Origin of the sequence: Streptomyces sp. 8N616 (assembly GCF_052246385.1) — a bacterium.
Taxonomy (GTDB): Bacteria; Actinomycetota; Actinomycetes; order Streptomycetales; family Streptomycetaceae; genus Streptomyces.
In genome coordinates this window covers 57,019-137,923 of the sequence record NZ_JBQQBY010000023.1, presented here as the reverse complement: position 1 = coordinate 137,923, position 80,905 = coordinate 57,019, and the positions used below count along the sequence as shown (strand labels likewise).

68 protein-coding genes, 1 tRNA gene and 1 pseudogene (1 of these 70 cut by a window edge) are annotated in these 80,905 nt (G+C 70.6%); 21 read left to right on the top strand and 49 right to left on the bottom strand.

The genetic code is table 11. The features are described from left to right. On the top strand, positions 1–179 hold a 179-nt coding region (locus ACTWQC_RS21980; protein ID WP_443317488.1), incomplete at its 5' end, for an integrase core domain-containing protein. Here the strand turns inward: ACTWQC_RS21980 and ACTWQC_RS21975 are convergent. The 13 genes from ACTWQC_RS21975 to ACTWQC_RS21915 form a co-directional block, all read right to left on the bottom strand. Then, on the bottom strand, positions 176–2,344 hold the full coding sequence (locus ACTWQC_RS21975) for a collagenase (protein WP_443317482.1): 2,169 nt from the start codon (positions 2,342–2,344) through the stop codon (positions 176–178). The two genes, ACTWQC_RS21980 and ACTWQC_RS21975, sit on opposite strands and share 4 nt — an antisense overlap. 414 nt (positions 2,345–2,758) lie before the next feature. Continuing rightward, a complete protein-coding gene (locus ACTWQC_RS21970) occupies positions 2,759–3,535 on the bottom strand; it encodes a GntR family transcriptional regulator (RefSeq protein WP_443317481.1) in 777 nt (258 codons plus the stop codon). A 134-nt stretch (positions 3,536–3,669) separates the two neighbouring features. Then, complete coding sequence (locus ACTWQC_RS21965) at positions 3,670–6,501, bottom strand: DEAD/DEAH box helicase (protein WP_443317480.1); 2,832 nt, start codon at positions 6,499–6,501, stop codon at positions 3,670–3,672. Positions 6,502–6,589: 88 nt separating this feature from the next. Next, positions 6,590–7,543: a twin-arginine translocase subunit TatC gene (gene tatC / locus ACTWQC_RS21960; RefSeq protein WP_443317479.1), complete on the bottom strand. Its 954-nt coding sequence runs from the start codon at positions 7,541–7,543 to the stop codon at positions 6,590–6,592. A 56-nt stretch (positions 7,544–7,599) separates the two neighbouring features. Further along, positions 7,600–7,893, bottom strand: a complete 294-nt coding sequence (gene tatA / locus ACTWQC_RS21955) for a Sec-independent protein translocase subunit TatA (protein ID WP_443317478.1) — start codon at positions 7,891–7,893, stop codon at positions 7,600–7,602. Positions 7,894–8,137: 244 nt separating this feature from the next. Further along, on the bottom strand, positions 8,138–8,350 hold the full coding sequence (locus ACTWQC_RS21950) for a hypothetical protein (RefSeq protein WP_443317477.1): 213 nt from the start codon (positions 8,348–8,350) through the stop codon (positions 8,138–8,140). Positions 8,351–8,360: 10 nt separating this feature from the next. After that, on the bottom strand, positions 8,361–8,585 hold the full coding sequence (locus ACTWQC_RS21945; protein WP_443317476.1) for a hypothetical protein: 225 nt from the start codon (positions 8,583–8,585) through the stop codon (positions 8,361–8,363). Positions 8,586–8,602: 17 nt separating this feature from the next. Continuing rightward, positions 8,603–9,553 (bottom strand): helix-turn-helix transcriptional regulator, encoded by a 951-nt coding sequence (locus ACTWQC_RS21940; RefSeq protein WP_443317475.1) that lies wholly within the window; start codon positions 9,551–9,553, stop codon positions 8,603–8,605. Positions 9,554–9,569: 16 nt separating this feature from the next. After that, positions 9,570–10,547 carry a helix-turn-helix transcriptional regulator gene (locus tag ACTWQC_RS21935; RefSeq protein WP_443317474.1) on the bottom strand — a complete coding sequence of 326 codons (978 nt, stop codon included), beginning with the start codon at positions 10,545–10,547 and terminating at the stop codon, positions 9,570–9,572. A 157-nt stretch (positions 10,548–10,704) separates the two neighbouring features. Continuing rightward, on the bottom strand, positions 10,705–11,076 hold the full coding sequence (locus ACTWQC_RS21930; RefSeq protein WP_443317473.1) for an FKBP-type peptidyl-prolyl cis-trans isomerase: 372 nt from the start codon (positions 11,074–11,076) through the stop codon (positions 10,705–10,707). Positions 11,077–11,142: 66 nt separating this feature from the next. Then, positions 11,143–12,126 (bottom strand): FKBP-type peptidyl-prolyl cis-trans isomerase, encoded by a 984-nt coding sequence (locus ACTWQC_RS21925; RefSeq protein ID WP_443317472.1) that lies wholly within the window; start codon positions 12,124–12,126, stop codon positions 11,143–11,145. A 134-nt stretch (positions 12,127–12,260) separates the two neighbouring features. Further along, entirely contained in the window at positions 12,261–13,622 is a 1,362-nt protein-coding gene (gene pafA, locus ACTWQC_RS21920; protein WP_443317471.1) for a Pup--protein ligase, read from the bottom strand. Positions 13,623–13,631: 9 nt separating this feature from the next. Beyond that, positions 13,632–14,891, bottom strand: coding sequence for an MFS transporter (locus tag ACTWQC_RS21915; protein WP_443317470.1), 1,260 nt, complete (start codon positions 14,889–14,891; stop codon positions 13,632–13,634). A 316-nt stretch (positions 14,892–15,207) separates the two neighbouring features. On the opposite strand from ACTWQC_RS21915, the gene ACTWQC_RS21910 reads away from it, so the two are divergent. Continuing rightward, a complete protein-coding gene (locus ACTWQC_RS21910; protein WP_443317487.1) occupies positions 15,208–16,251 on the top strand; it encodes a LacI family DNA-binding transcriptional regulator in 1,044 nt (347 codons plus the stop codon). Positions 16,252–16,789: 538 nt separating this feature from the next. Here the strand turns inward: ACTWQC_RS21910 and prcA are convergent. From prcA to arc, 5 genes are all read right to left on the bottom strand, one after another. After that, positions 16,790–17,581: a proteasome subunit alpha gene (prcA, locus tag ACTWQC_RS21905; RefSeq protein ID WP_443317469.1), complete on the bottom strand. Its 792-nt coding sequence runs from the start codon at positions 17,579–17,581 to the stop codon at positions 16,790–16,792. A 53-nt stretch (positions 17,582–17,634) separates the two neighbouring features. Next, the gene (gene prcB, locus ACTWQC_RS21900) at positions 17,635–18,480 is read right to left on the bottom strand and encodes a proteasome subunit beta (protein WP_443317468.1); all 846 of its coding nucleotides are present in this window, start codon (positions 18,478–18,480) and stop codon (positions 17,635–17,637) included. 110 nt (positions 18,481–18,590) lie between these two features. Then, positions 18,591–18,809, bottom strand: a complete 219-nt coding sequence (locus ACTWQC_RS21895) for a ubiquitin-like protein Pup (RefSeq protein ID WP_443317467.1) — start codon at positions 18,807–18,809, stop codon at positions 18,591–18,593. Between the two features lie 161 nt (positions 18,810–18,970). Further along, positions 18,971–20,482 carry a depupylase/deamidase Dop gene (gene dop / locus ACTWQC_RS21890; RefSeq protein ID WP_443317466.1) on the bottom strand — a complete coding sequence of 504 codons (1,512 nt, stop codon included), beginning with the start codon at positions 20,480–20,482 and terminating at the stop codon, positions 18,971–18,973. A 217-nt stretch (positions 20,483–20,699) separates the two neighbouring features. Beyond that, a complete protein-coding gene (gene arc / locus ACTWQC_RS21885; protein WP_443317465.1) occupies positions 20,700–22,466 on the bottom strand; it encodes a proteasome ATPase in 1,767 nt (588 codons plus the stop codon). A gap of 241 nt (positions 22,467–22,707) precedes the next feature. On the opposite strand from arc, the gene ACTWQC_RS21880 reads away from it, so the two are divergent. Then, positions 22,708–23,010, top strand: coding sequence for a ferredoxin (locus ACTWQC_RS21880; protein ID WP_443317464.1), 303 nt, complete (start codon positions 22,708–22,710; stop codon positions 23,008–23,010). Between the two features lie 4 nt (positions 23,011–23,014). On the opposite strand, the gene ACTWQC_RS21875 is transcribed toward ACTWQC_RS21880, so the two are convergent. The 3 genes from ACTWQC_RS21875 to ACTWQC_RS21865 form a co-directional block, all read right to left on the bottom strand. Then, positions 23,015–23,605, bottom strand: coding sequence for a hypothetical protein (locus tag ACTWQC_RS21875; RefSeq protein ID WP_443317463.1), 591 nt, complete (start codon positions 23,603–23,605; stop codon positions 23,015–23,017). 222 nt (positions 23,606–23,827) lie between these two features. Beyond that, positions 23,828–24,724: a tRNA (adenine-N1)-methyltransferase gene (locus tag ACTWQC_RS21870; RefSeq protein ID WP_443317462.1), complete on the bottom strand. Its 897-nt coding sequence runs from the start codon at positions 24,722–24,724 to the stop codon at positions 23,828–23,830. Positions 24,725–24,742: 18 nt separating this feature from the next. Beyond that, on the bottom strand, positions 24,743–26,032 hold the full coding sequence (locus ACTWQC_RS21865) for a site-2 protease family protein (protein ID WP_443317461.1): 1,290 nt from the start codon (positions 26,030–26,032) through the stop codon (positions 24,743–24,745). A gap of 70 nt (positions 26,033–26,102) precedes the next feature. On the opposite strand from ACTWQC_RS21865, the gene ACTWQC_RS21860 reads away from it, so the two are divergent. Then, the gene (locus tag ACTWQC_RS21860) at positions 26,103–27,077 is read left to right on the top strand and encodes a RecB family exonuclease (protein WP_443317460.1); all 975 of its coding nucleotides are present in this window, start codon (positions 26,103–26,105) and stop codon (positions 27,075–27,077) included. 45 nt (positions 27,078–27,122) lie between these two features. Next, entirely contained in the window at positions 27,123–27,794 is a 672-nt protein-coding gene (locus ACTWQC_RS21855; RefSeq protein WP_443317459.1) for a response regulator, read from the top strand. A 133-nt stretch (positions 27,795–27,927) separates the two neighbouring features. Here the strand turns inward: ACTWQC_RS21855 and ACTWQC_RS21850 are convergent, their stop codons facing one another. From ACTWQC_RS21850 to metH, 4 genes are all read right to left on the bottom strand, one after another. Further along, complete coding sequence (locus ACTWQC_RS21850) at positions 27,928–29,541, bottom strand: ABC transporter substrate-binding protein (RefSeq protein WP_443317458.1); 1,614 nt, start codon at positions 29,539–29,541, stop codon at positions 27,928–27,930. An 87-nt stretch (positions 29,542–29,628) separates the two neighbouring features. Further along, on the bottom strand, positions 29,629–31,233 hold the full coding sequence (locus tag ACTWQC_RS21845) for an ABC transporter substrate-binding protein (RefSeq protein WP_443317457.1): 1,605 nt from the start codon (positions 31,231–31,233) through the stop codon (positions 29,629–29,631). Between the two features lie 316 nt (positions 31,234–31,549). Next, complete coding sequence (locus ACTWQC_RS21840; RefSeq protein ID WP_443317456.1) at positions 31,550–32,251, bottom strand: HAD family hydrolase; 702 nt, start codon at positions 32,249–32,251, stop codon at positions 31,550–31,552. A gap of 109 nt (positions 32,252–32,360) precedes the next feature. Next, positions 32,361–35,867, bottom strand: coding sequence for a methionine synthase (metH, locus tag ACTWQC_RS21835; protein WP_443317455.1), 3,507 nt, complete (start codon positions 35,865–35,867; stop codon positions 32,361–32,363). Between the two features lie 244 nt (positions 35,868–36,111). Between metH and ACTWQC_RS21830 the strand changes: the two genes are divergently transcribed. The 6 genes from ACTWQC_RS21830 to ACTWQC_RS21805 all read left to right on the top strand — a co-directional run bounded on the left by ACTWQC_RS21830 (position 36,112) and on the right by ACTWQC_RS21805 (position 42,969). After that, the gene (locus ACTWQC_RS21830; protein ID WP_443317454.1) at positions 36,112–36,876 is read left to right on the top strand and encodes an IclR family transcriptional regulator; all 765 of its coding nucleotides are present in this window, start codon (positions 36,112–36,114) and stop codon (positions 36,874–36,876) included. A 279-nt stretch (positions 36,877–37,155) separates the two neighbouring features. Next, positions 37,156–37,938: an MIP/aquaporin family protein gene (locus ACTWQC_RS21825; protein WP_443317453.1), complete on the top strand. Its 783-nt coding sequence runs from the start codon at positions 37,156–37,158 to the stop codon at positions 37,936–37,938. Between the two features lie 37 nt (positions 37,939–37,975). Next, positions 37,976–39,499, top strand: coding sequence for a glycerol kinase GlpK (gene glpK, locus ACTWQC_RS21820; protein ID WP_443317452.1), 1,524 nt, complete (start codon positions 37,976–37,978; stop codon positions 39,497–39,499). Positions 39,500–39,501: 2 nt separating this feature from the next. Beyond that, positions 39,502–41,109: an FAD-dependent oxidoreductase gene (locus tag ACTWQC_RS21815; protein WP_443317451.1), complete on the top strand. Its 1,608-nt coding sequence runs from the start codon at positions 39,502–39,504 to the stop codon at positions 41,107–41,109. 286 nt (positions 41,110–41,395) lie between these two features. Beyond that, on the top strand, positions 41,396–42,238 hold the full coding sequence (locus ACTWQC_RS21810; protein ID WP_443317450.1) for a putative protein N(5)-glutamine methyltransferase: 843 nt from the start codon (positions 41,396–41,398) through the stop codon (positions 42,236–42,238). A 59-nt stretch (positions 42,239–42,297) separates the two neighbouring features. Beyond that, positions 42,298–42,969 (top strand): FadR/GntR family transcriptional regulator, encoded by a 672-nt coding sequence (locus tag ACTWQC_RS21805; RefSeq protein ID WP_443317449.1) that lies wholly within the window; start codon positions 42,298–42,300, stop codon positions 42,967–42,969. Between the two features lie 69 nt (positions 42,970–43,038). On the opposite strand, the pseudogene ACTWQC_RS21800 reads toward ACTWQC_RS21805, so the two are convergent. Then, a pseudogene (locus ACTWQC_RS21800) lies at positions 43,039–43,854 on the bottom strand (ABC transporter permease subunit). Between the two features lie 238 nt (positions 43,855–44,092). Between ACTWQC_RS21800 and ACTWQC_RS21795 the strand changes: the two are divergent. Beyond that, on the top strand, positions 44,093–45,142 hold the full coding sequence (locus ACTWQC_RS21795; RefSeq protein WP_443317448.1) for a PAC2 family protein: 1,050 nt from the start codon (positions 44,093–44,095) through the stop codon (positions 45,140–45,142). A 391-nt stretch (positions 45,143–45,533) separates the two neighbouring features. On the opposite strand, the gene mshC is transcribed toward ACTWQC_RS21795, so the two are convergent. The 4 genes from mshC to ACTWQC_RS21775 all read right to left on the bottom strand — a co-directional run bounded on the left by mshC (position 45,534) and on the right by ACTWQC_RS21775 (position 49,159). Next, complete coding sequence (gene mshC / locus ACTWQC_RS21790) at positions 45,534–46,763, bottom strand: cysteine--1-D-myo-inosityl 2-amino-2-deoxy-alpha-D-glucopyranoside ligase (RefSeq protein WP_443317447.1); 1,230 nt, start codon at positions 46,761–46,763, stop codon at positions 45,534–45,536. 117 nt (positions 46,764–46,880) lie between these two features. Further along, complete coding sequence (locus tag ACTWQC_RS21785; protein ID WP_443317446.1) at positions 46,881–47,753, bottom strand: SCO1664 family protein; 873 nt, start codon at positions 47,751–47,753, stop codon at positions 46,881–46,883. Continuing rightward, entirely contained in the window at positions 47,714–48,307 is a 594-nt protein-coding gene (locus ACTWQC_RS21780) for a DUF3090 domain-containing protein (RefSeq protein WP_443317445.1), read from the bottom strand. The genes ACTWQC_RS21785 and ACTWQC_RS21780 overlap by 40 nt, the downstream gene beginning before the upstream one ends. 150 nt (positions 48,308–48,457) lie before the next feature. After that, positions 48,458–49,159: a histidine phosphatase family protein gene (locus ACTWQC_RS21775; protein ID WP_443317444.1), complete on the bottom strand. Its 702-nt coding sequence runs from the start codon at positions 49,157–49,159 to the stop codon at positions 48,458–48,460. 63 nt (positions 49,160–49,222) lie between these two features. Between ACTWQC_RS21775 and ACTWQC_RS21770 the strand changes: the two genes are divergently transcribed. Further along, a complete protein-coding gene (locus ACTWQC_RS21770) occupies positions 49,223–50,215 on the top strand; it encodes a magnesium and cobalt transport protein CorA (protein ID WP_443317443.1) in 993 nt (330 codons plus the stop codon). Positions 50,216–50,237: 22 nt separating this feature from the next. Here the strand turns inward: ACTWQC_RS21770 and ACTWQC_RS21765 are convergent, their stop codons facing one another. After that, positions 50,238–51,026, bottom strand: coding sequence for a ferritin-like domain-containing protein (locus ACTWQC_RS21765; protein ID WP_443317442.1), 789 nt, complete (start codon positions 51,024–51,026; stop codon positions 50,238–50,240). Positions 51,027–51,297: 271 nt separating this feature from the next. Here ACTWQC_RS21765 and ACTWQC_RS21760 point away from each other — a divergent pair, with 271 nt between their 5' ends. Then, positions 51,298–51,912 (top strand): hypothetical protein, encoded by a 615-nt coding sequence (locus ACTWQC_RS21760; protein WP_443317441.1) that lies wholly within the window; start codon positions 51,298–51,300, stop codon positions 51,910–51,912. A gap of 86 nt (positions 51,913–51,998) precedes the next feature. Here the strand turns inward: ACTWQC_RS21760 and ACTWQC_RS21755 are convergent, their stop codons facing one another. Continuing rightward, positions 51,999–53,051, bottom strand: coding sequence for an LLM class F420-dependent oxidoreductase (locus ACTWQC_RS21755; RefSeq protein ID WP_443317440.1), 1,053 nt, complete (start codon positions 53,049–53,051; stop codon positions 51,999–52,001). A 139-nt stretch (positions 53,052–53,190) separates the two neighbouring features. Between ACTWQC_RS21755 and ACTWQC_RS21750 the strand changes: the two genes are divergently transcribed. Further along, positions 53,191–54,174 (top strand): aldo/keto reductase, encoded by a 984-nt coding sequence (locus ACTWQC_RS21750; RefSeq protein WP_443317439.1) that lies wholly within the window; start codon positions 53,191–53,193, stop codon positions 54,172–54,174. Continuing rightward, positions 54,171–56,852, top strand: a complete 2,682-nt coding sequence (locus ACTWQC_RS21745; protein WP_443317438.1) for a helix-hairpin-helix domain-containing protein — start codon at positions 54,171–54,173, stop codon at positions 56,850–56,852. Before ACTWQC_RS21750 ends, ACTWQC_RS21745 begins: the two co-directional genes overlap by 4 nt. An 80-nt stretch (positions 56,853–56,932) precedes the next feature. On the opposite strand, the gene ACTWQC_RS21740 is transcribed toward ACTWQC_RS21745, so the two are convergent. Next, positions 56,933–57,652, bottom strand: coding sequence for a hypothetical protein (locus tag ACTWQC_RS21740; RefSeq protein WP_443317437.1), 720 nt, complete (start codon positions 57,650–57,652; stop codon positions 56,933–56,935). Between the two features lie 47 nt (positions 57,653–57,699). On the opposite strand from ACTWQC_RS21740, the gene ACTWQC_RS21735 reads away from it, so the two are divergent. Then, complete coding sequence (locus tag ACTWQC_RS21735) at positions 57,700–57,888, top strand: DUF5703 family protein (protein WP_443317436.1); 189 nt, start codon at positions 57,700–57,702, stop codon at positions 57,886–57,888. A gap of 89 nt (positions 57,889–57,977) precedes the next feature. On the opposite strand, the gene ACTWQC_RS21730 is transcribed toward ACTWQC_RS21735, so the two are convergent. Both ACTWQC_RS21730 and ACTWQC_RS21725 read right to left on the bottom strand, forming a co-directional pair. Then, positions 57,978–58,736, bottom strand: coding sequence for a chaplin (locus tag ACTWQC_RS21730; RefSeq protein WP_443317435.1), 759 nt, complete (start codon positions 58,734–58,736; stop codon positions 57,978–57,980). A gap of 360 nt (positions 58,737–59,096) precedes the next feature. Further along, positions 59,097–60,416: a M20/M25/M40 family metallo-hydrolase gene (locus ACTWQC_RS21725; protein ID WP_443317434.1), complete on the bottom strand. Its 1,320-nt coding sequence runs from the start codon at positions 60,414–60,416 to the stop codon at positions 59,097–59,099. A 226-nt stretch (positions 60,417–60,642) separates the two neighbouring features. Between ACTWQC_RS21725 and ACTWQC_RS21720 the strand changes: the two genes are divergently transcribed. After that, a tRNA-Leu gene (locus ACTWQC_RS21720) sits at positions 60,643–60,727 on the top strand. Between the two features lie 93 nt (positions 60,728–60,820). Here ACTWQC_RS21720 and ACTWQC_RS21715 read toward each other — a convergent pair. The 3 genes from ACTWQC_RS21715 to ACTWQC_RS21705 form a co-directional block, all read right to left on the bottom strand. Further along, on the bottom strand, positions 60,821–61,306 hold the full coding sequence (locus ACTWQC_RS21715) for a DoxX family protein (protein WP_443317433.1): 486 nt from the start codon (positions 61,304–61,306) through the stop codon (positions 60,821–60,823). Positions 61,307–61,386: 80 nt separating this feature from the next. Then, positions 61,387–62,352 carry a hypothetical protein gene (locus ACTWQC_RS21710; RefSeq protein WP_443317432.1) on the bottom strand — a complete coding sequence of 322 codons (966 nt, stop codon included), beginning with the start codon at positions 62,350–62,352 and terminating at the stop codon, positions 61,387–61,389. 485 nt (positions 62,353–62,837) lie between these two features. Next, positions 62,838–63,455 carry a TetR/AcrR family transcriptional regulator gene (locus ACTWQC_RS21705; RefSeq protein WP_443317431.1) on the bottom strand — a complete coding sequence of 206 codons (618 nt, stop codon included), beginning with the start codon at positions 63,453–63,455 and terminating at the stop codon, positions 62,838–62,840. A gap of 179 nt (positions 63,456–63,634) precedes the next feature. Here ACTWQC_RS21705 and ACTWQC_RS21700 point away from each other — a divergent pair, with 179 nt between their 5' ends. Continuing rightward, positions 63,635–66,424 carry an AAA family ATPase gene (locus tag ACTWQC_RS21700; protein WP_443317430.1) on the top strand — a complete coding sequence of 930 codons (2,790 nt, stop codon included), beginning with the start codon at positions 63,635–63,637 and terminating at the stop codon, positions 66,422–66,424. 34 nt (positions 66,425–66,458) lie between these two features. Here the strand turns inward: ACTWQC_RS21700 and ACTWQC_RS21695 are convergent, their stop codons facing one another. The 4 genes from ACTWQC_RS21695 to nhaA all read right to left on the bottom strand — a co-directional run bounded on the left by ACTWQC_RS21695 (position 66,459) and on the right by nhaA (position 73,393). Further along, positions 66,459–67,325 carry a response regulator gene (locus ACTWQC_RS21695; protein ID WP_443317429.1) on the bottom strand — a complete coding sequence of 289 codons (867 nt, stop codon included), beginning with the start codon at positions 67,323–67,325 and terminating at the stop codon, positions 66,459–66,461. Next, positions 67,252–68,739 (bottom strand): sensor histidine kinase, encoded by a 1,488-nt coding sequence (locus ACTWQC_RS21690; protein WP_443317428.1) that lies wholly within the window; start codon positions 68,737–68,739, stop codon positions 67,252–67,254. Before ACTWQC_RS21690 ends, ACTWQC_RS21695 begins: the two co-directional genes overlap by 74 nt. Before the next feature lie 402 nt (positions 68,740–69,141). Next, positions 69,142–71,157 (bottom strand): M4 family metallopeptidase, encoded by a 2,016-nt coding sequence (locus tag ACTWQC_RS21685; RefSeq protein WP_443317427.1) that lies wholly within the window; start codon positions 71,155–71,157, stop codon positions 69,142–69,144. A gap of 349 nt (positions 71,158–71,506) precedes the next feature. After that, positions 71,507–73,393 carry a Na+/H+ antiporter NhaA gene (nhaA, locus tag ACTWQC_RS21680; RefSeq protein WP_443317426.1) on the bottom strand — a complete coding sequence of 629 codons (1,887 nt, stop codon included), beginning with the start codon at positions 73,391–73,393 and terminating at the stop codon, positions 71,507–71,509. Between the two features lie 716 nt (positions 73,394–74,109). Here nhaA and acs point away from each other — a divergent pair. Both acs and ACTWQC_RS21670 read left to right on the top strand, forming a co-directional pair. Further along, positions 74,110–76,227 carry an acetate--CoA ligase gene (gene acs / locus ACTWQC_RS21675; RefSeq protein ID WP_443317425.1) on the top strand — a complete coding sequence of 706 codons (2,118 nt, stop codon included), beginning with the start codon at positions 74,110–74,112 and terminating at the stop codon, positions 76,225–76,227. Between the two features lie 236 nt (positions 76,228–76,463). Next, a complete protein-coding gene (locus ACTWQC_RS21670) occupies positions 76,464–77,285 on the top strand; it encodes a SigB/SigF/SigG family RNA polymerase sigma factor (RefSeq protein WP_443317424.1) in 822 nt (273 codons plus the stop codon). Positions 77,286–77,338: 53 nt separating this feature from the next. Here ACTWQC_RS21670 and ACTWQC_RS21665 read toward each other — a convergent pair whose 3' ends face one another. From ACTWQC_RS21665 to ACTWQC_RS21635, 7 genes are all read right to left on the bottom strand, one after another. After that, positions 77,339–77,455: an LPFR motif small protein gene (locus tag ACTWQC_RS21665; protein ID WP_443317423.1), complete on the bottom strand. Its 117-nt coding sequence runs from the start codon at positions 77,453–77,455 to the stop codon at positions 77,339–77,341. 346 nt (positions 77,456–77,801) lie between these two features. After that, positions 77,802–77,972, bottom strand: coding sequence for a hydrophobic protein (locus ACTWQC_RS21660; RefSeq protein WP_443317422.1), 171 nt, complete (start codon positions 77,970–77,972; stop codon positions 77,802–77,804). Positions 77,973–78,068: 96 nt separating this feature from the next. Further along, on the bottom strand, positions 78,069–79,112 hold the full coding sequence (locus tag ACTWQC_RS21655) for a YihY/virulence factor BrkB family protein (RefSeq protein WP_443317421.1): 1,044 nt from the start codon (positions 79,110–79,112) through the stop codon (positions 78,069–78,071). 178 nt (positions 79,113–79,290) lie between these two features. Next, positions 79,291–79,575, bottom strand: a complete 285-nt coding sequence (locus tag ACTWQC_RS21650; protein ID WP_443317420.1) for a gas vesicle protein K — start codon at positions 79,573–79,575, stop codon at positions 79,291–79,293. Between the two features lie 8 nt (positions 79,576–79,583). After that, positions 79,584–79,799 (bottom strand): gas vesicle protein, encoded by a 216-nt coding sequence (locus ACTWQC_RS21645; protein WP_443317419.1) that lies wholly within the window; start codon positions 79,797–79,799, stop codon positions 79,584–79,586. Beyond that, a complete protein-coding gene (locus ACTWQC_RS21640) occupies positions 79,796–80,695 on the bottom strand; it encodes a GvpL/GvpF family gas vesicle protein (RefSeq protein ID WP_443317418.1) in 900 nt (299 codons plus the stop codon). The genes ACTWQC_RS21645 and ACTWQC_RS21640 overlap by 4 nt, the downstream gene beginning before the upstream one ends. Then, on the bottom strand, positions 80,692–80,905 hold the 3' portion of the coding sequence (locus ACTWQC_RS21635; protein ID WP_443317417.1) for a gas vesicle protein. It continues 116 nt past the right edge of the window; the window shows 214 of its 330 coding nt (coding positions 117–330); the start codon falls outside the window, past its right edge; the stop codon is at positions 80,692–80,694. The genes ACTWQC_RS21640 and ACTWQC_RS21635 overlap by 4 nt, the downstream gene beginning before the upstream one ends.

The window sequence follows — 80,905 nt, the reverse complement described above, 5'->3', positions numbered from 1 at the left end:
GCTTCCACCGCACCCTGCTCGAGGAATGGGCCTACCAACGCCCCTACCACTCAGAAGCAGAACGACAAGCCGCGTTCCCCGCATGGCTGGACTGGTACAACTACCACCGACCCCACACCGGCATCGCAGGCCAAACCCCCGCCGACCGCGTCACCAACCTGTCCGGACAACACAGCTAGGGACTGGGGACCGGGACTGGGGACCGGGGACGCAACGGCCCGCTGCAGGTGTAGTCGGCCGTCGCCGCGGTCCCGTCCGGCCCGACCGTCGGCTTGGCGTAGTCGCAGACCATATCGGCGAGGTTGTTCATCGCCGGTTCGGCCCGCTCGAGGATGGACAGGTCGACCGCGGCGGCCATGGCCTTGCTCACCTGTCCCGGCGAGTCGCCGTCGTCGAGCCGGGCGGTGATCCGGCCGGTGCAGGCGAAGCGGGGGATGTCCGTGGTCGCGCTCTGCTTGCAGGCCGGCTGCATCCCGGTCGCGTCCTGCAGGCTGTTCTCGACCTCCTTGGGCCGGGAGGCATACAGCTGCTGCAGCGGGGTGTACTCGGTGTCGGGCACGAACAGGTCGTCATGGTCGGCGATCTGCTCGTCCAGGTAGCGGTCGTACGCCACTTGGAGCTGAGCGTCGCCGCCGAGGCGGTTGCGGAAGGCGTCGAAGCCGGCCACGTCGTCCGAGCGCAGGTGACCGTACATCTCGGCGAGCAGCTCTGGCCGGTCGCGGCCGAGCATCGCGAAGAAGGAACCCGCGTAGCTGTAGAAGCGGAAGCCGTCCTCCGCGTATGCGGCGTGCAACAGGTCGCGGACGGTCATCCTCGGCCCGCCGTTCTGCGTGTCCCGGATGATGGAGCCGATCAGGTCCTTGCGCAGTCTCACGCCGTCGTCACGGGTCGACCCGGCCAGGTACTCGGCCATCCCCTCGTCGAAGGCGGTGGTGCGGTCGCCTTCGTACCACGGTCCTTCGCCGAAGAAACCGGGCACCGCCCAGCGGCCGTTGAGGTAGTGGACGTACTCGTGCCGGAAGAGCTCTTCGAGGCTGAGCCGGGAGTCCTCCGGGACGCGACGCTGGTAGGTGTAGAAGGTCGCGCCGTCCTCGATGTAGACGCCGCCGTTGTCCGTCCCCATGTCGTACAGGTAGGGGTGGAACTTCTCGTAGTCGGCGCGGGAGGCGTAGAGCCGTATGTTCAGCTTGGTGTTGGGGTCCTGGGCCAGCGGCTCCCGGGTGCCGAGGATGCGGAAGAACTGTGCCCTGACCTGGGCCGAGGCGTAGTACAGCTGCTCCACGGTGGCGTTGTCGAGCGAGGTGCGCACCTCGATGCCGCCGTTCTCGTAGCCGTAGCGTCGCGGGAAGACCTCGGCCTCGACGTCCGAGCGGCAGGCACGCAAAGGTGCGCACAGGTGGTGGAATTCCAGCCATGAGGCCAGGGAGAGCCATGGCGCGGAGAGCCTGCCGTAGCGCTCGGCGGCGACGGGGAACAGCTGTTGCAGATCGCTGACGACCGCCTGCTCCAACGGTTCGAGGGTGCTCAGCCGGCCGTACTCGCCGAGGCCGTCCCGGATCAGCCAGATGTGTTCGCCGGCCAGGTGGGTGGAGTCGGCGAACGCCCGGAGCGCGGCCCGATAGCCGGCGTCGGCCACGACGGCTGCTTCGAAGCCGCCGTCGCTGGTGGTCAGTCCGCGGAAATTGATGGCGAGCGCGTCCAGGGCATTGTTGCGGTGGACTTCGCTCTTCCACTGGTCGGTGCTGCCGTCGACGCTGTGCAGCAGCTTCCCGAGCAGTGCCAGGTGGCGTTCGCGGACGCCGCCCGTGTCCAGCACCACCAGGAACTCGTGCATGGTGCCGCCGGCGAGCGCCGAGTCGTCGAAGACGTGCGGGTTGGCCGTGAAGGCGTCGGCCGCGCGGCTGACTGCCGTATGGAAGGGCGCGCCCCCGAGATCGATCTCGTCCTGATACCAGTCGTGGTAGACGGCGGCGTGCAGGAACCACCACAGCTCGTACAGATGGCCGGAGTTGCTGCCGTCGTTCTCCGGCGCTACGGCGGTGATGCGGGCGAGTACGGCCTGTGCGTGCTCCGGGGTCAGCACCCGCGCCAGATCGGCGTCGTAGGTCCACACCAGTTCGCGGAGACAGCTTTCGACCGTGATCTCGGGTGCGGAGAGAAAGTCGACAAGCTGATGTGGAGACAGTTTGGCTACGTCGGCGCGAGTGCAGGGCACCTGGGCGGCGGACGGGTCGCGGTGTCCTTCCGCGGGGCCGGCGTGCGTGGGACGCTGCGCGACCTTCGCGGCAACGCCCTGAGGCGACGCGGTGAGCAGCGCGCCCTGAGATGTACGCGGGACGGGCACGGAGGACGGTGAGACCGCGGGTGCCTTGGCACGCCGATCGACGTGCTCTGTGCGGGAGTTTCGGGCGTCGCGGGAGTTTCGGGAGTCGCTGGAGTCTCGGGAGTCGCGGGAGTCACTGAAGTCGGCATCGCGGGCGTTGCCGTGGCCCGCTCCTTCCGCTGCCTGGGCAGGTGCCGGCGCAGCGGTGAAGCCGACCATGAAGGCCGCCACTAACAAGGCCACTAACGGTGCGACCGCCAGAATTGCTCGACGGTGGGGACGTCCGAGCCTGGACATGGAGAGGAGTCCTCTCGAGAGGTGAAGCGGCGGTAGCCGCCGGTCGAGAGGTAGGGTGTGACATTTTACTGGTGCGGATAAAGGAAGAATCCGGCCAGAGTCCCGAAATGCCGTCCCGTCCTGCTCCGAGACGGAGCGTCAATCGACCTGTGACTCTTCAGAGTTACCGAGGGCATGGCCGTCATGTCCGGCTTCGTCCGCCTGCCCGACGGAGGCCTCGCTCGCACCGTCGGCGGCGATCTCCCGGTCGGCCCACAACGTACGGACGTGACCGAGATGGTCGCGCATGCGGTCCTCAGCGCCCTCCGCGTCGCCCGCCAGCATCAGGTCCAGGAGCTGCTCGTGCTCCTCCGCCGAGGCGACCAGAACGCCCTTCTCCGCAAGGCTGGTCAGGCCGTAGAGCCGGGAGCGCTTGCGCAGATCGCCGACCACCTCCACCAGCCGCTGGTTCCCTGCCAGGGACAGCAGCGAGAGGTGAAAGCGGCGGTCGTGCTCCAGATAGCCGATGAGATCCCCCGCGCGGGCAGCGGCCACGATCCGCGCGGCGATCGCACGTAACGCCTCCAGCTCCCCGCGGTCGGCTGTGCGGGTGATACGCCCCACCAGCGGCACCTCTATGAGACGGCGGATCTCGGTGTACTCGTCGAGGTCGCGCTCCGAGACCGCGGTGATCCGGAAGCCCTTGTTACGAACCGGCTCGACCAGGCCCTCCTTGGCCAGGTCGAGCATGGCCTCCCTGACGGGGGTCGGGGAGACGCCGAACTGCCCGGCCAGCGCCGGAGCGGAGTAGACGACGCCGGGGCGGAGTTCACCCGCGATGAGAGCTGCCCGCAGAGCGTGGGCCACGTGATCGCGGATGTTGCGCCGCTCCGGCACAGCGGGCAGCTTCAGGTGGGAGCCGTGCTCGGCGACCATGGCGCTTCTCCTCGGGCGTCGAGGGCGTGAGGGCGGGGCGGTCAGGGCGGTGAGGTGCGATGACGACGGAACCGTCCGGACAGGTCATGACCTGCCGTCAAGTATCCGTGGGCTGAGGCCGGAAGGGGCCGGCCTCAGCCCACCGATGAGTAGGCGACCACGCCGCGCAGCAGCCCGTCGACCGCCCGCCGCGCGTTCCTGCGCACCGGGCTGCCCTCCGGGGCGGCCTCCGCTATCTGCCCGAGGACGTCGATGACCTGCTTGGACCAGCGCACGAAGTCGCCCGCGGGCATGTCGGCCTCGGTCAGCACCGCGTCGAGCCCGTGCCCGGACGCCCAGCGGTAAGCCGCCCAGGCGAAGCCGAGGTCGGGCTCGCGCTGGCCTACGCCCTCGGACTCGCTGATGCGGTGCTCCTCCTCCTTGGCGTCCAACCGGCCCCAGATCCGCACCATTTCGCCGAGCGCCTGCTTGGCGTTGCCGGTCGGCAGCTTCGGCGGCAGCGCGTCGTCCGCGGCCCTGGCCTCGTAGACCAGCGCGGACGCGCACGCCGCCAGCTCGGCCGGCTTCAGCCCGTCCCAGACGCCCTCGCGCAGGCACTCGGAGGCGAGCAGGTCCAGCTCGCCGTAGAGCCTGGCCAGCCGCCGCCCGTCCTCGGTGACCTCGTCGCCGTGCAGGTATCCGAGGTCGGAGAGCAGCGCATAGACCCGGTCGAAGGTGCGGGCGATGGTGTTCGTACGGCCCTCGATACGCCGTTCCAGCTGCCGGGTGTCGCGCTGCAGGCGCTGGTGGCGCTCGGCCCAGCGGGCGTGGTCCTCGCGCTCGTCGCACCCGTGGCAGGGGTGCGCCCGTATCTCCGAGCGCAGCCGCGAGATCTCCTGGTCGTCGGCCGCGGCCGAGCGCTGCTTGCGGTGCCGCTCGGGCGCGATGTGCCCGGCCTTGGTGCGCAGCGCGGAGGCGAGGTCGCGGCGGGACTGCGGGCTGCGCGGATTGAAGGACCTGGGGACCCGCATCCGCTCGAGCGGCTCCACGGGCACCGGGAAGTCGATGGCGGCGAGCCGCTTGACCTGCCGCTCAGCGGTGAGGACGAGCGGCCGCGGGCCGTCGTGATACTCGAAGCCGCGGTGGCCGTTGGCGCGGCCGGCGGGCAGCCCGGGGTCGAGCACCAGCGCCAGGCCCGCGTACTTGCCCGTGGGGACATGGATGACATCGCCCGGCTTGAGCTTCTCCAGGGCGACAGCGGCGGCCGCGCGCCGCTGCGCCGCGCCCTGCTTGGCGAGTTCGGTCTCGCGGTCCTTGAGCTTGCGGCGCAGCCGCGCGTACTCCTCGAAGTCCCCGAGGTGGCAGGTCATGGCCTCGCGGTAGCCGGACATGCCCTCCTCGTTCTTCTGCACCTGCCGGGAGATCCCGACCACCGACCGGTCGGCCTGGAACTGCGCGAAGGAGGTCTCCAGCAGCTCGCGGGAGCGGTGCCGGCCGAACTGCGAGACCAGGTTGACCGCCATGTTGTACGACGGCTTGAAGGAGGAGCGGAGCGGGTACGTGCGGGTGCCGGCCAGGCCGCCCAGCGCGATCGGGTCCATGGCGCGCTGCCACAGCACCACCGCATGGCCCTCGACGTCGATGCCGCGCCGCCCGGCCCGCCCGGTGAGCTGGGTGTACTCGCCCGGCGTGATGTCGGCGTGCTGCTCGCCGTTCCACTTGACCAGCTTCTCCAACACCACGGAGCGGGCGGGCATGTTGATGCCCAGGGCCAGGGTCTCGGTGGCGAAGACGGCCTTGACCAGGCCCCGGACGAACAGCTCCTCGACGATCTCCTTGAACGTCGGCAGCATGCCGGCGTGGTGCGCGGCGATGCCCCGCTCCAGGCCCTCGAGCCACTCGAAGTAGCCCAGCACATGGAGGTCTTCGTCCGGAATCGCGGCCGTGCGCTCCTCGACCAGGGCCCGGACCTTCGCCCGCTCCTCGGTGCCGTTCAGCCGCAGGCCCGCATGCAGGCACTGCTGTACGGCCGCCTCGCAGCCCGCCCGGCTGAAGATGAAGGTGATCGCGGGCAGCAGGCCCTCGGCGTCGAGCCGGTCGATCACCTCGACCCGGCTGGGCGTCCAGATCCTGCTGCGCTGGCGGCGCTCGCGCTCGCGGTCCGCCTCCCGCAGATTGTTCCTGCCGCGGCGGCGGTCCCGCCCGCCCGCGGGCCGGCTGTTCTCCATCCGCGCGAGCCGTACGAGATCGGGGTTGACCTCGCGCCTGCCGCCGCCCGGGGTCCCGTCCCTGGCGTCCTTCTCCTCGAACAGGTCGTACATCCGGCGGCCGGCGAGCACGTGCTGCCACAGCGGGACCGGGCGGTGCTCGGAGACGATCACCTCGGTGTCGCCACGGACCGTGTCCAGCCAGTCACCGAACTCCTCGGCGTTGGAGACCGTGGCCGACAGGGAGACCAGGGTGACCGACTCCGGGAGGTGGATGATGACCTCCTCCCAGACGGCCCCGCGGAAGCGGTCGGAGAGGTAGTGGACCTCGTCCATGACCACATAGCCGAGGCCGGTCAGGGCCTGGGATCCGGCGTAGAGCATGTTCCGCAGCACCTCGGTGGTCATGACGATCACCGGGGCCTCGGAGTTGACGCTGTTGTCGCCGGTCAGCAGGCCGACCTTGCGCGGCCCGTAGCGCTTGACCAGGTCGTTGTACTTCTGGTTGGACAGGGCCTTGATCGGCGTGGTGTAGAAGCACTTGCGGTTCTGGGCGAGCGCCAAGTGGACGGCGAACTCGCCGACGATCGTCTTGCCGGAGCCGGTGGGCGCGGCGACCAGCACACCTTTTCCGGCCTCCAGGGCCTGGCACGCCTCGATCTGGAAGGGGTCGAGATCGAAGTCGTACATCTCGCGGAACGGCGCGAGCGCCGTGTCCTGCTCGGCGGCGCGGGTCCGAGCGGCGGCGTAGCGCTCAGCAGGGGACATGTCCTCGGTCATCGTGCTTACGAGCCTACCGGCCGCCTCTGACAGCGGTCTCGATCATTAAGCGCCCAGGACCGACCCGGGCCGGTCGCGGACCCGCCCGTCAGGTGACGTCGTCGAGCCCCTCGCGCCGGCCGTCCTGGCCCGAGCTCGCCTCGGGCAGCGCGGGCGGCGCCGCCACGGGCTCGATCTCGCCGAGCTCCTCGGGGGTGAGGTCCAGCTCGGAGGCCTCGTCGTCGGCGGGACCCGCGGCAGCGATGCGTGCCGCGCGGAGGTCATTGAGGAGTGAGATCCCGACCGCCGCGAAGTAGAGGACGACGATCGGGGCGGCGAGCGCGATCATCGTCAGCGGGTCGGTGCTGGGCGTGATGACCGCCGAGAAGACCGTGATGCCCATCACCATGGCGCGCCACCAGCCGAGCATGCGCTTTCCCGTGATGACCCCGCCGAAGTTGAGCAGTACCAGCAGCAGCGGCAGCTCGAAGGAGAGGCCGAAGACGATGACCATGCGCGTGACGAGGTCGAGCAACTTGTCCAGGGGAAGCAGGTTGTCGACCCCGACGGGGGTGAACTCGATGAGGACCTTCGCGGTCGTCGGCAGCACCCGGTACGCGAAGTAGCCGCCGATGAGGAAGAGCGGGAAGCCCGCCGCGACGAAGCTCAGCGCGTACTTCTTCTCATGGCGGTGCAGGCCGGGTGCGAGGAAGGCCCACAGCTGGTACAGCCAGACCGGCGAGGCGAAGATCACACCCGCCATGAGCGACACCTTCAGCGCCAGCGTGAAGGGCCCGAGCAGATCCATCATGACGATGCGGGCGCAGGTCGTACCCTTGTGCGCTTCGGCCAGCTCGGCGAATGACAGCTCGCAACCCACCGACTCCAGCACCGGTTTGGTGATGAAGTTGATGATCGCCTCGTAGAAGAACGCGGCGACGACGGCGGCCACCACGATGGCGAGGAGCGACTTCACCAGCCGGTTGCGCAGCTCGCGCAGGTGCTCCACGAGAGGCATCCGCCCCTCGGGGTCCTTCTCCTTCTTGCGGGCAGACTTGAGCAACCCACGTCCTCATCTCGTGCGGCGGGCCGGCCCCGGTCCGCCCTGATCGGCTCGGGTCAGCGCTGCGTCGTACGGTCGGTGGGCTCGGTCACCGGGCGCGAGCTGCTCACGTCGCCGGGAGCCGCCTGGATCGTACGGGGCGCGGGCGGAGCCGTCTGGTCCGCCGGGGGGTCTGCGGGAGCGGAGGCCGACTGGTTGCCCTCCGACTTCATCGCCTTGGCCTCGCTCTTGAGGATGCGGGCCGACTTGCCCAGGGAGCGGGCCATGTCCGGAAGCTTCTTGGCGCCGAAGAGCAGGATGATGACGACGAGGATGAGAATGATCTCGGTGGGGCCGAGCTTTCCGAACATAAGCGTTTACCTTCTCACCGAGGCGACATGGGGTGGGCCGCCCGAACAGCCGGATTTGCGCCCGACTGCCCGTGCTGGCAGCGATCGTAACCCGCAGGGGTGAACGCTGGGCAATCCCCGTGCGGACGACCGGTTGCGGCCCACGCCTCGCTCCTTGAGCCGCTTCACCGCAGCGTACCGTCCGGATCGGCACGACTGGAGGGTCGCATCAGGCCCCGCCCCCATTCGCTCGGTTCGCCAGGCGTCAGTTCCCGACGGATTCCCCGGCGTTCGACGCCGCAGACGCGAGCGGGACCGCCGCCCGCTCCAGGTCCTCGGCGGCACGCGTGATGCGCAGCGAACTGTCCGCCACCTGCCGTGCCAGGCGCCGCACTTCGACGAAGACCCGGATCGCGAGGACTCCGAGCACAGCGATTCCGCAGAAGCCGAGGGCGATGGCGAGCATGGGCCAGAGCATGAGGGTGAGCCTAGTGGTGAAGGCGGAGCGTACGGACGCCGCCGTCCGTGAGCAGCTCCACAATCCGGTCGCCCGCGGGCTTGCGCACCGCGGCCCCGCAGTCGGGGCAGGTGAAGGTGTAGAACGTGGTGCGACTGCTGGCGCCGATGGCCAGCCGGATGGCGTCGGAGGCCAGCTCGAACCGGCCCCGGCAGTCCGGGCAGGCGGCTTTGAAGATCACCGCGGTGGGCACCATGCGTCGCTTCAGTCCCTTCACTCGCCGTAGCCCGCGAGGGCGTCGCAGGCCGCCTGCCGTGCGCTGTCCGCGAGGTCCCGCGGGGAGACGATGCGGCCGTCCCGGCCGAGCCGCAGCGCAAGGCGGCGCAGCGAGGTGGGGTCGGGGGTGCGGAGGGTGATCCGCAGGCCGCCGTCGGGCAGTTCCTCGGCGCTGTCGTGCGGGTAGTACTCGGCGACCCAGCGGCCTGCGGGACCGGTCTCGACGACGACCTCGGGGTCCTCCGCGGCCGGCTGGACCAGCCCCTCGGACAGGTCGCGCAGCTCGATCGGGGGCGGGTCGGCGGGCTGGTCGAGCAGCTTGATCTCGGCGACCCGGTCGAGCCGGAAGGTCCGGCGCGCCTCCGAGAGCCGGCACCAGGCCTCCATATAGGTGTGGCCGACGGCGAACAGCCGGATCGGGTCGACCTCGCGCTCGGTGAGCTCGTCGCGCGCGGGCGAGTAGTAGCGCAGCCACAGCCGCCGCCGCTCGGAGATGGCCCGGTCGACGTCGGCGAAGACGCCGCCCTCGGATTCGAAGGTGACCGAGAGCCGGGAGCTGGCGCCGGCGGCCTCGCCTGCCGCCGCCTCCAGCTTGGCGGTGGCGCGCAGCAGGGCCTGCCGGTCGCCCTCGCGGAGCCCGGGGAGGGTGGCGACGGCGCGGGCGGCGACCAGGAGGGCGGTGGCCTCGTCGGCGGCGAGCCGGAGCGGCTCGGCGACGTCGTCGGGGTTGTGCCACCAGATGCGGTCGCCGTCGGTGTCGATGTCGAGCAGGTCGCCGCCGCGGAAGCTCGTACCGCACATGGGGAGGACGTCGAGGTCGGCGATGAGCTCGTCCTCGGTGATGCCGAAGGCTCGGGCGACGTCGCCGACGCGCGCGCCGGGGCGCTCGCGCAGGTACGTCACCAGGGAGAGCATCCGGCGGGTCTGGTCGATCGCGTTCGTCGCCATGGGATCCCGGATCCTCTCAGCCCTTGGCCACGGCGCGCAGCCGGTCCACCACATCGGCCCGCAGCTCGCCGGGTTCCAGTACGACCACGTCGGGCCCGAACTCCACCAGCCAGGCGTCGAGTCCGTGCCCGTACGGGATCTCCAGCTCGTCCCAGCCGTCCCCGGCGGACCGGGTCGACAGGGCCCTGGCCCGCAGCGGATAGCCGGATCCCGCGCGCAGCCGGATGCGGGCGGTACGGGTGGCGGTCTCGCCGGCCCAGCTCTCGACGGTCTCGCGGACCGTGACGTGGTCGGGCACCGGGGCGGTGAAGGCGGCGGCCCGGGAGCGGACCCGGCCGGTGATCCGGGAGAGCCGGAATACGCGCTCCGCGAGGCGGTCGCGGTCCCAGCCCGCCAGGTACCAGTGGCCGCGCCAGCACTCCAGGGTCCACGGCTCCACGTGCCGGGTCTCGGGGCGGGCGGCGGTGGCCTTGCGGTAGGCGAAGGTGACGGGGCGGCGGTCGCGGCAGGCGAGCATCAGCGGTTCGAAGGAGCTCTCGTGGGCCGGGATGCGGGGCTCGAGGGCGCTGTGGCCCTCGTACGCGTCCTCGGCGAGCGGCATGCCGGCGGCGCGCAGCTTCTGCAGGGCTCCGCTGGCGGCTCCGGCGAGCCTGGCCTGCTGCCAGACCTTGGCGGCGAGGCCGAGCGCGGCGGCCTCTTCGGCGTCGAGGGCGACGGGCGGGAGGCGGTTGCTGTCGCGGCGGGCGAGGTAGCCGGTGTCTCCGTCGAGGCCCTCGACGGTCTCGATGACGAGGCCGAGCTCGCGCAGGTCGTCCTTGTCGCGCTCGAACATGCGGTTGAAGGCGTCGTCGCTCCTGGCCGCAGCGGTCGCGGGTCCGAACGCCTCGACGTAGGCCTCGATCGAGCCGCGCAACTCGCGCTTGCTGAGCGGACGCCTGGTCCCGAGCAGGCACAGCGCGAGATTCATCAGCCGCTCGGCCTTGGCAATGGCCATCGACGCCCTTTCTCGTTGTGCTTCCGCACCGATGACCGTACCGGTCCCGGGACCGGCGGCAAAAGCCGAGTGCCCATGCCGCGAGGGGCATGGGCACTCGTGCAGTTGGCCGGAATTGTTTCCTGGGGCCCGGGTGCGTCCGGGCCGCCGGGCGGGGTCAGACCGAGACGAGGTCGCAGACGAAGATCAGCGTCTCGCCCGGCTTGATACGGCCGCCGGCGCCCCGGTCGCCGTACGCAAGGTGCGGCGGAATGGTCAGCTGGCGGCGGCCGCCGACCTTCATCCCCTGCACGCCCTGGTCCCAGCCGGGGATGACCTGGCCGACACCCAGCTGGAAGCGGAGCGGGGTACCGCGGTTCCAGCTGGCGTCGAACTCCTCGCCGGAGCTGAAGGCCACGCCGACATAGTGGACGGAGACGGTGTCCCCGGCCTTGGCGACCGGCCCTTCGCCCTCCCAGATGTCCTTGATCTCGAGGTCGGCCGGGGGCTCGCCGCCCGGGAAGTCGATCTCGGGCTTGTCGATGCTCACTGCGGTGCTCCTAGAGGCGGAACTTGTCGGAATCGGTGCCAGTCTTGCAGACGGCGAGCATGTCGATCACACCGTGCCGACGATGTCGACCGAGAAGACCAGGGTGTTCTTCGCGAGCTCGCTCTGCGGGCTGCCGCCGTAGCCGAGCTTCGGCGGGATGACCATCAGCACCCGGTCCCCGACGTTCTTGCCGACCAGCGCCTGGTCCCAGCCCTTGACGACCGAGCCGGTGCCGATCTGGAAGGCGGTGGCACCGCCGTGGTCCCAGGAGGAGTCGAACTTCTTGCCGTCCTCCCACTTCACGCCGGTGTACTGGACGATCAGGCCGTCACCGGCCTTGACCTTCGGACCCTTGCCCTTGATCAGAACCTGCTGCTCGAGGCCCTTGGGGGCCTTCTGGCCCTTGGGGATGGTGATGGTGGCGGCCTTCTGCGACTCGGCCTTCACCGTGGGCAGCCCGGACTCCGTGGCCGCCTGCTCGCCCTCGGCCTCGGCCTTCTTGTCCATCTTCTTGACGCCCGCGATGTCGACGACCCACACCAGGCCGTCCCTGGGCTTGATCCCTGACTGCGGGTTCAGCTGCTGGCCGATGAGTGCCTTCGCGGTGCCCTCGACCTCGACCCGGCTCCCCGCCTTCTTGCCGACCAGGGCGTTGAGCACCGAGGCCGGCAGCGACTGGCTCTGCTGGCCGATCTCCTGGACCACCTGCGTACGGGGCGCCTTCGGGTCGGCCCCGGGCTGCTTGACCCAGGTGCTGCCGAGGTTCTGCCCGCCCTTCATGGTCTCGCCGGCGAAGTCCAGGCGCACCAGGTCGCCCTTCTTCACCTCCTCGCCCGAGCCCTCGTTGACGGTCTCCACCACGACCTTGTCAGGCGCCTTGGCGCCCTTCGGCACGGAGATCTCGGGCTTGGACCCCGCCTTTCCTTCCACCGTCACGACTCCGGCGCCGTCCGACGAACCACCGTCGTCGGACCCACAGGCGGCGGTGAACAGCAGGGCGGGTACGGCCAGCGCCGCAGCAACGCGGCGGATGTTCCTCGTGTGCTTCATGAGTCCAACTCGGCTAGGGGGATCATCGGGCAGTCCCGCCACTGTACGACCTGCCGCCGCATGGCCACGGGTAGCCGAATGGCTGCGTGCCGGGCCTTGCGGACCCGGCACGCAGCCATCAAGTGTGATGCGCCTCACATACCGGCGATCAGTTTCTCCACGCGGTCGTCCACCGACCGGAACGGGTCCTTGCACAGCACGGTGCGCTGTGCCTGGTCGTTGAGCTTGAGGTGCACCCAGTCGACGGTGAAGTCGCGGCGCTGCTCCTGGGCACGCCGGATGAAGTCGCCCCGCAGCCGCGCCCTGGTGGTCTGCGGCGGCACCGACTTGCCCTCGAAAATCTTCAAGTCGTTGCACACCCTTGCCGCTTGGCCGCGCTTCTCCAGCAGGTAGTACAGGCCGCGGCGGCGATGGATGTCGTGGTACGCGAGATCTATCTGGGCGACCCGCGGGTGGGACATGGTGATGTTGTTCTTGGCGCGGTAGCGCTCGAGCAGCTTGTACTTCATCACCCAGTCGATCTCGGTGTCGATCCGGTCCAGCTCCTGGGTGCGGATGGCGTCGAGCGTGCGGCCCCAGAGCTCGAGGACCCGCTCGACCGTGCCGCTGACGATGCCGCGCCGCTCGCAGAAGTCGACGGCCTTCTCGTAGTACTCCTGCTGCACCTCGAGGGCGGAGGCCTCGCGCCCGCTGGCGAGGCGGACCTTCCGCTGGCCCGTTATGTCGTGGCTGACCTCGCGGATCGCGCGGATGGGGTTCTCCAGCGTGAGGTCCCGCATGACGGTGCCCGCCTCGATCATGCGCAGGACGAGGTCGGTGGCCCCGACCTTGAGCAGCATGGTCGTCTCGGACATGTTGGAGTCGCCCACGATGACGTGGAGCCTGCGGTAGCGCTCGGCGTCCGCGTGCGGCTCGTCGCGGGTGTTGATGATCGGCCGGGAGCGGGTGGTCGCGGAGCTGACGCCCTCCCAGATGTGCTCGGCGCGCTGGCTGACGCAGTAGACGGCGCCGCGCGGGGTCTGCAGCACCTTGCCCGCGCCGCACAGCAGCTGCCGGGTGACCAGGAACGGGATGAGGATGTCCGCGAGCCGGGAGAACTCGCCGTGCCGCGCCACGAGGTAGTTCTCGTGGCAGCCGTACGAATTGCCCGCCGAGTCGGTGTTGTTCTTGAAGAGGTAGACGTCGCCCGCGATCCCCTCCTCGTGCAGGCGGCGTTCGGCGTCGACGAGCAGGCCTTCGAGGATGCGCTCACCCGCCTTGTCGTGGGTGACCAGCTCGATCACGTTGTCGCACTCGGGCGTTGCGTATTCCGGGTGCGAGCCAACGTCGAGGTAGAGGCGGGCGCCGTTGCGCAGAAAGACATTGCTGCTGCGGCCCCAGGAAACGACTCGGCGGAAGAGGTAGCGGGCCACTTCGTCAGGGGACAGACGGCGCTGTCCCCTGAACGTGCACGTGACGCCGTACTCGTTCTCCAACCCGAAAATGCGGCGGTCCATGCCTGAACATTACGCCTGATGGCCTGCTCTGAAACCGGGTTCGGGAGCAGCGTTTCGATCATTTTCTGCCTGCACTTCAGCATCCCTTGTACGCCTGGGAGCTGCGAGGACCCGCTGGGTGGCGAGCAGGACGAGCAGCCCGGCGAGCCCTCCGGCGCCCGCGACGGCGAAGCCCGCGCCGGTGCCGCTGTGCTCGACGGCGGGGCCCGCGGCGGCCGTTCCGACGGAGGCGCCGACCGTGAAGGTCGTCACCAGCCAGGAGAACGCCTCAGTCACGGTGCCGCGCGGCGCCTGCCGGTCGACGACGACGAACGCGCAGGCGAGGGCGGGTGCCAGGAACACTCCGGACAGCGCGGCCAGGGCCGTCATAGCGCCCGTCCCCGGGGTCAGCGAGAGCGGCAGATAGCCGAGGGCGAGCAGACCGACGAGCACCCGCAGCCGCCGCTCGGGAGCACCGCGCCACTGCCGCGCCCCGTACACCACGCCGCCGGCCAGCGCACCGAAGCCGAGCGCCGCCATCAGCACGCCGTACACCGCGTCGCTGCCGTGGTCGTCGGAGTACGCGAGCGCGGCGACGGTGATCGAGCCGAGCGCGAGACCGACGAAGAAGAACGCGCCGAGCAGCGCGAGCAGGCCGGGCGAGCGGAGTGCGCCCAGCCAGTGGGCCTCGCGCGGCTCGGAGCGCCAGGCCCTGGACGGCGGCGAGACGACCACGGACAGCGCGCCCAGGACGCCCACCGCGTTGATCACCAGCAGCGCGGCGGCCTCGGACCAGACGGCGACCAGCAGGGTGACGAGCAGCGGCCCGACCGTGAACATCACCTCCTGCGCCACGGCGTCGAGCGCGTACGCGGTGTGCACGCGGTCCTCGCGCCCCAGGACGCCCGGCCACAGGGCCCGCAGACCGCCTTCCAGCGGCGGGGTGAAGAAGCCCGCGGCCAGCACCGCGGCGTACGCGGCGGGCAGCGGGTCGAGGCCGACGGTGGCGAACAGCGCCATGCCGAGCGCGGACAGCAGGGCGGCGGGGAGCATGACGCGCGGCTGGCCGTGGAGGTCCACGGCCCGCCCCAGCAGCGGCTGCCCCACGGCGGTCGCCAGCCCGTAGACGGCCGCCAGCGCGCCGGCCAGCGTGTAACTGCCGCCCTCGGCGCGGGTGAAGAGCACGATGGCGATATGGCCGGTCGCGTTCGGCAGCCGCCCGACGAGGGTCCCGGCCAGCAGCCGCGCCGCATGCCGCGCCGGCAGCAGTTCCGCATAGCCGGAGGCCATCGGCTGCCCCTTTCCCCGGATTCCCTGGCGAACCCAGGTTTTACGTATAACGAGCTCCGTTATACGTACCATGGCGGTCACTGCGAGTCCACCGCATTACGGCGGCGGGCCACGCTCACCAACGGCGGAGGCACACGTGACGAGCGCCCAGGCCCCCGGGGCCCGGGGAAGGCCGGCCACCGGCTCACCGGACGCGGCAGCCGCCGGGGAAGCGGGAGGAGACGCTCCGCACCCCGCGGCCGCACGGCCCGGGCAGGACTCCGCGGGCGGCACGGCCCCCGGGCCCGTCCCGGCTGCCGGCGCGGAGCAGCCGCGCATCTCCCACGCCGGCCAGGCCCCTCCCGCCAGTCCGGCGGGCGCGCGGGCGACGAGCCGGGATGTGGCGCGGGCCGCCGGGGTGTCGCAGGCCACGGTGTCCCTCGTGCTCGGCGAGAAGTGGCGCGGCCGGGTGTCGGAGCGTACGGCCGGGGCTGTACGGGCGGCCGCGGACCGGCTCGGGTACCGGCCCAACCTCGCCGCGCGCAATCTGCGGCTCGGCCGGACGCGGACAGCCCTGCTGGTGGTCCCGGCCCTGACGAACGAGTTCTTCGCCCGGGTCTACACGGGCGCCGCCCAGGTGGCCGCCGAGAACGGCTTCGGCGTGGTCCTCTATCCGTCCCCCGAAGGCGTCGGCCCCGCGCGGGACCCCTTCGGCTCGGCCCGCGCCGCGCTGGACGGCGTCATCGCCTCCTCGATGGCCGCGGACGCACTCGCGGCCATGCGGGGCGGCGGACTGCCGCTGGTGATGCTGGACAGCGACCCAGCCGACGCGGAGGCCGCGGCCACCGTCAACCTCGACATCGCCGGCGGGATGCGCCGGGTCGCGGAGCACCTGCTGGCGCTTGGCCACCGCCGCTTCGTGCACCTCGCCTCCGCGGTGGACTCCTGGACCTTCCGCGTGCGGGCGGACGCACTGGCCGAGGCGCTCCGGGCCGCCCCGGACGCGGCCGTGCGCCGAGAACCCGCCGAACTGAGCGTGGACGCCGGGCGGCGGGCGGCGGAGCGGGCGCTGTCCCGCCCGGGGCCGCGGCCGACGGCGCTGTTGTGCGACGACGACATCCTGGCGGCCGGGGCCTGCAAGGCGGTACGGCGGCTGGGCCTCCGGGTGCCGGAGGACGTCTCGGTCACGGGGTTCGACGACCTCGCCCTGGCGACTGCCCTGGAGCCGGAGCTGACCACGGTCCAGCTCCCCGCCGAGGAGGTGGGGGCACGCGGCATGACCGCCCTTCTGGGCGTCCTCGACGGCCGCCCGGCCGAGGGGGAAGCCGTCCCGGTACGCCTGATCCCCCGCGGCTCCACGGCCCCGCCCCCACACGCGTAATCCGCGCCCGCGACACGCGCCCCGCGGGCATAGGCGCCGCAGCCACGCGCCCCGCGGGCACCTGTGCGGCGCTCACCGCGGTAGCCGCCCAACCTACGCACGGATGCGGCTCTCCCGCCCTGGGGCAGCCCGACAGGGAGTCCCGTCGCCCGACCCCGGCCCGGGCCGCCCGCAGCGCCTCGGCCCCGCGCACGGCAGCCGGTCCGCCGAAAGCGATGGCCACGGCCGACGGGTCCACGCCCGTGCCGCCGCTTGCCGTGACTCCCGGGCCTGACCGCGCCCGAGCGATAGTCGCGTCCGCGTGTGCGCGGCCCGACCTGGTCAATCCCCGCCCGGGCCCGCGCTGCGGCGCGGCACTTCCCACCCCGCCCCCGCCCGGCCCCCTGAAAGGGCGAGCGGGTGGAAGTCGCCGCTCCCCCCGCGAACCGTCTCTCCACCCCCTTCACCTTTGGGGCCCGGAGACGACGCCGTCGTCTCCGGGCCCCAAAGGTGTCCGCGGGTCGGTCGATGGCCGCCGACCCGGGTGAAGGGCTGCGGGCTACTCCTCCGTGGCTGAGCCGGACTCCGTGTCATCGCCGGACGTGGACTCGTCGGTGCCCCCGGCGGACGCCGTCTCCGTGGACGCACCGCCCTCCGGCTCGAGGAGCCGGGCGAGCTGGCGCCCGACGACGCGCTTGAACTTCCGCTTCTGCGGCCGCGTCCGGTCCAGGATCGCGACCTCCAACTGGTCGGCGGTCAGCTGCCGCTCCCCGCCGTTGCTGTCCCGGGACAGTGCCTGTACGGCGAGCTTGATCGCCTCGGCGAGGGTCATCCCCTCGCGGTGCCGCTGCCCCAGGAAGCTGCTGATCTGCTCCGCGCTGCCGCCCACCGCCACGGACCCGTGCTCGTCGACGATCGAGCCGTCGTGCGGCAGCCGGTAGATCTGGTCGCCGTCCGGGGTCTCGCCCACCTCGGCGACCACCAGCTCGACCTCGTACGGCTTCTCGCCGGCGCTGGAGAAGATGGTGCCCAGCGTCTGCGCGTAGACGTTGGCGAGCCCGCGCGCGGTGACGTCCTCGCGGTCGTACGTGTAACCGCGCAGGTCGGCGTAGCGCACGCCGCCGATCCGGAGGTTCTCGTACTCGTTGTACTTGCCTGCCGCCGCGAACGCGATGCGGTCGTAGATCTCGCTGAACTTGTGCAGAGCGCGGGACGGGTTCTCGCCGACGAAGACGATGCCGTCGGTGAACTGCAGCACGACAAGGCTGCGGCCGCGCGCGATGCCCTTGCGGGCGTACTCGGCCCGGTCGGCCATGGCCTGCTGGGGTGAGACATAGAACGGCGTCGACACCGGCTATCCGTCCCTTTCTGTCATTGACACGTGCATTCCAGCCCGCCGTCGCCTCAGAGCAGCGCGGCCCGCGGGCCGTCCGGCTCCTCGAGCCGCCGCTCGTGGATGGCGCGGGCGATCTCCGAGGACTCGGCCTCCGTGAGCTTCCGGAAGCCCTCGTCCGTGATGACCGTGACGAGGGGGTAGATCCGTCGGGCGAGGTCGGGGCCGCCGGTCGCCGAGTCGTCGTCGGCCGCGTCGTACAGGGCCTGCGCGACCAGGGTGGTGGCCTGCCGTTCGGTGAGGTCCTCGCGGTAGAGCTTCTTCAGGGCGCCGCGCGCGAAGACCGAGCCGGAGCCGGTGGCCGCGAAGCCGTGCTCCTCCGAGCGCCCGCCGGTCACGTCGTACGAGAAGATCCGGCCCTTCTCGCGGTCCACGTCCCAGCCGGCGAAGAGCGGAACGATGGCCAGGCCCTGCAGGGCCATCCCCAGATTGCCCCGGATCATCGTCGACAGCCGGTTCGCCTTGCCCTCCAGGGAGAGCTGCAGGCCCTCGACCTTCTCGAAGTGCTCCAGCTCGAGCTGGAAGAGCTTGACCATCTCGACGGCGAGCCCTGCCGTGCCGGCGATGCCCACCGCCGAGTACTCATCGGCGGGGAACACCTTTTCGATGTCGCGCTGCGCGATGATGTTGCCCATCGTGGCCCGGCGGTCACCGGCCAGGACCACGCCGCCGGGGAACGTCGCGGCGACGATCGTCGTGCCGTGCGGCGCCTCGATCGCACCGTGCACCGCGGGCAGAGGCCGGTTCCCCGGGAGCAGGTCCGGGGAGTGCTCGGCCAGGAAGTCCATGAACGACGAGGAGCCGGGCGTCAGGAAGGCAGCCGGCAGACGCCCTGTGCTACGAGTGTTGGCTTCCACGCGTTTCCTTCCACGAGATCTTGGAACTCTGCTCGGGACCTTACCCGGGGCCGTGAATGTCATCCGTCCCGCGCCCCCTCCGAGAGGGCGCGGGACGGATGCCACCGGTCTTACTGACCGCCCTTCTGTACGAAAGACCGCACGAAGTCCTCGGCGTTCTCCTCGAGGACGTCGTCGATCTCGTCGAGGACGGAGTCCACGTCGTCGGACAGCTTCTCCTGCCGTTCCTTGAGGTCCTCCGAGACCTGCGCATCCTGCGCGGTCTCCTCGACCTCCTCGGTGGTGCGCGACGCCTTCTGCTGGCCTCCGCCGGTGTCCTTGGTCGCCATATCCCTCACCCCGCTCGGTTCGACGTACAAGATCAGACCCTACAACCGGGGTCCGACATCGGCCCTGTGGTTGCTACAACGTCCGGGCACCCCGATGATTCCCGGATCCGCGCTGTTTCAGCCGCGGCTCAGCCGCCGGACAACGCGCGTTCAGCCACGGCTCAGCCGCCGGACAGCACGCGCACCAGGTCCTCGGCGGTGCGGCAGCGGTCCAGGAGCTCCTTCACGTGATTGCGGGTGCCGCGCAGCGGCTCCAGGGTGGGGACCCGCTGCAGGGAGTCACGGCCCGGCAGATCGAAGATGACCGAGTCCCAGGAGGCGGCGGCCACGTCGTCGGCGTACTGCTCGAGACAGCGGCCCCGGAAGTACGCGCGCGTGTCCTCAGGCGGGCTCGTACGGGCCCGCTGGACCGCTTCCTCGTCCAGCAGGCGCTTCATCCGGCCGCGGGCCGCCAGGCGGTTGTACAGACCCTTGTCGGGGCGCACATCGGCGTACTGCAGGTCGACCAGGTGCAGCCGGGCGGCGTCCCACTCGAGGCGGTCGCGGCGCCGGTAGCCCTCGAGCACCTCCCGCTTGGCGACCCAGTCGAGCTCTCCCGCGAGGCTCATGGGGTCCCGCTCGAGCCGGTTGAGCACGTCCTCCCAGCGGGTGAGGACGTCCACGGTCTGCTCGTCGGCGTCGGCCCCGTAGCGGTCCTCGACGTACTTGCGGGCGAGCTCGTAGTACTCCATCTGGAGCTGGACGGCGGTGAGTGTCCGGCCGCTGCGGAGCGTGACCAGACGGCCGAGCGTCGGGTCGTGCGAGACCTGGTGCAGGGTGCGTACGGGCTGGTCGACGGCCAGGTCGACGGCGATGAAGCCGTCCTCGATCATGGACAGGACCAGCGCAGTGGTGCCGAGCTTGAGGTAGGTCGAGATCTCCGAGAGGTTCGCGTCCCCGATGATCACGTGGAGCCTGCGGTACTTCTCGGCGTCCGCGTGCGGCTCGTCCCGGGTGTTGATGATGGGGCGCTTGAGGGTGGTCTCCAGGCCCACCTCCACCTCGAAGTAGTCCGCGCGCTGGCTGAGCTGGAAGCCGTGCTCGTGGCCGTCCTGGCCGACGCCGACGCGGCCCGCGCCTGTGACGACCTGCCGGGAGACGAAGAACGGCGTGAGGTGCCGCACGATGTCCGAAAACGGCGTCTCCCGCTTCATCAGGTAGTTCTCGTGCGTGCCGTAGGAGGCGCCTTTGTTGTCGGTGTTGTTCTTGTAGAGGTGGATCGGCTGGGCACCGGGCAGCTGACCTGCGCGTTCGGCGGCCTCCGCCATGATCCGCTCACCCGCCTTGTCCCAGAGGACGGCGTCGCGCGGATTGGTCACCTCGGGGGCGCTGTACTCCGGGTGGGCGTGGTCGACGTACAGCCGGGCGCCATTGGTGAGGATCACGTTGGCCAGGCCGATGTCCTCGTCGGTGAGCTGGCTGGCGTCCGCCGACTCGCGGGCGAGGTCGAAGCCGCGGGCGTCCCGCAGCGGGTTCTCCTCCTCGAAGTCCCAGCGGGCGCGGCGCGCCCGGTGCATCGCCGCCGCATAGGCATTGACGACCTGGGACGAGGTGAGCATGGCATTGGCGTTCGGGTGACCGGGGACGGAGATCCCGTACTCCGTCTCGATGCCCATTACTCGCCGTACGGTCATGCGGCCCTCCTTGCCCGGCGCCGCCCCCCTGGTGGGGTGGGCGCTCAAGTACCGCTTCTTCTCGATGCGTGTGCGGTGTCCCTCCCCGCACTGCGCCGAGACTCGGCGGTACCGAAGAGCCTAGAACGCCTTTGCGGAGGCTGGGAGATCATTTTCACCGAAAACGCACCCGGCTGCGGATGCCCCCGGCCAGGGGCATCCGCAGCCGGACTGCCATTTACAGGTACTGGCCGGTGTTCGCCACCGTGTCGATGGAGCGACCGGTGTCCGCGCCCTGCTTTCCAGTGACAAGGGTGCGGATGAAGACGATCCGCTCGCCCTTCTTTCCGGAGATCCGGGCCCAGTCGTCCGGGTTGGTGGTGTTGGGCAGGTCCTCGTTCTCCTTGAACTCGTCCACGCAGGCGGCGAGCAGGTGGGAGACCCGCAGACCCTTCTGGTTGTGGTCGAGGAATGCCTTGATGGCCATCTTCTTCGCCCGGTCCACAATGTTCTGGATCATGGCGCCGGAGTTGAAATCCTTGAAGTACAGGACTTCCTTGTCGCCATTCGCGTACGTGACCTCGAGGAAGCGGTTCTCCTCCGATTCCGCGTACATCTGCTCGACGACCGACTGGATCATGCCGTCGACCGCGGCTTCCTTGGAGCCGTTGTGCTCGGTCAGGTCGTCGGAGTGCAGCGGCAGGGTCGGGACGAGGTACTTCCCGAAGATGTCCTTGGCCGCCTCCGCGTCCGGGCGCTCGATCTTGATCTTCACATCGAGGCGGCCGGGCCGCAGGATGGCCGGGTCGATCATGTCCTCGCGGTTCGAGGCGCCGATGACGATCACGTTCTCGAGGCCCTCGACACCGTCGATCTCCGCGAGCAGCTGCGGAACGATGGTGTTCTCCACGTCCGAGCTGACCCCGGAGCCGCGGGTGCGGAAGAGCGACTCCATCTCGTCGAAGAAGACGATCACGGGGGTGCCCTCGCTCGCCTTCTCCCGGGCGCGCTGGAAGACCAGGCGGATGTGGCGCTCGGTCTCACCGACGTACTTGTTGAGGAGCTCGGGGCCCTTGATATTCAGGAAGTAGCTCTTGCCGGCGGGCTGCCCGGTCACCTCGGCGACCTTCTTGGCAAGGGAGTTGGCCACGGCCTTGGCGATCAGCGTCTTGCCGCAGCCGGGCGGTCCGTAGAGCAGTACGCCCTTGGGCGGCCGGAGTTCGTGCTCCTTGAAGAGGTCGGGGTAGAGGTACGGGAGCTCGACCGCGTCCCTGATCAGCTCGATCTGGTTGCCCAGGCCGCCGATCCGGTCGTAGTCGATGTCCGGGACCTCTTCGAGGACGAGCTCCTCGACCTCGCTCTTCGGCACGACCTCGTAGACATAGCCGGACCTGGGCTCGAGCAGCAGGGCGTCACCGGGGCGGATGGTGGCGTCCAGCAGCGGCTCGGCGAGCCGCACCACCTTCTCCTCGTCGGTGTGCCCCAGCACCAGGGCGCGCTCGCCGTCCTCAAGGATCTCCTTGAGGGTGACGATGTCCCCGGAGCGCTCGAACTCCATGGCCTCGACCACATTGAGGGCCTCGTTGAGCATGACCTCCTGGCCGCGCTGGAGCTCGTCCAGCTCGACACTCGGGCTGACATTCACGCGGAGCTTCCGGCCTCCCGTGAAGATGTCCGCCGTCCCGTCCTCGTTCGCCTGCAGGAAGACCCCGAAGCCGGCCGGCGGCTGAGCGAGCCGGTCGACTTCCTCCTTGAGGGCCACAATCTGGTCGCGCGCCTCACGCAGCGTGTTGGCGAGACGCTCGTTCTGCGCGGAGACGCCGGCCAGGTTGGTCTGCAGCTCGACGATCCGCTCTTCGAGAATCCTCGTGTGACGCGGAGAGTCGGCGAGCTTGCGCCGCAGGACGGCGATCTCCTGCTCGAGATAGGCAACCTGTCCCGCCGGGTCCTCTGGACCACGTCCGGGCCGGATGCCGCGGTTGATGTCGTCGTCGTGGGCTGCCACGGTCCTCACCTCCTCCAAGGGGAGCTGGACGCTTCCTGACCCTACCTGTGCAGGTGCGGGTTGAAACCCCTAGATCACAAAGACGGTCGGGGTGTGTCCGATCTTCACCCTTGCGCACGTCCCCACGCCAGGGGAATACCCACCCAACAACATCGGAAAGCGACCGGTTGTATCGTCGAGCCGGTCAACACCCGTCAGGGTTGGCTTCAATTGGTACCCGTACGCAGGAACGGCAGGCGAGATGACCGCACAGAACGAGGCTCTCGAGGTGTGGATCGACCAGGACCTGTGCACCGGCGACGGTATCTGTGCACAGTACGCCCCCGAGGTCTTCGAGCTCGACATCGACGGCCTTGCGTACGTGAAGGGACCTGCGCCGGAGGGCGAGGAGGCCGGGCTGCTGGCCGAGCCGGGCGCCACAACGCCCGTCCCGCTGCCGCTGCTCCAGGACGTCGTCGACTCTGCCAAGGAGTGCCCCGGCGACTGCATTCACGTACGTCGGGTTTCGGACAAGGTCGAAGTCTACGGTCCCGACGCGGAGTGACGGATCACACACTGCCGGCGACGGGAAGTGCGATGAGCCTGAACTTCCCGTCCTGCCATTGCCACTTGACCTTCCGCTGCAGATCCGGGCAGCAGCGCGGCACGTTCTCGGACGAGTAGCCGAGCAGGGTCGCGGAGACCGTACTGCCGCGCACCGCGAGGTCCGAGACGTTCATGTGCTCCTTCGGGTCGAGGAAGGTCTCCACGATCCGCGGGGCGCCCTCGCCCGACGACGGGTGGGCCAGGACGTAGATGCCGCTGGGCGGGGTGCCGAAGCCGGCCTTGCAGCGGACGACGGCGACCGTCTCCTGGCGGCCGTCGCCGTCGAGGTCGCCGGATCCCTTGCTGACGACCTCTGTCGGCTGCGGTCCGCAGTCGATCGGATACTCCGCCTTCTTGGGATCGGGCCCGCCGGGCGGGACGGGCGCAGCCGGGGCGGGGGCACCCGAGGCGGCGGCCGGAGGCGTGGCGATGGCGCTGGTGGGCTGTACCAGCGCCGAGCCGGCCACGACGGCGGCGAGCGCCGCTGCGGTGGTGATCCAGTGCACAGGGCGGGTGCGGGTGTGCGGGAGGTCCTGGCCTGCAGAGAGCTGCACGCGAGTTGTCTCCTGTGAAAGCGGAGCCGACGGGGGGTGGCCAGCATCGTGCCACATGTCACACCCGGCCGGAACGACCGGGCCCGCACTGGTGCGTGCCCGCCGCGGAAACGGCGCCGCCGCCGGCTTCCGTGCGGAAGTCGGCGGCGGGGCTTGGTCGTTGTGTCGCTTGGCTGGTATGGGCCGTTTCAGGACTTGGCCGGTGTCAGGACTTGGCCGGTGTCAGGAGCGGCTGCCGCTGCCCGGGCCTTCGTAGTCCTCGCCGTACGCGCCCTTGGCGGGGCGGCGGCGGCGCAGCGGCGGCTCGACGCCGTCCGCGAGGCGGCGGGCGGTCAGCAGGAATCCGGTGTGTCCGATCATCCGGTGGTCGGGGCGCACGGCCAGGCCCTCGACGTGCCAGGTGCGGACCATGGTCTCCCACGCGGTCGGCTCGTTGAACGTGCCGTGCTCGCGGATCTCCTCGACCGTGCGGGCCAGCTGGGTCGTGGTGGCCACGTACGCACACAGGATGCCGCCGGGGACGAGCGCCTTGGAGACGGCCTCCAGGCACTCCCAGGGCGCGAGCATGTCCAGGATGACGCGGTCCACGTCGGTGTCCGAGAGGTTGTCCTGGAGGTCGCCGACGGTGAGCTGCCACGCAGGGTGCTCGCCGCCGAAGTAGCGGCGCACGTTCTGCGCCGCGATCTCCGCGAAGTCCGCCCGGCGCTCGTACGAGTGCAGCATGCCCTGGTCGCCGACGGCGCGCAGCAGGAAGGTGCTGAGCGAGCCCGAGCCGACGCCCGCCTCGACGACGCGCGCGCCGGGGAAGATGTCGGCCATCGCCAGGATCTGCCCCGCGTCCTTGGGGTAGACCACGGCTGCACCGCGCGGCATGGACAGGACGTAGTCGGGGAGCAGGGGACGCAGCGCGAGGTAGGCGACGTTTCCCGTGGTACGGACAACACTGCCCTCAGGAGCCCCGATCAGCTCGTCGTGCGGGAAGGCTCCCTTGTGGGTGTGGAAGCTCTTCCCCGCTTCGAGCGTGAAGGTGTAGTGGCGTCCCTTGGGGTCGGTGAGCTGGACCTGGTCCCCGACCTGGAAGGGCCCGCGACGGCGGGCGGCACCGGTCGGTTCGGACATGTGACCAGCGTACCGGCCCTATGAAGCGGGTCGTGCCATGGCGGCGACGAAGGCCCGCTCGACGTCGGCGGTGGACAGGACGCCGTAGATCTCGCCCGTCTCCTCCACCACCAGGTACTCGGTGGCGGGGGTGGCGCGCAGGGTGTCCAGGAGCTCCTCGCCCGACAGCTCTGCGGAGACCCGCATGCCCGGCTTGAGTTCCTGGGCGAGCCCGCTGACCGCCACCCAGGGGCGGCGGTGTTCCGGGACGCCCGCGATGGCGGCCTCGCGGACGACCGCGGTGGGCTTGCCCTGTCCGTCGACCACGACGAGCGCGCGGGCCCCTGCCTCGTTCGCCCGGCGCAGCGCCTCGGAGAGCGGTGTGTCGGACTGGACGGGCACGGCGCGCCGGGTCAGGGCACGGGCCCGGAGCTCGGGCAGGTGCTCGCGGAGCCTGGCCATGCGCAGGCTGTTGCCGGCGCCGGTCCAGATGATCGCGGCGAGGATGGCGGCCAGCAGGGCGTCGGTGATCGTGTCCACGCCGCCGAGGTCCTCGGCGGCCCGGCCGAGAGCGCCGGTCTGGGTGAGCAGCGGCAGGCCGACGAGGACGGCCACGGCCAGCGCCCGGCCGGTCCAGGCGGCGGCGACGGTCCCGGTCATGGGCTTGCCGCTGATCTTCCAGACGACGGCGCGCAGCATCCGGCCGCCGTCCAGGGGCAGTCCGGGCAGCAGGTTGAAGGCGGCGACGATCAGATTGGAGACCATCAGGCCCGCGAGCAGGACGCCGGGGACGGTGCCGGGCTCGACGGCCTGCAGGGCGAGGTAGAAGACGCCGGAGAGGACGAGCGAGAGCAGCGGGCCGACGAAGGCGAGGACGAACTCCCTGCCGGGTGTCTCGGACTCCTTCTCGATCTCCGAGACACCGCCGAAGAACTGCAGCTGGATACGGCGCACCGGCAGCTTGAAGCGGAGCGCGGCGACCGTGTGGGCCAGTTCGTGGACGAGCACGGAACCGTAGAAGGCCACCGCGAAGAACAGCGAGACGAGGTAGCGGACGCCGCCCAGTTCGGGCAGGACGCGTTCCAGCTGGCCGCCGAAGACCCAGGTGATGAGCGCGGCTACGAGGAACCAGCTGGGGGCGACGTAGACCGGCACGCCGAAAGGGCGGCCCATGAGAATGCCGCCGCCGCTCTCGCGGGGGCGCTGCGGCTTCCCGCGCTCGCCGCTGTCGTCCACGGTGTCCGGTGTCCCCTCGTCTGAATCCGCCCGTTCCGTCCTCGCTCCGCTGCGCGCTCCGCTTCGTGCGGCTTCGTGCGATCCCACGATCATGCGGTGCGAGGGCGTCTGACGTCGATGGTATGCGGCCGGATGTCAGTGGCGGGCCATAGGGTCGAAGGCCATGGGAACCAGCACCGAGAAGTCCGGCACGGAAACCCCCGGCGAGGAGCCCGGCGGCGGGAAGCCCGGCGAGGAGCCGGGCGGCGGAGGCAGCGCCTCCGCGCGGCCGTCGTCGCTGTCGCCGTCCCGCGCGAGCGACTTCATGACCTGCCCGCTGCTCTACCGGTTCCGGGTGATCGACCGGCTGCCGGAGAAGCCGAGCGAGGCGGCGACGCGCGGCACGCTGGTGCATGCGGTGCTGGAGCGGCTCTTCGACGACCCCGCGGTGGAGCGCACGGCGCAGCGTGCCCGGTCCATGGTCGCGGGCGAGTGGGAGCGGCTGCTGGCGGCCCGCCCGGAGCTCGCGGAGCTGTTCGCCGAAGGCGACGGGGAGAACGGGCAGGACGGGGACGACGGGGAGGAGAGGACGCCCGCGGCCGAGCGTCTGGTGCGGTGGCTGAGCGAGGCCGAGCAGCTCGTGGCGCGGTGGTTCACGCTCGAGGACCCGTCGCGTCTCGAGCCTGCGGAGCGCGAGCTGTTCGTCGAGACCGAGCTGGAGTCAGGGCTCACCCTGCGCGGCATCATCGACCGGGTCGACGTGGCGCCGACGGGCGACGTGCGGATCGTCGACTACAAGACGGGCAAGGCCCCGCGGCCCGAGTACGCCTCCGGGGCCCTGTTCCAGATGAAGTTCTACGCCTTGGTGCTGTGGCGGCTGCGCGGGACCGTGCCGCGCCGCCTCCAGCTCGTCTACCTGGGCAGCGGCGATGTGCTGACGTACGACCCGGTGGAGGACGACCTGCGGGGCGTGGAGCGCAAGCTGCACGCGCTGTGGGACGCCATCCGGCGCTCGACGGAGACCGGCGACTGGCGCCCGCGCCGCAGCAGGCTGTGCGACTGGTGCGACCACCAGTCGTTCTGCCCGGAGTTCGGCGGCACTCCCCCGCCCTACCCGCTTCCGGTGATCCCGGCCCAGGGCAGAATGGGCCAGGTCTAGCGAAGCCCGCCGACGAAGTTCCGGCCGACGAATACGAGGTGCCTTGTGGCGATCCGCGTCCTACTGGTCGACGACCAGCCACTGCTGCGCACCGGCTTCCGGATGATCCTGGAGGCCGAGCAGGACCTGGCCGTGGTCGGCGAGGCCGGCGACGGGCTGCAGGCACTGGACCAGGTGCGGGCACTGCAGCCGGACGTGGTGCTGATGGACATCCGGATGCCGCGCATGGACGGGGTCGAGGCGACCCGGCAGATCACGGGTCCTGGCCGGGACGGGCCCGCGAAGGTCCTGGTCCTGACCACCTTCGACCTGGACGAGTACGTGGTGGAGGCGCTGCGGGCGGGAGCCAGCGGCTTCCTGCTCAAGGACGCCCCCGCCCATGAGCTCGTACAGGCGATCCGGGTGGTCGCGGCGGGCGAGGCGATGCTCGCGCCGAGCATCACGCGGCGGCTGCTCGACAAGTACGCGGGAAAGCTGCCGTCCGGCGAGGAGCCGGTGCCCGACACCCTGCACACCCTGACCGAGCGCGAGGTCGAGGTGCTCAAGCTGGTCGCCCGGGGGCTGTCGAACGCGGAGATCGCGGCGGATCTGTTCGTGAGCGAGACGACGGTCAAGACACACGTCGGGCACGTTCTGACGAAGCTGGGCCTGCGGGACCGGGTGCAGGCCGCGGTCTACGCATACGAGAGCGGACTGGTGCGGCCCGGTACGCATTAGAGCGCCCGGGCCGCAGCGGTACCGTACGGGACGCGGGCCCGTCCCGGCTACACCTCGGAGCCACAGGTTCCGGTTTCTCCTCGAAGCCGCCGGTTCCTCCGGAAGCCACCGGTTCTTCCGGAGAAGCCACCGGCTACTCCACGGTGCTCTTGCTGATTTCCCAGAAGCGGAACACCGTTGACGCGTCAAGGGTCCACTCGAGACCGGAGATGTTCTCGCGGGCGACCGCGTACTGCTTGCCCTGCCACAGCGGCAGCATCGGCAGCTCGTCGGCCACGATGTTCTGCAGCTCGTGGAAGCTGGCGTCGGTGGCCGCCCGGTTGGACTCGGCCGCGGTCGTCGGGATCAGCTGCTTGATGATCCGCTCGGAGTCGTAGTGATTGGCCAGCACGTTGCCGTGGCCGAAGAACGGGGCGGTGAAGTTGTCCGGGTCCGGGTAGTCCGGAACCCAGCCCTTGACGTAGACGCCATATTTCCCCCGCTCGATGCCCTTCTCGTACTTCTCCAGGTCCGCGCTCTCGACCGTGGCGTCGAACAGCCCGCTGGCGTTCAGCTGCTGCGCGATCTCCTTGAACGCGGGCAGGGTTCCGGGGCCGTAGCGCACGGGGGTGGCCCACAGGGTGAGCTTCACCTTGTCGTAGATGCCCGCGGAGCGCAGCGCCGCCTCGGCCTTGCCGCGCTGCGGCCGGTCCCCGTAGGTGTCGAAGAAGGCCGTGTTGTGGCCGGTGATCCCGGCCGGGACGATCGAGTAGAGGGGCTTGGCGGTGTGCTCGTACACATCGCGGACCAGTGCCTGACGGTCGATCAGGTACGCGATGGCCTTGCGCACGGCGAGCTTCCCGGCCACCGGGTGCTTGACGTTGAAGACCAGGTGCTGGACCTCGGCGCTGGTGCCCTCGACGACCTCGACGCCCTGCTTGTCGTCCGTGGTCGCGGCCTCCAGATCGGCGATGTCCTTCATGGCGAGTCCGCGGTAGGCGAGGTCCACGGAGCCGTCCTCGACAGCCTTCTTGAGACCCCGCTGGTCGCCCTCGAAGAACTTCATCGTCATGCCGGAGTTCTGAACCTCTGCGGGGCCCTTATAGCCCGGGTTGACCGAGAACTTCGCTTCCTTCTCGGGGTCGAAGGAGTCCATCCGGTACACGCCCGAGCCGACGGCCTTGCCGTCGGTGCGCAGTTCATCCGCTTTGTACTCGCGGTGGTCCACGATCGAGCCGGCGCCGGAGGCGATCTTCATGGGGAAGGTCGCGTCGGGGGCCTTGAGGCGGAAGACGACGCTCTTCTCGTCCGGGGTCCGGATGTCCTTGATCGAGGACAGCATCACCGCGGGGCCGGCCTTGTCGTTGATCTTCAAGGTGCGGCGGAAGGAGAACGCGACGTCCTCGGAGGTGAGGGGGTTGCCGTTGGTGAACGTGAGCCCGTCCTGGAGCTCGCACTTGTAGACCCGGCTGCTGCTGTCCTGGAAACCGCAGCGCTTGGCCGCCTCGGGCTCCGGGGTCGTACCGCCCCGGGGGAAGCTCATGAGCGACTGGAAGACGTTGTTGAACACCAGCCACGAGCCCGGGTCGTAACCGGAGGCCGGGTCGGTCGCCAGGACCGCGTCCGTCATCCCCATGACGATGGGCTGCCCCGTACCGGCCGCGTCCGCGTCATCCGATCCGCATCCGGCCAGCAGGCCTGCCGCGAGCCCTGCCCCGAGCGGGGCGGCGAGCCACTGACGACGTTTCCTTACGCGCACGTTCCTCACACATCTCTTGTCGAACGGTCCTGCGGGTCTGCGTCAGGCGTCGGCGTCGGGCGTCGGGCGTCGGCGTCGGGCGTCGGGTGGCAGGCGTCAGCCGGAGATACCGCGCCCCAGCTCCCAGAGCTGGAGCACGGAGGACGAGTTCAGCGCCCACTCCACGCCGGTGACGTCGTCATGCGCGGCGACGTACTGCTTGCCCTGCCAGAGCGGCAGGACGGGCACGTCATCGGCCACGATGTCCTGCGCCCGCTCGAAGTCCTTTGCCGCGGCGGTGCGCTGGGCCTGCTGCCGGGTCTGCGGTATCAGCTGGGTGCGGATCGTGTCATTGCGGTACGGGCTGTTGAGGAAGTTGTTCTTGGCGAAGAACGGGTCGATGAAGTTGTCCGGGTCCGGGAAGTCGGGGAACCAGCCCATGCCGTAGACGGCGTAGTCGCGGTTGGACTGGGCCGGGCGGAAGTCCTTCCACGGCACGCCCTTGATGGACACGTTGAACAGCCCGCTGCGGTTGAGCTGCGCCTGCAGCGCCTTGAACTCCTTGGCGGTGGCGGAGCCGTAGTGGTCGGTCGTGTAGTGGAGGGTGAACCGCACCGGGGTCTCGACGCCCGCCGCGCGCAGCGTCTTGCGTGCCTCCGTCACATCCGGGTCGCCGTACTTGTTGAAGAACGAGTTCACATGGGAGCCGACGCTGGACGGGACGATCGAGTAGAGCGGCTCCGCGGTGCGCTCGTACACGTCGCGCACCAGCGCCTGGCGGTCGATGACCTGCGCCACGGCCTGGCGCACGGCCTTCTTGCCCGCCGTCGAGTCATCGGTGTCGAAGCCCAGGTAGCGGATCTCCTGGCCCGGCATCTCGACGAGCTCGATGCTCTTGGAGTCGCCGCGCTGCAGCCGGGCGACCTGGTCCGGCGCCATGGTGCGCGTCATCAGGTCGATGTCGCCCTTCTGAAGGGCCCGTTCCATGGCGTCGGAGTCCTTGAAGAAGCGCATCTCGACCTCGTCGTTCTTCAGCTTCAGGCTGCCCTCGTAGTTGGGGTTCCTGCTGAAGACGGCAGAGACGACCTGGCCGTTCTTCACCTCGGTCTGGAGGGTGTACGGGCCGGAGCCGTCGGTCTGGAAGCCGTCACGGAGCTTGGTCCCGTCGTAGGCCTCGCTGTCGACGATGGCCGCGGCGGGGGTGGCCAGCTTGTGCGGGAAGGTCGCGTCAGGCGACTTGAGGTGGAAGACGATCTCGGAGTCGCTGGGGGTCTCCACCGCGTCGATGTTCGACAGCAGCCCGACCGGGCCGTTCGGGTTCTTGATCGCCAGGGTGCGCTCGATGGAGAACTTCACGTCCTCGGCGGTGAGGGCGTGGCCGTTGGCGAACTTCATGCCGCTGTGCAGGGTGCAGCGGTACGACTCGTTCTTCTGGTCGGAGAAGCTGCACTTCTCGGCCGCCTCGGGCGTCGGGTCACCACCGGAGCGGGGCAGCGCCATGAGCGTCTGGAAGGTGTTCCGGAGGATGTTCCACGCGCCCGCCTCGTACGCGAGGGCCGGATCGAAGGGGGCCGGGTAGTCCGCCGTCGTCACGAAGGCGTCCGTGGTCCCGACGACGATGGGCTCGCCGCCGTCGCCCGCATCGTCCGAACCACCGCAAGCTGCGAGAAGGGTGGCCAGCAGGCCCACTACGGCCGGCAGCACCAGGGTCTTGCGATTCATCGTCGGCGGTCTCCTGCGGAAGCGTCGATCCCGGGACCATACCGAGGAGGGGCTGCTGGTCACAGGGATGCGGCAAAAGTTCTCGCCACGAGATTAGTAGGCAGTCACAGACGCGCCGGAACACAACGAAGTTGAGGCGCTGTCACGCATCGATAACGGCCCACGGTTGTCCAGCATCCGGACCCGGAGCGATTCGGCCAGCTGACCATCTATGCGGACATAGGGGTGCACGTTCAGCCCTTGGAGGACACCTCCGACCAGATCGTTTCTGGGCTGTCGACGGAGCGGTGTGTGAGAAACGTCACTTTCGGCTTCGTCAGGGCATCCCGTTGATGAGCCCACGGAGGAAGGCGAGGTCGACTTCTTCGAGCGAGCCCACGACCAGGCGCCCCTCGGCGGGCTCGATCGGCACGACGGACGGGACGGCCACCACGCGGCACCCGGCGGCCTCCGCCGCCGCCACGCCGGTCGCCGTGTCCTCCACGACGGCGCAGCGGGCGGGCTCGGCGCCCAGGCCCGCCGCGGCCAGCAGGTACGGGTCGGGGTGCGGCTTGGTGCGCGCCACCTCGTCCCCCGCGACGGTGAGCGCGAAGTGATCGGGGCCGATCGACTTGAGCACCCGGTCGATGATGCGGCGGTGCGAGGCGGAGACCAGGGCGGTCGGGACCTCGTGGGCAGCCAGCTCGGTGAGCAGCCTGGCGGCCCCGGGCATCAGCGGCACGCCGCGGTCCACAAGCTCCTCGAACCGGGCGTTGAGCAGGGAGGACAGGGCGGGGAGCGTGATGTCGGCGCCGGTGGCGTGGATCAGGTAGGACGCGCTGCGCGTCATCGGGCCGCCGACCACGACCTCGCGGTGCTCCTCGCCGAGCTCGTGGCCCAGCTCGGCGAAGATCTCGACCTCGGCGTCCCACCAGAAGCCCTCTGTGTCGACGAGGGTGCCGTCCATGTCGAGGAGCACCGCCTGGAGGGCCGAGCCTTCGGCCGTACGGGTGTCGAGTGCGGGGATGATGCTGGTCATCCGTGCTCCTCTCGTCAGGCTGCCCCTTAAGGGACAAAGGGGCCGGCCGAAGCCCCCGGAAGGGCACCGACCGGCCTGTACCGGACCGTCTAGTGTACGACGATCCCGATCACCGAGCGTTGAAGTACTTGGCTTCGGGGTGGTGGATGACGATGGCGTCCGTGGACTGCTCCGGGTGGAGCTGGAACTCCTCGGAGAGCTGGACGCCGATCCGCTCGGGCTCGAGCAGCTCGGCGATCTTCGCCCGGTCCTCCAGGTCGGGGCAGGCGCCGTAGCCCAGGGAGAACCGCGCGCCGCGGTACTTCAGGGCGAACATGTCCTCCATCTCCTCCGGGTCCTCGCCGGAGAAGCCCAGCTCGCCGCGCACGCGCGCGTGCCAGTACTCGGCGAGGGCCTCGGCCAGCTGGACGGACAGGCCGTGCAGCTCGAGGTAGTCGCGGTAGGAGTCGGCGGCGAACAGCTCGGCCGTGGCCTCGCCGATCTTCGACCCGACAGTGACGACCTGGAGGCCGACCACATCGGTCTGGCCGGATTCCTCCGGGCGGAAGAAGTCGGCCAGGCACAGGCGGCGGCCGCGGCGCTGGCGCGGGAAGGTGAAGCGGGTCCGCTCGGAGCCGTCCTCGCCCAGCAGGATGAGGTCGTCGCCCTTGGAGTGGCAGGGGAAGTAGCCGTAGACGACGGCGGCCTCGAGCAGGTTCTGGGTCTGGAGCTTGTCCAGCCAGCCGCGCAGCCGGGGGCGCCCTTCGGACTCCACCAGCTCCTCGTACGAGGGGCCGTCGCCGGTACGGGCCTGCTTCAGCCCCCACTGCCCCTTGAACAGGGCGCCTTCGTCCAGCCACGAGGCGTAGTCGGCGAGCTGGATGCCCTTGACCACGCGGGTGCCCCAGAAGGGGGGCTCCGGGACGGGGTTGTCGGTGGCCACGTCGGAGCGTACGGCGCCCTGGGAGGGCTCGGGCTCGGTGACCTGAACGTCTCGCTTGGGCACGCGGCGCTGCTTGAGCTCGGGCAGGGTCGCACCGGGGACACCTCGCTTGACCGCGATGAGGGCGTCCATCAGGCGCAGGCCCTCGAAGGCGTCGCGGGCGTAGCGGACCTCGCCCTCGTAGATCTCGTGCAGGTCCTGCTCGACGTAGGCGCGGGTGAGGGCCGCACCGCCGAGGATCACCGGGAAGTCGGCCGCCAGCTTGCGCTGGTTCAGCTCCTCCAGGTTCTCCTTCATGATCACGGTGGACTTGACCAGCAGCCCGGACATGCCGATGACGTCGGCCCTGTGCTCCTCGGCGGCCTCCAAGATCGCGGAGACCGGCTGCTTGATGCCCAGGTTCACGACGTTGTAGCCGTTGTTGGACAGGATGATGTCGACCAGGTTCTTGCCGATGTCGTGGACGTCTCCGCGCACCGTGGCCAGCACGATCGTGCCCTTGCCCTCGTCGTCGGACTTCTCCATGTGCGGCTCGAGGTAGGCGACCGCGGTCTTCATGACCTCGGCCGACTGGAGGACGAACGGCAGCTGCATCTGACCGGACCCGAACAGCTCGCCGACCACCTTCATGCCCGCCAGCAGCGTCTCGTTGACGATGTCCAGGGCGGGCCGGTCCTGGAGCGCCTCGTCCAGGTCGGCCTCCAGGCCGTTGCGCTCGCCGTCGATGATCCGGCGCTGCAGCCGCTCGTCCAGCGGGAGGGCTGCCAGCTCCTCGGCCTTGCCCGCCTTGAGTGACTTGGCGGTGGCGCCTTCGAAGAGCTCCATGAGCTTCTGCAGCGGGTCGTAGCCCTCGCTGCGCCGGTCGTAGATCAGGTCCAGGGCGACCTTGACCTGCTCCTCCTCCAGCCGGGCGATCGGCAGGATCTTCGAGGCGTGCACGATCGCCGAGTCCAGCCCGGCCTTGACGCACTCGTCGAGGAAGACCGAGTTCAAAACGATGCGCGCGGCCGGGTTGAGGCCGAAGGAGATGTTGGACAGGCCGAGCGTGGTCTGGACGTCCGGGTGGCGGCGCTTGAGTTCACGGATCGCCTCGATGGTGGCGATGCCGTCGCGCCGGGACTCCTCCTGGCCGGTGCAGATGGTGAAGGTCAGACAGTCGATGAGAATGTCCGACTCGTGCACGCCCCAGTTGGTGGTGAGATCCGTGATCAGGCGCTCGGCGATGGCCACCTTGTTCTCGACGGTGCGGGCCTGGCCCTCCTCGTCGATGGTCAGGGCGATCAGCGCGGCGCCGTGCTCGACCGCCAGCTTCGTGACCTTCGCGAACCGCGACTCGGGCCCGTCCCCGTCCTCGTAGTTGACCGAGTTGATGACGGCGCGGCCGCCCAGCTTCTCCAGTCCGGCGCGGATGACGTCCACCTCGGTGGAGTCCAGCACGATGGGGAGGGTGGAGGCGGTGGCGAAGCGTCCGGCCAGCTCCTCCATGTCGGCGACGCCGTTGCGGCCCACGTAGTCCACGCACAGGTCGAGCATGTGGGCGCCCTCGCGGATCTGGTCGCGCGCCATCTCCACGCAGTCCTCCCAGCGACCCTCCAGCATCGCCTCACGGAACTTCCTGGACCCGTTGGCGTTCGTCCGCTCGCCGATGGCCAGGTACGAGGTGTCCTGGCGGAACGGGACGGTCTGGTAGAGCGAGGCGGCGCCGGGCTCGGGGCGCGGCTCGCGCTCGGTGGGCGTGAGGTCACGGACGCGCTCGACGACCTGGCGCAGGTGCTCGGGCGTCGTACCGCAGCAGCCGCCGACCAGCGAGAGGCCGTACTCGCGGACGAAGGTCTCCTGGGCGTCCGCCAGCTCGCCGGGGGTGAGCGGGTAGTGCGCGCCGTCCTTGCCCAGCACGGGCAGGCCCGCGTTGGGCATGCAGGACAGCGACACCCGCGAGTGGCGGGACAGGTAGCGCAGGTGCTCACTCATCTCCGCGGGACCGGTCGCGCAGTTGAGCCCGATCATGTCGATGCCCAGCGGCTCCAGCGCGGTCAGCGCGGCACCGATCTCCGAGCCCAGCAGCATCGTGCCGGTCGTCTCCACGGTCACCGAGCAGATCAGCGGCAGGTCCGCGCCCGTGGCGTCCAGGGCGCGGCGCACGCCCAGGACCGCGGCCTTGGTCTGCAGCAGGTCCTGGGTGGTCTCCACGAGAAGCGCGTCCGCGCCGCCGGCGATCAGGCCCTCGGCGTTCTGCTGGTAGGCGTCGCGCAGCGCGGTGTACGGGGCGTGGCCGAGGGTCGGCAGCTTGGTGCCGGGGCCGATGGAGCCCAGCACCCAGCGGTGGCGGCCGTCCCCGGCCGTGAACTCATCGGCCGTCTCACGGGCGATCCGGGCACCGGATTCGGAGAGCTCGAAGATCCGGTCGGCGATGTCGTACTCCCCCAGCGCCGCGAAGTTGGCGCCGAAGGTGTTGGTCTCCACGCAGTCCACGCCCACCGCGAAGTACTCCTCGTGGACCGAGCGCACGATGTCGGGGCGGGTGACGTTCAGGATCTCGTTGCAGCCCTCCAGCTGCTGGAAATCGTCCAGGCTCGGATCCTGCGCCTGGAGCATGGTGCCCATGGCCCCATCGGCCACGACCACTCGGGAGGCGAGCGCCTCCCGGAGTGCGGAGGCCCGGTCGGTGTCGGCGGACGATGGCTCGTAGGCCATGGAGACGCTCCCTGGGATGCGACGGCTGTCGGCTTTGCGCCTTCCTTCGGAGGGCGCACCCGGCCAGAGTAACCTTCGGCGCCGTCGCCGGCCCGGGGTGTTCCACGGGGCGGACAGCTGCGGTGCGGCGCGGGCGGGGGACGCCCGGGCACGAAGCGCGAACTTCCAGGGGTGGTACCAACGGGTCGGCAAAGGCCGATAGTGTTCAGCATTGTCGAACCCTGTGGGTGGAGGAGGTTGCCCGATGGCCCGCACGATCCAGTCGCTCGAGCGAGCGGCTGCGATGCTGAGGCTGCTCGCCGGGGGCGAGCGCAGGCTCGGTCTGTCGGATGTGGCGGCCGCGCTGGGGCTGGCCAAGGGCACAGCGCACGGCATACTGCGCACCCTTCAGCAGGAGGGCTTCGTCGAGCAGGACGCGGTCTCGGGGCGCTACCAGCTGGGCGCCGAGCTGCTGCGCCTGGGCAACAGCTATCTGGACGTGCACGAGCTGCGGGCCCGCGCCCTGGTGTGGACGGACGACCTGGCGCGGTCCAGCGGCGAGAGCGTCTATCTGGGGGTTCTGCACCAGCAGGGCGTACTGATCGTGCACCACGTCTTCCGGCCCGACGACAGCCGCCAGGTGCTGGAGGTCGGCGCCATGCAGCCGCTGCACAGCACAGCCCTGGGCAAGGTCCTCTCGGCGTACGACCCGGTGGCGCACAGCGAGGTCACCGAGGGCAACAGGAAGTCGTTCACGACCCGAACGGTGACCGCGCTCGAGGAGTTCGAGGGCGTCCTGGACCTCACACGCGCGCGTGGCTGGGCCGCCGACGTGGAGGAGACCTGGGAGGGCGTCGCCTCGGTCGCGGCCCCCATCCACGACCGGCACCGCATGCCGGTGGGCGCGGTCGCCATCACCGGCGCCGTGGAACGGGTGTGTGAGAACGGCGACCTTCGGTCCGCCCTCGTGGCCGCGGTACGGGACTGCGCCCGTGCGGTGTCGCGGGACCTCGGCGTCACCCGCTTCTGACCCTCCGCCGACCCTCGTACACGCTCCGCCACCAGGCGTTTGGGCTGCCCGTAGTCACGCTTGGACAACGGTGCGAATTAACCGCGGCACCCCTATTGACGCAGTCGTAACGGTGAAGAAAACTGCCGTTCGCCGGTCGGCATTGTCGAACACCTGCCGATAACTTCGCTATGGTGTCCGACGGCAGCGGACCGGTAGTCGCCCTCACCCGAGGGCGCGGGCGTACGGGAGGGACCCCGTGGCCCGCCTTCCCCTGGATGACTGACAAAGGAGTCGCGGGTGTCCAGCTCCGACATTTTCCTCGGCGAGACCATTGGTACCGCCGTGCTCATTCTGCTCGGTGCCGGCGTTGTCGCCGGCGTCGTCCTGAAGCGCTCGAAGGCGCTCAACGCCGGCTGGGTCGCCATCACCTTCGGGTGGGGCTTCGCTGTCCTGACCGCCGCCTACATATCCGTCCCGCTCTCCGGTGCGCACCTCAACCCGGCCGTCACGCTCGGCGTCGCCATCACCAGCGGCGAATGGGGCAACGTTCCGGTCTACTTCGCCGGCCAGATGCTCGGCGCCATGATCGGAGCCACGCTCGCCTGGCTCGCGTACCAGGGCCAGTTCCAGGCCCACCTCACCGACCCCGAGATCATCGGGAAGAAGGACGAGGAAGGCCTCGTCGACAAGTCGGCCGCCCCCGCCGCCGGCCCCGTGCTCGGCGTCTTCTCCACCGGCCCGGAGGTCCGGAACGCGGTGCAGAACCTGATGACCGAGATCATCGGCACCGCCACGCTCGTTCTCCTGATCCTCACTCTGGGTCTCACCAAGGGCCTGGCCGTCTCCGGCACCGGTGTGCTGATCGTTGCCCTCACGGTGGTCGGCATCGGCCTCTCGCTCGGCGGCCCGACCGGCTACGCCATCAACCCGGCCCGCGACCTCGGCCCTCGTATCGTCCACGCGCTGCTGCCGCTGCCGAACAAGGGCGGCTCCGACTGGGGCTACGCCTGGATCCCGGTCGTCGGCCCGCTGATCGGCGGCGCCCTCGCGGGCGGTCTGTACGAGCTCGCCTTCGCCTGAGCCCCTTCCCGACCCCTTCCGACCCCAGGAGCACACCGTGACCGACGCCCACACCGCCGGCCCGTTCATCGCCGCTATCGACCAGGGCACCACCTCCAGCCGCTGCATCGTCTTCGACACCGACGGCCGGATCGTCTCCGTCGACCAGAAGGAACACGAGCAGATCTTCCCCAAGCCGGGCTGGGTGGAGCACAACGCCGCCGAGATCTGGACCAACGTCCAGGAGGTCGTCGCCGGGGCCCTCAGCAAGGCCGGCCTCACCCGCAGCGACATCCGGGCCATCGGCATCACCAACCAGCGCGAGACCACCGTCCTGTGGGACAAGGCGACCGGTGAGCCGGTACACAACGCCCTCGTCTGGCAGGACACCCGCACCGACGCCCTCTGCAAGGAGCTGGGCCGCAACGTCGGCCAGGACCGTTTCCGCCGCGAGACGGGCCTCCCCCTCGCCTCGTACTTCGCGGGACCGAAGATCCGCTGGCTGCTCGACAACGTCGAGGGCCTGCGCGAGCGCGCCGAGCGCGGCGAGATCCTCTTCGGGACCATGGACTCCTGGGTCATCTGGAACCTGACCGGTGGCACCGAGGGCGGCGTGCACGTCACCGACGTCACCAACGCCTCGCGCACCATGCTGATGAACCTGCACAGCATGGAGTGGGACGACAAGATCCTCGAGTCGATGGGGGTCCCGGCGGCCGTGCTGCCGGAGATCCGCTCCTCGGCCGAGGTGTACGGGACGGCGAAGGGCGTCCTCGAGGGCGTGCCGGTCGCCTCCGCGCTGGGCGACCAGCAGGCGGCGCTGTTCGGCCAGACCTGTTTCGCCGAGGGCGAGGCCAAGTCCACGTACGGCACCGGCACCTTCCTGCTGATGAACACGGCCGACAAGGTCATCAACTCCTACAGCGGGCTGCTGACCACCGTGGGCTACCGCATCGGCGACGAGAAGCCGGTCTACGCGCTGGAGGGCTCCATCGCGGTCACCGGCTCGCTGGTGCAGTGGATGCGCGACCAGATGGGCCTGATCAGCACGGCCGCGGAGATCGAGACCCTCGCCAGCTCGGTCGAGGACAACGGTGGCGCGTACTTCGTCCCCGCCTTCTCCGGCCTGTTCGCCCCGTACTGGCGCTCCGACGCCCGCGGCGTCATCGCCGGCCTCACCCGCTACGTGACGAAGGCGCACCTCGCCCGCGCCGTTCTCGAGGCCACCGCCTGGCAGACCCGCGAGATCGTCGATGCGATGCACAAGGACTCCGGCGTCGAGCTGACCGCTCTCAAGGTCGACGGCGGTATGACCTCCAACAACCTGCTGATGCAGACCATGGCCGACTTCCTCGACGCACCCGTGGTGCGGCCGATGGTTGCCGAGACCACCTGCCTCGGCGCCGCCTACGCCGCCGGCCTGGCCGTCGGCTTCTGGCCCGACACCGACGCCCTGCGCGCCAACTGGCGCCGGGCCGCCGAGTGGACCCCCCAGATGGACGCGGATGTCCGCGACCGCGAGTACAAGAGCTGGCTCAAGGCCGTCGAGCGGACCATGGGCTGGATCGACGACGAGGAGTAAATATGAGCACCCTGCAGAGCGTTCCGACTCTCGGGACGCACCCGGCTGCCGGTTCGAATCCGGACCGCGCCGAAACCCGGGAACGGCTCTCGAAGGCCACGTACGACCTCCTGGTGATCGGCGGCGGCATCCTGGGCACCTCGGTGGCCTGGCACGCCGCGCAATCCGGGCTGCGGGTGGCAATGGTGGACGCCGGCGACTTCGCCGGCGCCACCTCCTCCGCCTCCTCCAAGCTCGTCCACGGCGGTCTGCGCTACCTGCAGACCGGCGCGGTCAAGCTGGTGGCGGAGAACCACCACGAGCGGCGGGTGCTGGCCAAGGACGTGGCCCCGCACCTGGTCAACCCGCTCACCTTCTACCTGCCGGTCTACAAGGGCGGGCCGGTCGGCGCCGCCAAGCTGGGCGCGGGCGTCTTCGCCTACTCGGCGCTGTCCGCCTTCGGCGACGGCGTCGGCAAGGTGATATCCCCGGCCAAGGCGGTGGCCGGGAACCCGGCGCTGCGCACGGACAACCTCAAGGCCGTCGCGGTCTACTACGACCACCAGATGAACGACTCGCGGGTGGCCGTCATGACGGTCCGCGCCGCCGTCGAGTCGGGCGCCGTGGTGCTCAACCACGCCGAGGTCACCGGGCTGCGCTTCACCCGCGGCCGGGTCACCGGCGCGGAGCTCAAGGACCGTCTGGACGGCAGCGAGTTCGGTGTCGACGCGCGCGTGGTGCTCAACGCCACCGGACCGTGGGTGGACCACCTGCGGAAGCTGGAGGACAAGGGCGCCGACCCGAGCATCCGGCTCTCCAAGGGCGCGCACATCGTGCTCAAGCGCAAGGCGCCCTGGAAGGCCGCGATGGCCACGCCGATCGACAAGTACCGCATCACCTTCGCGCTGCCGTGGGAGGACCAGCTCCTGCTGGGCACCACGGACGAGGTGTACGAGGGCGACCCGGCCGATGTGCGGGCCACCGAGTCCGACATCCAGCAGATCCTGGACGAGGCGGCTTTCTCGGTGCGCGGCGAGCACCTCGACCGTGACCTGATGACCTACGCCTTCGCGGGCCTGCGGGTACTGCCCGGCGGTCCCGGTGGCGTGGAGAAGGCGAAGCGCGAGACGGTCGTGACCGAGGGCCGCGGCGGGATGCTGTCGGTCGCGGGCGGCAAGTGGACCACGTACCGGCACATCGGCCGCACGGTCATGAACAAGCTGGCGGAGCTGCCCGGTTCGCCGCTGACCGAGGACATGGAGCCGGTCTCCAGCCTGGTCCGCCGGGTGCCGCTGCCCGGTATCGCCAACCCCAACGCGGTCGCGCACCGGCTGCTGGTGGACCGCGAGCCGGGGGTCCGGATGGACCCGCTGACGGCCCGTCACCTGGCCACGCACTACGGTTCGCTGTCCTTCGACATCGCGCGCCTGGTGAACGAGGACCCGGCGCTGGGCGAGCCGATCCACCCGGACGGTCCCGAGATCTGGGCGCAGGTCGTCTACGCCCGGGACCACGAGTGGGCCGAGACGGTGGACGACGTGCTGCGCCGCCGGACGACGCTGACGATCCGCGGTCTGGACACCGAGGACGTGCGGACGCGGGTGAAGGACCTGCTGGACCGGAAGAACTGACGCCGGACTGGCTCCAAAGGTCCAAGGGATAAAGGGGCAAGGGGTAAGGCGTAAGGGGCGGCTCTCACGGGAGCCGCCCCTTACGCGTACGCCCTCCGCCCTCTGGGGCCGAGTGTTGTCCGGCTCAGGTAGTGTTGCCGTATCCAGCAGTGGACGGAACGAGGAGGTGAGACCCATTACCGCTGTAGCAGGCTGGGTGCTCTCACCTCACGGCCGTACGGTCCCCGCCGCGTAGACGCAGACGCAGGTGACCGCGAGAGCGCCCTCGGCATTCCGAAAGGCTCTCATGTCGGTTTCCCCGTCACCTCTCCCCCTTCCTCTCCCTCGATCCGTCGTCGTCACCAGGCTGCGGGCCGCAGGCTGCGTCTTCGCCGAGGACGAGGCGCAGTTGCTCACCACCACGGCACGGACGCCGGCCGAGCTCGCCGCCATGGTGGACCGGCGAGCCACGGGCCTGCCCCTCGAACACGTCCTCGGCTGGGCGGAGTTCTGCGGCCTGCGGATCGCGGTGGACCCGGGGGTCTTCGTCCCCCGCCGCCGCACCGAGTTCCTCGTCCGCCAGGCCGCCGCCCTCGCCCCGCCGCGAGCTGTCGTCGTCGACCTGTGCTGCGGCTCCGGTGCGGTGGGCGCCGCGCTGGGCGCGGCCCTCGACCGCGCCGAGCTGTACGCCGTCGACATCGAACCCGCCGCGGTGCGGTGCGCCCGCCGCAACGTCGCAGCCGCCGGTGGCCAGGTGTACGAAGGCGACCTCTACGAGCCGCTGCCCGCCGCGCTGCGGGGCCGGGTCGACGTCCTGCTCGCCAACGTGCCCTATGTGCCGACCGACGAGATCGGGCTGCTCCCCCCGGAGGCCCGCATCCACGAGCCGCGGGTGGCACTCGACGGCGGCTCGGACGGGCTCGACGTGCTCCGGCGGGTGACCGCCGCGGCGTCACTGTGGCTGGCACCGGGCGGCCACCTGCTCTTCGAGACGAGCGAGCGCCAGGCTCAGCAGGCCGTCGCGACCGTCGCCCGCTGTGGGCTGACCCCGCGGGTGGCCATTTCCGACGAGCTGAACGCCACCGTCGTCATCGGCACCGGGCCCGCTGCGCCGCCCTCTCCCTATGGGAACGCCGTGCACGGGGCATAATGGGCCCAGACATCGGAGGTCTCGGCCCGGAGGGTCGGCCCGGGAAGAGGAGGGCGCTCATGGCCGTGACCGACGCGGCGATCGAGCGGATCAAGGGAATGATCGTCTCCGGTGCGCTGCGGCCCGGCGACCGGCTGCCGAAGGAGAGCGAACTGGCGGCGGAGCTGGGCCTTTCGCGCAACTCCCTGCGCGAGGCCGTGCGCGCCCTGTCCCTCATCCGCATCCTGGACGTGCGCCAGGGCGACGGTACGTACGTCACCAGCCTCGATCCGCAACTGCTGCTGGAGGCGCTGAGTTTCGTGGTGGACTTCCACCGCGACGACACCGTGCTGGAGTTCCTCGCCGTCCGCCGGATCCTGGAGCCCGCGGCGACGGCGCTGGCCAGCGCGCGGATCAGCACCGCCGAGCTGGACGCGCTGGGCGAGCAGCTGGACGCGCTGGGCCCCGCGCCCTCGGTGGAGGAACTGGTCGCTGCCGACCTGGAGTTCCACCGCCGGATCGTTCAGGCGGGCGGCAACTCCGTGCTGTGCTCCCTGCTGGACGGGCTGTCGGGGCCGACCACCCGCGCCCGGATCTGGCGCGGGCTCACCCAGGAGGACGCGGTGAGCAGGACGCTGCAGGAGCACCGGGCGATCCTGGCGGCTCTCCGCGACCGCGACGCGGAGGCGGCCCGCTCCTGGGCCACGGTCCACATCGCGAGCGTGGAGCAGTGGCTCCGCTCCACGCTCTGACACCGCTCGCCGCAGGCGGGTCCCTCGGTTCTGCCGCCGCGCCCGCGCCGAACCCGGGGGCAGGCCCCCTCAGTCCTGCTTCTCGCCGCTCGCGAAGCGGGAGTTCACCAGGGCGATGATGATGGTCGCGCCGTTCAATAACTGGTTCCACAGCTGCGGAACGCCACCCGGCGTCATCACGCTGACCACGAGCTGCAGGGTCGGTACGCCCGTGAGCGCACCGAAGAGCGTGCCGCGCCCCGTTCAGGCTGATCCCGCCGATCACCCCGGCCGCGAAGACCTGGACGATCCAGCCGTTGCCCTGGTTCGCGGACACCGACCCGTAATGCCCGGTGTAGAGGATCCCGGCGAAGGCGGCGAGCACCCCGCCGATGCACAGCACGAGCCAGGTGATCCGGTCGACCCGGATGCCCGCCGCCCGCGCGGCCTCCGCGTTGCCGTCGATCGCGCACAGCGCCCGCCCGAGTAAGTCGACGGCCCCGGCCTGCAGCAGCTGCTTGAAGGCGACGCGGTTGGCGACGTGCTCGCCGGTCGCCACCTTGACCGGCTGCCCCGCGCGTACGGCAGCGTGGCCGAGGACGTCGTCGGTCGGCGAGTCCGGCGGCCGTACGGGGCACAGGGCGGTCCGCCACGTACGGGTGGAGGGCGCGGATGGCGGCGGCGATGACGTCGTTGCCGCGGCCGATGGTGAAGCAGAAGCCGTCCGTCTGCATGTCCGTCTGCGTGTCCGCTCGCGGTGTCGTCCGGGGCGGGGGCGTCGGTGTGCAGCACGACGTACGCCGTCAAGTAGTCCCGGTCCGGGTTCATGGCGTCCGAGCCGTCGAGCTGCTCCGAGGTGGGGAACCGGTTGTCGTGGACCTCGAGCCCCGTGACGGTCGAACCCATACGCGCCCCAGGAAAGAACATCGGACCTCTTCCGGTCATCCGATGTATAGCCGCGATCAAGTCCTGGCGTCCACGGATCTGCCGGAACGTTCCGGTGGACAGCTCGGATGAATCCGCGGGCAGGTCTGCGCGGGGGCTGCGGGCGGGCCGGGGTGAAGCCGTAGGCTGGGGGCGCACGCAACGGAACAGCAGCCGGGGGCGGTCCGAAACACGCCCACCGGTCGGAAGGAGGCGCTGGGTGATCGAGCTCGAGGGGGTTCCCGAGCTGATCGACCCGGTCATGGTGGCCGCGTTCGAAGGCTGGAACGACGCCGGCGACGCCGCCTCCACCGCGGTCGGGCACTTGGACCGGGAATGGAAGGGTGAGGTCTTCGCGGCGCTGGACGCCGAGGACTACTACGACTTCCAGGTCAACCGGCCGACCGTCTTCCTGGAAGGCGGGGTCCGGAAAATCACCTGGCCGACCACGCGCCTCTCGGTGGCCCGGGTCGGCGGGCCCAAGCCGCGCGACCTCGTACTCGTGCGGGGCATAGAGCCGAGCATGCGCTGGCGCTCCTTCTGCAACGAGATCCTCGGCTTCGCTCACGAACTGGGTGTGGAGATGGTGGTGATCCTGGGCGCGCTGCTCGGCGACACCCCGCACACCCGCCCCGTCCCGGTCAGCGGCGTGACCTCCGATCCGGACCTGGCCAGGACCATGGACCTGGAGGAGACCCGGTACGAGGGGCCGACCGGCATCGTCGGCATCCTGCAGGAGGCGTGTACGCACGCGGGCGTGCCGGCGGTCAGCCTGTGGGCTGCGGTTCCGCACTACGTGTCGCAGCCGCCCAACCCCAAGGCGACGCTCGCGCTGCTCAACCGGCTGGAGGACCTGATCGGTATCCGCATCCCGCTCGGCGAGCTCCCCGAGGACGCGCGGGCCTGGCAGCTGGGCGTGGACCAGCTGGCGGCCGAGGACAGCGAGGTCGCGGAGTACGTGCAGTCGCTGGAGGAGGCGCGCGACACGGCCGAGCTGCCGGAGGCGTCGGGTGAGGCCATCGCCCGCGAGTTCGAGCGCTACCTGCGGCGCCGCGACGGCCAGCCGGGCTCCGGCCCGGCTCCCGGGCCGGGACAGCCGGGCGGGCACGCGACCGAGGGCGGCTCGACGGGGGACGGCCGGGACAGCGGCTCGTATTTCCGCGACGCCTCCAGCGGCCGCACGCGCCCGTCGAAGCCCCCTGCCAGGGACGACGAGGACGACACGGATCCCGGAACCGATACCTCCGCTCCCGGCACCGGCGACGAGTAGCCCCACCGCCGTGCCCATGGCCCACCCGCACTCCCCGGTGAGGTGAGGGCGGGCATGCCATCCGGCACACGGCGCCGGGACCACTGACCGCTAGCGGACCTGCCGGACGGCCACCGCGTCGTATTCCGTCGTCGGCGTCGGCTCGACATCGAAGCGGGCGTTGGCAGATAGAGCCGCCTGCCGAACGCGGCCGCGGTCGTCGGGATCCGGAATCGCGGATCCGTGATCCTAGCGATCGCCTCACCGCGCGTCCCCGCCTGGTCCAGCCGCAGGACATCCACCGCGTTCGCGCGCCGAACCCGGCCCGTACAAAGGAATTGGGGCGCTCCTTCGGCGAAGGAGCGCCCCGTTCGGAGAGGACCGGGTCAAGCGCGATCAGCGCGTCGGCGCGTCAGAGTGCGACACCGAGCAGCGCGTCGACGGCGCGCGATACGAGTCCGGGCGCGCCCTCGTCCGTACCGCCTTCCGACTCCTGGACGGCGGCCCAGCGGTCGACGGCCTCCAGCGCGGCGGGCGCGTCGAGGTCGTTCGCGAGTGCCTCGCGGATCTCCTCGACCACGGCATCGGCCGGAGGCCCGTCGGGCCGGGAGACCGCGGAGCGCCAGCGGGCCAGCCGCTCGACCGCCTCCTCGAGCACGGCATCCGTCCACTCCCAGTTGTCGCGGTAGTGGTGCGCCAGAAGGGCGAGCCGTATGGCCACCGGGTCCACGCCGTCGCGGCGCAGCGCGGAGACGAAGACGAGATTGCCCTTGGACTTGGACATCTTCTCGCCATGGAGGGCGACCATTCCGGCGTGCACATAGGCCTGGGCGAAGGGGTATTCGCCGGTGACGGTCTGGGCGTGCGAAGCACCCATCTCGTGGTGCGGGAAGGCCAGGTCGGAGCCGCCGCCCTGGACGTCGAAGCCCATGCCGAGGTGGTCGAGGGCGATGGCGACGCACTCGATGTGCCAGCCGGGGCGGCCACGGCCGAGGGAGCCGCCGTCCCAGCTCGGCTCGCCCTCGCGGGCGGCCAGCCACAGCATCGGGTCCAGCGGGTTCTTCTTCCCGGGGCGCTCCGGGTCGCCGCCGCGCTCGGCGAAGAGCTGCCGCATCGTCGCGGCGTCGAGCCCCGAGACCTTGCCGAAGGCCGGGTCGGACTCGACGGAGTAGTAGATGTCCCCATCGAGCTCGTACGCGGCCCCGCAGTCGCGGAGCCGTTCGACGAGCGGGACGATGCCGGGTATCGCCTCCACCGCGCCGATGTAGTGCTGCGGCGGAAGCATCCGCAGGGCGGTCATGTCCTCGCGGAAGAGCGCGGTCTCGCGCTCGGCGAGCTCCGTCCAGTCCTGCCCGTCCCGCTCGGCCCGCTCGAGGAGCGGATCGTCGACGTCCGTCACGTTCTGGACGTAGTGAACCTGCCGCTTCGTGTCGAGCCACACGCGCTGGACGAGGTCGAACGCGTTGTAGGTCGCCGCGTGCCCCAGGTGGGTGGCGTCGTACGGGGTGATGCCGCAGACGTAGATGCGGGCGACGGGACCGGGGTCGAGGGTGATCGGGCCCCCGGTCGCGGTGTCGTGGATCCGGAGGTCACGGCCACTGCCGGGCAGGGCGGGAACCTCAGAAGCGGGCCAGGCATACATGCCTTGAGCGTAACCGGATGCGTGATCGTCACACGAACCGGACCTTCAGGGTTGGCCGGAGTGGTGCTCTTGCGGATTCGCCGCATGCGTGGTCGCCGGCCCGCCGCATGGGGCCCGTCAGACCGGGGGCCAGGGGATGGCGGGCCACTGGCCGCTCGGCTCGGGGTGACGGCCCGTCGAGATCAGCGCGGCCACCCGGTCCCGCAGCGCCTCCAACTCGTCCGCGATGATCAGCTCCGCGAGCCTGGCGGCGAGGGAGCCGCCCTCCGCGAGGTCCTCCGAGATCCGGCGGAGCACGCCCAGAGCCTCGTCGGTGAGCGGTTCGGCCGACCAGCCCCACAGCAGCGTGCGCAGCTTGTCCTCGGCGTTGAACGTCACCCCGTGATCGATCGCGTACAGCTTCCCGTCCACCGTGGGCAGCAGGTGCCCGCCCTTGCGGTCCGCGTTGTTCATCACGGCGTCGAGGACGGCGAGCCGCCGCAGCCGCGGATCGTCCGCGTGCACCAGCAGCGCCGTGCCGCCACCGCCCACCTCGGCGAATCCGATGGCCTTCCAGCCCGGCCCCGGCTCCTCCCCCTCGACGAGCGCCAGCAGCTCGACCGCCGGGTCCGCCTCGATCCACAGCTGGCACATCCCCTCGCCGTACGGGCCGTCGCGCAGCACCGTCGGCGGGACGAGGTCCCAGCCGGTCGCGCGCGAGAGCTCGTACGCCGCCACCTCGCGCTGCGCCAGCGTCCCGTCCGGGAAGTCCCACAGCGGCCGCTCCCCGGCGACCGGTTTGTAAATGCAGGTCCCGCTCCGCCCGTCGAGCTCCACGGAGCAGTAGAGCACCGCGTTCGACGCCTCGCGGATCCGTCCGCGTACGGTCAGCTCACCCTCGGCGAGCAGCTCGCACACGGCGGAGTCGTCGGCCGGGGCGGCCGGGCCGGCCGGGTCGTCGGCCGGGCCGGTCAGGCCGCTCCGCGGCGGTATCCGTTCTGGCGCGGACATACGTGTCCCTCCGGGTCGAGCGGCAGGCTGCACAGCGGGCACGGCGGGCGTCCGGCGTTCACCACTTCGAGCGCCCGCTTGGCGAACGCCCTGGCCATCGGCCCGGTGAGCCGGACCCGCAGCATCGGCGGACCGTTCTCCTCGTCCTGCAGCAGCCGCTCCTCCGCCTCCGCGAGGTCCTCCTCGGTCTCCGCATCGAGCTCGACGAGCGCCTGCGCCTCGACGATCATGCGCTGTTCCTCGCCGTCCCACGCGAGCGCCATGGTCCCGACCCGGAACTCCTCCTCGACGGGGACCTCGAGCGGCTCGGCGTCGGCGAGTTCGGCGGGGGCGACGGCCGGCACCGGCGCGTTGCCCCCGGTGCGCCGCACCACCTCGTCCAGGAGCTCGTCGATCCGCTCGGCGAGCGCGGCCACCTGGGTCTTCTCAAGGGCGACGGTGGTCGTCCTGCCTGCCGCACTGGCCTGGAGGAAGAACGTCCGGCGGCCAGGCAGCCCGACCGTACCGGCGACGAAGCGGTCCGGTGGGTCGTACAGGAACACCTGACGGGCCACGTCCTGCTCCCTTTGTCATCGCTGCGGAATCTGGAAACTGGCGAATCGTTCGGACCTGGCGAATCGCTGCGATCCGCACGGTCTGAACGGGTTGCGCGCGGGTCCCCCGTACCCCGGGCCGCGGCCCGTCCACCCTACTGCGCGAGGCGATCACGGTGCGCCCGTGGCACCGCCCACGGGCGCATCGCCCTCGGCGCGCGGCGTACCGCCCCCGTCCGGCGCCAGCGCGCTGAACTCCCCGGTGTCGCCGAGCCGGAGCAGGAAGGGGCGGAGCGGGGTGTAGCGGATCGCGGTGACCGAGCAGGGCTCGACCGAGATCCGCTGGAAGAGGTCCAGGTGCAGCCCGAGGGCGTCGGCGACCAGCGACTTGATGATGTCGCCGTGCGAGCACATCAGGAAGACGGCGTCGGCGCCGTGCCCGGCCTCGATCCGGGCGTTCCAGTCCCGTACGGCGTCCACGGCGCGCGCCTGCATCGCCCGTACGGACTCGCCCTCGGGCCCCGGGAACTCGGCGGCCGACGGGTACCGCTGCACGGTGGTCCACAGCGGCTCGTCGGCCAGCTCCTTGAGCTTGCGCCCGGTCCAGTCGCCGTAGTGGCACTCTCCGATCCGCTCGTCCGCGTACAGCGGCACCTCCGGGCGGGCGTCGAGCAGCGGCCGCAGCGTCTCCTGGCAGCGCTGCAGCGGGCTGGTCACGGCGGCGGCCAGCGGCAGTCCCGCCAGCCGCCCGGGCAGCGCGGCGGCCTGCGCGGCCCCGCGCTCGTCGAGGGCGACCCCGGGCGTCCAGCCCGCGAGCACCCCGGCGGTGTTGGCGGTGGAACGGCCGTGCCGTACGAGGATCAGCGTGGGCATGTCTGCAACCCTACGGGCTCGCGCAACCCGCCTCCCGTGCGCATCCCTCCGGACGGAGGGAGAATGCGCAGCGTGATCGTGGACTGCGCCATCTACCGGAACGGGCGCCGCACCGAGGGTCCCGCCGACGTCTCCGAAGCCCTGGCGGAGGTGCGCGCCACCGGTGAGGGCTTCCTGTGGATCGGTCTCCACGAGCCGACCGAGGGCGAGTTCGACCTAGTGACCAGCGAGTTCGGACTGCACCCGCTGGCCGTGGAGGACGCGCTCAAGGCCCACCAGCGGCCGAAATTGGAGGTCTACGACGACTCCCTCTTCCTGGTCCTCAAGCCGGTCCTCTACGACGGGACGACCGGCACGGTGACGACCGGCGAGCTCATGCTGTTCGTGGGCGACTCCTTCGTCGTCACGGTCCGGCACGGCGAGGGGGCCCCGCTCGCCGAGGTGCGCCGCCGCCTGGAGGAGGACCCCGAGGTTCTCCGGCACGGCCCGACCGCCGTGATGTACGCGGTGAGCGACGCGGTCGTGGACGGCTATCTCGTCGTGGCGGCGCAGCTCGAGACCGACCTGGACGGGCTGGAGGCAGAGGTCTTCGCACCGACGGGCGGCGACACGGGCAACACCGCGGCGGGGATCTACCACTTCAAGCGCCAGGTGGTCGAGTTCCGGCGCGCGGTCGGCCCGCTGGCCGAGCCGGTCGCGCGGCTTGCCGGAGCCGGCGTGCCGTTCGTGCACGCGCACGCGCAGCCCTTCTTCCGCGACGTCGCCGACCACCTGACGCGCGCAAGCGAGTACGCGGAGGCCTTCGACCGGCTGCTCTCCGACATCCTGGCGGCGCATCTGTCGCAGGTGGGCGTACGGCAGAACAACGACCTGCGGAAGATCTCGGCGTGGGCGGCGATGGTCGCGGTGCCCACCATGATCGCCGGGGTCTACGGCATGAACTTCGCGCACATGCCGGAGCTGACGACCGTATGGGGCTATCCGGCGGTGATCGCGGTCATGGCCATGGCCGTGCTCGGCCTGCATCGCATGTTCAAGCGCCGCGGCTGGCTGTAGGACGGGATGAACGGGACGTGGCTCAGGCGAACTCGGGGGCGGCCGTTGCGGGACCGCCCAGCGCGTCCAGCCGCTCCGGCATCCTCAGGCTGACCATCCGCCGCCAGCCGCCGAGCCGCTCGTACACGTACACCGCGTGGATTCCGGCCGTGAGCATCGCCATCTTGGCCTTCGACCAGCCCAGGATGCGGCCCATCTGCTCCATGAAGACGAGGCTGACATCGCGGTAGACCCGGATCTCGGCCAGCGCGCTCTCCCGCAGGATCCGGTGGATCGTCCGGGCATGGCCGGCGGCGGCCAGGCGCAACAGCTCCTCGTGGCAGTACGCGAGGTGGTTGTCCTCGTCGTTGGAGATCATCTTCACCGCGCGGCCGAGGTCGGGGTGGTCGGCGAAGTGCTTGCGCAGCAGCTGCATCTGCTCGGAGGCGCGCTGCTCGGTGACGCGGCTGTGGGCCAGGTAGGCGACGATGTCGTACTCGGTCAGCGGCTCGTCGGCGCGGAGCTTGTCGTGGGCCAGGCCGATGCCCTGCCGCTCCAGCAGCATCGTGTAGTCGGCGTCCTGGGGGACGTCGACCGGCTCGAGCCCGCGCTTGCGCAGCAGGGCATTGAAGATTCGCCCGTGCTTGTCCTCGTCCGCGCCGTGCCGGACGATCTTGGGGCCGAGACCGCGCTGGGACTCGGGGACGAGTGCGGCGATCCGGCCGTTCTCCCAGCCGCCCTGTGCCTCGCCGCTGGCCGCGATGGAGCAGAACAGCCGGAACGAGTCGTCGTTGTCGAGGATCTCCTGGAACAGGCTTCGGGCCGAGAGCATCACTGCCACCTCCGTACGAGCGTCCGCAAAGGAAAAGTCAAAAGGGGCATGCCCCGTCCGGCAACAGCACGGTCGGTCAACTCCGCCGAATGGAGGAGCAACGCGGACTCTCCCGGCGCGTAACCACCCGGGCCGCCCCGCGTTGTGCTGGGTGACGGCCGTGGCGGGGAAGACACCCCGAGCCCCCACCACGGCCGCAGAAAACCTCTCAGTCTCTCCCCGGCCACCTCTGGGTAGGGTGATTCCGAGCCTGGAGGGGGTTGTGAGAAGGGTGGGCAAGTTCAGCAGAGCGGCGAAGAGCCGCCCCGCGCCCCGGCGGCTGGGGCCCGCGAGCCCGGACTGGTCGCCGTACGAACGTCTGGACGACGCGGCGCGCGCCTACTTCCTGCATGCGGACGTCGCGCTCGAGGCGATTGCCGGGGTCCTGGGGCGGCACCGCGTGCGGGGCTTCACCCTGGAGCGGGTGGTGGATCTGACCGAGGCGGGCGCCTCGGTGTGGCAGGAGGCCGCGGTCTGCGACGGGCGGCGGCTGATCCTGTGGCACAGCGAGGAACTGGCGGACGACAAGGCCCCGGAGGGCATGGTCCTCGATTCGTCGGTGCAGGTGCTGCCGCTGGGTGCGATCCGGCATGTGGGGATGCGGACCCTGGTCGGGCGGGACGAGTCGGGCCGCCGGGTCGACCGCGGGGTGCATCTGGTGCTGGCGACGGGCACGCCGCACGAGCTCAACACGGTGCCGGGCGGCGACCCGGACGCGCCGCTGACGTCGGCCCGATTCCGGCCCGAGGCCTTCCGGTTCAGCAAGTCGCTGGACGACGGCGGGCCGGGCCAGATAGCCAGGCTGGTCGCCTTCGGGCAGCTGATGGGACGGCTGGTGCCGGGCTGAGATCCCGGGCACCAGCCGCGCCCTGTCGCGTAGGCGATGCGCGTACGGATAGTCGGTACGTGTCGCGGTACGTGTCGCGGGCGGGACTACTCGCCGACGCCCGAGCGCTCCAGCGCCTCCACGCCCGCGCGCAGCGACGCGAGACGCTCTTCGAGCGTGAAGCCCGCCGGGGTGAGGGACAGGGTGGTGACGCCCGCCTCGGCGTAGGCCTGCATGCGGTCGGAGATGCGGTCCACGGGCCCGAGGAGGGTCGTGGAGTCGATGAGCTCCTTCGGTACGGCGGCGGCCGCGCCGTCCTTGTCGCCGGCGAGGTACTTCTCCTGGATCTCGGCGGCTTCCTTCTCGTAGCCCATGCGCTGGGCGAGCCTGTTGTAGAAGTTCTGCTTCGCGCTGCCCATGCCGCCGACATAGAGGGCGGTGTAGGGGCGGAAGAGGTCGGCGAGGGCGTCCACGTCGTCGCCGACGGCCATCGGGACGGTTGGGACGAGATCGAAGCCCTCGAGGGTCTTGCCCGCCTTCTCTCGGCCCGCGCGGATCGAGCCGATCGTGGTCTCCTCGGCGTGCTCGGGGGCGAAGAAGATGACCAGCGCGCCGTCGGCGATCTCGCCGGTCTGCTCGAGGTTCTTGGGGCCGATGGCGGCGATGTAGAGCGGGATGTACTCGCGGACCGGGTGGACGGTGAGCTTGAGCGGCTTGCCGGGGCCGCCGGGCAGCGGCAGCGTCCAGTGCTCGCCCTCGTGGCTCAGGCGCTCGCGGGACATCGCCTTGCGGATGATCTCCACGTACTCGCGGGTGCGGGCCAGCGGCTTGTCGAACTTGACGCCGTACCAGCCCTCGGAGACCTGCGGGCCCGAGACGCCGAGTCCGAGGCGGAACCGGCCGCCGGAGAGCGAGTCGAGGGTGGCGGCCGTCATGGCCGTCATGGCCGGGGTGCGGGCCGGGATCTGGAAGATGGCGGAGCCGACGTCGATGCGCTCGGTCTGGGCCGCGACCCAGGAGAGCACGGTGGCGGCGTCGGAGCCGTAGGCCTCCGCCGCCCAGCAGACGGAGTAGCCGAGCTTGTCGGCCTCGCGCGCGACCGCGAGATTGTCGGCGTCCATTCCGGCGCCCCAGTAGCCGAGGTTGATCCCGAGCCGCATAGCCGCTCCCCTTACCGATCAGTAACGTGCCTTTCCTGCGGACTCTAGCGTGCGAGTGCGGGATCCGTCAGTGCCGGGTTGGTGGAGGGTTATCCACAGCCCACCGCTCGCGGAGGCCTGGCCAGTAATCTCAGGGCCCATGGAGCAGAGGCACCTCGGCCGTACGGGTCTTCGAGTATCGCGGATCGGGCTCGGCACCCTGACCTGGGGCCGGGACACCGGCGAGCACGACGCCGCCGACCAGCTCAAGGCCTTCTGGGAGGCCGGCGGGACGCTCGTTGACACGGCGGATGTGTACGCGGACGGGGGCGCCGAGTATCTGCTCGGGCAGCTCGTCGAGGACCTCGTGCCGCGCCGGGACCTCGTCATCGCGACGAAGGCGGGCAGCATCCCCGACCCCGACCGCCGCTTCGACGGCTCGCGCGGCCACCTGCTCGCCGCGCTGGACGCCTCCCTGGAGCGGCTCGGCACGGACCATGTCGATCTCTGGCAGGTCCACGCCTTCGACTACGCGACGCCGCTGGACGAGACGCTGCAGGCACTCGACATCGCGGTCAGCAGCGGGCGTGCGCGCTATGTGGGCGTCTCCAACTTCTGCGGCTGGCAGCTCGCCAAGGCCGCCACCTGGCAGCTGGCCGCTTCCGGGGCCCACACCCGGCTGGCGAGCACGCAGATGGAGTACTCACTGCTTCAGCGGGGCGTCGAGCGGGAGGTGCTGCCCGCCGCGCTGGACTTGGGGGTGGGGCTGCTGCCGTCGTCGCCGCTGGGGCGCGGCGTGCTCACGGGGAAGTACCGGCACGCGACCCCCACCGACTCGCGGGGCGCCTCCCCGGACCTCGCGGCCTTCGTCGCCCCCTACCTGGACGACGCGGCGAGCCGCATCGTCGACGCGGTCGCCACGGCGGCCGACGGCCTGGCCACCACTCCGCTCCAGGTGGCCCTCGCGTGGGTCCGCGACCGGCCAGGTGTGGCGGCCCCGATCGTCGGCGCGCGCAACGCGCAGCAGCTCATAGAGGCGTTGTCAGTGGAGGCGCTTACGCTTCCCGACGAGATCTGCCAGGCGCTGGACGACGTATCGGCGCCCCTGCACCGCTATCCCGACCAGGACTGGAGCACCCTGTGACCACGGACCGCCCCGCCGGCGAGCCCACACCTGACGACGCGCGGACGGCGCCGCCCGGCCCGGACACAGGCTCCGGCTCCGGCCCTGCTGGTGGCAAGGCGGCGGGGGCCGAGGGAGTGGCCGGCGAAGGCGACGACGCGACGGCCGGCAGCGGCGGCTCGGGAGCGGAGGCGGGAGTGGGGCGGTCGGCAGCCGCGGAGGCGCTGGCGGCAGCCGTGCGGGCCGTGGAGAGCGGTGAGCGGTCCGCGGCGTCGTTCTTCACCGAGCAGAGCCGTCCGGCCGCCGCGCCCGGCTCAGCCGGGCGGGCGAACGCTCCTACGGCGCCTGGCCCCACGGCGGGCGTCAGCCCGAGCGCCGGTCCTGCCGCCTCCGGACCGGGTACGGGTAGCGGTGGCCCGGGCGCGTACGGCCAGGGGCGGAGCGACGCGGCGCAGGGTCTGGCAGGCGGGGGACCGGTCGGCGTGCCGGGCGGACCGGCGGCCGCCGGGGGCTCCCGTAGCGGGCTGTCCGGTCTGCCGCCGACGGAGCGGCAGGCGCAGAGTGCGACCGTGCGGGGGGTCCTGGGCGCGGGCGGGGCACCCGAGGCGCTGGCGGACAAGGTGCTCGACGTGTTCGGGGACCGCGCCGCGCAGGCGCTGCGCGAGGATCCGTGGCAACTCCTCGCCGTGCCCGGCGTGCGCCCCGAGCAGGCCGACGGCTTCGCCCGGGCCCTGCTCGGCGCGGAGTGCGGTCCTGCCGACGAGCGGCGGGCCCGCGCTCTGGTCCAGTGGCTGCTGGAGCGCGCCGCCCTCGAAGGGCACACGGCTCTGGAGCCCGCGACCCTGAGCTCCGCACTCGCGCAGCGATCGGTGCCGGACGCGGAGGCTGCGCTGCGGACTGCCATCGCGGACGGCGCGGTGCTGGTCTTCCGGGACGCCCTTGACGCCCCCGGCTCCGGCCCGGTGTCAGCGTCGTCTTCCTCGGCGGCGTCGGAAGGCGACGAGGAGAACGAGGAACAGCCCGTACGGGTGCTGGTGGGACTCGACCGTTACGCGCTGGCCGAGGAGAGCCTCGCGGACGGGCTCGCGCGGCTGGTCAACACCTTTGATCCGGAGAGCGGTTCGGCCTCCGCGCCCGGCGTCGCCGCGGTCCGCGGCGCGGACGGCGAGCACCAGGGCGCCGACGCCCAGGCCGCGGAAGGCCCCGCGGCTGTGTCCGCGCCTTCCGCCGCGACAGTGCCGTCCGCCGCCGACTGGCGGGCCGCGGCCGAGGCCGCGCCGTCCCCGTCGGCCGCGGAACTGATCAGCGCCGTGGCCGGGAGCGGCCTCGTGGCCCACACCGGCGGCGAGGCCGCCCGGGCGGAGCCCGCCGCCATGGTGGCTGCAGCCCGCGCGCTGGGCCTGCGCGCGTACGCCGCGGCGCACAGCGAGGACGGCCGTCAGCGGCTGGCGGCCATGTTCGGCACGGCCGCGCCCGCCGGTTCGGCGATCGGAGGCCCCGCCCCGGCCGCCGCCGGGCAGCACGGCGCGAGTGCCGACGAGGCACCGGGCGGCACGACGGAAAGCAAGACGGAAAGCGAGACGGACGGCCGGACCCGGGAGTCCGGCGAGGCGGCCGGAGAAAGCGGCCCGAGCGGCGGCGTGGACAGTGAAGGCGGCGGCCTGGCGGAAGGCGCCGGCCGCGCGGCGCCGGGAGTCGGCGGAGCCGCCACCGCGCCCTCGTCCGCGGGCGGCCTCGGCCCCGCGGCCGTGACCGTGGCCGGGCTGTTGGCGGGCGTCGAGGGCCCGGGCCGGGACGCCGAGGGGGCGCTCGCGGTCGATGTGCTCGCCGTGCTGGATGCGCCGCAGCTCGATGTGGAGACCGCCGCCATGCTCGTCGAGTCGCTGCCGGACGGCGCGCGCCTGGTCCTGAGCGGAGACCCCGGTGTCCTCTGGTCGGCCGGTCCCGGGAAGGTCTTCGCCGACCTGCTCGCCGCCCGCACCTGCCCGCAGGTCGCATCCCGTACACCCGACCCCGGCCCCATCGGCGAGCTGGTGTCCGGCATCGGGATCGGCGAGCTGAGCCAGGTGGAGGCGCCCGGCAAGGAAGTGGTCATCGTTCCGGTGCGGGACGCCGGTGAGGCGGTGCACCGCACCGTGCAGCTGGTCGCCGACTCGGTGCCGCGCGCGATCGGCGTACCCGCGGACCATACGCAGGTCATCACGCCGGGGCACGGCGGCGCCGCGGGGACTCGGGCGCTGAACGCCGCACTGAAGGACCGGATCAACCCGGGCCCCGGCCGCTTCGGCGGCTTCGACCCGGGCGACCGGGTGGCATACGTACCGGCCCCGGGCCGGACCCTGCCGGGCACGGTGGTCTCGGCCGACGCCGAAGGCATGCATCTGGACTGCGCGGGCGCGGGCGTCATCATCGTGCCGCGCGACCGCGTGAGCGAGACCGTACGGCACGGCTGGGCGCTCACCGCCCATCAGGCCGCAGGAATGCGCTGGCCGGCGGCGGTCGTGGTGCTGCCGGGCGATGCGGTGCAGGCGCTGACCCGGTCCTGGGTCTACACCGCCTTCAGCCGTGGCGAGCGGCATCTGTCCGTGGTGCACGGCGCGGACCAGGCGCTGCCGCGAGCGGTCGCGGAAGTGCCGGTGAAGGAGCGCACGACCCGGCTGCGGACTCTGCTGCGGAGCAGCGCGCCGCCGGCCGGGTGAGCCCCGGCCGGCGGCGGTGGTGATCGGTCCGCGGGATCAGCGAGCTCCGCGAGACCAGTAAGAAACGGACGAGAGGGCGTTCACCGCTCCGAGTCGAGCGGCTCGAGCTCGTCGTCGTCCTCGTCGTCCACTTCCTCTTCTTCGCCCTCGTCCTCGAGCTCCTCGTCGTCGAGCTCCTCGTCGAATACGGCGCTGACGTCGAAGCGGCAGATGACCCGCTCCGGATCCGCCTGGTCGAACGGCGCATTCAGCCACTCCCCCGGCTCCGCGGGTTCGTCGGCAGCCGTCACCCACAGCGTGGAGTCACCTTCCTCCAGGCCGAACTCCTTGTGCCGGGAGGCGATCTCGTCCGGTTCGTACTCCCCGAAGAGCACGCCGAGTGCCGCGTGAACGCCGACGCCGGTCCCGGCCTCGGCGCCGTTCAGCCCTGGGCCGCCGAGCTCCACATCCGGATCGAGGTCGGCCACCCGCTGTGCCTGGGAGAGCAGTCGCTGCGGTTCCGTGACCGTGTAGTCGCGGCGGATGAGCACGCTGAGCGCGTGCGGCTCCTCGGGGCCGGTGTAGGCGGGCATCGTGCCGTCGCCCGGGATCTCGAAGGGCGTGACCTCGTCGTAGACCTCGTACAGCAGCTCGTCGTACGCCTCGGCCGCCGCGGCCAGCTCGTTGAACGCGGTGTAGACGGCCGGGTCGTCCTCTCCCGACCGCCTCTCGACCGCGTCGAGGTGGCGGTCGAGCGCGGCTTTGACCGCCTCGGCGGCGGCGCGTACCTCGGCAGCGGATGGCTGCGCAGCATCAGACATAGTGCAGACGCTATCCGTAGTGGGGCACTACCCGCACAATAGATGCGATGCCGGAATATGAATTTCGCGACGTGTACGTGCCACGAGGGGTCTCCCGCAGCGCCGCCACACGTCTGCTGACCGACCATGCAGAGTATGGACACTGGGAGTTGGACCGCCTGCGGCTCAACCCGGACGGGAGCCGCCGGGTGCGGCTGCGGCGCCGGATCATTCGCCAGCCGCGCGCTACGTGGTGAGACGATGCAGTGACACAAGGTGAAGACGGAGCGGGCCCCGCGACCGCGAGGCCCGCTCCGCCGTGCGCCGTTCCGCGCCTGTCCTGGACTTACGACCTGGACGCGGCCCGGGAGCGGCGGTAGAGCACGGCGCCCCCGAGCAGCAGTGCGGCGCTCGTGGCTCCGGCTGCGCCCAGCATGCCCGCGCCGGTCTCGGCGAGCTCCTCGTCGCCCTCGGGCGCGGTGACGGCCTGCGGCCTGTGCTCCACCGCGGGCTTCACCTCGGAGTCGTCCTCGTGGCCGGGCTTGACCTGGCCGTTGCCCTTGCCCTTGCCCTTGTCCTTGCCCTTGTCCTCGTCATCGGGCTTGTCCGGGTTGTTCGGGCGGTCCGGATCGTGCGGGCGCTCCGGCTCGTGCGGGTACCCCGGCGTGCCCTGAGAGACATTCGCGCACTTGTTGCCGATGGTGGCGTTTCCGACACCGATCTCGTTGACGCTGTTGCCGCAGGCGTTGATCGGCACATCGATCGGTACCTGCACGATGTTCCCCGAGACCACACCCCCCGAATTGCCGCTCCCGGCACGAGCGGACGAGTCGTCGTTGCCACCCGACTCGTGCCCGCCGCCGGACACGTTGGCACAGCTGTTGCCATTGGCCGGATTGAACAGGCCGACGGCGTTGACCGTGTTGCCGCACAGGTTCACCGGCACGTGTACGGGCACTTGGACCGTATTGCCGGACCCAATGCCCGGCGAGTTCCCGGAAATTGCTCCCGCGTCCGCGTCCGCGTACGCATAGCCTCCGGTCACGGCGAGCACACCGCTCGCAGCCGCAACCGTGATCAGGCTCTTTCTCGCGACCTGTCGCATAGGTTCGCTCCCCTGCTGCCTATCGCCTCTCGACATGCTCACGGGCGATTGCCCGCTCGCCAATTCCCGGGCCCCGGAGTGCATGGCGCGCACTCCGGGGCCCGGGATCACACCCTCATGGGTTGCGGTACAACGTCTCGCGTTGACACACGTGTTGCCGAAGGGAAGGTCGAGCATCCCGATCACGCCTCCCCTGCCGGCCATGCGGTCTCAGCCGAGACTGCACAGCCGTAACGAGGAAGGGGGAATCCGAGCCACGGGGCCGTCCGGGTGTTTCACTCTTTCCGGCTAAGTGCGTTCGATCCCCGTATCAGCGGCTGCCGTGTCATCCCCAAGGGTCTTCACCAGCAGGGGGCTTCATCAGCACTGGTCGAGGAATCGGTCCAGCACCCGGACGCCGAACTTCAGCCCGTCCACCGGCACGCGCTCGTCGACCCCGTGGAACATGCCCGCGAAGTCCAGCTCGGGCGGCAGCTTGAGCGGTGCGAAGCCGAAGCAGCGGATGCCGAGATCGTCGAAGGACTTGGCGTCCGTCCCGCCGGACAGCATGTACGGCACCGCGTGCGCGATCGGGTCCTCCGCCTTGAGCGCGGACTGCATGGCGTCGACCAGCGAGCCGTCGAAGCTGGTCTCCAGCGCCTTGTCGGCGTGCACGTCCTCGCGCTTCACGCGGGGACCCAGGATCCGGTCGAGGTCGGCGAGGAACTCCTCCTCGTGCCCCGGCAGGAAACGGCCGTCGACGTGTGCGGTCGCCTGCCCCGGGATCACATTGACCTTGTATCCCGCGCCCAGCATCGTCGGGGCCGCGGTGTTGCGCAGCGTCGCCCCGATGATCTTCGCGATACCGCCGAGTTTGGTGAGCGTCGCTTCCATGTCCTCCGGGTCGAGCGGGGTGCCGAGCGCGTCCGACAGCTCGTCGAGGAAGGACCGTACGGTCTTGGTGACCCGGACCGGGAACTCGTGGCGGCCCAGCCGTCCGACGGCCTCGCACAGTTCGGTGATCGCGTTGTCGGTGTTGGTCATCGAGCCGTGTCCCGCCGTGCCGTCAACGGTCAGCCGCATCCAGTGCATGCCCTTTTGGGCGGTTTCCACCAGATAGAGCCGCAGGTTCTCGTTGACGGTGAAGGAGAAGCCGCCGACCTCGCCGATCGCCTCGGTCACGCCCTCGAAGAGTCCGGGGTGGTTGTCGACCAGGTGCCGCGCGCCGTAGACGCCGCCCGCCTCCTCGTCGGCGAGGAAGGCGAGGACGATGTCCCGCGGGGGCTTCCGGCCGCTGCGCAGCCGTTCCCGTACGACGGCGAGGGTCATCGCGTCCATGTCCTTCATATCGACAGCGCCGCGTCCCCAGACGCAGTCGTCAACGATCTCGCCGGAGAACGGGTGGTGCGTCCAGTCGACGGCGTTGGCCGGTACGACGTCGGTGTGGCCGTGGATGAGCAGCGCGGGCCGGGACGGGTCCTCACCCGCGATGCGCGCGACCGTCGAGGCGCGGCCCGGGCGCGACTCGAAGATCTGCGGCTCCAGCCCCACCTCCGCGAGCTTCTCGGCCACGTACTCGGCGGCGGCGCGCTCACCGGGGCCCGAGTGGTCGCCGTAGTTGCTGGTGTCGATCCGGATCAGGTCCCGGCACAGGTCGACGACCTCGTCCTCACCGGTAGGGGCCGGCTTCGACTCGCTCACGCTGCCTCCTCGTGGTTCGCTGCCACGGACTGCCCGGGTCGGGCCGGCGCCCGGGGCGGGGGTCCAGTGCCATCCTCCCGCGCCCGGCGCCGCAGCCCAAGGCCTCAATGCTGCCGACACACGGTCGTCACGGCCCGCGGTCGTACGGTCGTGTGATCGAGCACGGCCGGATGTTTGCTATGGTTTTCCCCGCCGGAACGGCCACGGGCCGGGCGGCGGACACCTTGTCCGGGTGGCGGAATGGCAGACGCGCTAGCTTGAGGTGCTAGTGCCCTTTATCGGGCGTGGGGGTTCAAGTCCCCCCTCGGACACGTTGAGGGACGTTCACGAGATCGTCCCGCGTTCCATATCCCCAACGTGTGCGGGCCGAGGCAAAGCCTCGGCCCGCGCGCGTTGCTGCCGGATCAGGCGTTCCTTGAAGAGGTCCAGGGTGTCCAGGAGATCCGGGATGACCTACCGCGCGCCCCCTCGCGCGCAGGCGCCGCCCGTTCGCGGGAGTGGCGGATCAGTGAATCGAGGGCCCAGCTGCCCGGTCCCAGAACGGCGATGAGCAGGAACGCCCAGCAGTACGTGGCCGCCGGCTCGCCGCCGTTGGCCAGGGGCAGCAGCGCAACCGGCTGGTGCACCACAAAGTAGGCGTAGGCCATCGAGCCGGATGCGATCGCCGCGTTGGTGCGGGTGAGGAGCCCCGCGAAGACGAACCCGCCGCAGACCAGCTGGATGAGCGCGGCCCACCAACTGGGCCAGGTGCCGAACTCGACGGCCTGCCCGCTCCCGCGGGCGCCGCCGAACAGGCCGAACAGCGAGGCCATTCCGTGGAGCAGGAAGAGAAAGCCCGTGACGATGCGGAACAGCGAGAGCACCGGTCCGCGGAGCTGATCCAGGTTCATGAGTGCACCTCTCGACGGTGGGGGTCGGTGGGGCGGGTCCGGTGGACCGCCGGGCCGCCCCACCTCTTCGTCCGCGCGGATCAGTTCTCGGCCACCCAGCCGACCATGATCCCCATCACGTCGTCGTGCGCGTGACCGTTGATTTCGTACCTGCTCGTGATCTGCAGGACGTCGCCCCGTTCGATCGTGCCCAGGGGCTCGCCGCTGCAGGGCGGCATGTCCGAGATCTCGGTGTGCCCGTGGGGATCGATGAACTCGGGGCTGCCGCCCTCCTCCGCCACGATGGTGCACAGCGGCTCGCCCTTGGTGAGGTTCTCGGTCCAGACGGAGTGGCCTGAGTGGTGGAGGTGGCCGCGCATGTGCACGAGTTTCCCGGAAATCGTGGAGCGCCATCGCCGGGTCTTTTCGCTGACGCCCTCGGGAGCGTCGTACACGCTGCCGAGGCAGCCGCCGGCGTCCATCCAGATCGGTGTGACCGGCTTGAGGCGGGAGCCGGTTGCGGACTCATGGGTGAACGTGATGGAGATGTAGACCGTCTTTTCCTGCGGCACGTGGTTCATCAGGTCGTAGATCATGTTCCACCGCTCGCGGCCGACCTTGAAGCCGTATCCGGACGGCAGAACGCTTTCCACCCGCTCATTGCCGGAGGCGAAAATCCGCTGAGGACCGTTGCACACGACGTCGCGTGTCCTGTGGGTGCCCAGCACTACGTGGTGCAGCATCGGGCCGGTGTTGACGTTCGCGTTCGACCCGTCCGCGTAGACGAGATTGGGCTTGAAGCCCGTGATGAAGCAGTTGTCGCAGGGTTTCTGGATGTTGAACTTGATGCGGTTGTGGGTCGTGCCGTGGTCGTCCTCGGTCGCGGCGGGGATGGTGAACGGCCCGTACCGCACGGTGGTGGTCTGCGGGGCGGAGGGCTGCTGGGTCGGGGCGGTCTCCTGACGGTCGGCCGGCGCGGGGTCGGCGGCGCCGACGGCCTGTGGTGCGCCGAACGCTAATGCGGTGGCCATGGTGACGGAAATGAGCGGGAGGCTGCGCAGGGACACGGTTTTTCCTCCTTGCGGTTCAGGACGTCATGACGTGGGCTGTGCAGATGGGCTGTGCAGATCTGTTGGACCGGCGCGCGGAGGCGGGCGACCCAAGGCGGTCCAAGCCTCAAGGCAACGGAAAGCGGAATGTGCTGCCATTCGGCTCGAGTTGCCGGAAGGTCACTTCGTCCGACCCGATAGCCGAATACGCCGAGGGCCTGCATTCCGTGCCGGTGCCGGGTTCCCATGTCGACGACGGCCGGTGGGCCGTGTCGAATGCGGCCGGGTCACCGACCTGCCCTTGCTTTGGTGCACCGCAGAGTGGCGCCCCGCGTTTCCCATGTCAACAGACCTCAAATGGCAGGAGATTCAGGGAAGACGCCGCTGAGTGGCTGACCTGCATTCTTTATTGCGCCATGGGCCGGCCTGGCCGCGACAACACTGGTGACTTCGCCGATCCGCGGCCGTGCCACCGGTGAGCGCCGTCGCTGTCCTGCAGCCGATCAGCGCGTAGACCCGTGCGCGGTCAGGCCGGCGAACAGACGGTGCATGGAAGAGGCCCATGCGTTGCGGTCCGGGCTCTTCACGTTCAGGGCCGCGAGAACGTCCACGCCTATGGACACACAGAGCACCATGCGGGCCAGGGCCGCCGCATCGATGTCGGCGGTGAACGAGCCGTCCCGTTGGGCACCTGCGACCAGCTCCGTGAGCTCGGTCTCCGCCCGGTGCAGGGCGGCGTGGACTCGGCGCGCGACCTCGCCGTCCCGCCGCCCGGCGGCGAGCGCTTCGCTCATCAGAGGCGCCCACATGCGCCGGTGTGGATCGGAGAGGCCGGTGGTGATCAGTTCGAGAACGTCGGCGGCGGCGGCACCGCGGTCCATTGCCTGGCCGAGCTTCCGCGACGCGGCCGCCAAGCCGTAGTCGACGGCCTCGGCGAGCAGGTCGGCCTTGTTGCGGAAGTTGCCGTAGATGGCTCCGGTCGAGAGCCCGGCGCGGCGGGCGATGTCCTGCACCCGGGCTCGGTCGTAACCCTGCTCGCCGAATTCCTGGACTGCCGCTTCGATCAGCCGGTCGCGGATCACAGGACTGGACGGCCTTGAGAGGGAATCGGGCTCTGCCACGGCCCCAGCGTAGCCGGGCCGCGGTGACGGCTGCCCTCAGGCGGCGGGGCTGCCGGGCTGCCGGGCTGCGGCCGTTGGGATGCCGCCCCCGGCCGAGGTGATTCCGTCCCAACGGTTGCACAGCAGCCGAAGAATAATCATTATTCTTGCCGGGGCGTCGAGTTGGAAGGCGCGCGCTCGTGACGTATGGCACGGAGCAATCAGTCATCGGCAGACGCACCGAGTGCCGCCGGCTCGCGCACAGCGTCGAAGCCTGCCGGGGAGCGCGCGGCGGCGCTCTGCTGCTGACCGGAGATCCGGGGATCGGCAAGACCGCGCTGATCCGGCACGCGTCCCGCCTGGCCCACGACTTCCACACGGTCCGCGCCGACGGGGTGCGTACGGAGGAGACCCTGGCGTACGGAGTGGTACAGCGGCTGGTCCGGCCGCTGACCGCCTGCCTGCGCCGCCTCCCGCCGGTCTCCCGGGAGGCCTTGGAGCGGGTGCTGCTCGGGCGCATCCCACCGCCCCGCGAGCGGTTGCTCGTCGCCGACGCGGTGCTGGGGCTGCTGGTGAGCGCCGGCGGCAGACGTCCCGTGCTGATCAGCGTCGACGACCTGCACTGGGCCGACGCCGAGTCCCGGTACGCCCTGGGTTTCGTGGCCCGCAGGATCAGCACCGCACGCGTACTGATCCTGGCCGGCACGGACGGCGAGGGGTCCGCGCTCCTGCCGGGTGTGCCGGCGGTGCACCTGACAGGCATGGGCGACCTCGACTGCCTGCGGTTGATCACGGAGCATCAGCCCTCGCCGGTGGCACCCGCCGTACGCGAGGTCCTCGTCCATACGGCCGGAGGCAATCCCCTCGCCCTGCTGGAACTGTTACGGACACTGACCCCGGCGCAGCTGAGCCAGCCCGCCCAACTGCCCGATCCCCTGCCCCTCGTACCCCGGCTCACGGACATCCGGCTCGCTCGATTCCGCCGGCTTCCCGGCGACTGCCGGCGGCTGCTGTTGCTGCTGGCTGCCGAACCGCACCTGAAGCCCATCTCCCTGTTCCGTATGGCCGGACGGGCGGGCATCGACCCGGCGGCGCTGCAACCCGCCGAGGACGCCGGGCTGGTCACGTTGTCGGCGACCTCGGTGCTCTTCCGCCACCCCGACCTCGGCCGGGCTGTCTATCACGGTGTCGGCCTGGCCGAACGGCACTGGGCACACGAGGTTCTGGCGCGGGCGTTCGCCGAAGCCGATGACGATCGTCGTTGCTGGCACGAGGCGGCCCTGCTGTCGGAGACGAACGCCCGGCTGGCCGACGATCTGGAACGCCAGGCGGCCCGGGCCCGGCAGCACGGCGAACACGCGCGCGCCGCGGCACTGATGGAACGCTCGGCCGAACTGACCGGCGATGACGGCCGCCGGGGTCGCCGCCTGGTCACCGCGGCGGACTGCAGCAGGCGGGCCGGGCGGCTGCGGCGCGCGGCCCGGCTGCTGGAGCGCGCGGGAACCCTGGTCGGTGCGGACCAGACGTGCCTGCGGGGACGCATGGCCTATCTGCAGGGCGTGATCTCCCTGCACCACACCGCGGCGTCCGATGCCTACGACCTGCTGGTGGCCGCCGCGGACACACTCGCCCGCGACAACCCCTCGCTCGCCGTCAAAGCCCTCGTCGCCGCCGGGGAGGCGGGTCTGTACGCGGGAAGCGCCGCGTTACCGGTACGGGCAGGCAGGCGTGCGCTGGCCCTGCTCGACGGCGCACCGGGGCCGGATCAGGCGGAGGTCGGGTTCGCCGCCGACTTTCTCCTCGGGGTCGCCGACTCCTTCCAGGGACGGCTGCCCTCAGGGGTGGCCCGGCTGCGCAAGGGACTTGACGCAGCCGCGCGGGTGAACGATCCCCTGCTCCTCGCCTGGGCTGCCCACGGTGCGCTGTTCGCCGCCGACGACACCCGGGCGCGTGCGCTCGCTTCACGCGCGGTGACGCTGGCGCGCGCGGCGGGCGACACTCCCACGATGGCGCACGCCATGCAGTACCTCGCCTACCCGGAGTGCTGGCTGAGCGGACCGGACACCGCAGCGCTCACCGCCACCGAGGCGCTGCGGCTCGCCCGCGAGACGGGCCAACTCAACTGCGCCCGCAACCTCATGGGCATGCTGATGCTCGCAGCTGGGCTCGCCGGTGACGCCGAGGTGTGCCAGCAGTACGCCGACCGTGTCGTCGACGAAGCGGCGGCACACGGCGTGGGGCTCGCCTCCGCTCTCGGCCTGTGGGGCCTGGCCCAGCTCGACCTCGCCTCGGGGGACTGGGCCGAGGCGGCCGCCAAGCTGCACCGGCTCGCCCGTACCAGGCTGGGACACCCGGGCATTGCGATCGAGGCCGTGCCCACGTACGTGGAGGCGGCCGTCCGGGCGGGCCACCGGTCCCGGGCTGAGCGGGCCGCGGCCACCTTCACGCGATGGGCCGAGGCGACCGGCCGGGAATGGCCGGCCGCCCTGGCGGCACGCTGCCGCGCGCTCCTCCAAGCCGACGACGCCGAAACACACTTCCGGCATGCTCTGCACCTGCACCGGAGCGGTGATCGCGAACTCGAGCGGGCCCGCACCGCCCTGCTCTACGGCGAGTACCTCAATCGGGAGCGCCGGCGCGGGGACGCCCGGGTCCAACTCCGTGAGGCGGCAGAGGTCTTCCGGCGCTACCGGGCACGGCTGTGGCTGGACCGGACCCGAGCCGAACTACGGGCCGGAGGTGACGACGGGCGGGCCACGGGGCCGGACGGGCCTGAGCCGGGCGGCGCGGCACGCAGTCTGACCTCACGTCAACGCCAGATCGTACGGCTGGTGGCCGGGGGTGCGACGAACAAGGAGGTGGCCGCCCGGCTCTGCCTGAGCCCCCGCACCATCGACTACCACCTGCGCCGCATCTTCGAGCGGCTCGGCATGACCTCGCGCGCGGATCTGATCCGCTTGTTCGCCGCGGGAAACGGGCACGGCGAGTGAACCGTACGCGAGGGAGGCGCGGTGCCGCGGACGGTCAGCGGCCGAGGGACCGAGGTCGCGCTACACCTCGTCCGGGGCGGGCTGGAGGTGTGTGAGGTGCCTGTGTCTCAGCCTGAGGTGCCTGGGCCTGAGGTGCCTGAGCCTGAGGTGCCTGAGCCTGAGGTGCCTGAGCCTGAGGTGCCTGAGCCTGAGGTGCCTGAGCCTGAGGTGCCTGAGCCTGGGGTGCCTGGGGTACCTGAGCCGCCGACGGCTGGTGCGACAGGCCCGCGGAGTAGGCGAGGATCGCCGCCTGGACGCGGTTGCTGAGGCGGAGCAGCCGCAGGATCCGGCTGACCTGGGTCTTGACCTGGGATTCGGTCAGGCCACGGCATGCGGCTATCTCGGCGTTGGAGCGGCCCTGGGCGAGCAGGGCGAGGATGGTGCGCTGCTCCTCGGGGAGGGCACGCAAACGGTCCTCGGAGCCGGAGACCTGCCGGGCGGCGGGGAGGGTGAAACGCTGGATCAGCGAGCGGGTCATCGACGGGGAGATGATCGCGTCGCCGCCCACGACGACTTTGACGGCGCTCAGCAGGTCGTGCGGCGAGACGTCCTTGACCAGGAAGCCGTCGGCGCCGGCTTCAAGGGCGGCGAAGAGGTACTCGTCCAGAGCGTAGGAGGTCAGCATGATCACACGCGGCGGCTGCGGGAGGAGCACCAGTTCACGGGCTGCGGCCAACCCGTCCGTCCCGGGCATGCGGATGTCGACGATGGCGAGGTCCGGGTGGTGCCGGCGAGCGATGTCGAGGGCCTGCGCGCCGTCGGTGGCCTCGGCGACGACGGCGATCTCGTCATCCGATTCCAGCACCAGACGGATGCCCTGACGCACCAGCAGCTCGTCGTCCACCAGCAGAACCCGGATCACCGGGCTCTCCGGGAGGAATGGGACCTGGGAACTCCGCAACATTGGACTCCGCCGCGCCGGACTTCGCAGCACTCCACGAGCTGCCGGGCGCACCGGTGCCGGCGGTGGCGGCGAGAGCGGTGGCGGACTCGGCGGTCGGCCCAGCCGACGTTGCCGGCGTGGCCGGAATACGGGCGGTCAGGCTGAAGCCGCCCTGCGGCGTCGCATACGCTCGTACGGCCCCTCCCAGCAGGGACACCCGCTCGCGTATCCCGATGAGGCCATGCCCGCCACCTGTGGTCGCCGGCCCGGCCGTAGGACCGCCCGTGCCGGACAATGGCTCGGTGGGCCGCCCGTTGCGGACGCTGATCTCCAGGCTCTGCGCGGACGCCGCGACCGACACACGGACCTCGGCGCCGGGCGCGTGCCGTACCGCGTTCGCGATCCCCTCCTGGATCACGCGGTAGGCGGCCCGCAGCGCCGCCGCGCCGGCTTTCTGGGGCTCTCCGCTGACCTGCCACGTGGCTAATACGCCCGCGCGCCCGACTTCGTTCACCAGAGCGTCGACGTCTTTCCGCCACGCTTCCGCGCCGGTGGCTTCCGAAGCGGCCGTTGTCCTGCCCGCTCCCCCGCCCTGCCCGTCCCCGTACCGCTGCCCGTGCCCGTACCGCTCCCCCTCCCCGTGCTCCTCCCCGTCCTCGTAGCGCAGCACGTTCAGCAGGTCCCGGAGCTCTCCCATGGCACGCCGCCCCAAGTCGCCCAGGAGCCGGGCGCTCTGGTGCGCGTCGGAGTCGCGCGCGGCACGGACTTCCAGGGCTCCTGACTGGATGACCATGAGCCCTACATAGTGGGCGACCACGTCGTGAATGTCCCGGGCGATCCGCGCGCGCTCCTCCAACCGGGCGTTCCGCGTGGCGAGTTCCCGCTCCCGCTGGAGCTGTTCGGCCCTGCGCCGGAGGCTGTGAATGAGCGCGCGGTGCGTACGGACCGCCGTGGCCACCAGGGCCGGAGCGATGAGCACGGGGAGCAGGTAGTTCAGCGCCGCGTCCTTCACGAACAGCGGTACGGGAGGTGGTTCGCCGGTGATCAGCAGGAAGTCCACGAGAGGCACGGTCGCCCCGGCCAGGCCGGCCGCCACCGCCCAGCGGGTCCGACCGCGTACGACCAGGGTGTAGATCGCCAGCGGATAGGTGATGCCCGAGCCTCCCAGCCACAGATCGGTGAGGGAGGTCGCGGCCAGGACCAGGGGCAGCCGGCGGCGGATGAGGACGGAGAGGGCGGCCGTGATCTCCGCGGCGGTGACCGCCACGAGGAGGGAGCCGGAGGGTGCCACCCCGGGTTCCCCGTAGACCGTGAGCCAGAGCGGGAGAAACACCAGCGACTCGAGAAGGCTGTAAACGGTCGCGGCCAGCGCGATCCCGGCGTCGATCGCCATGTCCCGGCTGATCGTGGGCCGTCCCGGGCCTCGCTGCCGCCGGTGCCTGGACCGCCGCGCCGGTGGCCTCGTGAACTGCGGTTCCGCTCGCGCCACGGACGCCCGGATGTGCCTGATGCCGATTGCCATGGGCCGTCCGTCCTCCCTGCCGCCTCCCTGCCGACCTGCTGTCACGCCGGACCCGAGGGCCGGGCCCGTACAGGCTGGGCGCGCCGAGCGCGTACGTGCTGAGCGCACGAGGCTGAGCCCGCCGTGCTGAGCGCGCCGCCCGGACCTGCGCCCCGGACCCACTCGCGATCCGCCGGTGCCGGGCAGGTGCGGAGGAGCCGGGGGTACCGTCGACCCGATCGACGGTACCCCCGGCCGGATGGCGCCATGGGACCATCAGCCCCATTCGGCCCGCTACTTCACGTTCACCGCGTCCCACGCCTTGGCGACGGTCTGGGCCTCGGAGCTGTTCTGGCCGAACAGGTCGGCAGCAGCCTGCAGACTGCCCTTCCGGGCGTTCTGGAAGCCGGTGTCCGAGGTGAAGTACGTCGTCACGGCGCGGAACCAGATCTGCTCGGCGGCGTCCCTTCCGATGCCCTTCACCTGGGAGTTGTCGCACGTCGGGCTGTTGCCGAACTCCGACTCACCGCTGCCGTTGGCCAGCAGGAAGAAGAAGTGGTTGGACACGCCGCCGGCGTCGTGCGGCTCGAGCTGGCCGACGTCGGATGAGAAGCAGTCGGGCGACCTTCCGTCCTTGGAGGGTTGGTCCATGAAGCGCGTCAACAGCTTTTCCTGGGAGTCTCCTTCCAGGCCCTCACCAAGTACGAAGTCCGGCGGGTCCTCCGGGTTGTTGGTGAAGAACTCCGCCATGGCGCCGAAGATGTCGCTCGTGGACTCGTTGAGCGCCGTGGCCTCGCCCGGTCCGGACAGGGCGTTGTTCGACAGCGTCACCAGGTGGGCCATCTCGTGGGCGACGACGTCGAGTTCGGTGAGCGGCTGGACGTTCTGGCCGTCCCCGTCGCCGAAGACCGCGCTGAAGGTCACCGGGTCGGCGAACGCATTGGTGACACCGTCGCCGTAGTGCGCGTACACGGTCGGGCCTCGCCCGTCACCACCGAAGCCGTTGCGGCCGAACTTCTCCTGGAAGTAGTCCGATGCCTGGGAGGCTCCGTAGTGAATGTCGGCTGCGACGGTGTCGCGATCGGATGCGTCTCCGGTCCCGAAGGAGTTGTCCTCGCTGACGATGGAGGTGGCTCCAGGGATGCCCAGCGGATTGTCGGCGTCGCCACCGCCCTGGTCATCGCCTCCGCCCGGAGGCGGGGAGCCCTCACCACCGTCGTCCCCCTCACCCGGAGGCGGAACCTGGCCATCGCCCTCACCCGGAGGCGGAGCGCCCTCGAACTGCCTGACCTGCTGTCCCGATCCGTAGCAGACCGGAACTCCCTCGAGGCAGTATGACTTGGATGCCTTCCCCCGCACTGCCGGCAGGGGACCGAGGCCGAAGAAGACCGCTTCCTCCTCGAAGAACTCTTCCTCCTCGAAGAACTCTTCCTCCTCGAAGAACTCCTCTTCCTCGAAGAACTCCCCTTCCTCGAATGCGTTGTTCGGGCCCTGGCTCTGATCGCTACCGGACCCGCCGCCCGCACCGGTCTCGCACAGCGGATCCCCCTGAACGCACCCGTTCTTCGCGTCCAGGGTGGTCAGCCCGCCGCGCGAGTCGTCCCTGAGCTCGAACCCGCCCTGCTCGCCGGGGGTTGTCTCCAGCTCCACCTGCCCGCTGTACAGGGTGTTGCCCGTCCCCTGCTCGTGCAGATACCGATCCCGGGTTCCCAGAACCTTCCCGTTCTCCGCCTCGACGTACGTGTGCACCTGGGCGGGAGTGCCGTCGGCGCGGACTCCCCGGATGACGTTCTCGTAGGCGAGCCGGGGCTTCTTCTTCCCCGCCCACACGACGAGCCGGGAACCGGCACGCGCGGCACGGGCGGCGTCCTTTCCCGGGCCGGCTGCCGCCTGGGGCTTCGTGACCGCCCCGCCCTGCGCTCGTTCCCGCACGGGCGTGTGCCTGAAAGCCCGCTTCCACGCCTCCTCGACGGAGAGCGCGGGATCGGTACCGAGGTCGGGCGCCTCCGTGAGCGTCTGGCTGGTGCTCTTCAGCCCGCCACCCTTGCTCATGTGCAGAACGAGGTCGCCGCCGATGACCGGCAGGCCCCGGTAGTACCGGTCCATCCGGATGTGCCGGTCGCCGTTGTCGTCCTGCTCGATGGACCGCGTACGGAATGTCTGGCCGCGCGCGTAATGCGTCTGGGCGGGATCGCTCTTGAGCGCCTCGTAGGCCAGTACGCGTAAGTCCGACGCCCGTGGATCCGGCGGATCGGCGGACGCATTGACCGTGATGACGGTGGCGAGGGAGACCACCAGTCCTATGGCCACGATGAGAGGCGTGGGCCTCCTGTGAAGGGGAGCACGTCGTCGTCTTGTCATGAGAAGTCCTTTGCATCCTTGGGGTAATGGAGCCCGGCACTGGGGGCGCTCGAGCGCTCAGACCGGTGGCGGCCATCGGCGCGGCGGTCAGCCGCCAGGGGAACCCGATGGCCGCCCGTACCGGGTGAGGTGAGAGGAATTCAAGGACCGACGAACGTCTCAGGCATCGGCCTGGGGGAGGAGCCTCCGGACAACTAAAGCGTCGGTGGCGGCAACGGAGGCGCGCCTGGGCGATGATGCTCGCTGTGAGGGCGGCGCCGTGCCCCGGCGGCCTGCCCCCACCGGAGCGAGGGATGTCTTATGGCACCAGCGCCGTACGTTCCCGAGCCGCGCGGACGGCCGCGGAGAGGCCGGCGATGTCGTAAGCGCCTTGATGCCGCCGGCCGTTGATGAAGAACGTCGGCGTCCCCGACACGCCGCTGAGGTCGGCGGATTCGACGTCTTCCGCCACCCGGGCGGCACCGACGCGCGCCAGCAGATCTTCGCGGAAACGCTCGGTGTCCAGGCCGATCTCCTCGGCGTAGCGCACCAGGTCGGGGATCCGCAGGGCACCCTGATGGCCGAGCAGCAGGTCGTGCATCTCCCAGAAGGCGCCCCGGGCGGCGGCGGCCTCCGACGCCTCGGCCGCCAGCTGAGCGTTCGGATGGACATCGTTCAGCGGCAGGTGCCGCCAGACGTAGCGAAGGTCCCCGAAGTCTGCGAGCAGATCGCGGACGACGGGCTCAGCCTGGCCGCAGTAGGGGCACTCGAAGTCTCCGTACTCGACCAGCGTGACCGGCGCATCGAGGGGGCCGCGTACGTGGTCGCGGTCGGGGTCGACCGGTGCCTCCAGGTCGACGATGGTCTCGGCCGTGCCGAGCAGCGAACGCACCCGCACGGGCTTGGGGAGTGCCCTGATCACCAGGGTGACCGCCCAGGTGGCGGCGAAGGCGCAGACCACCGCGCTGAGGATGCCGATCTTCGCCTCCTCGAGCCGGTCGCCGTCGAAGGCGAGGGTCGCGATCAGCAGCGACACGGTGAAGCCCGCACCGGCCATCGTGCCGCCGGCCGCAATCGCGCCCCAGCCGACCTGCGGCCGCAGCCTGCCCCGGCTCAACCGGGTGGTCAGCCACGAGACGCCCAGGATGCCGATCGGCTTCCCCACCAGGAAGGCGAACAGGATGCCCAGCGTGACCGGCGAGCCGAAGGCCCCTGCCAGCTGGTCGCCGCTCAAGGCGATCCCCGCGTTGGCCAGGGCGAACAGCGGAACGATGACGTAGCTGGTCCACGGGTGGTACATCCGCTGCAGCCGCTCGTTCGGGGAGATCGCGGAGGCGAGCCCGGCGCGCACGGAACGCTCGAGCTCCGGTGTCGGCTGCTCGCGGAACAACCGGAACAGGCCGCTTGCGCGTTCGAGATCGCTGCGAGCCGCTGGGTACGCGTAGGTCAGCAGCCCCATCGCAAGGCCGACGACGATGGGATCGACTCCGCACTCCAGGAAGGCCAGCCACGCGGCCACCCCGAGCACCGCGTACACCGGTCCCCGGCGCACCCCGCCTGCCCGGATGAGCAGGATCACGCCGAAGATCCCGAGGCCGATCAGGAGTGCCTGCAGGTCGATGCGGTCGCTGTAGGCGATCGCGATGACGCCCAGAGCGACGAAGTCGTCGACGACGGTGACGGTGAGGATGAAGGCGCGCAGCCCCTCGGGGAATCGGGACCCCAGCAGCGCCAGAATGCCGAGGGCGAACGCAGTGTCCGTGGACATCGCGGCTCCCCAGCCGTGCACCGACGACTGGCCCGCGTTGACGGCGAGATAGATGGCGACCGGAACGATCATCCCGCTGAGGCCGGCGAGCAGCGGCAGCGCGACCCGCCGCCGTTCGCGCAGCTCGCCCATGTCGAACTCGCGGCGCGCCTCGAGACCGAGGACGAAGAAGAACAGCGTCATCAGCCCGCTGTTGACCCACTCGCGCAGCTCCAGCGACACGCCTGCGGTCCCGATACGGACGGAAAGATGCGTCTGCCAGAAGGACTCGTACGCCGACGGGCCGAGATTGGCCCAGGTGAGCGCGGTGATCGCCGCGGCCAGCAGCACGGCCGCACTGCCGGTCTCCGTCCTCAGGAAATCGCGCAAGGGGGTCCGCATGCGGTCGCCGCACACGGTCTGGCCGGAGAAACGCGGAGTCGCCGATGGTTGTGTCACCCCGCAATTCTCCCTGCTGACCGGCGCCTCTGCGCGGCCGACGACCTCGTCGCTCCGGGCGGTCCGGAGCCTGCGCCCGTGGGCGCGTCGGCATGTGGGCCCGTCGGCCCGTGGGCGCGTGGCCGCGCGGTGCATTGGCGGAGGCGCACCAGAGGCGGCACCCAATCCGTCAGAGCGGGCACTGGCGCCAGGGGCCGGTGATCGCGAAGGTGATGCCGGGGCTCTCGATGTTCACGAACAGCCAGTTGCCGGTCGTGGATTCGAACACCGATGGTCGGTGAGTTGAGGACATCGGAGCCGGGCGAGGCGAACAGCACCTGGAACTCGTCGGTGGCCGGGTCGAGTTCGAAGACCTGGCCCTGACGGGAGGGGGGCCTCCGTCGGTCGTGATCACGCAGATGCGATCGTTTCCGGACCAGGCTCCCTCGAGCCGGCTGAACACCGCAGCGCCCTTGGACTGGGCCTCGGCGCGCACCGTGTCGGCCGCCGGGCCGACATCGTCGACGGGCACCCAGGAGACGTGTGCGGACCCCGGTCGGCGATACGATGAAAAGGATCTCCCAGTTCTGGGAACACCCTGTGCTGGGACTCGCTGACGCGGGGCGACGCACCGGCGTTCAGCAGGCAGTCGGCGGCTTCCGCGGAACTGTACGAATTCGGCGTGTGCGCGGGCCTGCTCGAGGAGAGCTGACCGCGGCCGGCCGGGAGGTCCAGCGATGACCACAGAACAACACCAGGCACCGGTCTCCGAGGCTCAGATCGCGGTCCACTGGCGCGAAGAGGAGTACGTCCAGCCGCCGGCGAAGTTCATCGCCCAGGCGAACGCGGGCGACCCGGCCATCTTCGAGAGGTTCGCCGAGGAGCGTTTCCCGGACTGCTTCACCGAGTACGCCGAGCTCCTGACGTGGGATGCCTACTGGCACACGGTGCTGGACACCGGCAACCCGCCGTTCTGGAAGTGGTTCGTCGGCGGCCGGCTCAACGCCTGCTACAACTGCGTCGACCGGCACCTGGCGGCGAGCCCGAACAAGGCGGCGCTGATATGGGTGCCCGAGCCGGAGGACGAGGCCACCGAGGCGATCACGTACCAGGAGCTGTACCGGCGGGTCAATGAGTTCGCCGCCCTGCTGCGCGACTTCTGCGGCGTCCGGGCCGGTGACCGGGTCACCTTCCATCTGCCGATGGTGCCCGAGCTGCCGGTGGCCATGCTCGCCTGCGCCCGGCTGGGAGTGATCCACTCCGAGGTGTTCGGCGGATTCAGCGGGGCGGCCTGCGGCGGCCGCGTGGCCGACTCGGGCAGTCGCATCCTGGTGACCATGGACGGCTACTTCCGCGCCGGCGACCTGATCGACCACAAGGCCAAGGCCGACGAAGCGGTGGCCACCGCCCGCGAGCAGGGCCTTGAGGTCGACAAGGTGCTGGTGTGGCGGCGCCACCCCGGCCAGTACGCGTCGGGGTCCCCGATGGTCGAGGGCCGGGACTTCTTCGTGGACGAACTCCTCCCCCGCTACCGCGGACACGTCCTCGAGCCGGTCTCCATGCCCGCCGAGGCCCCGCTGTTCCTGATGTACACCAGCGGAACGACGGGCCGGCCCAAGGGCTGCCAGCACTCCACCGGCGGCTACCTGTCCTACGTGGCCGGGACGTCGAAGTACTACCAGGACATCCACCCCGAGGACACCTACTGGTGCTGCGCCGACATCGGATGGATCACCGGGCACTCGTACATCGTGTACGGTCCGCTCGCGCTGGGGACCACGAGCGTGATGTACGAGGGCTCGCCCGTCCATCCGGACGCCGGCCGGGTGTGGCGGATCGCCGAACGGCTCGGCGTGAACATCTTCCACACCGCGCCCACCACGATCCGGATGCTGCGCAAGCTCGGCCCGGAAGAGCCGTCCGCGTACGACTACCACCTCAAGCACATGACGACCGTCGGCGAGCCGATCGAGCCCGATGTGTGGCGCTGGTACCACGACGTGGCCGGCAAGGGTGAGGCGGTCGTCGTGGACACCTGGTGGCAGACCGAGAACGGCGGCTTCCTCGGCAGCACGCTGCCTGCGCTGCAACCGATGAAGCCGGGCAGCTGCGGCCCCGGCGTGCTCGGCATCTATCCGGTGATCTACGACGAGGACGGCAGCACGGTCGCGGCCGGCAGCGGCCGGGCCGGCAACATCTGCATCCGCAACCCCTGGCCCGGGATCTTCCAGACGATCTGGGGCCAGCCCGAGCGGTTCGTGCAGATCTACTACGAGAAGTACTGCCGCGACCGCGGCAGCAAGGACTGGCGGGACTGGCCGTACTTCGCGGGCGACGGAGCCGTTCAGGCCGCCGACGGGTACTACCGCATCCTCGGCCGGGTCGACGACGTGATCAACGTGGCCGGGCACCGGCTGGGCACCAAGGAACTCGAATCGGCGAGCCTGACCGTCGACGGCGTCGCCGAGGCCGCCGCCGTCCCGGTCGTCGACGAGATGCGGGGCCGCATCGTCGAGATGTACGTCGCCCTCAAACCGGGCCTTTCCCCCGGCAGGGAGATCGAGGACAAAGTCGCCGAGGCGATCGACCGCGAGATCGGCAGGATCGCCCGGCCCCGGCACGTCTGGATCGTCCCCGACATGCCCAAGACCCGCTCCGGCAAGATCATGCGCCGGGTCATCGCGGGGATCTCCAACTTCGCCGACGTCGGCGACGTGTCCACGCTGGCCAACCCGGAGGTCGTCGACGCCATCCGGCACCACGTCCAGAGCGAGAAACTCGCCCGCGACGAGGTCCCGCGCGATCTCACCGCCCAAGAAGCCGAGGAGATCCGGGCGTTCGGCGAGACCGGGTGAGCCGCGCCGACCAACTGGCCGAATACGAGCGGCCGTTGTGGCTGACGATGGCCGCCTGGGGCACTGCTGTTCGGGCGGGGGTTTGGGCCACGCCTGACGGGCAAGGCGGAAGAGAGTGCTTCGGACCGAAGGCACGCCCGCGGGAGCGACGGCTGCGTCTCTTCGCGTGGCGCCTGGCCTGTCCGGGCCCGTGTGCTCCTGCGGCGACCCAACCGCCGTCCAGGGAGCTATCCCCCATGACGACCGTACGAGCACCGGCAAAGAGTCAGACCAAGCGCACATCTGCGAAGCATCCGCACGACGACGCCCCCGACACCTCAGCCGAGTTCCAGGAACTCGCCCACCTGCCCGACGGGCCGGAGAAGCAGGCTCTGCAGCAACAGGTCGTAGAGGCATGGATCCCCATGGCCGAGCGGCTGGCCCGGCAGTTCCGCAACCGCGGCGAGACCCTCGACGACCTGGAGCAGGTGGCCGCTCTCGGCCTGGTGAAGGCCGTCAACCGCTACGACCCCGAGCGCGGCGCCGCGTTCGAGAGTTTCGCGGTGCCGACCGTGGTCGGAGAGGTCAAGCGCCACTTCCGCGACAACCTGTGGGGCCTGCATGTGCCCCGCCGGGCCCAGGAGCTGCGCAACCGCGTACGCGCTGCTCACCGCGAGCTGTCCCACACGGCCGACGGGCGCCGCCCCGGCGTCGAGGAGGTCGCCGAACACACGGGCATGACCGAGCAGGAGGTCCGTACCGGCCTGGAGGCCCTCGACAGCTACGCCCCGCTGTCCCTCGACGCGGAGCTGCCGGGCTCGGAGGACGGCTTCGCCCTCGTGGACCTTCTCGGCGACCAGGACTCCGGCTACGACCGCGCCGTCGACCGCGAATCCCTCAAGCCCGCGCTCAGGCGGCTGCCGGAGCGCGAGCGCCACATCCTGTACATGCGGTTCTTCTGCGACATGACGCAGAGCCGTATCGCCGAGCAGCTCGGCATCTCCCAGATGCACGTCTCCCGGCTCATCAGCCGGACCTGCTCCTCGCTCTGCGAGCAGGTCATGGCCGACGTGGCATAGAAAGGGCGCGTGGCTGCGACGCCGTCGAGGACGGCGACGCCGGCGAGGACCTGTCAAGCGCGTCGGGAAGCGCCACCGAACAAGCGGGCCAGAGCCCGAAACGGCAGGGTGACGACCGATGCAAGGGTGCTGCCGATGGCGCGCAGCACGTCGGCGATGGCTTGAAGCATTGTCCTTTCCTCCATCCTGGGCCGCATATGGCCACTGAATTGGGTGGAATGCGGGTCCCGAGTACCCCCGCCAATGCGTGGGAAGCGAGAGTGGACAAAGAACGCACCCGCTCCTATACGCCGAAGCCAAGCGCCGGAACATCGAGGGCCGCTCGAATATGAGCAAGTCCGAGCTCAAGAAGTCCTGGGAAATGAGGACATCCTGAGCCGCTGTCCAGAGGCACCCCGCGAGAACTTTCTCGCGGGGTGCCATTCGCGGGGTGCCAAGTGACTGATACAGACAGTCACAGGCGGACTGCGCTGCGCCAGGACTTGGGTCTCCGTCCTCGGAGCGCTGGTGAGGGATTCACCAGCGGTACCAGCGTCCCCTCCGGCCGCCAGTGGCGGGGGGCCGGACGACGAAGCCCAGCAGCCAAACGACCAGCACGACCACGGCGATCCACCACAGGGCTTTGAGCGCGAAGCCGGCTCCGAAGAGGAGCAGGGCAAGAAGCAGAACGAGAAGCAGGGGGACCATAGTTATCAACCTCCGCCGACCGGGTTCCCCGGCAACTAAGTTCAAATCACAGCGGATAGTCGCAGGCGGTGCGCCCCATTCCTGCATCCGAAGTCGTCATCCCGAGCCTGGGTCGTCGCCGTCCTCCTGGCGACGCGGAAACCTGCGGGTGTCCCGCGGTTGCACGTACGGCTCTTCCTCCTTCGGATGGCCGCCGGCGATGGCACGTTCCCGCGCCAGTTCGGCGTCGAATTCCAGTCCGAGCAAGATCGCAAGATTGGTCAGCCACAGCCACACCAGGAAGATGATGACGCCGGCCAGGGTGCCGTAGGTCTTGTTGTAGGAGCCGAAGTTCGCGACATAGAGCGCGAAGCCTGCCGAGACCGCCAGCCAGATCAGCACGGCGAGGAAACTGCCGGGGGTGATCCAGCGGAAACCACGACCCCGGACATTGGGCGCGGCCCAGTACAACAGGGCGATCATCAGCACCACCAGCAACACCAGGAACGGCCACTTGGCGATCGACCAGGCGGTCATCGCCGCGTCCCCCAGACCGACAGCAGTGCCCACCTCCCTGGCGAGTGGACCCGTGAAGACGACGATCACCGCACTCACGGCCAGCAGCACCATCAGCGTCACGGTCAGCCCCAGGCGCACTTGTGCGGTCTTCCAGCCCGGGCGGCCCTCGGGAAGGTCGTACACCGCATTGGAGGTACGGATGAAGCCCGCGACATAGCCGGAGGCGGACCAAACCGCGCCCACCAGACCCACCGCCGCCAGCACGCCACCCGTGCTGCTGCTCCGCTGCAGCTGTTCCACCGCGTCGCTCAGAATGTCGCGTGCGGAGCCAGGGGCGAGCTTCTCGATGTTCTTCAGAATCTCGTCAGTCGCGGACTTGCCCACGAGACCGAGGACGGAGACGAGCACCAGCAGTGCGGGAAAGATCGACAGCACGCTGTAATAGGTCAGGGCGGCCGCCCGGTCGGGCAGCTCGTCTTCCATGAACTCCCTGCGCGTGCGGCGCAGCACCGCCATCCAGGATCGGGCGCGCAGGTCGGTGGGCTGATGCGGGGCCGCCTCCTCGACCTGACGGTCCGGGCCAGTGCCCACAGCCGGCTCCGCGTCCTCGTGGCCGCGTCTGCGCTTCCAGATGGGAGCCATGCCCGCAGGGTTACCACCAGCGCAGCAGCTAACCCTGCCGGTGCGCCGAGCGGCACACATGAGGCGGTGGACGCCGGGTAGGCGCCCGTGGACTCTCGGCATCGGACGGTGGCGCCGCAGAGTACGCGGCCGCCGTCGCCCCCCACCGGCGGCGGCCGCGGCGGTTCGGTGAAGAGACCTAGTCCCGGGACAGCAGGGGACCGAGTGGTCCGAGGTCGATGTTGAGGTCCTCATGCGCCAGCCCGTACCGCGTGCAGAGCTCCTCCATACGTTCGGACAGCAGCATCAACGTCAGGCCGATCCGCTCTTCCTGATCCTCCGTCAGGTCTCCCTGGTCCACTCGGCGCAGCGCCTGCCGCTCCATCAGCTGGCGCAACAGCTCGATCAAGGTCAGCACCAGTCGCATCAGGTCCCGTTCGACGGTGTCCCGGTCCAGTTCCAGCCGGTTGTGCCTGCGCTCCATGCGGTCCGTTACTCCTCTCCGCGCTCCCACAGCGACGGCACGTTCTCGTTCACCGAACTGATCAGGGCGTGCAGATTGATCCGGACCAGGTCGACGTCGGCGATCCGCAGCGTGAGGTCACCCGCGACGACCACTCCACCCGCGAGCAGCCGGTCCAGCAGGTCCACCAGGGCGATCTGCCTCTGTGCGAGCGGCTCGACGCTCACCGGCGGCGTTTCGCTCACCGAGCGCTCTCCGTCTCCGCCGTCTCCGCCGTCTCAGCCCTCTCCGCCCGGTTACCGCTGCCGGATCCGCCGGCCAGGCCGGTGAAGGAGTACGGCGCCCATGGCCCGGTCAGCTCGATCCTCAGCCCTACGGCCCGCCCCGCCTGCTCGCCCACCAGTGCGGCGAACGCGTCGGCCTCCTCGCGCCGCACCAGATACGTGCCGTTGAGGATGTTCCGCCCGGTCGCCCCGGACAACCGGGCGTCCTGCGGGCGGTGCAGCCGCGTGTGTTCGGCGAACCGCCCCAGCGCCTGGTGCGCCTCGCGCGCCCGGTCCTCTGCCTCTTGCCATGCCTCTTCCTGGGCCCGCCGGTGCCGCTGGCGCTGCCGCAGGTAGTCGCGCCCCGAGGCAGGGCGTACGCGACCGCTCGTACTCGCGGCGGCACCAGCACCGGGATCGGCAACGGCCGTGCCGGCGGCCGGGTCGATATCGGCGTAGATCTTCACGCCCCACTCGTCCCGGCCGTCCAGCAGAGCGAACGTGGCCTCGAAGCGCTCCCGGCCCGAAGCCAGCATCCGGCGCAGGCTCTCCTCGCCGCGGTACACCGTGGCGAGCCTCAGCGGCAGCGCACAGCCCGCTCTCGCGACCCCGTCCACCACCCGCTGGTGGCTCCGGGCCGTCTCCTCCAGCCAGCGCATGTCCTCCAGATGCGTGCGCAACGGCACTTCGTCGAACTCGGCGGCGGAGACCGGGCTCACCACGGCCGCGAAGCCGGACGCACGCACGGCCAGAACGGGCGCGCCGCCGACCCCCCGCAGCCCCTCGGGCAGCGGGCAGTCCTCGGCCCTGATCACGGCGTAGGCGTACTGCAACTCGGCCGGCTCGGCCAACTCGGTCGCATCGGTCGCCTCGGTCATGGCTGCTCCTCCGGCTGTCCCGCCTGCCGCAGCTCCAGAGCGGCGATCCGGTCGCGCAACTGCTCGTTCTCGGCGGCGAGTTCACGGCGGCGGGCACCGGACGACAGCGCGGGATCGTGCTCCCACCAGTCGATGCCCATCTCCTTGGCTCTCTCGACGGAGGCCACGATCAGCCGCAGCTTGATCGTGAGCAGCTCGATGTCCAGCAGG

Bases quoted from the DNA above. Each gene is read 5' to 3' on its own strand.
- ACTWQC_RS21665 (WP_443317423.1), bottom strand. From the start codon at position 77,455: ATGCTTCAAGCCATCGCCGACGTGCTGCGCGCCATCGGCAGCACCCTT.
- ACTWQC_RS21640 (WP_443317418.1), bottom strand. From the start codon at position 80,695: ATGACCGAGGCGACCGATGCGACCGAGTTGGCCGAGCCGGCCGAGTTG.
- ACTWQC_RS21940 (WP_443317475.1), bottom strand. From the start codon at position 9,553: ATGGCGACGAACGCGATCGACCAGACCCGCCGGATGCTCTCCCTGGTG.
- ACTWQC_RS21770 (WP_443317443.1), top strand. From the start codon at position 49,223: ATGCGCAGCGTGATCGTGGACTGCGCCATCTACCGGAACGGGCGCCGC.
- ACTWQC_RS21880 (WP_443317464.1), top strand. From the start codon at position 22,708: ATGACCGCACAGAACGAGGCTCTCGAGGTGTGGATCGACCAGGACCTG.
- ACTWQC_RS21670 (WP_443317424.1), top strand. From the start codon at position 76,464: ATGACGACCGTACGAGCACCGGCAAAGAGTCAGACCAAGCGCACATCT.
- ACTWQC_RS21895 (WP_443317467.1), bottom strand. From the start codon at position 18,809: ATGGCGACCAAGGACACCGGCGGAGGCCAGCAGAAGGCGTCGCGCACC.
- ACTWQC_RS21755 (WP_443317440.1), bottom strand. From the start codon at position 53,051: ATGCGGCTCGGGATCAACCTCGGCTACTGGGGCGCCGGAATGGACGCC.
- mshC (WP_443317447.1), bottom strand. From the start codon at position 46,763: ATGTATGCCTGGCCCGCTTCTGAGGTTCCCGCCCTGCCCGGCAGTGGC.
- ACTWQC_RS21650 (WP_443317420.1), bottom strand. From the start codon at position 79,575: ATGGAGCGCAGGCACAACCGGCTGGAACTGGACCGGGACACCGTCGAA.
- ACTWQC_RS21730 (WP_443317435.1), bottom strand. From the start codon at position 58,736: ATGCGACAGGTCGCGAGAAAGAGCCTGATCACGGTTGCGGCTGCGAGC.
- ACTWQC_RS21945 (WP_443317476.1), bottom strand. From the start codon at position 8,585: ATGGTGCCCACCGCGGTGATCTTCAAAGCCGCCTGCCCGGACTGCCGG.
- ACTWQC_RS21965 (WP_443317480.1), bottom strand. From the start codon at position 6,501: ATGACCGAGGACATGTCCCCTGCTGAGCGCTACGCCGCCGCTCGGACC.
- ACTWQC_RS21750 (WP_443317439.1), top strand. From the start codon at position 53,191: ATGGAGCAGAGGCACCTCGGCCGTACGGGTCTTCGAGTATCGCGGATC.
- ACTWQC_RS21810 (WP_443317450.1), top strand. From the start codon at position 41,396: ATGTCGGTTTCCCCGTCACCTCTCCCCCTTCCTCTCCCTCGATCCGTC.
- ACTWQC_RS21970 (WP_443317481.1), bottom strand. From the start codon at position 3,535: ATGGTCGCCGAGCACGGCTCCCACCTGAAGCTGCCCGCTGTGCCGGAG.
- ACTWQC_RS21840 (WP_443317456.1), bottom strand. From the start codon at position 32,251: ATGACCAGCATCATCCCCGCACTCGACACCCGTACGGCCGAAGGCTCG.
- ACTWQC_RS21785 (WP_443317446.1), bottom strand. From the start codon at position 47,753: ATGTCCGCGCCAGAACGGATACCGCCGCGGAGCGGCCTGACCGGCCCG.
- pafA (WP_443317471.1), bottom strand. From the start codon at position 13,622: ATGGACCGCCGCATTTTCGGGTTGGAGAACGAGTACGGCGTCACGTGC.
- ACTWQC_RS21950 (WP_443317477.1), bottom strand. From the start codon at position 8,350: ATGCTCTGGCCCATGCTCGCCATCGCCCTCGGCTTCTGCGGAATCGCT.
- ACTWQC_RS21735 (WP_443317436.1), top strand. From the start codon at position 57,700: ATGCCGGAATATGAATTTCGCGACGTGTACGTGCCACGAGGGGTCTCC.
- tatA (WP_443317478.1), bottom strand. From the start codon at position 7,893: ATGTTCGGAAAGCTCGGCCCCACCGAGATCATTCTCATCCTCGTCGTC.
- ACTWQC_RS21660 (WP_443317422.1), bottom strand. From the start codon at position 77,972: ATGGTCCCCCTGCTTCTCGTTCTGCTTCTTGCCCTGCTCCTCTTCGGA.
- ACTWQC_RS21915 (WP_443317470.1), bottom strand. From the start codon at position 14,891: ATGGCCTCCGGCTATGCGGAACTGCTGCCGGCGCGGCATGCGGCGCGG.
- ACTWQC_RS21740 (WP_443317437.1), bottom strand. From the start codon at position 57,652: ATGTCTGATGCTGCGCAGCCATCCGCTGCCGAGGTACGCGCCGCCGCC.
- ACTWQC_RS21815 (WP_443317451.1), top strand. From the start codon at position 39,502: ATGAGCACCCTGCAGAGCGTTCCGACTCTCGGGACGCACCCGGCTGCC.
- dop (WP_443317466.1), bottom strand. From the start codon at position 20,482: ATGACCGTACGGCGAGTAATGGGCATCGAGACGGAGTACGGGATCTCC.
- acs (WP_443317425.1), top strand. From the start codon at position 74,110: ATGACCACAGAACAACACCAGGCACCGGTCTCCGAGGCTCAGATCGCG.
- ACTWQC_RS21870 (WP_443317462.1), bottom strand. From the start codon at position 24,724: ATGTCCGAACCGACCGGTGCCGCCCGCCGTCGCGGGCCCTTCCAGGTC.
- ACTWQC_RS21690 (WP_443317428.1), bottom strand. From the start codon at position 68,739: ATGGCGATCGACGCCGGGATCGCGCTGGCCGCGACCGTTTACAGCCTT.
- ACTWQC_RS21805 (WP_443317449.1), top strand. From the start codon at position 42,298: ATGGCCGTGACCGACGCGGCGATCGAGCGGATCAAGGGAATGATCGTC.
- ACTWQC_RS21830 (WP_443317454.1), top strand. From the start codon at position 36,112: ATGGCCCGCACGATCCAGTCGCTCGAGCGAGCGGCTGCGATGCTGAGG.
- ACTWQC_RS21860 (WP_443317460.1), top strand. From the start codon at position 26,103: ATGGGAACCAGCACCGAGAAGTCCGGCACGGAAACCCCCGGCGAGGAG.
- ACTWQC_RS21775 (WP_443317444.1), bottom strand. From the start codon at position 49,159: ATGCCCACGCTGATCCTCGTACGGCACGGCCGTTCCACCGCCAACACC.
- ACTWQC_RS21925 (WP_443317472.1), bottom strand. From the start codon at position 12,126: ATGAAGCACACGAGGAACATCCGCCGCGTTGCTGCGGCGCTGGCCGTA.
- ACTWQC_RS21845 (WP_443317457.1), bottom strand. From the start codon at position 31,233: ATGAATCGCAAGACCCTGGTGCTGCCGGCCGTAGTGGGCCTGCTGGCC.
- ACTWQC_RS21655 (WP_443317421.1), bottom strand. From the start codon at position 79,112: ATGGCTCCCATCTGGAAGCGCAGACGCGGCCACGAGGACGCGGAGCCG.
- metH (WP_443317455.1), bottom strand. From the start codon at position 35,867: ATGGCCTACGAGCCATCGTCCGCCGACACCGACCGGGCCTCCGCACTC.
- ACTWQC_RS21765 (WP_443317442.1), bottom strand. From the start codon at position 51,026: ATGCTCTCGGCCCGAAGCCTGTTCCAGGAGATCCTCGACAACGACGAC.
- ACTWQC_RS21715 (WP_443317433.1), bottom strand. From the start codon at position 61,306: ATGAACCTGGATCAGCTCCGCGGACCGGTGCTCTCGCTGTTCCGCATC.
- ACTWQC_RS21935 (WP_443317474.1), bottom strand. From the start codon at position 10,547: ATGGCCATTGCCAAGGCCGAGCGGCTGATGAATCTCGCGCTGTGCCTG.
- ACTWQC_RS21865 (WP_443317461.1), bottom strand. From the start codon at position 26,032: ATGATCGTGGGATCGCACGAAGCCGCACGAAGCGGAGCGCGCAGCGGA.